The organism is Campylobacter concisus, from assembly GCF_015229955.1.
In the GTDB taxonomy this organism is placed as follows: domain Bacteria; phylum Campylobacterota; class Campylobacteria; order Campylobacterales; family Campylobacteraceae; genus Campylobacter_A; species Campylobacter_A concisus_AT.
The window spans coordinates 402,543-517,885 of sequence record NZ_JAAKYZ010000001.1; the positions used below are offsets into that span (position 1 = coordinate 402,543).

Sequence of the window (115,343 nt, forward strand, 5' to 3'; positions counted from 1 at the left end):
TAAATAGCTTTTTTACCAATAATCAGTATGCTATAGAGAAAATGGCTGAGACTCTTAGTAAGATAAGCGAGAAAAGTGATGGCTCGATGAATGCTGATGGTATAAATTTAGCTTTATCTCAAGCAAAGGCTATATCTGGAAAAGAGATCACTCTCGTTTACGCTGGATATGAGGATGGGGCTATGTTTAGATCAAATGGACAAAATAAAGCTGGATACGATCCAAGAGTTAGAGGATGGTATAAACAAGCTAAAGCCGAGAATAAACCAATATATACTGATCCATATATGGCAGCTTCATTAAATGCGATGGTTATAACTTTTGCTGCACCTATTAAAAATATTGGAGTTACGGGCATAGATGCGTCTATTGAGGAGTTGAGCAATAATATATCGCAAATCAGTAAGACTGAGTACAGCTATGCTTTTGTTACAGATCAAAATGGCAACGTTATAATGCACCCAAATAAAGAATTAGTCGGTAAACCTCACGAGATCGCTAAAAGCCTGATAAAACAATATAATGAAAAGAAATTTGATGAAAATGGATTAATAGCATATAAAAATACAAAAGGCGAAGATGTCTATGCTTATATGTTAGAGATAAATGACAAAGGTTGGTTGGCAATAACAGCAATGGATCAAAATATCTTCAGCTCGCATACTTTGCCTATTTTAAAAGTTCAAATTATTTTAGCCTTTATATTTATAGTTGTCTTATCTTTGATCGTATATTTCTTGCTAAAAAGATCGCTTAATCCTATTAAAGCTATTACAGATGCTTTGGTTAGTTTCTTTAGATTTTTAAATTTTGAGATAAAAGAGCCAGTTGTTTCAAAGGTAGCAACAAAAGATGAATTTGGCGTAATGAGTAAACTAATAAATGATAATATTGCTAAAATTTTTGACAATGCCGATCAAGACTCTAGAGTGGTATCTCAATCTGTTGAGACTGCAAAGGCGATAGAAAATGGAAATTTAAAAGCAAGAATAGTAGATATTCCAGCTAATCCAAAACTAATTGAATTAAAAGATGTCTTAAATAAAATGCTAGATGTTTTGGAGAAAAGAGTAGGTAGCGATTTAAATATGATCCAAAAACTTTTAATGATTTTAGAAATTCTGATTTTACTTCAAGAATTTTGGATGCCAAAGGCAATGTCGAACTAGTAACAAATGAGCTTGGCGAAGAGATAGCTAATATGCTTGCGTTTAACTTAAAACAAGCACAATTCTTAGAAGAAAAAGCTAAAAATTTAGATGCATCAATGAAGCAAGTAACTCAAGGTGCTAGCACACAAGCAAATTCTCTCCAAGAAAGTGCTGCTGCGATCGAGCAAATGAGTAGCTCAATGAGCGCAATTAGTCAAAAGACTGTAGATGTTATAAAACAATCTGAAGAGATTAAAAACATCATCGTTATTATTAGAGATATTGCAGATCAAACCAACCTACTTGCTCTAAACGCTGCTATTGAGGCAGCACGTGCTGGTGAGCATGGACGAGGCTTTGCTGTGGTTGCAGATGAGGTTAGAAAACTAGCAGAGCGAACTCAAAAATCACTTGGCGAGATCGAAACTAACGCAAATATACTTACTCAAAGTATCAATGAGATGAGCGAGAGCATCAGAGAGCAAAGCGAAGGCATAAATATGATAAATCAAAGTGTAAGCCAGATAGATAGCATTACAAAGCAAAATGTTGATATCGTGAGCTCAACGAATGAAATCACTGCTCAAATCGATGAAATGGCTAAGACAATAGTAGCTGATGTTAAAAAGAATAAATTTTAACCTTGCAGCTTGATATTTAAAATTTCATTAATATTTCATCCTCAAAATTTGAGGATGAAAATAACTCTATTTTACATCTAATCTTAAAATTATTTTTTGTTTTATAAATATAATAAAATTTTTAAAAATTATCTAATTTTTATAGCTTTATAGTGATATTGCTAGTTAAATTTTTATAGATTATGTTTGCTTTCAAGTAGTGAAATCTATTAGAATTTATCCTTATAATTATTGCTATTTCGGTAAAGATATAAAAATTTTTAATGATATTTTATGTTACTTTTTTACTCAAATATTTAAAAATAATTTTACTTTGCTTTCTTTGGCTTTTTTGATAACTACTCTAAAATTTTTAAATTTTATTAAATAGTATTTTCTTTTAAAATCGTACTTTGTGAGAAAATTAATATTTTTATGTAGAAAAATATTTACATTTTTGGCTTAAGTTTTTTGAAATTTTTGTAAATGTAAATCAGTTGTAAATAAGTTTTACAAGGTTAATATCAACTAAATTTGTTTTAAATCTTTAAAGGAGAAAGAATGAATCGACGAGAATTCATAAAAAGTGCTGCAGCTAGTGCTGCTTGTGCTAGTGCTGGTATAGCCGTACCAAGCTCACTAAGCGCAGCAAGCGAAGCCGAAAAAGGCTGGCGCTGGGATAAGGCCGCTTGTAGGTTTTGTGGGACAGGCTGTGGCATCATGGTCGCTACAAAAGAGGGCAAGATAGTAGCTGTAAAAGGAGATCCAGAAGCACCAGTAAATCGCGGTCTAAACTGCATTAAAGGCTACTTTAACGCTAAGATCATGTACGGCGAGGATAGGATCACTCATCCGCTTTTACGTGTAAATGAAAAAGGCGAATTTGATAAAAAAGGTAAATTTAAGCAAGTAAGCTGGAAGCAAGCATTTGATGTTATGGAGGCTCAGTTTAGAAAAGCATATGATGAACTAGGACCTCATGGTATCGGAGTTTTAGGCTCTGGTCAATATACAATTCCAGAAGGTTACGCTGCTGTTAAGCTTATAAAAGGTGGCTTTAGAAGCAATAGCATCGATCCAAACGCAAGACACTGCATGGCAAGCGCGGTTGTTGGCTTTATGCAAGTTTTTGGCATAGACGAGCCATCAGGCTGTTTTGATGATATCGAACTAACTGATACTATCGTGGCTTGGGGCGCAAATATGGCCGAGATGCACCCGATACTTTGGGCACGCGTAAGCGATAGAAAGCTTAGCGATCCTGATAGGGTAAAGGTTGTAAATTTAAGCACTTACTCAACTAGAACATCAAATTTAGCTGATATAGAGATTATCTTTGCTCCGTCATCTGACCTTGCTATCTGGAACTACATCGCTCGTGAGATAGTTTATAACCACCCAGAGATGATCGATGAAGAATTTGTTAAAAAACACTGTGTATTTACAACTGGTCCAGCCGATATCGGATATGGTCTTCGTCCAGACATTAATCATAAAAAATATGCTCCAAGCGAGCTAGACACTGCTGCTACTGAGAAGTCAAAGGTGCTAAGTGAAGCTGAGGGTGTTACGCTTTCTTATCTTGGACTAAAAGCTGGCGATACGCTAGAAAATAAAAATGCTGCAAAATCTGGCGCACATTGGCAAATAACATTTGAAGAGTTTAAAAAAGCTCTTGCACCTTACACACTTGACTTTACAGCAAAGGTAGCCAAGGGCGATCCAAACGAAGATATAGAAGAATTTAAGAAAAAACTAAAAGCACTTGCTGATCTTTATATAGAGAAAAACCGCAAAGTCGTAAGTTTTTGGACGATGGGCTTTAACCAACACCAACGTGGTACATGGGTAAATGAGCAAGCTTATATGGTTCACTTCTTACTTGGCAAACAAGCACTTCCAGGCTCAGGAGCATTTTCTCTAACTGGCCAACCAAGTGCGTGTGGAACTGCAAGAGAGGTTGGAACATTTGTTCACCGCTTGCCAGCTGACATGGTTATTGAGAATCCAAAACATAGAGAGATAACTGAAAAAATTTGGAAACTTCCTGCTGGAACGTTAAGTGGCGTACTCGCTTCTCACTACGTAAAAATGATGCGTGATCTTGAAGATGGTAAGGTTAAATTTATATGGGTTCAAGTAAATAATCCATGGCAAAATACTGCAAACGCAAACCACTGGATAAAAGCGGCTCGTGAGATGGACAACTTCATCGTTGTAAGCGATCCTTATCCAGGAATTTCTGCAAAAGTGGCTGACCTTATCCTCCCAACTGCGATGATTTATGAAAAATGGGGTGCTTACGGTAATGCTGAGAGAAGAACACAACACTGGAGACAGCAAGTACTTCCGGTTGGCGAAGCGATGCCTGATATTTGGCAAATGATGGAATTTAGCAAGCGCTTTAAGCTAAAAGATGTTTGGGGTGAGAAAAAAGTAAATGATAAAGTGACACTTCCAAATGTGCTTGAAGAGGCAAAAGCTATGGGGTATAGCGAAGAAGATACGCTATTTGATGTACTTTTTGCTAACGAAGAGGCTAAGAAATTTAGCGCAAACGATCCGATAATGGAAAACTACGACAATACAGAAGTGTTTGGTGATAGTAGAAAAGTGATCGGCTCAGATGGTAAAGAATTTAAAGGATATGGATTTTTCGTCCACAAATATCTTTGGGAAGAGTATAGAAAATTTGGTGTTGGACATGGTCACGACCTAGCAGATTTTGACACTTACCACAGAGTAAGAGGTCTTAGATGGCCAGTTGTTGATGGTAAAGAGACTCAGTGGAGATTTAATACTAAATTTGACCCATACGCTAAAAAAGCTGCCCCAAATGAGAAATTTGCATTCTATGGCAACAAAAATGCAGCACTTCCAACAGGCGATCTAAAAGGCGTTACAAATAAAGATAAAACATCTCTTGCAAACAAAGCAAAAATTTTCTTCCGCCCTTACATGGATCCATGCGAGATGCCAAGCAAAGAGTATCCGTTCTGGCTATGTACTGGCCGTGTTCTAGAGCACTGGCACTCAGGCACTATGACCATGCGTGTTCCTGAGCTTTATAGAGCTGTTCCAGAGGCACTTTGCTATATGCATGAAGATGATGCTAAAAATCTTGGCGTAATGCAAAATGAGATCGTTTGGGTCGAATCACGCCGTGGCAAGGTAAAAGCAAGAGTTGATCTAAAAGGTAGAAATAAGCCACCAGTAGGTCTTATTTATGTGCCTTGGTTTGATGAAAACGTATTTATCAATAAAGTCACACTAGACGCTACTTGCCCAATCTCAAAAGAGACTGATTATAAAAAGTGTGCGGTTAAAATTTACAAAGCATAGGTGAGCGATATGGGATTTTCAAGTAGGCGAGAGGCTTTAAAATTTGGAGCAAAAGTAGCACTTTTGGCTCTTGGCGGAGGCTTTGTTTGGTCGCTTAGTGCCAAGGCTTCACCACTTATGCTTCTTAGGCCTCCTGGTGCAAAAGAAGAGAAGCAATTTTTACAAAGCTGCATTAGGTGTGGGCTTTGCGTAGAGGCTTGTCCATTTGACACGCTAAAGCTCTCATCGCTAGAAGATGGCATAAGCATTGGAACGCCTTATTTTGAGCCTAGAAAAATTCCTTGCTATATGTGTGAAAATATCCCTTGTGTGCCAGCCTGTCCGACTGGAGCTTTGGACGTAAATTTAGTAAGCGCAAAAGGCAAGCTTGACATAAATAAGGCCAAAATGGGTGTTGCGGTGGTCGATATGAAAAACTGCGTGGCACACTGGGGTATACAGTGCGATGCTTGTTATAGGGCTTGTCCTCTTTTAGATAAAGCCTTGTATCTTGAATATCGCCGCAACGAAAGGACGCAAAAGCATGCCTTTTTACTTCCAGTGGTCGATAGTGACATTTGCACTGGATGTGGCCTATGTGAGCGAGCCTGTATCACTAAAAAAGCAGCCATTACCGTGCTAAACCGTGACGCGGTGCTTGGCAAAGTAGGCGATAACTACGTCAAAGGCTGGATAAAAGAAGATGAAAGACGCATAGACGATGCAGACAGCAAAATAAAGCTTGACATTAAAAAAGCGACTGATTATCTAAATGGTGGTGAGCTATGAAATTTTTAATCTTAAGACGAATAACTCAAATTTCTATCCTAGCACTATTTATCCTAGGAAATTTTTATGGAGTTAAGATACTTAGCGGAAATTTAAGTTCATCTTTGCTTTTTGGAAAAATTCCACTAAGCGATCCATTTGCTTTGGTCCAAATTTTACTTGCAAGCTTTAGTGCCGGCATAAATGCAATTATTGGAGCTGGCATTATCTTGGCGTTTTACGCGCTAGTTGCTCCAAGAGTGTTTTGTTCGTGGATATGCCCAATAAATTTACTAACCGATATCGCTTTTAAACTAAGAGAAAAATTTGGCCTTAAGGGCGAAAAAGTCTTAAATGTGAGTAAAAATTTACGTTATTACTTGCTGGCTCTTGCTCTTATATTAAGCCTTGCTTTATCTTATCCAGTATTTGAGAGCGTTAGCTATATTGGCATTATTCAGCGTGGCATTATTTACGGCTCGGCTAGTGCTTTAGGTATAGCGGTTGCGATCATTGCTTTTGATATGTTTGTGTTAAAGCGTGGCATTTGCTCGCACATTTGTCCGCTTGGTGCATTTTATGCAGTGATATCAAAATTTGCTCTTATTAGAGTCAAACATGATGCCCAGGCCTGTACAAAGTGTATGAAGTGTAAGCTCATATGTCCTGAGATGCAAGTGCTTGACATGATCGGTAAAGAAAGCCGCTCGGTTAGCTCAAGCGAGTGCATAAGCTGTGGCAGGTGCATTGATGTTTGTGGAGATGGGGCTTTGAAATTTAGTATTAGAAATTTAAGGAGAGAAAAATGAAAATAAAAATAATGATGCTTGGAGGATTGTGTGCTGCGTTTTTTGCGGCATGTACTTTTAATAATCCAAGTATTAGTGATTCGCAAATCGGCTTTAGAAATATCGATTTGCTAGACGATAAAGACGTTGTATTAAAAGATGTGAACTACACAAAAGAGCCAGCTGGTATGTCAAAGAAATTTGATAGGTCTTTTGAAAATGCACCGCCATTTATCCCACACGATACTGAGGGTTTAGTGCCTATCACAAAAGATATGAATATGTGCGTAACCTGCCATATGCCTGAGTTTGCAAAAGATAGTGGAGCAACACCGATACCATCATCTCACCTTTATGACATCAGAAATAAAAAAGATCTTGCAGGCAAGCTTGATGATGAAAGATATAACTGCACAACATGCCACGTTGAGCAACAAACTGGCTTAACTCAGCTAGTCGGTAATAAATTTAAGCCTGACTTTAGAGATAAAAACGGTACTCATAAGTCAAACTTGCTAGATGTTTTAAACGATGGTGTTAAATAATGCAAAGCAGGCGAGAGCTTTTTAGTAAAATTTTGGGGGCAAAATCTGCTCCCAAATTTATAACTCCGCCTTTTTTTAGCGGAGAGTTTGACTGCGATAGATGCGATGCTATCTGCGTAAATGCTTGTGAAAAAGAGCTTCTTAGCTTTGAAAATGAAAGAGTAATTTTTAAAGTTAAAAAGCTGGGCTGTGACTTTTGCGAAGAGTGCGCAAAGGCTTGTGAGAGTCTTGGTAAGAAGACATTAAGCCTAAGCTCACCAAAAAGTATAAACGCAAAAGTTAGCATCGATGTTTCTAGCTGTCTAGCATGGAACGATACAATCTGCTACAACTGCCTTGATGCTTGCAAATTTAAAGCAGTCGAATTTCTTGGCGTTTTTAGACCTATTGTTAATCAAAACTGCGTAAGTTGCGGCGAGTGCTTTGATGTTTGCTTTAAAAATTCACTTCAAATGGAGGCCTTATGAGAGCTTTGTTTTTTATTTTTTGTCTATTAAATTTTATCTTTGCAAGCGAGATCACCACTCCATATAAGCAAATAGAGGCTAGTGCAAATGTGCTAAGCACAACGTTAATAAATGGCAAACTTTTTATTGCAACTGATGGAGGGACGGTTGAAATTTATGATCCTAAAGAGTCTAAATTTGAAGAGATCATCAAAATGGATGATATAAAAACCTACGTTAGTGATCATGAAAGACCAAAAATTTTAAGCATTGATGAAATTGATGGCAAAACTCTTATACTTAGCGAAGGTGATTACGCTACAAAGGTGCTTCATCTAAGAGAAAATGGGCAGATGAGAAGCATAAAAATGGATAATCAAGCGATAAAAAAGGCATTATTTTTAGATAATGAGCATGTTGCACTTGCTTCAATTAGCAATGAAATTTACTTTTTAAACCTAAAAAGTGGCGAAATTTATGATAGCTTTAAAATTTCAATTGCGATGCTTTCAGATATGGAGATAAGCGAAGATAGAAGCACGCTAGCTATCGCTTGCGAGAGTGGGAAGGTCTACTTTTATAACATAAAAGCTAAAAAAATGGATCAAATTTTAGACATTCATACAGACAATATCTACGACATCTCATATAAAAATGGCGTCATGATCAGCGGAGGCACCGACAGGATCGTGGGGATATTTTCAGCTGGAAGCCTAAAAAAGATAAATACTGGCTTTTTGGTCTATGGCGTCGGCCTTAGCGATGATGGCAGAGTGGCGGCTTATATGAGCGATGAGATGAGCGATGTAAATTTAGTTGATAGCAAAAGCTTAGAAAATATCGCAATGCTAAAAACTGGACAAAGCACGATAAATAGCATAGTTTTTATAAGCGATAACGAAGTCGTAACTTCAGCCTATGAGAATAAAATTTTGTTTTGGAGAATTAAATGAATATTTCAAGTTTGATAGTTTATACGGACAATAAAAGTGAAAGTGTAAAAAACGAAATAAAAAAGCTAAAAGAGTGTGAAATAATAACCGATGCAGACGATAGAATCGTAGTGGTAGTTAGCTCAGATAGTATTGAAGATGAGATAAAAAATTTTAAAAAAATAGAAGCTATCAGTGGAGTAGTGAGCGTTGCGATGGTTTACAGCTATCAAGAAGATGCCGAAGAAAATAGGAAAAAACTAGAAGAAAATGGCAAGATAAGTGAAATTTTAACAAGTGATGAGGTAAAGGCAGAGGATATTACTTATGGCGGCAGCGTGCATCATAGAGTGAAATAGTAAAACTTAAATTTTTAGCTTTTGCATTATCATTAAAATTTATAGTGCAAAAGACTATCTTTCGTATAGATCTTCTTAATAAATTCGTTGCTAATACTACTTATATTTAATCAACTTTGTTTGGCTTGTAGATTAAATTTATGTTCAAGGGTTAATAGATTTTGGGTGAAAAATTACTCAGCAAGCATAAAATCAAAAGTATAGCAAGTGAATTAAATTTTAGCTTAGAAGATCTTGAGATGATGCTTGCATAAAGAATTTTGGTAGGCCATTTTTGGCTTACTAATTTTATAGCCTAAGGTCTATCTTTGATCAAATTTAATAAATTTTCTCCAATGTTTTCATTTGTTAGATTTGAAATTTCTTTATAAAAATTTCCTTTTTTGTCTATTAAATATATTGAAGAGCTGTGAGCAACAGAGTAGCCCATGGCTGAGTTTTCAAGACGGACTTTTTGAAATTTTACACCATAGGTTTTTGCCACTTCTTTTAAGGCGTTTAGTTTTAATCCATCGGCATCTTTGTAGAAATTTTTTGCCATTAGAGTTAAATTTTCAGGAGTGTCGCGTTCAGGATCAAGCGTAATAAAAAGTAACTCAAAGTCATCTCTTTTTAGTTTATTTAGCTCATCACCAATCAAAGAGAGCGCAGTAGGGCAGACATCGGGGCAAAAAAGATAACCAAAATATATAACTTTGTACTTTCCGTCGTAATTTTTAAGACTTACTTCACCATTTTGTGAAAGTGCCTTAAAATCATACTTGTTTGGCTTGATCAGCAAAAGTGCAACACCTATACAAATTAAGATTATTGTTAAGCCCCAAAATGCCTTTTTCATCATTACCCTCTATAATTTTAGATCAAGATCTACAAAAAAACCAGTTTCTTTTTCGTCATCAAGTACTTTAAATCTATATCTCATAAGCTCGACAACACAAGCGCTTAGCACTACTTGAGCAGTTAAGTTATCGCCTCTTGGCTCAAGTCTTGCTTTGATCGATCCCATATTCATATTTATGCCGTCTATCTCAAGACTAGGATTTTTTAGCCCTAAATTTTTACCGTTAATGATTTTAAAGCTAAAAGGCCTCATAGCATAAATAGGTCTTGGCGAGATGTCTATTTTTAGCTTTACGCCTTTAAATTCCATCTCACAAGATTTATTGTTTAGATCACATTTTAAAGGATCTAGCGATGTGTTTACATCGGCAAATTCAGGTGGATCTTCCTTGCTTGTTGTCATAAGCTTATAGCCTATCAAAAAAGAACCTAGAACAATAAAGATAAATGAAAAAATAATTATGATTTTTTTCATTATTTAAAGTTTTTAGTTACTCCGATATTATCAAGCTTTATGCTCTCGCCATTACTAAATTTTAGCTCTAAATCAACTTTATCACCATCTTTTAATGGTTTATTTAGATCCATAAGCATAATGTGTAAACCGCCAGGAGCTAGTTTTGTTTCGCCATTTTTTGGGATCACTGCATCTTCGATTTGAACCATAGCCATCATACCATCATTCATTTTGTGTGTATGAATTTCTGTACTTTTGCAAACGCTTGAGTGAGCGCCAATAAGCTTTACATCAGAATTTGAAGCATTTTTTATATTCATAAAAATTGCACTATTGTTTGTGCCAGGTTTTGTATCTCTAGCTCTAACATTTTCTAGGCTGATATCAGCCGCCATAAGAGCAGAAGCTGCAAGCATCGCACCAAAAACGATTTTTTTCATATTTTTCCTTTGTGATAAAATTAATAATGGTTTTCACATTATACATTTAGAACTACTTAATTTACCTTTAAAATCTAAAAATATAAATTTTTTAGGATATAATTACGGACTAAATTTTACTTTTTGGGATATTTCACTTGAAAAAAATTATATTTTTCTTCATCGCGTTATCGCCTTGTCTTTTTGCCCAAAATTACGAAGAAATTTACTTAAAAAATGGCTCTGCTGCTGTTATTGATGCCATCGAAAAAAATATTTTAAGTAAGGATTACTGGCTAAAAAAGCTTGAAGGCAAGGATGTAAGATATGGGTATTATGACAATGAGATACTTCTAAGTGTAGTTGATAAAACTAAAAAGAAGCTTGAAGTGATCTCTTATAATGGCGGCATTACAAAAAAGCTTTTTAGCTCAAGCGTTATAGTTGGCAAAAATGGTGATAAGCTTCTTGAAGGCGATCTAAAAACACCGGTTGGAGTGTATCAGCTTACACGTAGATTTACGCCAAATGATAGATATCTTGGCCCGCTTGCATTTTCGCTTTCGTATCCAAATTTACTTGATAAGCTTGCAAAGCGAAATGGCGGTGGCATTTGGATACATGGCTATCCACTTGATGGTCAAAGGACAGATGAGCTAAAAACAAAAGGCTGCGTGGCTATGCAAAATGATACTTTGATGAAATTTGATGATGTTGTGGATCACAAAAAAACACTTGCATTTATCTACGAAGATAAGCGTCCAGAAGCTAGCACAAAAGATATTGCAGTGATCATTTCTGGACTTTTGGGCTGGAAAAAGACATGGAGCGAGAGCGACATTGAAAACTATCTTAAATTTTACGATAAAAACTTTGAGCGATACGATGGTATGAGCTTGGAAAAATTTAAAAGTATGAAGCGGGCTATTTTTTCTAAAAAAGAGAAAAAACGCATTAGTTTTTCAAATTTTCTTATCACGCCTTATCCAAATCTTAAAAACGATAGGCTTTTTCGTGTGAGTTTTTATGAGGATTATGTTTCAGATACACATAAATTTGCTGGGCAAAAGACGCTTTATGTGAAGCTTTATAACGATGATATGAAAATTTTTATAGAGGAGTAAAAGTGGAAAAATCTCAAGAAGTAAAAGAAAAAATCGAAAAAATTTTAGAGGCAAGAGCTGCTTTTTTTGCTGAGCTTGACCGTCAGGTTCCAAAGAAAAATGGTACTGATGTTTTTGATTTTAGCAAAGTAAAAGAGGCTGATCTGAAAGAAATTTACGCCAAATTTTATGCATTTGATTACAACGTAAGAAAACTTTTACCGGATGTTTATACTGCTTTTAATGTGAATTTTAATGTCTGAAATACGCCTAAATAAAGCTTCATATATTCATAATCTCACTCAAATTTGTACTAAAGCCGGTGGTAAAGAAAAAGTAATAGTTGTATTAAAAGACAATGCTTATGGACATGGTGCAAGGCTTATTGCAAATGAAGCTAAAAAATTTGGCATAGAAGTTTGCGCTGTAAAAAGCGAGTTTGAAGCAGATGAAATTTCTGACATATTTGAAAATATTCTCATTCTCTCACATATCCCAACCGGAAATGAAAGTAGTAAATTTATCTATGCGATAAACGATATAGAGGCACTTTTGAAGATAAAAGATGGCTCAAAAATCAATCTTGCAATCGATACTGGTATGCATAGAAATGGGCTTGATATTAGCGAGCTTGATTATGCGTTTGAAATTTTAACAAGAAGGAATTTAGAGCTTCTTGGAGCTTATACTCATTTTCGCGCAAGTGATGAGCTCAATGCTGATTATTTTGTGCAAAGGGAAAATTTTAGGGCTGCAAAAGAGAAAACTTTAGCTCTTTGCGATGAGTTTGGTATAAAAAAACCGATCTTTCACTCCCACAACTCAGCTGCTCTTGAAAGAGCAAGTGAAATCGATGATGATATGGTTCGCGTTGGCATCGCTCAGTATGGATACGCTCAGTTTGGTGATAGTTTGGGACTAAAGCCTGTGCTTTCACTATGGGCAAAAAGAGTTAGCAGGCGCATTTTAAAAAGTGGTCAAAGTGTTGGATATGGTGCTAAATTTAGCGCAAAAGAAGATATAAATGTAGCCACTTATGATCTTGGATATGGTGATGGATTGCTAAGATACAATGGCTGTGGCGAGCTAAGACTTGCCAATAATGAGCCAATACTGGGCAAAATTTCTATGGATAGCTTTAGTTGTAAAGATAGCGGCGAGTGGGTTTGTGTCTTTGATAATGCAAATGTTTGGGCGAAATTTTTTGATACGATAAGTTATGACATTTTAGTAAAGCTCTCGCCAAATATCACTAGAAAATTTATATAAAGGTAATATGTGAAAAAGATCGTTTTATTAGCTTTTGCTAGCTTTGCTTTTGGTGTGCAAGAGAGTGAGTTTAAAATTTATGAGCAGATATTAAATCAGCTTGACACTAAGCAGATCCCAGCTTTTGTCGTCCAAACCGCAAAGCCAAATTTACCAAGCAGAGTCGATGAGATGATTACGCTAAAAGATGTGAGTAGTAGCGGGCTAAACATACATGGCGAGTTTGTTTTAAACGAGACCAAGACAAAGAGGATAAAAGGCTACAACAAAGCTCAAATTTTAGCTTTAAAAGATGAGTTTTATAAAAATGGAAAAGATGCGCTTTGCAACTCAGGTATGGCTAGAGCTGTGCTAAATCGTGGCATCACACTAAGTGGTAGTTACGGCTTTGAGGGTAGGCATTTTTTTGATATAAATTTGGATAAAAGTAGTTGCGAGTAGCCATTTTTTTACTATTTTTTTGCTCGCTTGTCCTGGCTCTTACGCCAGATATGGTAGCGAAAAATCACGCAACTTACTACAAAAAAAAGCTCCCATTCATCTGCACGCCAACACTGACACTTAATGATATCTTAAATGTCGGCGACATGCTCATTTATAGATATGCCGTCAAACACGCAAGAAAGCAAGAGATCAAAAGGCTTGAAGAAAAAGAGCTTTTAGAATTTATCGAAGCTATCAAAAAGGAAAATTTACGAACCGCTTGCAAAGATAAAGAGATCTTAAATATGCTAAGTATCGGTGTTACATTGGATGAGCTTTTTTATTCAGAAAATGGTGAGCTGATCTTTGAGTACACTATAGAAGATCGTGAGTGTAAGAAATTGCAGTGAAATTTGGGGCTAAATTTCTGTTTTTTGGTTGTAAATTTGATATTTTTGCAAATTTTAAAATTCCATTTACTCACAAGAATCTACTACTGATTTTAAGCCTCGCAAAGCTTGTCGCTAAAATCAGAGTCTAAATTACTCGCTCATAAAATTTTAAAAATTGCCCGACGCTTACCAGATATGCAAACACATGCATTGCATTAGTATGTTTGTATGCCACGACTAACGTTGTCGGGGTTAGGGAATTTGTTAATGAGGAGAGGGGGCGACTTCTTAATTTGATCATCTTTCTCCTTAACAACAGAATTTATATTTATGTTGTGTAATTACAAGCTTACAAAGTATAATTCAAGTTTTCTTTTTCTTGAACAAACAAATTTATAAATTTTAAAATCTTACTTCATTTGTCTTAGCAGACTATTAAATTTTTAATTCTCATGGATACTCGCTCATAAAATTTAAAATTTTTGTAAATTTATAAATTTAAAGCTAAAAAAAGATGGCAAAAAGAAGAAATTTAGCCCAAATTTTACTAGAACTAAATTTTCTACATGCCTCTTTTTATCTCTTGTTCAAGTCTTTCAAGCTCAGCAATCCTATCGCTAGTGCTTGGATGCGTTCTAAAAAGTACGCCAAGCTTGTTGGTTAATGAGCCAAATGGATTTACGATAAACATATGAGCACTTTGCTCGCTTGCGTTTTGCATGACGTAAGAATTTGAGTAGCTCTCAAGCTTTTTTAAAGCACTTGCAAGCCACTCTGGGTGTCCTGTTAGATAGGCTGCGCCCTTGTCCGCCTTATACTCGCGCTCCCTTGAGATCGCCATTTGTATGATTGTGGCAGCTATTGGCATGAGTATAGCAAGTGCTAGCATAACGATGCCATTACCACCACCTCTTCTTGAACCGCTGCTTTGCCCAGCAATACTACCAATCTTAGCAAAATTTGCAAGCATTGCGATAGCCCCAGCTAGTATGGCAGCGATAGAGCCAGTTAGGATGTCATAATGCCTTACGTGGCTTAGCTCGTGAGCTAGCACGCCCTCGATCTCGTTTTCATTTAAAATTTTTAAAAGCCCCTCTGTTACCGCGACAGCTGCGTGGCTTGGGTTACGGCCTGTGGCAAAGGCGTTTGGTACCTCTTCTGGTATGATGTAAATTTTTGGCATAGGCAAATTTGCTTTTTGTGTGAGGCGAGATACGATCTCATAAAGCCCGTGAGCGTTACTCTCATCAACTGGGATAGCGTTATATCTTTTAAGTACTATAGTATCACTAAAAAAATATGAAAAGATATTTGTACCAGCTGCTATCAAAAAGGCGATCATCATGCCATGCTCACCTCCAATATATCCGCCAACAGCGATAAAAATCAGCATTAAAGCAACCATTAAAAAAGCAGTTTTAAAAATTTCCATCTTTGTCCTTATTTTTTATAGCATTTGGCAAGATCGCTGCGTCGATGTTAAATTTTGTAAGCTGTGCTAGCTCGCTTTCATCTTTTATCAAAACAGCTATAAGTGCGTCAAATAGATAACTCTCAGCTATCTTTGCTAGATCTTTTGCAATATCAATATCTGCGATAATAAATTTTACTCCAGCCGCGTTTGCGATAATGGCTTCATTTGCATTCGTCACAAAAACGCTAAAGCTTGCCTTAGCTTCTAGCGCCCTTTTTATGAAATTTCTATCAAATTTAAAGAGATTTTGCCTGCCGTTTGAAATCTCATCTTCACTTTTGCAAAGAAATAGTGGCTCAAATTTGATCAGCTCATCACCCAAAATTTTCATCTCTCACCCTTTATGCACTCTTTGCAGATGTATTTTCCGTCTCTTAGCACCATTTGATCAATATCACTAAAGACACCGCATTTGCTGCACTCTTCGAAGTTACTGGTGCTTATCTTGTCGCTATTTTTTCTATTTTTAAAAAATATGATGTAAATCGCAACCAAAATCGCTACAAAAAGCAAGTATTTCAACGTTTCCCCCCTTGATTTTTGAGATTAAAATATATGTAGTTTCTATTTTTTTCATTATAAATTTGCGCGTCTATGCCTGAAATTTCATCCATGACACTAGAGCCTTTATAGATGAGAAATTTAGTATTTTCATCGTAAAATCCCTCGCAAATTTTTATAAGCTCTTTTGTCTTGCTAAGTGCCCTTGAGGTGATGAGATCAGCCGTAAATTTATCTGCAAGTTCGATCTTTTGGCTATGAACTTCTAAATTTTCTATGTCAAGCTCGATTTTAACGTAGCTTAAAAATGAAGACTTTTTGGCTATCGGCTCAAAAAGATGCCACTTAGTGTGCGGCATCGCAAGTGCTAGAAATATCGCTGGAAAGCCAGCTCCACTGCCCACATCGATCGCCGTTTTGGCACTTAGATCAAAAATTTCAAGCGGTTTTATGCTATCAAGCACCTGCTCGCTTATATCTTTATAATTGCTTAAGCTATGAACCTTATTAAATTTAGCAAAAATTTGAGCGTAAGCCTTTACTTTTTCGTCAAATTCTGCCGGCAAGCAAAGCTCATTTTTCATCACAGGATGTGCCCCATTTGCTCTTTTTTTACACGAAGATAGTCTTCGTTAAACTTATTTGGTTTTATGATAATAGGCACGCGTTTTACGATCTTTGCCGACTTTAAACCATGAAGTTTTAATGGGTTGTTTGTGAGTAAATTTACCTCTTTTACACCGTAGTGATTTAGGATAAAATCGACCACTTCGTATGTTCTCTCGTCAGCCTTAAAACCTAGCTGGTGATTGGCTTCTATCGTGTCAAAGCCCTTATCTTGCAGGCTGTAGGCATTTATCTTATTTAAAAGCCCGATATTTCTGCCCTCTTGACGCAAGTAGATGACCATGCCGCCATTTTCTTCGATATATTTTAGGCTCGCTTCAAGCTGGTCGCGGCAATCGCACTTTAGGCTTCCGATCGCATCGCCAGTTAGGCATTCAGAGTGAATTCTAAGATTTACTACCTCGCTCAAAGACTCTTTGTAGATCACGAGGTGCTCTTTTGACCCTTCTTTGAAGGCTTGAACCTTATAAGTGCCAAACCTTGAAGGTAGATTTGCGGCGTTTGAAATTTCTATTTTCATTTTAAATTTACTCCAACTGTGCTAAACTAGCTAAAAACCACGCATTTTAACAAAGAAAAGGCAAAAATATGTTTAAACGTTTTAGAAGATTAAGAATAAATCCAGCCCTAAGAGACATGGTAAGAGAGACTAGCCTTAGCGTAAATGACTTCATCTATCCGCTCTTTGTAGTCGAGGGCAAAGGCGTTAAAAACGAGATCGCTTCGATGCCAGGCGTCTATCAAATGAGTATCGATGAAATTTTAAAAGAGTGCGAAGAGATAGTAAATTTAGGCATAAAATCGATCATTTTATTTGGCATACCAAGCCTAAAAGATAGCGTTGGTAGCGACGCACTAAGTAACGACGGCATCATAGCAACTGCGCTTAGAGCGATAAAAGATAAATTCCCAAATTTAGTAGTCGTCACTGATCTTTGCTTTTGCGAATATACAGACCACGGCCACTGCGGCATAATCGACCACGTGCACAACACCATCGACAACGACGCAACGCTTGAAATTTCAGCCAAACAAGCTCTGATACACGCTCAAAATGGCTCTGACATGATCGCACCAAGTGGCATGATGGATGGCATCATTGCAACGCTAAGAGAGACGCTTGATAGCAATGGCTTTGAGAATTTACCAGTGATGGCATACTCAACCAAATTTGCCTCAGCCTACTACGGACCATTTCGCGATGTGGCACAAAGCGCACCAAGCTTTGGCGATAGAAAGAGCTACCAAATGGACAGCGCAAACCGCCTAGAGGCGATCAACGAGAGCTTGCAAGACGAGGCACAAGGCGCTGATATCTTGATGGTAAAGCCAGCGCTCGCCTATCTTGACATCGTTAGAGAGCTTAGAAATTTGACACTTCTACCACTTTGCGTCTATAACGTAAGCGGCGAGTATGCACTGCTAAAAGCTGGCGCAAAAGCTGGTATCATCGACTACGAGCGCGTTATGATGGAGACACTGATCGGCTTTAAAAGAGCAGGGGCAAATTTGATCATCACCTATCACGCAAAAGAAGCAGCCAAAATTTTAAGGGGCTAAGATGAGGCACTTTTTGACGCTAAATGACTTTAGCAAAGATGAAATCGAGCAGATGATAAATTTAGCCCGCAAGATCAAAAAAGAGGCGAAGGTTAGAGAATTTAAGCCATATCTTAAAGATCAAAAGCTTGCGATGATATTTGAAAAAAGTTCAACTAGAACTAGAGTGAGCTTTGATGTTGGCATGCATGAGCTTGGCGGATATGCGCTATTTTTAAGCAAAAATGATATACAAATAGGCCGTGGCGAGCCAATCCGCGACACCGCTAGAGTGATAAGCAGGATGTGCGACATGGCTATGCTAAGGGTCGATAAGCACGAGACACTAGAAGAATTTGCTAAATTTTCAAGCGTGCCAGTGATAAATGGCTTAAGTGATAAATTTCACCCAGTGCAGCTAATGGCAGACTATCTAACCATGCTAGAATTTAGCGCAGGCGAGAAGGTCGCATACGTAGGGGACGGCAACAACATGACTCACTCGTGGCTCATGCTAGCCAGCAAGCTTGGCCTTGAGCTAAGGGTTGCCACGCCAAAAGGCTACGAAGTGGATGCAGAAATTTTAAAAATGTCTAACGAGAATGCGAAAATTTCAGGTGCGAAAATTTTTATCACAAATGATATAAAAGAAGCGGTAAATGGTGCCGATGTAGTGACTACGGACACTTGGGTATCGATGGGACAAGAGGCCGAGAAAGAAAAGAGGCTAAAGGACTTTGCTGGATACTGCGTGGATGAAAATTTGATGAGCTTAGCTAAAAAAGACGCGATATTTTTGCACTGCTTGCCAGCTTATAGGGGCTACGAGGTGAGCGAGGCAGTTTTTGAGAAGCACGCAGATGAAATTTTTAGCGAGGCTGAAAACAGACTTCATGCCCAAAAAGGCGTGATGGTCTGGCTGGATGAGAGAAGAAGATGAGCAAAGAGAAAAATATATATGATGAGATAGATGAGATCGGTAATAACCTTGGGCTGAGTAGCCCTGAAAAGACGATCTTTGAGATAGTTTCAACCAAAAATCCAAATGAGCATATTTTAAATTTAAAAAGTGGCTCTTGGGACTCAAAAGAGCCGTGGTTTGGTATTGATGAAAATCAAAATTTACATACGGTAATCTCTGTAAAATCGCTTTCAGCTTTGATCGAGGCCTTAAAAGAGTCTCAAAAAGAAAATTTTGATCTAAGGCTTGAAAAGACGATCTGGCAAAACATTCCGGTTGATTTTAGCGATGTTTGGGTGGTTGCTATGGATGAGATAAAAAAGATCGCAAGCGATAAAAAAAGCAGACAATTTAATATTGATCTTGACAAACTGGTAAAAAATATCAAAAAAGAGCACCCAAATTTATTTGTAGACATAAAAGAGGTGATTCAAATGGCAAGGAGTAGGGCAGATGATTGATTTTAGTGCTTATGTGAAGTATTCAAGGCCAGGGCCAAGATATACTAGCTATCCGACAGCGCCAGAGTTTAGTGATAAATTTAGCTATGAAGCTTATATAAAAGAGCTTGAAAATCGAGATAAAAAAAGGCCGCTTTCTCTTTATTTGCACCTGCCATTTTGCAGAAGCGCTTGTTATTTTTGTGGCTGTAACGTCATTTACACGAGCAAAGAGGACCGCAAAGAGAAATATATAAGATATATAGAAAAAGAGCTTGAAATTTTAGCTCACCACCTGGACACCAGTGCTGAGGTCTTACAAATGCACTTTGGCGGCGGCACACCAACATTTTATAATGCCGCTCAGCTTGATGAGATTATCAAACTTATCAAAGCTAAATTTAAAAATTTCTCAAAAGAGGCTGAGATAAGCTGCGAGATAGATCCGAGATTTTTAACAAACGAGCAGCTTGATGTGCTCATATCTCACGGCTTTAACCGCATAAGCTACGGCGTGCAGGACTTTGATGAAAAGGTGCAAAAAGAAATTCATAGAATTCAGCCTTATGAGATCACCCAAAATGCTGTAAAAATGGCTAGGCAAAAGGGCATAAAATCAATAAATATGGACCTGATCTATGGCCTGCCGTATCAAAGCCTAGAGAGCTTTAAAAAGACGCTTGAACTAGCCCTCACACTTGATCCTGATAGACTTGCGGTATTTAACTACGCTCATGTACCTTGGATAAAAAAATCAATGCGTAAATTTGATGAAACCACATTGCCAAATCCTGAAGTAAAGCTTGAGATTTTAAAATTTACAGCTGAGTTTTTAACTAAAAATGGCTACAAAATGATAGGTATGGATCATTTTGCAAAGCCAAATGATGAGCTTTTTGGTGCTCTGGCAAATGGTACTTTGCATAGAAATTTTCAAGGTTATACGACAAAGGGTGGCGCTGATCTTATTGGTATAGGCGTGACAAGTATCGGTGAGTGCAAAAGGCACTACGCACAAAATCATAAAGACATGGACGAGTATGAAAAGGCGATCGATAGTGGAAGGTTGCCATATGCAAAGGGAATTTATCTAAGTGATGAAGATTTGCTTAGAAAGAGTGTGATTATGAACTTAATGAGTAATTTTGGGCTTGATATCAAAGCCATCGAGAATGAATTTCATATAAATTTCTTTGAACACTTTAAGGAAGAGCTTGAGGAGCTTAAAAATTTAAATGAATTTGTCAATGTTACAGCAGATAAAATCAGCGTAAATGAAACTGGAACACTGATAATACGAAATATTGCAATGTGTTTTGATGAATATCTAAAGAAAATTCCCGAGAATTTAAGGCGATTTTCTAAAACTATATAAAAATTATTTTTTTGTCATAAGATATTTAAAATGCATTTAATATTTCTTGATGTATAATTCGTATCAAAATTTAAGTATAGACTTAATAATAAAAATAAGGTAAAAGGATCTTAATTATGAAAAAGATGTTAGCAATTAGTGCTTTGGCAGCAACTGTGCTGTCAGCTCAAGATGTTCCTTATAGGATTTTTCTAGCTTCATTTGCACAAGATGATAATCAGGCTAGAATTGATAGTGCTGTTAATAAAGTCAATAGCAAAATCTCTGACAGCAGACTAACTACAGGTATCTATGAGGTTGGTGGACGAAAATTTTTATATGTTGACACAACTCCAGTCTCTGAGGATGAAGCTAATAGTCTATTAGTTAAAGTTCAAAACGAATCAGGCTATAAGGATGCTTTAATGAGACCAAAAGCACCTGTAGCTGATACTCAAACAACAAAAAAATCTAATATAGAACAAGCTATATCAACTGAAGTAAAACCAGTAGCACAAGTTGATGATGGAGTTTTGACTTTAGATCAAGTTATAAAGACTATTTTAAATGAAAACCCAAGTTTAAAAGCTACAGAATTTAACTATCTACAAGTTGGTAAAGATCTAAAAATAGCAAAGAATGCCTATTATCCAACACTTGACGCTGCTGCTAGAGTGGGATATGAGAAAAAACGCCTTGATGATGGAGTTTCTACAAGAAGAGGAGATGGAAGAATTTCTGGTACATCTCTAACCTTGGTTGAAAATTTATACAATGGTGGTGCTGATAAAAATAGAATAAATTCTCAAAGTGCAAGGCTTGATTCAGCTGCTTATTCGGTAGCACAAGCTGCAGATAGACTTACATTAAATGCTGCAAATGCTTACTTGCAAGTTCTTCAAACTAAGAGAATTTTAGACATTGAAGAAGAAAACGTAAAGAGTCATGAGGAGATTTATAGCCAAATTAAAGATAGAGCAAGATCAGGTTATGGTGTAGCTTCTGAAGAGAGACAAGCTGGATCACGCTATACTTTAGCTCAATCAAACTATACAGCTGCTAAAAATAACTATGAAGATGCGCTTTCTACATTTGAGAAATTATATGGAAAAAAAGTTGCAGCTAAAAATTTAGTGATGCCTGAGTTTAGCCTTCCTTTACCTAGCACAAAAGAAGCTGTTTATAACAAAGCTATTCTCTGCAACCCATCACTTTTAGTTCAAAAATCAAATATTGCTATGGCAGAGTCAGTTGTAAAAGAGAAAAATGCGCCATTCTTGCCAAAACTAGATCTTGTTGTATCTGGCGCGTATGATCATTCAAATGTTTTATATGACAATTATGAAGAACAAACATTTGACGCACTTTTAAGACTAAACTATAACCTTTACAATAAAGGTAATGATAAACTAGATAAAGAAAAAAGCCAGCTTGCCGTTCAACAAGAGCAACAAACTTTGGATAATCTTGTAAGAGAGCTTAAAGAATCTTTGGAATTTTCATGGCAAAATTATGTTCTTAACCAAGAAAAAATGGGATACTTAAATCAACACGTTGAATATGCTAAAGCTACACTTGACGCTTATCAGGATGAATTTAGAATCGGTCGTCGCGATCTTATAAACTTGCTTGATGCTGAAAATGAATATAACTCTGCATTAAAAGAGATCGCTACAACTGAGACGGCACTATCTTATGCAAAATACAGACTGTTAGATAATATGGGAATGATCTCAGATAGCTTTGAGCCAGGTTTTGCAAAGAGATACATTCAAGGTGCTTGCAGCATTCAAAACGATTTAAGATAAAAATGTAAAAAGTAATGACCATGAGGGTCAAGACAAATTTTTGGACGCTTATTGTAAGCGTCCTTTTTTTATTATTAGCAAGTGCTATTGGAGATTTTATAAAATCAACAACTATAGCAAAGGTAGCTAAAATTTATGGAGAAGATGCAAGAAGAAGGGCTTCTGCTCTAAATTCTTTAATGACTTCATTGCAAGATGCAACTGAACAAGAGAAATTAATAAAAGTAAATGACTTTTTTAACTCTTTTAGATGGGTTGATGATATGCAGCTTTGGCACAAAAAGGATTATTGGGCTACTAGAATGGAATTTATAGGAAAAGGTGCTGGTGACTGCGAAGACTACGTTATCGCAAAATATTTTACACTAAAGCAGCTAGGAATTCCAACTCAAAAATTATACTTCACATATGTTAAAGCCTTAAGATACAATCAAGCTCATATGGTTTTAGCATACTATGATACACCAAAATCTATTCCATTAATTTTAGATAACATAAATGGTAAAATAAAAATCGCAACTCAAAGAACGGACCTTGTTCCAGTTTATAGTTTTAATGGTGATTCACTATACTTGGCAAAACAAGAAGGTCTTGGTCAAGCAATACCAGGTGGAAATAAAAAACAAAATCCTAAGTGGATGGAACTAATAGATAGGATAGGAAAAGAGGATTTATGACGCTATTTAAACAAATTATGATCGCCGTGATAACTTTTGGTATCATGATTTTTATGGCTGTTGGCTACTTAAATTTTAAGAGCCTAAATGGATATATTAATGACCAGCTTGGTGAAAACGCAAGGCATACAGCAAATTCGCTTGGACTTGCTTTAAAGCCTATTATCGATCCAGATGACATGTCCTTGGCTCAAACAATGATAAATTCTATGTTTGACAGCGGTAGATACAAGCTTATCAAGCTTGAAGATGTTGATGGCAAGGTTCTTATTGAAAATTCTCAACAAACTGTTGTTAAAGATATTCCTGAGTGGTTTTACAAAATAGCCAAGTTTGAAGCACCAATAGCAGATAGCGAGATTATGACTGGCTGGGCAAAATTTGGCACGCTTTATGTTCAAGGCAGCACCGCACTTGCCTATAATGAGCTTTATACTAACTCAAAAAATATTTTTAATTTTCTTCTTCTAATGATAATTGTCACTCTCGTGGTGGCATATTTCGCTCTAAAAGCTATTTTTAGACCGCTTATGAAGGTTCAAGATCAGGCTGAGGCCATACTTGATAATAAATTTATTATTCAGAAAAGAATTCCATTTACAGCTGATCTTAAAAAAATGGTTCTAGCTATGAACTCTATGGTTAGTAAAGTAAAAGACATTTTTGAGAGAGAGGCAGCCACACTTAGTAAGTATCAAGAACTTTTATATAAAGATACAATGAGCGGTGCTAATAACAGAAGATTTTTTCAAACTAAATTTAGTGAGTATCTAGCAAGTGAAGAATATTCAAGTGGTGTTGCTTTACTTGTTAGTTTTAAAGATCTAATAAATTTAAAAAGTACGCTTGGCTTTGAAAAATGGCAAAGCGTTATAATGAAAATAGCTCAAATTTTACAAGAAAAATCAATCCATAATGATAAAAATGCGATTGTTGCAAGGCTTAACGATAATGATTTCATTGTACTTTCGTATGGTAGAAATTCATCAAATTTCTTGGCTCTATGTGATGAAATTATGAACGAGTTTAAAAAGCTTTATGCAAATTTTGCGCTAAATGATAGCGAGTATCCAGTAAATGCTGCGATAGTTGAGTATTCACCAAATACTGATATCAAGACACTTCTTACTTCAGCTGACGTTACATTGGCTAGCTCAAGACTTGCTGGAAGCTTTACATACAAGGTATTTAATGAAAATCAAAATACTTTAGTGATTGGTAAAGAGAAGTATAAAGAGCTTATTTTTGACTCAATAAAAGATGATGAATTTAAATTCGCAGCTCAAAAGGTGATTGATCTTAATTCAAATTTTGAACAGTATGAGCTTTATTTGAGGCTTGTTGATAAAGATGGTGTATGGCGTATGGCCTCATATTTCATGCCGATGGTAAATGAGCTAAATTTAGGTGCGATGCTTGATCTTCATATCTTAAATAGGGTAGCCAGAATTTTACCGGAAAATATCTTGCCAAGTGGCAACTTAGCTATAAATTTGGGAAAAGAGATATTAAACTCAGATGAAAATTTTTCAAAACTTGAAGCTACACTTAAAAAGATAAGTCAAATTTCAAAATATAAAAACTATATAGAAATTCCAAATAAAGACGATATTAGCATAGAAAGTATAGTTAAGCTTACTAAAAAATTAAAAGAACTTGGCTTTGGATTTGGTTTTGACCACTTCGAGCTTAACGCAAAAGGTATTGAGAAACTAAAAGAATTTAACCCTGATTATGTAAAAATTCAGTCAAATGTCTTGATTGACTTCTTAAGTGATAAGTCAGGAGTAAACACAAAACAATCACTTGATGTTGTTTTAAGCTCAAAAGACATTATTTTGATAGCAATCGGCGTTGAAGGCGAAGAGCAGAAGAAAAAGTTAATCGATCTTGGCATTAAAAATATGCAAGGAATTTATATAGATGAAATTAAGAACATTGGATGATAGATGCATAGTGATAAGATAAAAGATGAACTGCTTCAATGTTTGGTTATTTTTACCAAGCTTCATAATAATCCATACAGTGCCGATGCTTTAACTATTGGCTTGCCAGTAAAAGATGGCGATGAGATTGAGCTTTTTTCACTTAAAAGCTCAAGGTCTTTATTTTCTCGTGCTGCTTCTCGTGCTGGCTTTGCTTCTACCCTCGTAAGAAAAGATCTTGAGCAAATCTCTCCTTTAGTTTTACCTTGCATTTTAATGCTTAGAGGCAAAAAAGCTTGCATCTTGCAATCTTTTAGTAAAGATAAAAAGACAGCAAATATCATAACGCCAGAACTTTCAACTGGTACTAGTACGATAGAAATAAGTAAATTAAAAGAAGAATATTTAGGCTATGCATACTATCTAAAGCGCGAGTTTATTCCAGAGGATACTAGCTCAACAAAGCTAATTGATGCGGGCAATGACCACTGGTTTTGGGGAACTCTAAAACGTTCAAAAAAGATTTATTTTGATGTTGTTCTTGCAAGTTTTATTATAAATTTATTTGTTCTTGCTAGCCCACTTTTTACGATGAACGTATATGACCGAGTTGTGCCAAATAATGCGGTTGAGACACTTTGGGTCTTGGCACTTGGCGTAAGTGTAGTTTATGGCATAGATCTTTTTTTAAAATTTGTAAGATCATATTTTCTTGAGATTGCCGGCAAAAAGAGCGATATCATAATGAGTTCTATTTTATTTGAGCGTGTTATGGATATGAAATTTAGCAATAAACCAAAATCTGTTGGTTCTTTCGCTAGTAATCTAAAAGAGTTTGATACGGTTAGAAATTTCTTCTCATCAGCCTCATTGGCAGCCATTGTCGATCTTCCATTTGCGATCATTTTCTTGATAGTTACTTATTTTATAGGAAGCTATATCGTACTTGTACCAATTGTTATCATGATAGCTATTTTATGCTATACATTTTTTATAAAAGATCCACTTCAAAATGCTATTAAAAGTACATTTGAGGCTTCGGCTATAAAAAATGGAATTTTAATAGAGAGTCTTAGTAGTCTTGAGACTATCAAAACTCTTGGTGCTAGTGGGCATATACAATGGAACTGGGAAGAGGCAACTGGTGAGATAGCAAATAGAAGCATTAAATCAAAAATTATCACAACTTCGATAACGACTGTTACATCTTTTTTAGTGCAATTAAATACTATTGCTATCATCGTTCTTGGTGTCTATATGATACAAGATACACATCTTACAATGGGCGGTCTTATCGCCGCGGTTATGCTTAGCTCTCGCGCTATCGCTCCTATGGGGCAGGTAGCTTCGCTGGCTGCAAATTTTGAGCAGACAAAAACAGCCTATCAAAGTCTTAGTAAGATTATGCAGATGCCTGTTGAAAGGCCAGAAGGTAAAAAATTTGTTAGAAGAAATTCTTTTGATGGAAAGATCGAGTTTAAGAATGTAAGCTTTACATATCCAGATACCACAAAAGGTTCGCTTGATAGGATAAATTTTGTTATTCAGCCAGGTGAAAAAGTTGGCATTATAGGCAAAAATGGCTCTGGAAAAACTACTTTACAAAAGCTCATTTTGGGACTTTACTCACCAACTGAAGGCTCAGTGCTAATCGATGGTATTGATATTAATCAAATCGATCCAGCCGATCTTAGGCGAAACATTGGCTATGTTCCGCAAGATGTTGTGCTTTTTAAAGGAACGGTTAGAGAAAATATTGTTCAAAAAGCACCATATGTTGATGATATTCAGATTATAAAAGCAGCTAAAGTAAGCGGAGTTGATGAATATGTAAATGCTCATCCGCTTGGATTTGATATGCCAGTTTTTGAAAGAGGCGATGGCATAAGTGGTGGGCAGCGTCAAAGCATAGCTGTGGCTAGGGCATTTTTGCTAGATAGTCCTATTGTTTTGCTTGATGAGCCAACAAATTCTCTTGATAATACAGTTGAAAATAAGTTAAAAATAAATTTAAAGACAAATACAGCAAATAAAACGATGCTACTTGTTACACATAGGACGTCGATGCTAGATCTTGTTGATAGACTTATAGTTATGGACAATGGCAAAATTTTATTGGACGGACCAAGAGATGAAGTTTTAGCAAGACTTAGTGGGAAGTGATCATGCAAGAAGATATCAAGAATAAACAAAATGAAAATCCAAAAAATGAAAAAAGATTAATTTCCGAAAATAGCATAAAAGAACAAGAGGAAGCTAGTAATAAAATTTTAAATAGCGTAGATGATATAAAGTCTAATCTTCAAACAAAAAATTATGATGCTTATGATTTGAAATTTATGTCAAGTCTTTCTGAGGCTGTTTTGGCTAAAGCCCCATCAACATCTAAAAAGATACTCTATACAGTTGCTATAACTATGTTTTGGCTTCTTATTTGGGCCTCTTGGGCACAAATAGATGAGATCACAAGAGGTAGTGGTAAGATCATCCCGTCTGGAAAAAACCAAGCGATACAAAATCTTGAAGGCGGTATAGTCGATCAAATTTTTGTAAAAGAGGGCGATGAAGTCAAGAAAGATCAAATTCTAATAAGGTTAGATAATAAAAATTTTACGAGTAGTTATGGTGAGTCAAAACTAAGACTTGACGAACTTCAAGCAAAATTTATGAGACTTGATGCTGAGGCGAATGATAAGGAATTTGACTATGACGAAGCTAGAGATGCAAACAATAGCAAGGCCATAAGATATGAGCTAAGTTTACATAATTCAAATATTGATCACCTAAATGAACAGATAGGAATTTTAACAGAGCAAATTCATCAACGCCAGAGTGAATTGGTCGAACTAAAAAATAAAATTTCTCAAACTCAGAATAGCTATAACCTTGTTCTAAAAGAAAAGGCCATTATGGAGCCAATCTTTAAAAAAGGTCTTGTTAGTGAGGTCGAATACATTCAGCTTCAAAGGCGCGTAAATGATCTAAGAGGTGAGCTTGATGCAGCCGTTCTTGCCGTACCAAGAGTTGAATCAACTATAAAAGAAGCGAAAAATAAGATCGAAGAAGCAAAACTTGCTTTTAAAAACAATGCAAAAAAAGAGCTAAATGAAGTTTCAGCAGAGATCGCAAGGATAAATGAATCACAAATTAGCCTAAGCGATAGAGTGGAAAGAACATATGTAAGATCTCCAGTAAATGGTATCGTTAGTAAGATGATGGTTCATACCGTATCAGGAGTTATCAAGCCTGGTGAAAATATTGCTGAGATAGTTCCTCTTGAGGATAAACTGGTTGCCGAAGTAAAAGTAAAACCAGCCGATGTTGCGTTTTTGAGGCCTGGGCTTGATACGATGGTTAAATTTACGGCCTATGATTTTAGTATTTACGGTGGTTTAAAAGGCAAGGTAACGCAGATTAGTGCTGATACGGAGACTAATGAAAAAACTGGTGAGAGCTATTATTTGGTCAGGATAGAAACTGAGAAAAATTATCTTGGTAGCGAAGAAAAGCCACTTAGAATAAAAGTTGGTATGATAGTTTCAGCTGATATCATTACCGGTAAAAAGACAATACTTGATTATTTATTAAAGCCTATTTTAAAGGCAAAGCAAAATGCCTTAACGGAGAGGTAATGGGCAAGATCGCTTTTTATGATAAGAAATTTGGTGAATATGAGATTGAAAAATTTCAAAATTTACAAAATTTCTATCTCATAAAAGATGATCATTGCTGCGATATAGTTAATGATGAAATTGAACGATTTGAATTTAGTGATTGTGAAATAGAATTTTTACAATTAGTAGATGTTGCTAGTAGGCATAAAAAACTATTTGAAAATATAAAAATTCAAGATGATATAGTAAGGAGCATTAAAATTTTAATAAAAGGCTTTGACCAGAGTTTGGACAAATTTGACTTTGATCCTGGAATTTTAAATTTAAATACCCCTTATAAATATGCTATATCACAAGATTTTTTTGAAATGACTATTTTTTTAGAAGAAAAATCCTCAGTGGTTACTAAATTTTTCTCATCAATAGATTACAAGATACACAAAAATGGCGAAAGTCGTCATATAGAATTTTTTATAAATAATAAAAAAATTTATGAAAGAATCATATAAATAATCCAAGGAAAGGTAATGCAAGTTATTTTATTTACACAAAATAGTGCATTAAACAATATTTGGAGAAGCTATTTTACTGGCAATAGCGATGTGAAATTTATACATAATAGAAAAGAGTTTTTTTCTCATATAAATGATGATGTTGATATTATAGGCATTGATATTGATGTTTTTAAAGATAATATTGATGATGTTATAAAAAATATAATTGAAAATTCCCCAAATATAAAAATACTCATTCTCTCAAATAGGCCAACGATAAACGAAGGCAAGCATCTACTTACGCTTGGAATCAAGGGCTATGCAAATTCTCACATGAGAAAGGCTCACTTTGAAGATGCTTTTGAAGCTATTTTTAATGGAAATATATGGCTTTACCAAGAATTCGTTCAGGCAATGATTAGTGAGCTAACCGGCTCATATATTAATAGTGAAAGTGAAAAGGCAGATAAAAGGACCGACCTCTCTGAGCTTAGTTCAAGGGAAAGAGAAATTGCAGATTTAATCTATCAGGGTCTAACAAATAATGAAATTTCAGAAAAAACAGGTATTACACTAAGAACAGTCAAAGCACATACAAGCTCGATTTATAGTAAGCTAAATGTAAAGGATAGAATAGGGCTTGTGCTTTTAATGAAGCAACTTGACGCATAAAATCTTGATTTATTTTTGTGAGAAATTTAAGACTCTTCTTCAAAAACTATAAATTTTTTATACATGCACCCATAAGAAATATATACATAACTTTTACTAGCTGAAGAATACAATAAATATAAAATTTTCAAATAAAAAATGATTTGCTAAAATCTTAAATAAAAAATTCTAGCAAATTTATTAATAGCCGAGATAAGAAATCAGAAACTTTAGTCTTCCAAATCGATATCTACTTTTTCAACATTTGTTATGATGTCTTTTGTATTTTTTTCGATATCGTGTTTGTTTTTTTCAATAAGTGATCTATTTTGTCCAATCAAATCCCTATTTTCTTTAATGCCATCACTATTTTGTTCAATTAATTTGCTAAGAGTCGATATTCTTTTCTCATAACGTATCATTAGAAAATAAATTACGTAAATTAGTAATAAAATTATCGCCCAAGGTAAAAATTGCATATTAAGTCCTTATATATTTTTTGTAATTATAGAAATTTTAGCTTTTAAAAAAAATAAAACCATAAAAATTATACATATTTCATAAATACTTAATGATGCATTACGGATTTAAATGTAATAAAAATTTGTATTCTTAAATGGCTATATTTTATGATTTTAATTTTTATGAAAATTTTTTAAATTTCCCTTGACTTTTACCTTGTTTTGATATATAATTGCCACTTCACAAAATAGGTGCTGGTGTAGCTCAGTTGGTAGAGCTACTGCCTTGTAAGCAGTGGGTCGGCGGTTCAAGTCCGTTCACCAGCTCCATTTTTGTAACAGTGTTTGACCAGAAAATACCAAAATAGTTTATTAATGTTTAAGGTGAGATACTCAAGCGGCCAACGAGGGCAGACTGTAAATCTGCTGACTATGTCTTCCGTGGTTCGAATCCACGTCTCACCACCATTGTTATGCGGGAGTAGCTCAGTTGGCTAGAGCATCAGCCTTCCAAGCTGAGGGTCGCGGGTTCGAGCCCCGTTTCCCGCTCCAAAATTTCGGAAAATAAACTGGGAGCTGTATCTAGATTTTACTAAACACAGTTATTCCTTACTTTATTTTCAAAATTTTTAGTTGTTTGTATTATTTAATTGGAATCATCTCTGCCAAGCGTTTTTCGCTCATATGGCTCAGAGGTAGAGCACTTCCTTGGTAAGGAAGAGGTCGCGGGTTCAAGTCCCGCTATGAGCTCCACTGGTTAATATGATTTTATTATGATTATACAAATTTAGTAAGAAAAAGACATATATCACATACGGAGGAAAAGATGGCTAAAGAAAAATTTTCACGTAACAAGCCGCACGTAAACATAGGTACTATTGGTCACGTAGATCATGGTAAAACTACATTAACAGCTGCAATATCTGCTGTTCTTTCACGCAAAGGACTTGCTGAGCTAAAAGATTATGATAATATTGATAATGCTCCAGAAGAAAAAGAGCGTGGTATTACAATTGCTACTTCACATATTGAGTACGAGACAGAGAAACGCCACTATGCCCACGTTGACTGCCCTGGTCACGCCGACTATGTAAAAAATATGATTACAGGTGCTGCGCAAATGGATGGAGCTATTCTGGTTGTTTCTGCAGCTGATGGCCCAATGCCACAAACTAGAGAGCATATTTTGTTATCACGCCAAGTTGGTGTTCCATACATTGTTGTTTTTATGAATAAAGCTGATATGGTTGATGATGCTGAGCTACTTGAATTGGTTGAAATGGAAATCCGCGAATTGCTTAATGAGTATAATTTCCCAGGTGATGATACACCTATTGTTTCTGGTTCAGCACTTAAAGCCCTTGAAGAGGCAAAAGCTGGTCAAGATGGCGAATGGTCAGCAAAAATTATGGAATTAATGGATGCAGTTGATAGCTATATCCCAACTCCAGTTCGTGCAACAGATAAAGATCTTCTTATGCCAATCGAAGATGTTTTTTCGATTTCAGGTCGTGGTACAGTTGTAACTGGTAGAATCGAAAAAGGTGTTATAAAAGTTGGTGATACAATTGAAATTGTTGGTATTAAACCAACTCAAACAACAACAGTTACTGGTGTTGAAATGTTTAGAAAAGAGATGGATCAAGGTGAAGCTGGTGATAACGTCGGTGTTCTTCTTCGTGGTACCAAGAAAGAGGATGTTGAGCGTGGTATGGTTCTTTGCAAACCTAAATCAATTACTCCTCATACAAAATTTGAAGGCGAAGTCTATATCTTGACAAAAGAAGAAGGTGGTCGCCATACTCCTTTCTTTAATAACTATAGACCACAATTCTACGTAAGAACAACTGATGTTACTGGTTCAATTACGCTTCCAGAAGGAACAGAGATGGTTATGCCAGGTGATAATGTAAGAATTTCTGTTGAATTGATTGCTCCAGTAGCACTTGAGGAAGGCACTCGTTTCGCTATCCGTGAAGGTGGTAGGACTGTTGGTTCAGGTGTTGTTTCAAAAATACTTGGTTAATTTATAAAATTTTATCAAAGGGAGGATATCCCTTTGATATCTTAATAAGGACTTATATGAGAATTAAAATTGGTTTAAAATGCTCCGAAAGTGGTGATATAAATTATACAACAACTAAAAATAGTAAAACTACTACGGATAAAGTTGAACTTAAAAAGTATTGCCCAAGATTAAAAAAACATACTATTCATAAAGAAGTTAAATTAAAAAGTTAATTAAGAAGCTATTAGGGCAATAGCTCCAACGGTAGAGCGCTGGATTCCAAATCCAATGGTTGGGGGTTCGAATCCCTCTTGCCCTGCCACGACTAAGGTTAAGATTATGGAAAAAATTATAAATTATATTAGGCTTTCTAAATTGGAAATAATGAAGGTTATCTATCCTACAAAAGAACAAATTAGAAATGCTTTTTTTGCAGTTTTTATCGTAGTTGCTGTTGTATCACTTTTTTTAGCTCTTGTTGATGTTATTATGTCCTTTGTTTTATCTAAAGTTATATGATATAAGGGAAGAAGTAATGTCACATAAATGGTATGCTATACAGACTTACGCTGGAAGCGAAATGGCAGTAAAGAGAGGAATTGAAAACTTAGTAAAAGATCATGGAATAGAAGATCAACTAAAAGAAATTATAGTTCCTACAGAAGACGTAATAGAAATAAAAAATGGTAAGCAAAAAATCAACGAAAGGACTCTTTACCCAGGTTATGCTTTTGCGTGCTTAGATCTTGATACGGCTCTTTGGCACAGGATTCAATCTTTACCAAAAGTTGGACGTTTTATTGGTGAGGCCAAAAAACCTACGCCATTATCTGAAAAAGATATAAATACTATTTTGGAAAAAGTTCAAAAAAGGGCTGCACCAAAACCTAAGATATTCTTTGAGGATGGTGAGAGTGTTCGTATAACAGAAGGTCCTTTTGCTAACTTTACAGGTATTGTTGAAGAATATGACATGATACATGGCAAGCTTAGACTTAATGTTTCTATTTTTGGTAGAAGTACCCCTGTTGATATTTTGTATTCACAAGTTGAGAAGATAATTTAAGGAGCAAGAAATGGCTAAAAAAGTTATAGGTGAAATAAAATTACAAATTGCTGCAACAAAAGCAAATCCTAGTCCACCAGTTGGTCCAGCTCTTGGACAAAAAGGTGTTAATATTATGGAATTTTGTAAAGCCTTTAATGAGAGAACAAAAGACATGGTTGGGTTTAATATTCCAGTTGTTATAACTGTTTATGCTGATAAAAGTTTTACATTTATCACAAAACAGCCTCCTGCTACAGATCTTATTAAAAAGGCTGCAGGTATAACAAAAGGAACTGATAATCCTTTAAAAAATAAAGTAGGCAAACTAACAAAAGCTCAAGTTTTAGAAATAGTTGAGAAAAAACTTGTTGATTTAAATACAAATGATAAAGAGCAAGCAGCCAAGATTATTGCTGGTTCAGCTCGATCAATGGGTGTCGAAGTAATAGACTAAAACCTTTACCGTCAGGTTGATTAGCAAAAGACGGAAGCAATATATATGCGGAGAAATTTATGGGAAAAACTAGTAAGAGATTTCAAGAATTGCTCAAAAAAGTAGAGCAAGATAAAATTTATAACCTTAGTGAGGCTATTGATACGGTCAAAGCTCTAGCTTCTGCTAAATTTAATGAAACAGTTGAGATTGCATTAAAATTAAATGTTGATCCAAGACATGCTGATCAAATGGTTCGTGGTTCAGTAGTTTTGCCAGCTGGTACAGGTAAAACTGTAAGAGTTGCTGTTATTGCTAAAGATGCTAAAGCTGATGAGGCAAAAGCAGCTGGTGCTGATATTATTGGCGCAGATGGTTTAGTTGAAGATATACAAAAAGGTATAATGAATTTTGATGTTCTTATAGCTACTCCAAACTTAATGGGTCTTGTAGGTAAGGTCGGTAGAATTTTGGGACCAAAAGGATTAATGCCAAATCCAAAAACTGGTACAGTCACAATGGATGTTGCACAAGCTGTTAATAATGCAAAAAGTGGTCAAGTAAATTTCCGTGTTGATAAGCAAGGAAATATACATGCAGGCCTTGGTAAAGTTAATTTTACTAAAGAACAATTAAATGAAAATATTTCAACATTTATTAAAGCGATCAATAAACATAAGCCTGCAACTGCAAAGGGTAGATATGTTAAAAATGCTTCGTTGTCTTTGACAATGAGCCCATCTATAGCTCTTGATACTCAAGAAGTTATGGACTTAAAATAAAACCAAAAATTAAAATTTATATCTTAGATTGGAGATAGCCGAGGCCATTGGGCTTAATTGATTCGACCCGCTCTGCTTGAAATTACCGGTCGGAAAGGAGAAAAAGTGACACGTAACGAAAAAACTGAAGTTGTTGCAAAATTAGAGAGTGAATTTAAAACTGCTGAAGCTATTGTAGTTTGTGACTATCGTGGTCTTTCAGTAAAGAAACTTGAAGTTTTAAGAAATTCTGCTAAAGAACAAAATGTAAAAGTTCAGGTTATTAAAAATACTCTTGCAAATATTGCTCTTAAAAATTCTGATAAAGTCGGGATGGAACTCAAAGATACAAATATTTATCTTTGGAGTGAAGATCAATTAGCAGTAACTAAAGTAGCCGCAAAATTTGAAGAGTCTAATGCTGATCTTTTCAAAATAAAAACAGCTTATATTGATGGTGAAGTTGCTAGTGTTGATAAAGTTAAAGCTCTATCTAAAATGCCTAGCCGTGATGAGCTTATTGCGATGCTTTTACAAGTTTGGAATGCACCAATTCAAAATTTTACAATTGGTTTGAATGCGCTTAAAGAGAAAAAAGAACAATCAGCTTAATTTAAATTAAAAAAATAATAAGGATTAAAAATGGCAATTACTAAAGAAGATGTATTAGAGTTTATATCTAATCTTTCTGTACTTGAACTTAGCGAACTTGTAAAAGAGTTCGAAGAGAAATTTGGTGTTAGCGCAGCTCCTGTAATGGTAGCTGGTGGTGCTGTTGCAGCAGGCGGTGCAGTAGCTGCAGCAGAGGAAAAAACAGAATTTAACATTGTCTTGGTTGATTCTGGTGATAAGAAAATTAATGTTATTAAAGTTGTTAGAGCGCTTACTGGTCTTGGTCTTAAAGAAGCTAAAGACGCAGTTGAGGGAACACCATCTGTTCTTAAAGAAGGTGTTAGCAAAGATGAGGCTGAGGCAGCTAAAAAAGAGCTTGAAGAAGCTGGTGCTAAGGTTGAACTTAAATAATTTTTTATTATTTGAGCTTAATATTTCAAGAGAGGGCACAGGCTCTCTCTTTTTTAAATTTTAGATGCCTTGTTAAAAGGCTATACTTTTCTTTCAAAATTACCACGAGGTAGATGCAATGTTAAATAGCTTATACTCAGGAAATCGTCTTAGGGTTGACTTCTCTAATGTCGTTAAGGAGATAGACGTTCCGAACCTACTACAACTACAAAAAAAGAGCTTTGATAATTTTTTAAATCTAAATAACAATCAAACAGAAAGCGGTATAGAAAAAGTTTTCAAATCAATCTTTCCAATACATGATCCGCAAAATCGTTTGACTTTAGAATATGTTGGCTCAGAAATTGGAAAACCAAAATATACGATCAGAGAGTGTATAGAAAGAGGTCTTACATACTCTGTAAATTTAAAGATGAAAATACGTCTTATCGTTCATGAGAAAGATGATAAGACAGGTGATAAAGTCGGTGTTAAAGATATAAAAGAACAAGAAATTTTTATACGCGAAATTCCACTAATGACTGATAGAATTTCATTTATTATAAATGGTGTTGAGCGTGTTGTTGTAAATCAACTCCATAGAAGCCCAGGTGTTATTTTTAAACAAGAAGAGAGCGCGACTGTTGCAAATAAATTAATTTATACAGCTCAAATAATACCTGATCGTGGCTCTTGGCTACATTTCGAATATGACACAAAAGATATTTTATATGTTAGGATAAATAAACGTAGAAAAGTACCAGTAACTATATTATTTAGGGCGCTTGGATATAAAAAACAAGACATTATTAAGTTGTTTTATCCGATACAAAATTTAATTATTAAAAATAACAAATTCTTAACTCTTTTTAATCCTGAAGATTATTTGGGAAGAGTTGAATATGATATAAAAAACGAAGATGGAGAAATTCTTCACCAAGCAGGCAAACGTCTAACTAAGAAAAAAGCTGACAAGTTGATCGAGGATGGCGTAAAATTTGTTGAATACCCAGTTGAAGCACTTATCGGTAGATACTTGGCAAATCCTGTAATAAATACAGAGAGTGGAGAAATTTTATATGATACACTATCTGCTCTTGACGAGAATAAACTTGCAAAAATTTTAGCTGAACATGAAAGTATTGAGATTATAAATAACTCTGCTGCTGGTGTTGATGATGCGATTATAAATTCTTTCATAGCTGACAACGATATGCTTAAGGTTTTAAAACAAACTGAGGGCGTGGATGATGAAAATGATCTTGCGGCTATTAGAATTTATAAGGTCATGAGACCAGGAGAGCCAGTTGTTAAAGAGGCTGCAAAGAGTTTTGTAAATGATATGCTATTTAACCCTGAGAGATACGATTTAACAAAAGTTGGTCGTATGAAAATGAATCATAAGCTCTCTCTTGATGTGCCAGAATACGTTACTTTACTAACAAGCGAAGATATCATAAAAACTGCGAAATATCTTATAAAGGTTAAAAACGGACAAGGTCACATTGATGACCGAGATCACCTTGGCAACCGCCGTATAAGGTCAATCGGTGAGCTACTTGCTAGCGAACTTCACCTTGGTTTCGTAAAGATGCAAAAGGCAATCCGCGACAAATTTACAAGCTTAAGTAATAATACCGAAGAAATTATGCCATACGATCTCATTAACCCAAAAATGATTACTGCAACAATTATGGAATTTTTCACAGGTGGACAGTTAAGCCAGTTTATGGATCAGACAAACCCACTTAGCGAAGTTACTCACAAGCGCCGTCTATCTGCGCTTGGCGAGGGTGGCTTAGTAAAAGAGCGTGCTGGCTTCGAGGTGCGTGACGTTCACCCAACCCACTACGGCAGAATTTGTCCGGTTGAGACTCCAGAAGGTCAAAATATTGGTCTTATCAATACGCTTTCAACCTATGCAAAAGTGAATGATCTTGGCTTTGTTGAAGCGCCTTACAAAAAAGTTGTAGATGGCAAAGTGACTGATGAGATAGTTTACTTAACCGCAACTCAAGAAGAGGGCAATGTTATAGCTCCAGCATCAACTAAACTTGATGAAAATGGACACATTGTTGAGGACTTGATTGAGGTTAGAAAAGATGGCGAGATGATGCTTGCCCGTAGAGAAGATGTTGCTTTGATCGACCTTTGTTCTGGTATGATAGCTGGTGTTGCGGCTTCACTTATTCCATTCCTAGAGCATGATGATGCTAACCGTGCTCTCATGGGTTCAAACATGCAACGTCAGGCAGTGCCACTACTTCGCTCAACTGCTCCTATTGTTGGAACAGGTATGGAAAGCGTTATTGCAAGAGATGCATGGGAAAGCGTAAAAGCAAAACGTAGTGGTGTGGTTGAAAAGGTTGATAATAAAAATATATTCATTTTAGGCGAAGACGAAGCTGGTCCATATATCGATCATTACTCTTTGGAGAAAAATTTAAGAACAAACCAAAATACGACTTTTTCTCAACATCCGATAGTTAAAAAAGGTGATGAGATTGTTGCTGGCCAAATAATTGCTGACGGTCCAAGTATGGAAAAAGGCGAGCTAGCCATTGGTAAAAACGCACTAATAGCATTTATGCCTTGGAATGGCTACAACTACGAAGACGCGATCGTCATTAGCGAAAAAATGATACGTGAAGATGCTTTTACAAGTGTTCATATTTATGAAAAAGAGATCGAGGCTCGTGAGTTAAAAGATGGCGTTGAGGAGATAACAAAAGATATACCAAACGTCAAAGAAGAGGAGCTCATGCACCTTGATGAAAGTGGTATTGTAAAAATTGGTACAGAGATCAAACCTGGCATGATTCTAGTTGGTAAAGTATCTCCAAAAGGCGAAGTTAAGCCAACTCCAGAAGAGAGATTACTTCGTGCTATCTTTGGTGAAAAAGCAGGCCATGTTGTAAATAAATCGCTCTATGCTTCAGCTTCAATGGAAGGCGTTGTTGTTGATGTTAAAATTTTCACCAAAAAAGGCTATGAAAAAGATAGTAGAACGAACAAAGCTTATGAAGAAGAGAAGACGCTTTTAGAAAAAGAGCACCACGATAGACTGCTTATGCTAGACCGCGAAGAGATGCTAAAAGTTACAGCACTTCTGTCTAAAAACCCACTAGCGAGCGATCAAGAGGTAAATAAAAAAGAGTATAAAAAGGGCTCAAAGATCAATAAAGCTGACTTTGAGAATATCAATAGATTTACTCTAAATGCCATCGTAAAAAGCTTTTCAAAAGATATCCAAAAGAAATATGATGAGCTAAAAAATTATTTCCAAAATGAGAAGAAAAAGCTCAAAGAAGAGCACGACGCTAAGATAGAAATTTTAGAAAAAGATGACATTTTACCAAGTGGCGTTGTAAAACTTGTAAAAGTTTATATAGCTACAAAACGCAAACTAAAAGTTGGCGATAAGATGGCTGGACGTCACGGCAACAAAGGTATCGTTTCAAATATAGTTAGAGAAGTCGATATGCCGTATCTTCCAAGCGGTCAGATCGTTGATATCGTGCTAAACCCACTAGGCGTTCCAAGCCGTATGAACATCGGTCAAATTTTAGAGAGCCACCTTGGTCTTGTTGGTTACCGCTTAGGCGAGCAGATCAATGAAATTTTTGAGACCAAAAAAGGTGAGTGGATAAAAGAGCTAAGAGCTAAGATGATAGAGATTGCAAGCGTTGCTAAGCTAATGGACGCTAAAAAAGCTCTTGGTAAGATGAGTGATGAGAAGCTTCTTGAATATGCAAAAGATTGGAGCAATGGCGTAAGATTTGCAACTCCGATTTTTGAAGGTGTTAAAGCTGACGAATTTGCAAAACTATTTGAGATGGCAAAGATAGATAGCGACGGTAAAACTGAGCTATATGACGGACGCACAGGCTCAAAGATAAGAGAACGCGTTAATGTTGGTTGTATGTATATGCTAAAACTTCACCACTTGGTTGATGAAAAAGTTCACGCAAGAAGTACTGGACCATACAGCCTTGTTACACAACAACCAGTCGGTGGTAAGGCGCTATTTGGTGGTCAAAGGTTTGGTGAGATGGAGGTTTGGGCACTTGAGGCTTATGGTGCCGCTCATACACTAAGAGAGATGCTAACTGTAAAATCAGATGATGTTGAGGGAAGACTTTCTGCTTACAAAGCTTTAACAAGAGGTGAAAACGTTCCTGAGACTGGTATCCCTGAGACGTTCTTTGTTCTAACAAACGAGCTAAAATCACTAGCTCTTGATGTAGAAGTATATGATGAGGATGAGACAAATGAAACTAACTAATTTAAAACCAGTTGAGATAAAAGAAGAGCATAGACCTCGTGATTTTGAAGCTTTTCAACTTCGTTTAGCAAGTCCTGAGAAGATAAAATCTTGGAGTTATGGTGAGGTTAAAAAACCAGAAACTATCAACTACCGCACGCTAAAACCTGAGCGTGACGGCTTATTTTGTGCGAAAATTTTTGGACCGATCCGTGACTACGAGTGCCTTTGCGGCAAATATAAAAAGATGCGTTATAAAGGCATTAAGTGTGAAAAGTGCGGCGTTGAAGTAACGACATCTAAAGTTCGCCGCTCTCGCATGGGTCACATCGAGCTTGTAACTCCAGTGGCTCACATCTGGTATGTAAATTTCTTGCCAAGCCGTATTGGTGCGCTTCTTGGTATTAAGATGAAAGATCTTGAGCGCGTACTTTACTATGAGGCATATATTGTTGATAATGCTGGTGAGGCTTATTACGACAATGAAAATTCTAAAAAAGTTGAAAAATACGACGTTTTAAATGAAGAACAATATCAAAGCCTAGCTTCAAGATACGAAGAGACTGGTTTTACAGCTAGAATGGGTGGTGAGGTCATCTATGATATGCTAGCCGAGCTTGATTTGATGGAAATTTTAAATCAACTAAAAGAAGAGATGGAGTCTACAAATTCTGAGGCCAAGAAAAAGACTATAGTAAAACGCCTAAAAGTTATCGAGAGCTTTTTAAATTCAGGCAACCGTCCAGAGTGGATGATGATAACAAATTTGCCAGTTCTTCCACCTGATCTTAGACCGCTAGTCAGCCTTGATGGTGGTAAATTTGCTGTTTCAGACGTAAATGACCTATATCGCCGCGTAATAAACAGAAATAGCCGTCTAAAACGTCTACTTGAGCTTGATGCACCTGAGATCATTATCAGAAATGAAAAGAGAATGCTTCAAGAAGCTGTTGATGCGCTATTTGATAATGGCCGCAGAGCAAATGCAGTAAAAGGTGCAAATAAGCGCCCACTAAAATCACTAAGCGAGATCATCAAAGGTAAGCAAGGTCGCTTCCGTCAGAATTTGCTAGGTAAGCGTGTTGACTTCTCTGGACGTTCTGTTATCGTCGTTGGTCCAAAGCTAAAGATGGATCAGTGCGGTCTTCCAAAGAAAATGGCTCTAGAGCTATTTAAACCACATTTGCTTGCTCGCCTTGAAGAAAAAGGCTATGCGACAACTGTTAAGCAAGCTAAAAAGATGATAGAAGATAAGACAAATGAGGTTTGGGAGTGCTTAGAAGAGGTAGTTAAAGACTATCCAGTTATGCTAAACCGTGCTCCGACACTTCACAAGCTTTCCATCCAAGCGTTTCACCCAGTGCTTGTTGAGGGCAAGGCGATTCAGCTTCATCCACTAGTTTGTGCGGCGTTCAACGCAGATTTTGACGGTGACCAAATGGCTGTTCACGTACCACTATCGCAGGAAGCTATCGCTGAGTGCAAAATTTTGATGCTTAGTTCAATGAACATCTTGCTTCCTGCAAGCGGTAAGGCTATCACAGTTCCTTCACAAGATATGGTTTTAGGAATTTATTATTTAAGCCTAGAGAGAAATGACGAAAAAGGCGCAAATAAAATTTTCTCAAGCGTTGATGAAGTAATGATCGCTGAAGAGGCTAATACTCTTGGTCTTCACGCTAAAATCAAAACAATGGTTGATAACAAGATCATCTTTACAACAGCTGGTCGCTTGATTTTAAGAGCCATACTTCCTGATTTTGTTCCTGAAAATATGTGGAATAAGATCATGAAGAAAAAAGACATTGCAAATTTGGTTGATTATGTTTATAGAAATGGCGGTCTTGAAGTAACGGCTGACTTCCTTGATAAGCTTAAAAATTTAGGCTTTAGATATGCAACAAAAGCAGGAATTTCTATCTCTATTGCTGATATCATCGTACCTGATAGCAAGCAAAAATATATTGACGAAGCTAAGAAAAAAGTTCGAGAAATTCAAAAGCAATACGGCGCTGGTCTTTTAACAGATAGTGAGAGATACAACAAGATCATTGATATCTGGACAGATACAAACAACAGCGTTGCAAGCGAGATGATGAAACTTATCCAAAATGATAAGGGCGGATTTAACTCGATTTATATGATGGCAGACTCAGGTGCGAGAGGTAGTGCAGCACAAATTCGCCAGCTAGCTGGTATGCGTGGTCTTATGGCAAAACCTGATGGTTCGATCATCGAAACGCCTATCATTTCAAACTTCCGTGAAGGTCTAAACATAATGGAGTACTTCAACTCAACCCACGGAGCTAGAAAAGGTCTTGCAGATACAGCGCTAAAAACCGCTAACGCCGGTTACTTAACAAGAAAACTAATCGATGTTGCTCAAAATGTTAAAGTCACAATGCATGACTGCGGTACGCACGAGGGTGTTGAAATTACAGATATTACAGAGAGTGGCGAGCTAATAGAAAGCCTTGAAGAAAGAGTATTAGGCCGTGTTTTAGCAGATGATGTGATCGATCCTATAACAAATGAAATTTTATTTAGCGAAGGCACGCTACTTGATGAAGAAAAAGCTAGAGCTATAACTGAGGCTGGTATAAAATCAGTAAGCATTAGAACACCTATCACGTGCAAGGCACCAAAAGGCGTTTGTGCAAAATGCTACGGCTTAAACTTGGGTGAGGGCAAACTTGTAAAACCAGGTGAAGCAGTTGGTATCATTTCAGCCCAATCTATCGGTGAGCCAGGTACACAGCTAACACTAAGAACATTCCACATCGGTGGTACGGCTTCTACTGAGCAACAAGATCGTCAAGTAATCGCCCAAAAAGAGGGATTCATCAGATATTATAACCTTAATACTTATGATAATGGCGATAAGAAGATCGTTGCAAATAGAAGAAGCGCGGCTGTACTACTTGTTGAGCCAAAGATTAAATCAACGATTGACGGCAAAATAGAGATCGAATATGCCCACGAAGATGTAAATATCGTGATAAAAGGTAAAAAAGAAGAGGTTAAATATACAATTAGAAGAAATGATCTTGCTAAGCCAAATGAATTAGCTGGTGTTAGCGGAAAGATCGAAGGAAAGATGTATATACCTTATGTAAGTGGCGATAAGGTAAAAGAGAATGAAAGTATCGTTGAGATCATAAAAGAGGGTTGGAATATCCCAAATCGTATCCCATACGCTAGTGAACTTAAAATTTCAGACGGAGATCCTGTAACTCGTAAAATTTTAGCTGACGCAAATGGCGTGGTTAAATTTTTCATATTAAAAGGTGATTATCTTGATAGAGTTAAAGATATCAAAAAAGGTCACAAAGTAACTGAAAAAGGTTTCTTTGTAGTTGTTTCTGATAAAGATGGACGTGAGGCGGTTCGCCATTATATCCCAAGAAATTCTATCATTCAAGTTTCTGATAATGATGCAGTTGAGAGAGCGACAGTGGTTTCGTTACCTGAAAAAGATGATAAGTTGATTATTGCTGAGTGGGACCCATACTCAACTCCAACTATTGCTGAAGAAGCTGGCGTGGTTAGCTTTGAAGATATTGAACCAGGATATAGTGCGACTGAGCAAGCTGATGAGGCGACTGGACAAAGACGTCTTGTTATCAATGAATACTTACCAAGCGGTGTAAAACCTGCGATTATTATCGCTACTAAAAAAGGAAATTTAATCAAGTATCCGCTTGATCCAAAAACTGCGATCTTTGTCTCAAGTGGTGATGAAGTAGCTCAGGCTGATATTTTGGCTAAGACCCCAAAAGCTGTTGCTAAGTCAAAAGATATTACCGGCGGTCTTCCAAGAGTAAGTGAGCTATTTGAAGCAAGACGTCCTAAAAATACAGCCATCGTTGCAGAGATTGATGGCGTGGTTAGATTTGATAAACCACTTCGCTCAAAAGAGCGCATAATCATCCAAGCCGAAGATGGCACAACTGCTGAGTATTTAATCGAGAAAAGTCGTCAGATCCAAGTAAGAGATGGGGAATTTGTCCATGCTGGCGAGAAACTAACTGATGGGCTAATCTCAAGCCATGATATTTTAAGAATTCTTGGCGAAAAAGCACTTCACTACTATTTGATTAGCGAGATTCAACAAGTTTATCGTCGCCAAGGTGTTGCGATCGCAGATAAACATATCGAGATCATCGTCTCTCAAATGCTTCGCCAAGTCAAAATCGTCGATAGTGGAAATACAAATTTCATAGTTGGCGATATGGTCTCAAGAAATAAATTTAAAGAAGAGAACGAGCGTATCATGAACATGGGCGGTGAGCCAGCTATTGCTGAGCCGATCTTGTTAGGCGTTACAAGAGCAGCTATCGGAAGTGATAGCGTGATCTCTGCTGCATCGTTCCAAGAGACAACTAAAGTCTTAACAGAAGCATCGATTGCTGCTAAATTTGACTATCTTGAAGATCTAAAAGAGAACGTTATTCTTGGACGTATGATCCCAGTCGGAACTGGTTTTTATAAAGATAAAAAAGTAAAAATCAAAGAAAACTAATACTTTAAGCCCCTATTTTTGGGGCTTAACCTCCTTAAAAAATTAAATCAATTAAAAATTTACAAGCTATTAACTATCACCTAATAAAATCCTTATTTTTAAATCACATCATGGAGAATTCATGAAAAATGTTGATCTTGGACTTTTGTTTATACGTTTAGGACTTGGTATCTGCCTTTTTATGCATGGTTTTGGTAAAATTTTACATGGACTTAGTGGGGTAAAAGGTATATTGGTCAATGCTGGTTTGCCTGAATTTTTAGCATATTTTTCTTATCTTGGAGAAGTATTAGCACCCATAATGTTAATTATTGGTTTTTATTCAAGGATAGGTGCTATCCTAGTTTTAGGTACTAGTATTACTATTTTATACTCGTACTATGGATTTACAAATTTATTTGCATTAAATGAAGTTAATGGCTTTAAATCAGAACTTATTTACCTTTATATTGCTATTTCACTTTGTATTCTTTCGATAGGTAGTGGCAAATATGCTGTCAAGCAAGACTAATACAAAATAAAGACAGCAGAGTTTTTATAAAATCAAGAATTAGATGAGTAAGTCTAACTTATTAACCGTTATTTAAGTTTATTTTAAATAAAATTAGGTCTTTTTAATAAATTTAGTTGAAAGGAATTATTGTGCCAACCATAAATCAATTGGTCAGAAAAGAACGCAAGAAAGTGACTGTTAAGTCAAAATCTCCAGCGTTAAAAGAGTGCCCTCAAAGAAGAGGAGTTTGCACTAGGGTTTATACTACAACTCCTAAAAAACCAAACTCAGCTTTGAGGAAAGTTGCCAAAGTCAGGCTAACAAGCGGTTTTGAAGTCATCAGCTATATCGGTGGTGAAGGTCACAACCTACAAGAACACAGTATCGTTTTAGTTCGCGGTGGTAGGGTTAAAGACTTACCAGGTGTTAAATATCACATCGTTCGTGGTGCACTTGATACTGCTGGTGTTGCAAAAAGAACAGTTTCTCGTTCTAAATATGGTGCGAAACGCCCTAAAGCTGGCGCTGCAGCTGCAACAAAAAAGTAAAAATTTAGGTTCGCAGACGTTGCTAAAATTTGCAAACGTTTGAGTAAAATTTCATAAAAATTTGAAGGAAAGATCAAAATGAGAAGAAGAAAAGCCCCTGTAAGGGAAGTCTTACCTGATCCGATTTACGGAAATAAAATAATCACTAAATTTATTAATTCTCTTATGTATGATGGAAAAAAAAGCGTCGCTACTGAGATAATGTATGGTGCCATTAAAGCCATAGAAAAGAAAAATGCTGAGGTTAAAGGCATCGATATTTTTAACGATGCTATTGAAAATGTAAAACCTATTTTAGAAGTTAAATCACGCCGTGTTGGTGGTGCTACTTATCAAGTGCCAGTTGAGGTTCGCCCAGCTCGCCAACAAGCCCTTGCTATTCGCTGGCTTATAACTTACGCTAGAAAGAGAAGCGAAAGAACTATGATAGATAAACTAGCGAATGAGCTCTTAGATGCGGCAAACTCAAAAGGTGCATCTTTCAAGAAGAAGGAAGATACTTACAAGATGGCAGAAGCTAATAAAGCATTTGCTCACTACCGCTGGTAAGAAAGAATTAATATGGCAGAGAGAAAAACGCCTTTACATAAGGTAAGAAATATCGGTATTGCGGCTCACATTGATGCTGGAAAGACAACTACTAGTGAGAGAATTTTATTTTTTACTGGTATGAGCCATAAAATAGGTGAGGTTCATGATGGTGCTGCTACCATGGACTGGATGGAACAAGAAAAAGAGCGTGGTATTACTATTACTTCAGCTGCAACTACGGCATTTTGGAAGGGTTATCAAATAAACCTAATTGATACTCCGGGACACGTTGACTTTACTATCGAAGTTGAGCGTTCTATGCGTGTTCTTGATGGTGCTGTTTCAGTATTTTGTTCTGTTGGTGGTGTTCAACCACAATCAGAAACTGTTTGGAGGCAAGCAAATAAATATCACGTACCAAGAATCGTTTTTGTTAATAAAATGGATAGAATTGGTGCAAATTTCTTTAGAGTTGAAGAGCAGATTAGAGAAAGACTAAAAGCAAACCCAATACCTATTCAAATTCCTATAGGTGCTGAGGATAACTTTAGAGGTGTGGTTGACCTTGTAAGAATGAAAGCTTACGTTTGGAATGATGAGAAAAAGCCAACTGACTATGTTGAAGAAGAAATTCCAGCTGAAGTTAAAGAAAAAGCAGAGGAATACCGTGCAAAACTAATCGAAGCAGTTTCAGAGACAGATGATAGCTTGATGGAGAAATTTTTTGCTGGTGAAGAGCTAAGTGAAGAAGAGATTAAAAAAGGCATAAAAGCAGGCTGCTTGAGAATGACTATCACGCCTATGCTTTGTGGAACTGCGTTTAAGAACAAAGGTATCCAACCTCTACTTGATGCTGTTGTTGATTATTTACCAGCTCCAGATGAGATTGCAGCGATAAATGGTGTTTATGAAGATGGCGCTGAAGTGACTGTTGAAAGTACAGATGATGGCGAATTTGCCGCTCTTGCGTTTAAGATTATGACTGACCCATTTGTTGGACAGCTAACATTTATCCGTGTTTATAGAGGAAGCCTTGAAAGTGGTAGCTATGCTTACAACACAGTTCAAGACTGCAAAGAGAGAATCGGTCGTTTGCTAAAAATGCACTCAAATAAACGTGAAGAGATTACTGAGCTTTTTGCTGGTGAGATCGGCGCTGTTGTTGGTCTAAAAAATACTCTAACAGGTGATACTCTAGCTAGCGAGAAAGATAAAGTTATCCTTGAAAGAATGGACTTTCCAGAACCAGTTATTAGTGTTGCAGTTGAGCCAAAAACAAAAGCAGACCAGGAAAAAATGGCAATAGCACTTCAAAAACTAGCTCAAGAAGATCCAAGTTTTAGAGTTAGCACAGACGAAGAGAGCGGACAAACTATCATTAGTGGTATGGGTGAGCTTCACTTGGAGATCATAGTTGATCGTATGCTCCGTGAATTTAAAGTAGATGCTGAAGTTGGACAACCACAAGTTGCTTATCGTGAGACTATTCGTAAGACAGTTGAGCAAGAGTATAAATATGCTAAACAATCAGGCGGTCGTGGTCAATATGGTCACGTATTTTTACGTATTGAGCCGCTTCCAGCTGCTAGTGGATTTGAATTTGTTAATGATATCAAAGGTGGTGTTGTTCCAAAAGAATATATTCCAGCTGTTGAAAAAGGTTGCAAAGAGGCACTTCAAAGCGGTGTTCTTGCTGGTTACCCAGTTGAAGACGTTAAAGTTACACTATTTGATGGTAGCTACCATGAAGTTGACTCATCTGAAATGGCGTTTAAACTTGCTGCTTCAATGGGCTTTAAAGAGGGTGCTAGAAAAGCAGGTGCGGTTATCCTTGAACCTATGATGAAGGTTGAAGTAGAAACTCCAGAAGAGTATATGGGTGATGTTATAGGCGACCTTAACAAACGCCGTGGCCAAGTAAATTCAATGGATGATAGAAATGGTGTAAAGATCATTGCAGCTTATTGTCCATTAGCTCAAATGTTTGGCTATTCAACAGATCTTCGTTCAATGACTCAAGGCCGTGCAACTTATTCAATGGAATTTGATCACTACGAAGAAGTTCCTAAAAACGTAAGTGATGAGATCATTAAAAAGAGAAATGGCTAATTAACCAAAGAAGGGCAGAGTAATCTGTCCTTTAAAAATTAATTATTCTGATAAAATTTATCTACAAAATATATGAATTGTCCTCATAGCTCAGCTGGATAGAGCGTAGAATTCCTAATTCTAAGGCCACAGGTTCGAACCCTGTTGGGGACACCATCCATCAGCAATCATTTTTGTAAAATACAAAGTATCCAAACAAGTGTTTTTTAAAATATACTAAAACGTATAATAAGATATAGCAATTTATAAAAAATATTCTTATGCTGATCAGCAAATAGAGTAAAAGAAAAAATAGAAAGAATAAACTTTTAAAAAATAAGATCATAAGTGATATACAAATAAGATCACTAAAATCAAAGAAAAATTTTTATAAAAATGTGTAATGGTAAGCAGCTGTATTTTTCATCAATCTAGTCGGTTTATCTATATATGCATTCGTAGTGGGCTTAGCTTTTTTATCAACACGTTATATTATTAATTTTTATCTAAACTAATAAATTTTATCAACAAAAATTTTTATATATTTAATAATCCGTGCTAACATTTCAAAAATTTATTTAAGGAGAGTAGATGAAAAAAATTTTACTTTTAGGAGCTGTTTGTTGTATGTTGTCAGCTGCTGTTAAAACTGTTAATATAAGCCCAGATGAGATCAAAAAATATGATCAAATTATCGATATAAGAACTCCATCTGAGTGGCAAGAGACTGGCGTTATCGCAGGTGCAAAGACTATAACTTTTAATCCAAACGATAAGAGTGCATTTTTAGAGGAGCTTTCAAAGGCAGTTGATGTCAAAAAACCTATTGCTCTTGTTTGTAGAAGTGGCAGAAGAAGTACAGCAGCAGCCGCAGCGATAGATAGCTCGGATCTTAAGATAATAAATTTAGATGGAGGTATGAGTAGCTTGATCGAGCAAGGCTATAAAACTACGCCTTATAAAAAATAGACAAATTTTGTGATCCTATATTTGACTACAAGATAAATTTATTTTGTAGTCAAATTTTATATCAAATAATAAAATTTATTATTTGATTAACCACCGATTAACTCTAGCTATATATAATTTCATCATATTTATAATAAAGAAGGAGACAAAATGTCAAAAGTTATTTTACAATTAAATGTTATTCAGGCTGATGCAAATGCACTTTATATTAAATTTCACGACCTTCATTGGAATGTAAAAGGTATTCAATTTTTTAGCGTTCATGAATACACAGAAAAGGCTTACGAAGATATGAGTGAGATATTTGACGATGCAGCTGAGAGAGCTCTTATGCTTGGTGGCAGACCTATCGTCAAGGCTGAGGAGCTAGCAAAAGTTACTCATATCAAACACGAGCCAAAAGAAATTTACACTCCAACAGAGGTTTTAGAGATTGTCTTGGCTGATTATAAACACCTTTTGGGCGAGTTTAAAAAGCTTGACGAGCTTGCAGAAGGCGATACAACAACTCAAATGTATGCACAAGATCAAATCGCAAAATTTGAAAAAGCGATCTGGATGCTAAACGCAACACTTAGCAAATAACTACTAGCGGGAGTTTTCCCGCTTTATCTAAATAAATTCTACTTTTTGGCGATATTGATTCTATAAATTTTAAGGAGTCAAAATGAAAATTTCTCAAATCGCAAACTCATATAATAGTTCAAGTATAAAAGAAAATGTAAAATCAGAAATTTCACTTCATAAAGATGAAAAGGATATCTCTAAAAAAGAGTCTGAAATTACAAATTTAACAGCCAAAGACATTTCAAATAGCTACTTTTCGCAGTATCAAAAAGAGATCGTTAAAAGCAGTAGTTCAAATTTATTAGCTCAAGGTGGCTTAAGCTTTAATGCGCCTAAAAATTTATCAGAAATTTTATCAGGCATTGATCTTGTAAATATCGGCTATAACGGTAAATCTTTAAACGAGCTAAGTAGTGACGAGGCAAATGATCTTATTAGCGAGAATGGATTTTTTGGTATCACAAATACGGCTGATAGGATAGCTAGCTTTGTGTTAAATGGTGCAGGTGATGACATAGAAAAACTAAAAGCTGGTAGAGATGGTGTGGCAAAGGGTTTTGAGGATGCGAAGAAAATTTGGGGAGGCGAGCTTCCTGAAATTTCACAAAAAACTATCGAAAAGACTCTTGAGACACTTGATAAAAAGATCGCTGAGCTTGGCGGTAACGTTTTAAATGTTTCAGCTTAACTATTTTAGGCAGGCTCGCCTAAGATAAATTTGTATGATCGTGTATATAAATTTAGATACGATCCTTTAATTTCCCACAAAATTTATTTAATCTTAAAAGTTATACTTCGCCGTTTTACACTAAGGAGAAGAGATGAAAGCTAAAATTTTACTTCCACTGGCAACTGCTATCATGTTTTTGGGTTGCTCATTTTTTGAGGATAACCCACCAGTGCGAAAACAGCCAAGACAGGTCATGCAAAATACACCAGTAAAAAGCTCAATCAAAGGTTTTATAAAAGAGGTTACTTATAAAGATTCAAAATACTGCTATGAAATAGTGGCGAGCGATACAAAAAACCACAAACTCAATAAAGCAAATTTTTGTGCAAATAGATACTATTATGATAAAGGCGACTTAGTCTATGCAACATTTTATGCAGATAAACTTATAGATATGCTTCTTATAAAAGAGGGCGGCTCTCGTGGCTTATATAATGGTATAAAAAAGCCACAAAATGAAGTCATTATTAAAAGAAAAAATGTAAAAACAAATATCGAAGTGCCAAAAGAGGAAAAAATTTCTTTTTAATTACCGTTGATTTACTGCTTGCTTATATAATTTCAACAGCAATCAAAACTAGAACTCCTTTTAAGGGGCAAAGCAACAGCCCCTTTTTCTTTTTATTCCTTTAAAATTTTGTCCTTGTTTTATTTAAAATTATCAACTTGTATCTATTTTTGATTAATTACGGTAAACGATCGGTAACTGAAATTAAAAATTTTAAGCTTCATGTTAAATTTTATTGATTATAATCGTCGACACAAAACCTTAAAAGGAGAAAAAATGAAACTAACAAAAATTAGTTTAGCCGCTTTGGTTGCTTTAGGTGCATTTTCAAGTGTAGCAAGTGCTACTCCACTTGAAGAAGCTATAAAAAATGTAGATCTTTCAGGATTTGCAAGATATAGATATACAAACGATAAAAAACACGGTGAGTTTTCTAATACAAAATCAGAGTCTGGCTCAAAAGCTGGTCATCAATTTAAAGCAGTAACAAATTTTAAAGCTGCTATCGATGATAACTTCTTTGGTGTTATTGGTTTAAGATATAACGCTACTGATAAATCTGGTGATAATACTCAGGGCAATCAAGGCTCTAGAGGCACTGGTACAGATAAAACAAATACAACCAATGCCTTTGAAGTTCATCAGTTCTATCTTGGTTATAAAGCTGGAAACACCACTATAACAGCTGGCAAACAAGAGATTGGCTCATTCTTTACAGATGATGCTATCGCTACTGGTGTAAGAGTGGTAAATGAAGATATTGAAGGACTAACACTTACTGCTTTAGCTTTTGATGCAATTGAGGGTGATAGTGTTGAGAGTGATGGAGATCTATATGTAAATACTGGTTACTTAAATATTTATGATGTTGGTAATCTATATGCGGCTGGTATAGCTGGCTCATATGATCCTATTAATTTCCAACTATGGTATGCTAGCCTAACAAATCTAGCTGATCTACTTGCAGCTGATGTTTCAGCAAATTTTGCTATTAATGATGATGTTAGCTTAGGTGGTAGAGTTAACTATATAAATACTACTGTAGATAAAAGTGCAAAAGCACATCTTTCTAAAGGTATAGATGAATCTAATGGCGTTGCAAACTATAATGATGGTAACTTCTATGCTGGCGAACTTACAGCTTCACTATTTGGCTTTGATTTGAGAGCTGGTTATATGGGTTGGAAAGTTGATAATAAAGGTGTAACATCATTTGCTCTTGAAGATAAAGGTAGTCTAATAGATGTTGGTGAGCTTACACTTGATCCAACTTGGGCTGATGGAAAAGCAAACCTAGTATATGGAACAGCTGGATATACATTTGATAAATTTACAGTTGGTGTTGATTACATAAAAGGCCACATTAAACACGCTGCAGCTGCTGGCGAAAATGGCAAAGAAAAAGTTGAAGAGATTACTCCAAGATTTGCATATGAGTATAGCAAAAAGCTAACATTTAGCTCATACTATGCATTCAAAACTTCAAAATTTGCTGATGAGGCTAAAAACAAAGAAGATCAATTCAGATTTGAAGCTAAATACTCATTCTAATCGTAGCTCATTAATCAACTTATGATATAATCCCGGGTCGGAGCAATCTGATCCGGGATTTTTAAATTTAGAGCAAAATTTCAAGGAAAATTATGAAAAGTATTAAAATTTCTTTTTTGGCGTGTTTTTTGGTGGCAAATGCCTTTGCAGCTTCACAAGTCTACTATATAGAAGCTCGTGGTGAGTTTGGTAAAGAACTTGCAGAAATGGCAAAAAAGCAGGCTAATGATAGAAATGAAAAAGTAAATATCTATGTCGATGAAGATCCAAGACGCTATAAAGATAATAGAATTTTAAAATTGGGCGTTGATAGAAAGGGTAGATATAGTGTTTCTTTAGGTAAGGAGCTTTACGAAAAGCAATGTGCTAGCTGTCATGGCGAGAATGCTGATAAAAGGCCATTTGGTTCAACACCTCTAAAAAATATGGATGCTAAAGATATTGAAGATAGTATCATCTCTTATAGAAGTGACTCAAGTTTTGGCGGAAGCGGCAAAAATGTAATGCAAAACCAAGCTAAAATTCTTTCAAATAATGATCTTGGCGCGATTCTCGCCTATCTAAAAGGCAAAGATGCATTTGCTGAGCAAGACGCAAATGAAAACAAACCAGTCTCTACTCAAACAAAGCAAGGCAGTTATTTAAGATAAGTTTCACTTTGATAGCTTTGTCATAATATAAATAAAAGGAAGCAGATGTTAAATCCAAAATCATTATTTTTAAGTATGGGCTCAGCTATCATTTTGATGATAATCTTTGCCATAGCTAGCGGAGTCGCTACGATAATAGAAAGTAAAACTAGTACAGAAGCTGCATGGTACTATGTTTATGGTGCCAGCTGGTTTGCGCTCATTCAACTACTTCTTGGCATAAATTTGACCTATAATATCTTTAGATATAGCTTAATAGATCCAAAAAAACTCCCTTCTCTTATCTTCCACCTTGGTTTTATCGTTATCTTAATCGGTGCTGGTATAACAAGATACCTTGGCTTTGAGGCTGATATGCATATAAGAGAAAAAACTCAGTCAAATATCGTTACGACAAAAATATCCTATTTAAATTTAACCGCATTAAACGATAATGAAGAAGAGATAAACGCTGCTTTGCCACTAGGAATTTCTGATGCAAAAAAAGGTTTTGATCTAAAGCTAAAAATAGCAGATAATGAAGCTAATTTAAAATTTAAAGAATTTGTGCCAAATGCAAGTTATAAGTTTGTGGATGATAAAAATGGGCAACCAGTAGTGGAATTTGTGGTTTCAAACGAGAGTGAAAGTGAAGAAATTTTCTTGTTAGAAGAAGAGGAAGCAAGGGTTGCAGATATTAGTTTTATCTTTAATGCTAAGCCAGACGAGAGCAAAAAATATGTACTTTTTAAATTAGTGGACGGAAATTTCACAGTTACTTCAAATACTAATCTTTCAAAATTTACAATGAGTGATAGTTCAAAAACTGAGTTAAAAGCTGGTAGCGTAAATGAATTTGGCATGGGTAGTCTTTATACTATTTCAAATATAAATTTTGCTCCAAGATTAGTTTCAGTTCATGCCTCAAAGAAGCTAGTTAGCACAAAAGATAGCGAATTTAACGCCTTGATAGCTGAATTAAATTATAAAGGCGACAGTAAAGAGATGCATATTTTTTATAACCTAACAGAGCCTTCACGCTTGGCTGTGGCTGGACAAAAATTTAACGCTTCATGGGGTGCGCAGCAAGTTAAACTCCCGTTTAGCCTATACTTAAAAGACTTTGAGCTTAAAAGATATCCTGGCTCAAATTCGCCTATGAGCTATTCAAGTGAAGTTATTGTAAAAGATGATACAAACATGTCAGGGCTTGACTATAAAATTTATATGAATCATGTACTTGACTATGATGGCTATAGATTCTTCCAAAGCTCATACGATACAGACGAAAAAGGAACCATTCTCTCTGTCAATAAAGATCCAGGCAAGATACCAACTTATATCGGGTACTTTTTACTTGGGCTTGGCTTTGTGTTAAATGTTGTAAATCCTGGTAGCCGTTTTAGAAAACTAGCTAAGTTAATAGACAATGAATCAACAAAAGGTGGTAAAAAGGTTGTTGCTATCATTGCCATTATGCTTTTAAGTTTAAATTTTAGCTCATTAAAGGCTGAAGACTTTTTGCCTAATATCAGCAAAGAGCACACACAAAAGCTTTCTAGACTTATTGTGCAAAGCTCAGATGGTAGAATGAAGCCATTTGATACTCTTAGCAAAGAAATTTTAAATAAAATACATAGAAGTGAGAACATAAATAGCCTAAACTCAAATCAAGCAATGCTTTCAATAATGGTAACACCTGATTTTTGGCGAAGTGAAAAAATTATCTCACTTGGGCAAAGTAAGGAACTAAAAAAAGAGCTTGGCATAGATGAAAATGCAAAGTATGCAAGTTTTAATGATTTTTTTAGAACCACAAAAGATGGCGGAAGTGAATATAAACTCACAAAATTTGCTGAAATTGCTAATCGCAAGCACCCTGGATCACGCAATACATTTGATAAAGATGTGATAAAGATCGATGAGAGATTGAATGTTTTTTATATGATATTTATTGGTGAAATTTTTAAAATTTTTCCAAAACAAGATGACCCATCAAACTCTTGGTATTCGCCTGCTAGTGCAATGATGTACTTTCCGCCTAAGGAGGCTGATCTAGTCATCAATATGATGAGAGAGTATTTCGCAGCAGTTGATGCAGCAACAAAAGATAATGATTGGAGTAAGGCTGATGCCGCACTTGATAAAATTTCAGCCTATCAGCAAAAGTACGGTTCTGCTGTAATGCCAAGTGAAGAAAAGATAAATATAGAAATTTTGTTTAATAAAATTCAAATTTTTGAGCGATTGACACCGGTTTATCTTTTAGCAGGCCTTGCGCTTTTGTTTTTTGTTTTTGTTAAAATGCTAGCTCCAAAAGTTCAGATAAATGGCATTGTAAAAGTTGTATACATTATAAATTTACTAGCTTTTCTTACTCACACTGTCGGACTTGGACTTCGTTGGTACATTGCTGAGCATGCGCCTTGGAGCAATGCTTATGAATCGATGGTCTATATCGCTTGGGCTCTAGGATTTTCTGGTATCGTCTTTGCAAAACGTAGCCCTATTGCTCTTGCTCTTACGTCTATATTGGCAGGTGTTACATTGTTTGTTGCGCACCTTAGCTGGATGGATCCGCAGATCACTACACTTGTGCCGGTGCTTCAAAGCTACTGGCTAACAATACATGTTTCTGTCATTACTGCAAGTTATGGATTTTTAGGGCTTTGCGCATTACTTGGCGGCTTTACACTATTGCTTATCATTTTACAAAATAAGAAAAAGCCAAATCCAGAAATTTCTCGCAATATCCTCGAAGCCACTCGTATAAATGAGATGGCTATGATACTAGGACTTAGTTTGCTTACTCTTGGAAATTTCCTAGGCGGTGTTTGGGCGAACGAGAGTTGGGGCAGATATTGGGGCTGGGACAGCAAGGAGACTTGGGCGCTAGTTTCGATACTTGTTTATGCCGCGGTTCTTCATATAAGATTTATTCCAAAACTAAACAACCAGTATGCATTTGCAGTGGCTTCATTTTTTGCTTATTGGTCGATTATTATGACTTATTTTGGTGTAAATTTTTATTTAGCTGGTATGCACTCGTATGCAGCTGGCGATCCATTGCCAGTGCCTGATTTTATCTGGATTAGTATCATAATAATGGTGCTTATGAGTATTTTAGCATTTACAAAGCGATCACTTTGCTCAAGGCTTTAGATGCTAATAAAAGGTCTAATAGTTTTCTTTATTGTATTGCTATTAATTGCAATTTGTGCGTTAATCTATTTACTTTTAAGAAATAGAGATTATAGCGCCGAAATAAAGGAGCTTGCATTAGAAAAAGAAGAGATAACGATCGAAAAGCTTGAAAAGCTTGCTGGTGATAATAGTTTAAGTAAAAACGAGCTTTTCGAACTTATTCAAATCTTTGTAGGAAATTTTAGTATACCAGCTAAAAATAACCAAGTCATGCCAAAAGAGGCAAATAACTATATAAATTTTATAATTTTAATCTGCTCTCATAAAAATTCTGATGCAAAGCTCATCAGTTTTTTAGACAAAGAAGCTAAAAAGAAAAATCCAAGCTATATTGTCGAGATAGAAGAGAGTGAGAAAATCGGCATAGAAAATCGCAAAAATCGTAGATAAATTTATTCAAAAAAGTGTAGTTAAAATATCTTAAAATTAAATTTGGTATAAAAATGAGTTCTTATGATTTTGATTCTATGTACGTGATATTTCTTATTTTATTTTCAATCGTATTGCCTATATTTTTGATAATCCCTGCGGGTAGATATAATATAAAGGTTTATAAAAGTAAATTTGACCTAATTGGGCTTCATCTAATTTTTCCAGTCATTATATTGCCTGCTTTGGTAGGTACTTTTATTTTAGTTTGTAGCTTTTTAAATATTTCAGATTATACTGGTTTAAGCTTTGTTTTCTATGCTTTTTTGATTCTAATGATATCATATATAATTTATGGCTTTTATGTTTGTATCAAATATAACTACGGCTTTTTTCATTGTATCGTAGCGCTTTTCTTAAGATTTAATTATGTTACCCCACTTATTTATCTGCTCTTTTTAGGCGGAAAAAACTATAAAGATGACAAAGAGATAACTTCTAAAAATATTAAAGACTTAAAATTTTTTGATCAGTTTAGATTTTTCATTTATAATTTAATTGCTATTAGAAGTTAAAAGTATTTAAGAGCATTAAAGGTTTTGCAATTAGAGAAAACGCCAAAAAGCAAGAGAAATTTTTACATTTAGTTTTTGCTTAGTTTTTAGGTCTTTTTTGTTTTTAAAATTTTAGTCCAAAGCAGGCTTTTGTTTTGTCTTATCGTTTTTAAGCTTATCTTTTTTGGCTTCAAACTCAGCTATTACATTTGCATCAGGAAATAAATATCCATCCTCAATCATCAGATCAACTGCTTTTTTAAACATAGGTAAGGCACTTTGAGCGCCGAAGTAGTAGTAAGGTCTTTTAGGGTCCCTTGCTAAAACGCCTATTGTGTAGCTATTGCCTCTTGTATCATTTACAAAGCCAAAAAATGAGCCATTGTAGGTGTTACTGTATCCACCACTACCTGAAGCAATGTGGGCAGTTCCGGTCTTGCCACCTATCTCAAGTCCTGGCGTAAAGGCTTTTAGTCCAGTACCTTTTTCAACCGTTTTTATTAAAATTCTCTTCATTATCTTTGCGGTTTCTTGTGATATAACTTGAGCTGGCTCGAACTTTGGCAAATCGTATCTTTTTCCATTTCTTTCTAAGTAGGCGACCATGTGAGGAGTAACTTCAATGCCTTTATTATTAAATATATTGTAGGCTTTTAAAAGTTGCATAAATGTAGCTTGCAAGCCGTATCCGTAGCTCACAGTCGCCTTATATGTCGATGAGTTTAGCTTTGTAACTGTTGGCATCATACCTACTTGCTCGTAAGGTAGATCTATTCCTGTTTTTCTTGAAAAGCCAAAATTTAAAAGTCCTTGATAAATTTGTGGCCCATTTAAACGCTCAACAAGCTGAATCATGCCGATGTTTGAGCTATGTACGATTATATCCTCAGCACTCATAAAAGGCTCTGGGTGGGTATCTTTGATTATCCTTTTGCCAAGTTGGTATCGGCCATTATAGGTATTTACAAGCTCAAATGGATTTACTTTCTTCTCTTGAAGTAAGATGGAAAATATAAATGGCTTAAAAACCGAGCCAACTTCATAAGCATATTCACTAACGGTAGAGTTTAGAGCGCTATAATCTTGCTTTCTTATATTCGAAGGATCATATCTTGAGCTAGAGGCTAGGGCTAAAATTTCTCCATTTTTGCTATTCATTATGCAGATGACTAACTCTTTTGCATCTAGAAATTCACGCTTTTCATCTAAAATTTGCTCTAGTTTAGTTTGAAATTTTAATGGTATAGAAAGTACTGCATTGTAGCCATCTACTCTTGTTGCTAAATTTGAGTCACTTGTTAAAATAATATTATTTCCAATATCGCGAGGCCCTAAAATTTTTGCATTTTGTATAGGAGCTAAATAATCTTCATAATATCTCTCAAGACCTTTTACGCCTTTGCTTTTTGTAAGCGCGTCACTTTCAGTTTTGCTCACGTAGCCAATAGCTGGCGTGAGAGCATCTTTTGACATAAATTTACGATTTTGTCCGCTCTCCATTACTCTCATGCCCTGAAATGAAGCAAGACCTGTTTTTGGGTCAAGGTATGAAACCAAAATGCTCTTGCGATTTAGCTTTCTTGAGAGCTCTTGAAGGTAGGTAGCACCCTTTGCATCAATGCTATATGAGAGCGTAACGATACCTTTTGTGCCATTTATAATCTTTCTTACTTTGTTTGGATCGTCGCCGCTGTAAAGCGAATATAGCTTGATAAACATCTCTTTTTTATTAGGATCAATATTTCTAGTATCAAGCATCACTTTGTAGAGCTTTTGACTTGAAGAGATGCTAAAACCATCTTTTGTGATTATATTGCCACGAATTGCTGTGTTTATATCGCTTGTTTGAAGCCTAGGAAGCTTTCGCTCGATACTTGCTCTATAAAATATGACAAGTACGAATATTGAAATTCCAAAAGTAATTAATAAAAAAAGTATGGTTATTTTTGATTTTCTGGAATTCATTAATGACTTAAATTTGTGTTCTAGAAATTTCTTTATAAGCACTTAGTGCTTTGTTACGAATTTCTAGCATAAGCTTCATACTAGTCTCTGCTTTGCCTATCGCAATAGCAGCTTGGTGAAGATCTTTTACCTCGCCAGTCGCAAGATCGGCTATGGCTTTATCTGCGTTGATTTGCACTTTATTTAGCTCTTTTAAAGAGTCGTTTAGAGCATTTTCGAAGCCGCCTTCTTCGCCTGCTTTCGCTATTTTATTTGAATTTTCATTTTTATTTATTTTGTCTAAATTTATACTATTTATCATTATGCTTGTCCTGAAATAAGTGATATCGCACTTTGTGCTATTGTTTTTGCGTTTTGAAAGGCTGCCACGTTTGCTTGGTATGCCCTTGTTGCTTCAAGTAGGTCAGACATCTCGATGACTGGATTTATATTTGGAAATGCGACGTAGCCATTTGCATTTGCGTCTGGATGGCTCGGGTCATATTTTAGCTGAAAGTCCTTATCATCACGCACCACTTTATCTACGATCACGCTAGTTAGGGCAGGGTGAGCGTTTCTTGGTGAGCTTGGGTCGTCGAGTGGATTTTCATACTCTAGTAGACTTTGTGAGCTTTTAAGCTGGTCGTTTAAAATTTTATCAAAATTCATCTCTTTAAAGATCACTTCTTGCCTTCTATAAGGGCCACCTTCAGCTGTTCTTGTAGTCTGTGCGTTTGCTATGTTTGAGCTGATGACGTTCATCCTGAAGCGTTGTGCGCTTAGTCCGTATCCACTAATATCAAAATCATTTAAGTATGACATCATTTCTCCTAGTTCTTAGCACTTGCGTCTATTACGCTTTTAAAGATATTACTTTGAGCCTTGTAGGCATTATCAAGGGCGTTTATCATAACTGTATTTTTGCCCATTTCTGTTGTTTCTACGTCAAGATCGACTGTATTTGCGTCATTTCTAGCCATATGACCATCACGCAAGAAAATTTGAGCTGTGTCGCTTTTTGGAAAATCAACCGCAGCCATATGCGCTTCGTTTGTCTTAGCAAGTTGTAGTTTTTTTTGGCTTGAAGTGTTATAAATTTCATTTGCTTTTTCTTTTAAAACATCTTCAAATCTTATATCTCTAGCTTTATAAAATGGTGTATCAACGTTTGCAAGATTGCCAGAGATTAGTTTTTGGCGTAGTTCTCTGCCTGCAAGAGCTGATTCTACAAGTGGGCTAGATTTTGATTTATCTAAAACAAACATTTAAAATCCTTATGAAATTTCACATTTTTATAAGCAAACGATGTTCCAAATATAGGGCAAATTTATTTTGTCTCATAAATTTTTGCTAGATCTTCTTTCATTTTTGTGACTTTTATACCACCAAGATAGTATTTTACCCCGTATTGTCCGCTATCTACGTCTGTTAAAATTTGATATTCGCCATTTTTTATCACGACCTTAAAAGGTAGTGCGATCTCGTGTTTATATTCGATGTCTCTTACGATCTGTTCGGCAAGTCTGTCATTTATCTTTTGATCGTTTGTTATGAAATAGTAGGCATTAAATTTTTGCATAAATTCATGCAAAACATACTCATTTGTGACATTTTCAAAATGAGTTAGTCCAATTAGTGTAAATTTATCTTTGTTTTCAAGCTGATATTTTGTAAGTTCGGCTGCCTCTTTTTGGCAAGGCGGGCAAAATGTACCAAAAATGTCGATCATTAAAACCTTATTTTCATCATTTTTGATGGCAAAGCCGTGATCTTTTCTAACTAAAGTAAGCTCCTTGCCGCTTACATCCACAAGTTTAACCTCTTCATTTGGACTAAATTCTTTAAAATTTACACTACCGCTCTCATCTTCACCACAACCAAAAAAAGCAAATAAAGTGATTATTAAAACAAGCAAATTCTTCATCTTATCCCTTAAACGTATCTTTTTATGGCAGCTCTTGCCTCTTTGTCTGCCTCGCGTCTTTTTAGAGTCTCGCGTTTATCGTGTAAATTTTTACCTTTTGCAAGGGCTAGTCTTGCTTTTACGATGTTTTTATCGCTTAGATAAAGTGCCAAAACAACTAGAGCAAGCCCATCTTGTGAGACTTGACCGAAAATTTTATCGATCTGCTTTCTATGCATCAAAAGTTTTCTGGCTGCTCGTTCATTTGGACGAAATGCGCTATGTGTAGTCTCAAGATAGCTGATATGGGCGTTTAGTAAGAAAAGTTCGCCTTTTATGACACGTACAAAGCTATCTTTTAGATTTGCTCTACCAGCCCTTAGAGCTTTGACTTCGCTACCTTTTAATACAATGCCAGCCTCGAAGGTCTCAAGTATGCTAAAGTCGTGCAAAGCTTTTTTGTTTTTTGCTAGATCTTTTATCAAAATTTTACCTTTTATTTTACGCTAAATACGCTACTGCCGCTACCACTTAGAAATTTATCTTTAAACTCATTCATTTGTGGATAGAGCTTAAAGCATGGAGCAAAAAGATCGTTTAGCTCCTCGTTTTTATAAATTTCAAGTAGCTCTTTGCTCTTTAAATTTTGCATCTTTTTTGCAGCATTGACGTCTATATATTGTAAGAAATTGCTTCTAAATTCTTGATAAACCATCGGCGTGGAGCAAAAAATATTTGACGTGAAGATATTTAAATTTGGCGCTTCGTCATCAAATTCTTCTATGATCTCGCCTATGCCGCTTACATTTGCTGCCTTGTAGCCACTTACGAAAAAAGCGACATCTGCGCCGATTTTGGAGGCTATTTGCATCAAATTTTCGCGTTTTATATTTAAATTTAGCTCATCATTTACCATTAGTAAAAAGGTGGCAGCGTTTGAACTGCCTCCTCCTAGACCCGCACCAATTGGGATATTTTTGTTGATGATGATTTTATGGGAGCTAAAAAACTCGTCGAGCTCGTTTGAAAAGCCGGCTCTTTTTAGCTCATCTACCGCTTTTTGAATGATGTTATCTTGTATATCGTGGTTGTTGCATTCTATAGCAAACGAATCTGATTTCTTAAAATAAATTTCATCAAAAAGCTGCTCACAGAGGATAAAGCGCGATAAAATTTCGTGGTAGCTGCCTCTAGTGCCAACTATCTTTAAAAATATATTTATCTTTGCAAAGCTTTTCATTTCTCGATTTTTTTAGCTAGCTCGTGGATATCGGCTTCACTTGCAGTTTTTGTGGCATGGATATTTTCGTTTTTGATATCATTTGCTAGTTCACTTCTTAGTATCATTGTATTTCGTGGTGCTTCGATACCGAGTTTAACAGTATTTTTTGAAATATTTACTATGACAACTTTTATGTCATTTCCTATTAAAATTTCTTCATTTTCTTTTCTTGCTAGGATTAACATTTTTCAACCTTATTTAGAGTGTAATTTATAGTATCATCCGTGATTTGGATTACGCTCATAAATTTATCATAATTTAGCAAATAAATTTCTTGCTTCTGTGTTTCAAAATCGTTAATTTTTAATTTCTTACCATCAAGAATATCATTTATGTCCCCAAAGTATGTATTTTTCTGAATGTTTAAAAAATCACAAATATTCAAAAATTTTTCATTTTCGTAGCAAAATTTGCCTTCACTTATCCTTTTTAATGAGCTTAAAGTTACATTATAACCAAGCTTTTTTCCAAAAATTTCTGCATACGAACGGATATAACTTCCTTCGCTTACGCTTAAACGAATGGTTAAAAATGGGTGCGAGTAGTTTAAAATTTGGCTATCAAAAATTTCCATCGTTTCTGTCTTTAGCTCAAATTCTTCGCCATTTCTAGCTAGCTTATAGGCTCTTGTGCCATTTACATGCTTGGCGCTAAATTTTGGTGGGATGTAGCTTATCTTGCCAGTTAGCTCGCCTCTAATGGCTTCAAGTTTTTCTAAATTTAGCTCTTTTACATTTGAGATTTCAGTGATATTTTCATTATCCATGCTAGGACTGCTAGCTCCAAGCCAGATCGTCGCCTCATAGACCTTTGGGCTTTTGTCTAAAAATCTAAAAAATTTCGTATATGAGCCAAAAGCGACTATTAAACAGCCGCTTGCAAATGGATCAAGCGTGCCTGAAAATCCAGCTTTTTTAACGCCGTATTTTCTCTTTAGTCGCCCTAAAAAGTGGTTTGAACTCATGCCAGCTGGCTTGTTTGCCACGAAGATAGCGTTCATACGGCCTTTTCCACAAAGCTTGACATTATTTCTCTTACATTGCCACCAAAATTTATGGTCAGTTTAAACTCTTTTTTGATCTTGCTAACCGCGCTTACCCTGCCGATACCAAAAATTTTATGCTTAACCAAGTCGCCTTTTTTAAATTCATTACTCTTTTCGATGACTAGCGAGCCATGCGTGATACCGCTCTCACTTAAAAATCTACTCTTATTTAGCCTCGTGCGCTGACCCTTGTAAAAGCGCGAATTTGCAAAGCTTAGACTAAGTGTCTTTTTAGCTCTTGTGATCGCCACGTATGCAAGTCTGCGTTCTTCTTCGATGTCGCTGCCATCGCCGATGAGTGGAAAAAATCCCTCTTCAAGACCGATAACAAAAAGGTGCTCAAATTCAAGCCCCTTGCTCGCATGCACGCTCATAATGCTAATAGCCTCGTCACTGATGCCGTCTTGCTCGCTTGTTAGCGTGATCTCGTTTAGAAATTCCTCTAGATCAAAGCTTGGATTTTGCTTGATCTGATCTTTTAAAACAGCGTAAAACTCGTCGATGTTCGCCGCTCTTTCAGCGCCATCTGGCAAGCTCTCGTAGTATTTTTTCACGCCAAATTTTGCTTCAAATTTATCTATGAGGTCAAAAACTGAGCTGCTTTCTTGAAGCTCTTTGAGGTTGTTTGCAAACTCAAGAAGGGCTGATTTTACCTTTTTGCTAAAGGCATCGTCGTTATCAGATATGTTTGAGATCGCCTCGTAAATGGAAATTTTGCCCTCAAATGCCATTTTTTCGAGCTTATCAAGGCTTACTTTGCCTAGTCCACGCTTTGGGCGATTGATAATGCGTCTTATTGAAAAATCATCGTTTGGATTATTTATCAGCCTTAGGTAGCTTATGATATCTTTGATCTCGGCTCTTTCGTAAAATTTTACACCACCGACCATTTTATAGGCGATCTGCTCTTTGTTTAGTCCATCTTCAAGTGAGCGAGAGAGCGCGTTTATGCGGTATAAGATCGCGATATCTTTTGCTTGCACGCCTTTGCTTAAAAGCTCTTTTATACATTTTGCGATCTTACCAGCCTCAACGCTCTCATCAAAGCTCTCTATCAAATTTACAGCCTCGCCTTCGCCTTTTGTGCCCACAAGCTTCTTGCCAAGTCGGTTGCGGTTATGATCTATTAACTCGTTTGCAGCTTTTAGTATCGCCTCGCTCGAGCGGTAGTTTTTCTCAAGCCTGATAATCTTTACATCTTTAAATTGATCTTTGAAATTTAAGATATTATCGATCTTTGCGCCGCGCCAGCCGTAGATACTTTGATCATCATCGCCTACGACGCAGATGTTTTCGTGACATAGACAGAGCTTTTTTAGCAGTTTATACTGAAGGTCGTTTGTGTCTTGATACTCATCGACCATTATGTATTTGTATCGGTTTGAAATTTCTCTAGCAAGCTCTTCGTTTTCGTCTAAAATTTTATATGTAAGCCCGAGCAGATCGTCAAAATCAACAAGGTTGTTTGCCTTTAAATAGTCCTCATATTTTTCATAAATTTGAGCAGCTTGTTTGTAAAAGTTATCCTTGCTCTTGTCAAATGAAGAGAAATTTGCGTTTTTATAGACCTCTTCGACGCTTAAAAGTGAGTTTTTATAGTTTGAAATTTCGCTTGACAAAATTGCAGTTGCGACCGGACTTTCAAAGCTTTTGATGATACGTTTTTTATCGTCTGTGTCGATTATGACGAAGTTATTTTTTCTGCCAAGCTTTTCTATATAGAGCTTTAAAAACAAAAGTCCAAATTTGTGAAATGTGCAAAGTAGCGGCGAGTAGTTTTTGCCGCTTTGGCTTAGCATCGCCATGGCTCTACTACGCATCTCGTTGGCGGCTTTGTTTGTAAAAGTAAGAGTTAGTGTATTTGCCGCGTCTATACCGACCTCGCCGATGAGGTAGGCAAGCCTAGTTGTGATGGTCTTTGTCTTGCCGCTGCCAGCTCCTGCAAGTATGAGCATCGGACCATCTATATGAGTAGCTGCTTCGCGCTGGGCTTCGTTTAAATTTGATAGTAATTTTTCCATTTTTTGCTTTTTAAATTTTCTTTTGATTTTAGCCAAAAATGCTTAAAATTACTATTTTTTCTTAAATATATCTTTATTTTTTGGGTTTTGCAAAAAGACTGAGGCTGATTTTTTAGCGTGATCGACTTGTTTCTCTTTTGGCTTGTAGATAGAGAAATTTACAAGGATCGGGCTATTTTCAACCAAAATTTGAACCACTGCACCGAGTGGAAAAGAGACCACAGAGGCAAAATTTTCACTACCAAAGCCGGCCTCAAAGCTAAGCTCATCTTGCGTTAACTTCGCACTCTCAAGCGTGTAGCCACCAAGTGAAAACATAATGACAGGCATGCTAAAGCTTCTACTTATCTCATCTGGCAAGCTTGGCTCAAAGCTAACTAGCGGTAAATTTGCCATAACTGAGAAATTTACACCCTTTTCAAGCAAAAAATCAATGCACTCATAGACGTGCATCTTCATCAAAAGCGCAAATTTCTCATCGTCTAAAATTTCGTCTAACATCTTAATCCTTTGAAATTTCTAAAAACTCATCTACTAGCTTTTTGACCTCGTTTATGCCTATCTGCCAGAAGTTTTTATCATCTATATCAAAGCCAAATTTACCCACAAGCTCCCTTGGGCTAAGGCTCCCACCAAGGCTCAAAAACTCGGTGTAAATTTCGACAAAATTTTTGCATTTGCCGCTTTTATAAAGACCAAAAAGTGCAAGCACAAGAAGCTGCGCGTAAGAGTAAGCGTAGCAGTAAAATGGCGTGTGAATGAAGTGCGGGATGTAGCTCCACCAAATTTTGTAGTAGTCATTTAGTGTGACGCTTTTGCCAAACATCTTTTTGCTCTCTTTTAGCCAAATTTTATTTAGCTCATCTAGGCTGATCTCGCCCTCGTGTGCGTGCACGGCTCGCTCAAAGGTGGTGAAATTTATCTGGCGGTAAAGCGTGGCAAATATATCCTCGATCTTGCCAGCGAGCAGTGAAATTTTCTCTTTTTTGCTAAGGCCGTCTTTTACGTGGTCAAAAACTAGCATCTCGCAAAAGACTGAAGCCGTCTCAGCCGTGGTTAGCGGAGTGTCTGAGTTTAGGTAGCTTACGCTATAAGAGAGCTTTTGATGCACAGCGTGACCAAGCTCATGAGCTAGCGTGAAAAGGTCTCTTCGCTGGTTTGTGTGATTTAGCAAAACATAAGGGTGTGTGTCGCTTGATCCTGAGTGAGAAAATGCCCCACCTCGCTTGTTTGGTGTTGGATAAACATCGATCCAGCCGTCATTAAAGGCACTTTTAGCTATCTCGCCAAATTTAGGTGAAAATGTCCCAAAAGCTTTTAAAACTATCTTTTTACACTCATCAAATTTATACTCGCCCTCGCTACTAAGAGGCGCGTATCTATCGTAGTCATAAAGCTTTTTAAGGCCTAAAAGTTCTCTTTTTCGCTCGTAAAATTTAGCAACTAGGTCAAAATTTTTCTCAGTTACAGCAATGAGCGAATCAACGCTTTTTTTACTGATTTGATTTTCAAGGTGTCTTGGCTCTTCAGGAAGCTTGAAATTTCGCAGCTCGCAGCTCGTTTTTAGATCAGTTTTTATCATATTATATATGTAGCCAAGAAGGTGCTGGTGCTTGCTAAGCTCGTTTGAAAGGCTTTTAGCGGCTAGTTTTCGCACGCTTTGATCGCTCTCATGAAGCTTAGCTAAAATCTCTTCTTCATTTAAAAGCTCGCCTTTAAATTTAAACCTCATCTTGCTCATGCTCTCATCAAAAAGCCTTGAAAAGCCCTCAGCCCCAGTGCTAGCTGTGCGTAGTAGTACCCTCTCTTCAGCAACGCTAAGTTGGTGCGGTTTTGCTTTGGCGAGATTGCTTAGGTAATAGCCATATTTTTTAGAGCTTTTGATGATATCTTCTTGTTTTTTAGGGGTAAATGCATTAAATTTGATCTCAAAAAATATCAAATTTTCATTTGCTTTTGTCGCTATCTCATCGATCTTTGCATAAAATGCGCCCTTGCTTGTATCTTTGGCAAAATTTAAAAAAGCGTAAGTCATTACTTTTGAAATTTTAGCGATTAAATTTTCATATTCGCCAAATGCCTTTAAAAACTCGTCTGTTTTTAAATTTTCATAATTTTCTAGGTATTTATCTTTAAATTTCTCGCACTCTTTTTGTAAATTTAGTGCGTTTTGCTCGCACTCTTTTTCGTTTGCAAAAAGTGCTTTTAGATCCCAAATTTGCATATTTATCCTTTAAATTTTTGGGATATTTTACAAAAAAATGGATAAAAGTAAAATTTCAGCCAAAATTTAGCTGAAATTTTATGAAGATTAGTTTGAAGTCTCTGAAGCTACTGCTGTAAAAAGTACATCAGATGAGCTATTTAACGCGGTTTCAACTGAGTCTTGGATAACACCAATGGTAAAGCCAACTGTAACAAATTGCATGGCGATGTCGTTGCCGATACCAAAAAGTCCGCACGCTAATGGTACTAAAAGAAGTGAGCCGCCAGCCACACCAGATGCGCCGCACGCACCAAGAGCTGAGATGAAGCAAAGAAGTAGCGCATCGCCAAATGTAACTGTGATAGATGGGATAGAATTTACCGCAGTAAGCGCTAGGATGCTGATGGTAACTGCTGCACCGCCCATGTTTATGGTAGCACCTAGTGGGATCGAGATCGAGTAAAGCTCCTCTTTTAGACCAAGCTTTTTGCAAAGTGCCATATTTACAGGGATATTTGCGGCCGAGCTTCTTGTAAAAAATGCTGAAATAGCGCTCTCTTTTAGGCAGATCATGACAAGTGGATAAGGATTTTTTCTAGTTAATACAAAAACCATGGCCGGATAGATGATAAATGCGACAACAAGCATTGCCCCAACAAGAACTAAAATTAGTTTTAGATATCCTGCAAGTACCTCAAATCCAGTTTCATGAATGCTAATAGCTACCATGCCAAAAATACCAAATGGAGCTAGTCTAATGATAAATTTAACAATATGAGTTACACCATCGCTTATGTCTTTAAATACTTTTTTGGTCTCAGCTGTGGAATTTCTAAGTGCTATACCGCTACCAACTGCCCAGGTGATGATGCCTATATAGTTACCATTTGCAAGGGCGTTTATCGGATTTTCGACCATTTTATAAATGAGATCTTTTAAGACATTGGTAATTCCTTGAGGTGCTGACATATCAGCACTTGAAAGACCTTTTAAAGAAAGCTCCACTGGGAATAAGAAACTAGCAATAACTGCAACAACGGCTGCTAAAAATGTACCAATTAGATAGAGTGTAATGATCTTTTGCATACCTTTTGTATGACCAAAATCTCTTAAAATAATGGATGTTGCCACTAAAACAAAGACAAGAATTGGTGCGATAGCTTTTAAAGCACCTTTGAATAAATCTCCTAAAACTGAAGCTGAAGCTGCGATAGAATCGGCTGAACTGGCTTTTTCTTTGGCTTCGTTTAGCTGTTTGGCTTCATCTTGACTAAGGCGAGTTTTTATAACTTCATCTATGCTCAAACCACTCTCGTTTTGAATAGTTTGAATTTTAGCTGAGATCTTGTTATAAGGAGCTGCTTCGTAGTGTGTGTAAAAGCCAACTAGGGCACCTAGGATGATACCAACTAAAATTTGAACTATCAAATTTCCATCGGCGTATCTTCTTGCTATGTTTTTAAGCATATTCATTTGACACCTTAATAAATTAGTTTTTTGTTGATTTTAGCTAAACAATTTTTAAATATAAAGAATTTGATAAAGATTAATAAGCCTTTTAAATAGATTTGTTACAATTGCACAAAATTTTAGTTAATAAAAGGATAAAAATGTATCTATTTACCTCTGAAGTTGTAAGTCCGGGTCATCCAGATAAATGTGCTGATATAATCGCTGATAGCATAGTGGATACTATTTTAACACAAGATCCAAATGGTCGTGTCGCAAGCGAAGTTTTTGTGGCTGGAAAAAACATAGTAATAGGTGGAGAGATAAACTCAAAGGTAAAACTCTCATATAAAGACTACGAAAAGATCGTAAAGGACGCTCTTGCGCATATCGGATATGATGGAAAGAGCAATTTCACAAAAGAGCAGTGCTTGCACCCAGATGATATCGAGGTCAAAGTCTGCCTAAATCAACAAAGCCCAGATATAAATCAAGGTGTTGATCAAAGTAGCGGTGAGATCGGAGCGGGCGATCAAGGCATTATGTTTGGTTTTGCGAGCTGCGAAGCGAAAGAATTTATGCCAGCAGCCATAACTTACGCAAGAATGCTATGTGAAAAAGTCTATAAATTTGCTAAGGCAAATCCTGATAAACTTGGCGTTGATATTAAAACGCAAGTTACGATTGATTACAGTAGCAAAGACAACTTTGAAAACTGCAAACCTCAAAGCATCCATACTATCGTCGTCTCTGCCCCTTGCGTGGAGAGCATGAAGATAGAAGAGCTTCGCGCACTAATTCAAAATTTAATAGACGAAACCGGACTTCCAAAAGAGCTATATAATAAAGAAAAAACGATCATCTATATAAACCCAACAGGCAGATATGTAAATCACAGCTCACTTCACGATAGCGGCCTAACAGGTAGAAAGCTTATAGTTGATAGCTTTGGCGGATATAGCCCTATAGGCGGCGGTGCCCAGTCAAGTAAAGACTACACTAAAGTTGATCGCAGCGGACTCTACGCAGCGCGCTGGATAGCTAAAAATATCGTCGCAGCTGGCCTTGCTAAAAAATGTATCGTCCAGATAAGCTACGCGATCGGCGTTGCAAAGCCAACTTCAGTTAGCGTTGATACCATGGGAACTCATGCAAATGGCATAAATGACGATATGCTTTCAAATTTTGTAAGCGAGCATTTCGCTCTAACGCCTCGCTGGATAACAAATAAATTTGGTCTTGATAAGCCAAGTAAAGATACGTTTTTATATGCAAAAGTAGCTGCAAAAGGTCAAGTGGGAAATGCAAAATACCCTTGGGAAAAACTTGATGCGGTTGATACCTTCAAAGCTTTACTAAAAAAATAATCAAAAAGTGGCTTTATCTAAAAGCCACTTTAAATTTCTCTTTTAGAACTCATCCCAAAACGCTTTTTTAGGCAAAATGATCTCACTTTTTGAGCCATTTACGCTGTGATAGACGACTTTATTGTATTTTGTAGCAAGGTGTTTTATAAGCAGCCTTTGAAGCACAGGCTCGCTGCTTGGCACAAACCAGCCATTGTTTGTGATAGCTACAACCACGTCAAATTCGCCTTTGTAAAGCTCCTCTCTTGTCGCTTCATAGCAGATAGCGTTTCTAATTTTTACTCCATCTACCTCGTAGTCGCTAAAATTTTCAGCCTTTTTAAAGTCGCTAGCTCCGCCAAAAAATAGCTTATTTACCGCATCTTGCATAAATTTTGGCAAAGGAATTTCTTCGCCAAATGGCACTAAAAATTTCTTATCCATTCGCCTAAAAGTGCCATCTTGAAATAAAAAGGCGGAGTTATAAATTTGCTTATTTTCATAGGCAAGCGCACCAGTTACGATGGTTATCTTTTTTGAAAGCTCTTTTAGCTCATCAACGAGCAGTGGCTCATTTGTCATAAATAGTGGAAACGAGCTCTCTGGCAGCACGATAAGGCGTTTTTGCTCGGCTATGGCGTTATTTATTAAGTCTAAATTTTCATTTGTAAATTTCATGCGTAAGCTTTTATCCCATCGCACTCTTTGAGCGACATCGGTATTTACTAACTCCACGTCAAATGGTAAAGTTTTCGCCTCGCTACTTTTAAACTGCAAGGCAGCGATGAGGCATATAAAAGCTAGGATAAATTTTAAAATTTTACCCTTTAGGCTTAAAAAAATGGCTGCTAAAAATATAAATATAAGCCCTCTCGTGCTTGGCTCAAAAGCGCCTAAAACAAGCGTGGCTTCAAGGTTAAACCAGTTAAAGCCAAATGGATGAACGTAGCTTATTAAAAATAGTAAAACGGCTCTTAGTGCTACAAAGCTTGGAAAAGAGGCTATCCAAAATAAAAGTCCATAAACAAGGGCTACAAAGAGGACGACAAATGGTATAAGCCAGACAAGCTCATAGTAGATAAAGCTAAAGCCGATCCAGTAAAACCACAAAATCCCAGTGAAAAATCCAGCCGCAAAAAAGCCAGCCCTGCTTAAATTTATGATGACGTAAATTCCAGTTAGTGTGAGAAAAGGTGAGATGAAATTTAAAATTTGATTTTCAGCCATGGCTAAAAAAATGAAATTAGAAAGCAAAAAAGCACCGACAAAGGCTTTTATTATAATTTTAGTGCTAAAATGCCCATTTAAAAATCTTACAAATAAGGAAATCCATGCAAAACGCTGATTTTTTAACATCATTACTACCTCTTGTTGTGCTTTTCGCCATATTTTACTTTTTGGTTATTAGACCTCAACAAAAACAACAAAAAGCCCATGCAGCAATGCTCGCAGCTCTTGATAAAGGTGATAAGATAATAACTAATGGCGGACTTATCTGCGAAGTGATTAAAGCCGAAAATGATTTTATCAAAGTTAAACTTAACGATGATGTAATCGTTCGCATAGCACGTGAGTTTGTAGCTAAAAAGATCGAAGAAAAATAATGCGTAATGCAAGAGTCACATATAGGCTAATTATCTTAATATTAGCCTTGATTTTTGGTTTTGGCTTTTCGGTGCCATCTTTTTTTCAGACTCAAAATGGGGCTAAAATTTCACTTGGCCTTGATCTTCAAGGCGGCCTTCATATGCTACTTGGTGTTGAAACGAGCGAAGCTATCCACTCTAAGATCAAGTCAATCGCTGGAAGCATAAATTATTATGCCAAAAAAGAAGATGTGTTAATTGATAAATTTAAGATTAAAGAAGAGAACATTGACTTTACTCTCCTTGATGGCGACGAGGCTCCAAAAGTAGATAAAGCACTAGCCGAGATAAAGGGGCTTGATATTAAAAAAGATGGTTTAAATTACAGCATATCTTTAACCGAGCAAGAAAGAACGGATACGATCGAATATGCGATCTCGCAAGCTGTTGAAACTATTAGAAACAGACTCGATCAGTTTGGTCTAGCTGAGCCAACTGTTGCCAGACAGGGCAAAGACAATATCCTAGTTGAGCTTCCTGGCATAAAGACTGAAGAGGATGAACAAAGAGCAAGAGATCTTATCGCAAAGGCTGCTCACTTGCAGTTAATGGCAGTTGATGATAAAAGACAAGATCAGGCTAATACAATGAGTGAGGCAGAGGCTGAGAGCTATGGTGATGTGATCTTTAAAGATGCTAAAAATGACCGTGTAAAATATGTCGTTAAAAATATCCCAGTGCTTGACGGCTCTATGCTAACTGATGCAAAGGTTGCATTTTCTCAGCAAAATAACTTGCCTATTATAAATTTCACTCTTAACTCAGAAGGCGCTAGAATTTTTGGTGATTTTACTGGCGCAAATGTCGGCAAAAGGCTTGCTATCGTGCTTGATGGCAAGGTCTATTCAGCTCCTGTTATAAATGAAAGAATAGGTGGCGGTAGCGGTCAGATTAGCGGTGGCTTTACTCTTGATGAGGCTCACGACGTAGCGATCGCTCTTAGAAGCGGCGCACTTTTAGCACCTGTTAAGATGCTAGAGAAAAGAAGCGTTGGTCCATCTTTGGGACAAGAGAGTATCAACCAAAGCATGGTAGCACTTGCTGCCGGATCTATCTTAGTCGTACTATTTATGCTAGTTTATTACGGAATTTCTGGCGTTTTTGCAAATATTGCACTAGTTGCAGACGTCGTTATATTAGTCGCTGTGATGGCACTTTTTGGAGCGACGCTTACTTTACCTGGTATGGCTGGTATCGTGCTAACGATCGGTATGGCTGTTGATGCAAACGTCATCATAAATGAGCGTATACGTGAGCTTTTGCGTGAAGGTGTAGCGATAAGGACAGCTGTTCAAAAAGGCTATGAGCACGCCATGAGTGCGATTATCGACTCAAATTTAACTACTATCATCACAGTTGCGGTGCTTTACGCTTATGGCACTGGCCCAGTTAAAGGCTTTGCAGTAACAATGGCAATAGGTATCATGGCTTCGATGCTAACAGCTATACTTGGCACTCACGGTATGTTTGATGCCGCTATGGACAAGATAGAAAAAAGTGGAAATACCAGACTTTGGTTTGGTTATAAAAGGAGCTAATGATGCAAATTTTTACTAAAGCAAAAGTTTATGATTTTATGCGTTTTAGATTTGCTTCACTAGCATTTTCTATATTTTTATTTGTTGGCTCTATCATTTTACTTGCTACAAAAGGGTTAAACTACGGCATTGATTTCTCTGGCGGTACGCTTATCCAGCTCAAATATGACACAAAAGCGCCACTTGATAAAATTCGTGATGCTTTTGGCACAAATGAAGTGCTTAAAAACGCCTCTGTTACTGAGTTTGGAAGCGAAGATGAAGCTGTTATTAGATTTTCAGGTTCAAGCTCAAATTTAACTGGCGACATTGGCACTGAGATAAAGCAAATCTTAAAAGATACTGGAAATTTTGAAGTAAGACGTGTTGATATAGTTGGACCAAAGGTTGGTGACGAGCTTAGAGAAAAAGGTTTGATGGCTCTTGGAATTTCACTAATTGGTATATTGATCTACATCACATTTAGGTTTGAGTGGCGTTTTGCGCTTGCTGCGATCGCAACTGAAATTCACGATATAGTTATAACTGTTGGTGCTATTTCGCTATTTAATATTGATGTAAATTTGGACACGCTAGCTGCTGTTTTAACGGTGCTTGGCTACTCTCTAAATGATACGATCATCATTTTTGACAGGATAAGAGAGGGTATCAAAGAGAGTAAGCGAACTGACATCGAGGGTGTTATCAATGAGTCAGTTTCTGCTACGCTTTCAAGAACTATCTTAACTTCAGCCACTACGATGATGACGGTTCTTGTGCTATTTTTGTTTGGCGGAGATATGATACATGGATTTTCATTTATTCTTATCGTTGGTATTGTCATAGGAACGATCAGTTCGATCTACATCTCTTCGCCGTTTCTTATCTGGTTTAAATTTAGCATCGAACATTTTAGAAGTAGAGAGACTGAAAAACAAAAGATAAAAAAAGAGCGCGAAAAAGAGCGTGCCATGTTTGAGAAAGGCGTTGTGTAAGGAGGGATAATGAACTGGGGAAAAGTTATCTACATATTTTTTGCGTTGATGAGTCTTACGACTACGGCAGAATTTTTATATGATAAAAACGAGATTGCACTCTTTGTGGCGGCTAGTATAAATTTGGTTTCAACGCTACTTAAGATCGGTGTTAAAAATTTACTCTCTGCTGAGCTTTTTGCAAGCTCGCTGGTTGCTGATTTACACCTTATACCAGCTTTTGTTATTTTGCAAGTCTCTGAAAATATAACACTTAGCTATTCATTAGCTATTGGCGCAGTCATTGCAAATATATTTTCACTAGCCTTGGTTTTAATAGAATCAAGTAAAGCTCAAGAAGAATTTTAGGAGAAAAAATGGCTGAAAAGAGAAAATATGAGCCTTTAAAGATAGAAAAAAAATGGCAAGAAATTTGGGATAAAAATGAAGAATTTGAACCAAAAGATGACCTAAGCTTGCCGAAAAAATATATCCTAAGTATGTTTCCGTATCCAAGCGGACGCATACACATGGGGCATGTGAGAAACTACTCTATCGGTGATGCACTTGCTAGATCATATAGAAAAAGCGGCTACAACGTGCTTCATCCTATTGGCTTTGACAGCTTTGGTATGCCAGCTGAAAACGCAGCCATAAAACATAAAATTCACCCTAAAATTTGGACTTATGAAAATATCGACTATATGAAAAAAGAGCTTGCAAGCCTTGGTTTTTCATTTTCTAAAAAGAGAATTTTAGCCACGTCTGATCCACTTTACACAAAGTGGGAGCAAAGCTTTTTTATAAAGATGTTTGAAAAAGGGCTTGTTTATAGAAAAAATGCAATTATAAATTGGTGCGAATACGATCAAACTGTGCTTGCAAATGAGCAGGTAGAGGATGGCAAATGCTGGAGATGTGGTAATGATGTTGTACAAAAAGAGCTTCCAGGATATTACTTTAACATCACAAAATACGCTAGCGAGCTACTTGACGATTTGAAGCTTCTTGAAGGCAAATGGCCAAATCAAGTAATTACAATGCAAGAAAACTGGATCGGCAGAAGCTACGGCTTGGAGTTTAAATTTTATCTTGATGAGGCTTCAAAAGAGGCTTTAGGTGATAAATTTGATGGCTTTGAAGTGTTTACTACAAGAGCTGATACGATTTACGGCGTTAGCTACACAGCCCTTGCACCTGAGCATCCTATCGTAAAAGCACTACTTGAAAATGCTAAATTTGATGAAAGTAAAATGGCAAAGATAAAAGCCATACTTAATCAAAGCCCAAGAGAGCGTCAAGCTAGCGAAAAAGACGGGGAATTTTTAGGAATTTACGTAGTTCATCCGCTTACTAATGAAAAAATCCCAGTTTGGGTTGCAAATTTTATCCTATCTGACTACGGCAGCGGTGCTATTATGGCTGTCCCTGCGCACGATCAAAGAGACTTCGAGTTTGCAAGTAAATTTAATCTCCCTATAAAGCCAGTCGTAAAGCCGCTTGAGGGCGAGAGCGATAGCTCAAAAGCATATTCGGAGTACGGAGTTTCTGTAAATTCTGAGCTTATAAATGGGCTTGCTTCAGAAGAAGCTAAAAATTTCATAATAGAAAAATTTGAAAAAGATGGTTTAGGCAAAAGGATCACAAACTACAAATTAAGAGACTGGGGAATTTCTCGCCAAAGATACTGGGGTGCGCCGATACCAGTAGTTCACTGCAAATGCTGCGGCGTAGTGCCTGAAAAAGAGGAAAATTTACCTATCGCGCTACCTGAAGATGTTGAGATCACAGGTGAGGGCAATCCTTTAGATAAACACCCAACTTGGAAATTTACAAAGTGTCCAAAATGCGGTAAAGATGCGATCAGAGAAACTGATACGATGGATACGTTTGTGGAGAGTAGCTGGTATTTTGCTAGATTTGCAAGCGATGAGAAAACTTGGGAGCAAAAAGCACTTGATGAAAAAAGTGTGAATTATTGGATGAATGTAGATCAGTATATCGGCGGTATCGAACATGCGATCTTGCACCTTTTATACGCTAGATTTTTCCAAAAGGTCTTAAGAGATCTTGGTTATCTAAGGGATGACGAGCCATTTGAAAATTTACTAACTCAAGGCATGGTCTTAAAAGATGGCAAAAAGATGAGCAAAAGTAAGGGCAACGTCGTAGATCCTGACGATATTATTAATAAATATGGTGCCGATACGGCAAGACTATTTATCCTTTTTGCAGCACCTCCTCAAAAAGAACTTGAGTGGAATGACAGCGCAGTTGAGGGCGCATTTAGGTTTTTAAATAGACTTTGGGAGAAAGCACAAACTATCAAAAAGATAGATAAACTGCCTGAGATAGACCATGAAAGCCTAAACAAAGATGAGAAATTCGCAAGGCTAAAAATTTATGAAGCACTTAAAAAATCAACCGAGGTTTTTGGCGACACATTTGCTTTTAACACACTAATCGCTGCTTGCATGGAGGCACTAAACGCCATAAATGCACAAGATAACGACGATGTAAATGCTGAAGGCTTTTTTATCATCTTAAATTTACTAGAACCTATCGTACCGCACATCGCAAATGAGCTTAGTGAAGAGCTTTTTGGTAGGAAAAATTTCATAAAGATAGCCGTAAAAGAAGAGGTTTTTGTAAAAGATAGCATCGCTCTTGCAGTTACAGTAAATGGCAAAAAAAGGGCTGAGTTTGAAGTGGCAGCAAGCGAGAGTGAGAGTGAAATTTTAAAGCTAGCTAAGCAAAATGTGGCTAAATGGCTTGAGGGAAAAGAAATTTTAAAAGAGATTTATATAAAAGGCAAATTAGTAAATTTTGTCATTAAAGGATAAATTTTGAGATATTTTTTAGCGTTTTTTATTGCGTTTTTTATCTGCGGGTGTGGGTATAAACCAGTTTCAAAGATCACACATGATCTAGTTGGCGATAAAATTTACGTTGATGTGATTATTAGTAAAGAAGAGCCAAAAAATAGTGTTTGGATAAAGGATGCTGTAAAAGAGGGCATGGTCGCAAGGCTAAATAAAGATTTATCAAGTAAAGAGAGTGCTGATACTTCGATAATTATTTCGGTAAAAGATTTAAATTACGAAGCAATTATTTATGATGAATTTGGCTACATTACATCATACAAAGCACATCTTAGCTTAAATTATAAGACTAAATTTAAAGATGGCAGCGTAGTTGATATTCCAGCCACTGGCGAGTATGACTTTAGTGTCGCAAGACGTCAAAAAGATGTAAGATTTGCTGACAGCATTCTTAGTGATACTCAAAAATACGAAGCTATCAAAGAGGCATCAAAAGAGGCTTTTGATGAGTATATCGCAAGTTTAGCGGTAAAAGGATATAGAAATGGCAGCAGTAACCGTTAGTCAAATAGTCAAGGAAGCCTTAAATGAGATCAAAGATCGCCATTTGATGCTAACGCCAGAGAATTACACTGAAGTATATAATGAAATTTCTAAAAAATACGGCTTTACAACAGAAGAGAGTAAAAAGATAGAAAAATATATCTCAAGGCTTGGTGATGAATATAAAAATCAAGCCTTGAGCCTTCATATAAAGACGGTCGATGAGTTTGTTGCTTTTATGACTGCTAGGCTCTCTAGAGGTGCTCAACAAGGAGCAGGATTTGCGACTGACGATAAAAAATTACAATCACTAAACGCATTTGCTAGAAGAATTCTCCAAGCTATCTCAATGCTTCACAATAAAGATGCAAAAAGCTTAGCAGAGCAAAGTATGCAACTGCTCGCTAGAAGATATGATGAGAAAAATCTTGAAGAAATGTGCCTTAGATGGTTTGACTTTGTTAGCTCTTACGACACTGAATTTTTAGAATTTTTGAAATATTATGGTGTTAGAAATTTTGATGATTTAAAGACAATGAGTTCTGAACTTGAAAAATTTCTTACACAAAAAGATGAAGATGGTGAAGAGGATGTTTTGATTCAGCTTTTAAGCCTTACTCTTGAGCCTTCTATTACAAAGGATCTTGATGAAGAGCTTAGCACGATAAGAAGTACTTTGAAGCAAAATCCTAAAACCTTAAATAGCAAAGAATTTCAAGAAAAGGTAAAGGCATTTGTTGATCGCAGAATAGAAGAAGATAGAACAGAGATCATAGAAAAAGTTGGTTCGCTAAATAATGTCTTGCAAAATATAAGCGAGAGAATTTCTGATATTGCGGTTAGCTCGCAAAGTAGTTCTGATAAAGTAAAAAGCATTAAAAATGATCTAAAAAATGTAAATTTAAATACAAATAGCATTGATCAAGTAAGAAGTATGCTTATTGAGATCGCTGGTGCTTTGGAGATCGAGAGCAAAGAGCTAGGTATCGAGATGCACAATAGGCAAGCTACTATCTTAGAGCTTCAAAATAGAGTGAATAGCCTTGAAAAAGAGCTTGAAGAAGCTAAGCTGGAGAGTAAAGAGGACTTTTTGACAAAAGTATCTACTAAGCGTGCTTTGATGAACGAGATTCAACGCATTGAAGAGGCATATAAACGCTATGGGACTGACTATTCTATCTGCTTTGTTGATATTGACTTTTTCAAAAGCATAAACGATACTTATGGGCATGAGGCTGGAGATGTTATTCTTTCAGCGGTAGCTCAAGTACTTAAGAAAAATGCTAGAAAGGTTGATTTTGTTGGTAGATATGGTGGCGAAGAATTTGTAATCTTGCTTCCAAGCACTGGCTTAAAAGATAGTGTTAAATTTGGAGATAAGCTAAGAAGTATGATAGAAAATTTCAAATTTATCTATAAAAATGAGCGCATCAAAGTTACTATCAGCTCTGGTATAGCGACAAGAAGTGCAAATTTAAGTGAGACAATGACGCTTGAGGCTGCTGATAAGATGCTTTATCTCTCAAAAGAAAATGGTAGAAATCAAGTAATGCCAAAGATAATCGAGGAAAAATGAGCCTAGCTAAATTTCTTGATGGCAAACCACTTTACTATAAAGAGATTGACTATGGCAGGATTATTAGAGCGTATGCGACTATAAAAGAGCATATAAAGCCATTTAAGATTATTCACATAATAGGCACAAATGGCAAAGGTAGCACCGGCCGCTTTTTAGCGCAAATTTTAAGCCAAAATGGCGCAAAAGTAGGGCACTACACAAGCCCTCATATATTTAAATTTAACGAGCGATTTTGGCTAAATGGTGAGGTTGCTAGCGATGAAATTTTAGAGGTAGCTCATGAGCGTTTGCAAGGACTTTTAAGCGACGAGTATAAGGTAAAAACGAGCTATTTCGAGTATATGACGCTACTTTCTGCGGTACTTTTTGAGGGTTGCGACTATTTTGTCTGCGAGGCTGGCATGGGTGGTGTGCTTGATGCGACAAATGTCTTTGAAAAAGAGTTAAGCATTTTTACACCTATTGGGCTCGATCATACGGCAGTTCTTGGGGATAGCTTAGAAGAAATTTCGCGCACAAAATTTGAAGCAATGGGCAAAAGAGCTATTTTAAATGATGATATGAACGAGATAAGCGTTGCTATCGCAAGAGAGATCGCAAGCGAGAAAAAAGCAGTTTTAAGCTTCCCAAGAGAAATTTTAACCAAAGAAAATTTAAACGAGGTCACAAATTATGCAGATAAATTTAATCTGCCAGAGTTTTTACGATCAAATTTAACTCTAGCCTACGCTGCGGCTAAAATTTTAGATAGCGATATAGACATAAAAAAGCTTGGCGCTTTGTCGCTTCGCGGTAGATGCGAAAAGATCGCTTCAAATTTATACGTTGATGTCGGTCACAACGAGCTTGGCGCAAATGCTGTGGCTAAGAAATTTAGCTCTAAAGAGTTTAGTAACAAGAAGCTAACTCTAGTTTATAACTCATTTTTAGATAAAGATTTTAAGGCGGTTTTGGCAGCTTTAAAGCCAGTCGTTGAGGATGTGCTGCTTTATCACTACCACTGCGAGGGCAGGGAGCTTGGCGGAGAGCTTATAAATAAAGCGTTAAACGAGCTTGAAATTTCACATAGAGAGTTTGAGCCAAGCGATATGAACGATATAAAAGAGGCAAAAAACGGCAAAATTTACCTAGCATTTGGCTCGTTTCACCTAGCTGAAGCCTTTTTAAAAGAGTACTATGCAAGCAAAGGTCTATGAGTATCTTTTAACACACGCCCCACAAATTCTCATCTGCGAAGATGACAAAGAGGCGGCACTCTGCGCTGATGCGGCCAGTTTTGCTGGCTTTAGCGCATTTAAACTACCTGATTTTAGAGCTAAAAAGGGCGATGATCTAAGAAGCTTTAACGAAGAGCTCTTTGAAATTTCATCCGTTCTTAGCAAATACTATAAATTTGATGGCAAAAAGATCATCATAAGCCCATTTAGCACGCTTTTAAACCCACTTCCAACGCAAAAAAACCTAGAAAGCTCAACGATCAAGCTAAAAGATAATCTAAATTTAAGCGAATTTGCCGACTTGCTCATACGCTTTGGCTATGAGTGCGTCGATATCGTTGAGAGCGTTGGCGAGTTTAGCATTCGTGGTGAAGTGATCGATATTTACGGCGTAAATATGGACGATCCTGTTAGAATTTTACTCTTTGGTGATGAGGTGGAGAGTATTAGAAACTACAACACCGCCACGCAAATTAGTAATAAAAATGAGCTAAGCGAAGCTGAGATCGTGCCATTTATCGCAAATTTGAGCAAAGATGAGTTTGAAAAAGTTAGCCAAAAGATCGAGGATATGCAAAGCGATGCCTTGGTGAATGACCTAAATTCGCTTGGATTTTGGGCGATAGATAGCTTTAGTGACTATTTAAAAGAATTTGACTCAAAGCTTGTTAAAAAGATCGATTTTGAAATTTATGATGTGCCTGAAGATAAATTTAAGGGTATTGAAATTTTACCCGAGCCAAAGGTTTATAAAGATCTTGAGGTTACTTTAAATTTTGACTTTTTTGAGCTAAATAAGAGCAAAAGCATAACCGTTCTTTCAAGAAATGAGGGACTTTTTAAGGGCTATGAGCTTGATGGTTTTGCCAACGTAAAGCTTGAAATTTCGCCCCTTGTAGTAAATTTAACCTCAAGTGATAAGATTGTAGTTTCTCTTAATAAATTTGAGAAAAAAAGGCGAGTTAAGCGCTCAAGTCTCGTGGTGGATGAGCTAAAAGTAAATGACTACGTCGTGCATGAAGATTACGGTATAGGCAGATTTTTGGGGCTTGAAAAGATCAAGGTTTTGGGTGCGACGAAGGAATTTGTGGTTATTGCGTATCAAAATGACGACAAGCTTCTTTTGCCAGTAGAGCATCTAAATCTAATCGATCGCTACATCGCGCAAAATGGCTCTATGGCGGTGCTGGACCGCTTAGGCAAGGCAAATTTTGCCAAGATAAAAGAAAAGGTTAGAGAAAAACTCTTCGCGATCGCTTCAAAGATCGTGGCAATGGCGGCAAAAAGAGAGCTAATCGCAGGCAAAATTTTACAAAAAGAGGATATCTCTTATCTAAATTTCGTCCAAGATGCTGGCTTTTCATACACGAGCGATCAGCAAAAAGCAGTAAATGATATAAAAGATGAGCTAAAAAGCGGCAAGGTGATGGATAGGCTACTTAGTGGCGACGTGGGTTTTGGCAAGACCGAAGTTGCGATGAATGCTATATTTACCTGCATAAAATCAGGCTTTAGCGCGTTTTTCTTCGTGCCAACGACACTTCTTAGCTCGCAGCACTACAAGACGCTAAGCCAAAGATTTAGCAAATTTGGCATAAAGGTCTTTAGACTGGATCGCTTCTCAAGCGCTAAAGAAAAGGCGAGCCTGCAAAAAGCGCTAAAAGAAAATGAGCCCATAGTTTGCGTGGGAACGCATGCGCTTCTTGGCGTAAAGGCTGAAAATTTAGGTCTGATCGTCGTTGATGAAGAGCATAAATTTGGCGTTAGGCAAAAAGAGCAGCTAAAAGAAATTTCTCAGCACTCGCACATCTTAAGTATGAGCGCCACACCGATACCAAGAAGCCTAAATATGGCGCTTAGCAAGATAAAAACATATAGCATTTTAGCCACTCCGCCAAGCTCGAGGCTGGATGTTAGAACAAGTGTGAGAGAGTGGGATGAAAAGGTCGTCAAAGAGGCGATTATGCGTGAGCTAAGACGCGGCGGGCAGACCTTTTACATCCACAACCACATCGCAGACATCGAGCAGACAGCAAATGAGCTAAGAAAAATTTTGCCAAAGCTTAGAATTTTGATACTTCACTCAAAGGTAAATGCAAAAGTCGCTGAAGATGAGATGATGAAATTTGAGCGAGGCGAATATGACTTATTACTTTGCACCAGCATCGTTGAAAGCGGCATCCACTTGCCAAATGCAAACACTATAATCGTAGAAAATGCCAATAAATTTGGCATGGCTGACTTGCATCAGCTGCGTGGTCGCGTGGGCAGAAGCGACAAGCAGGCTTACTGCTACTTTTTGGTTGAGGATAAAGATACTATTAGTAAAGACGCTCTAAAACGACTTGTCGCACTTGAAGGCAACTCATTTTTGGGCGCTGGCTCAGTGCTAGCCTATCACGACCTTGAGATAAGAGGTGGTGGTAACATCATCGGCGAGGCACAAAGTGGACACATCGAGGCTATCGGCTACTCGCTATATCTAAAGATGCTAGAAGATGAGATAAATAAGCTTCTTAATCAAGACTCCGCAAAGCTTGATAAGATCGATCTAAAGCTTAGTGTGAGTGCCTTTTTAAATCAAGAATTTATAAGAGAAGATAGGCTAAGGCTTGAAATTTACAGGCGCCTTAGCAAGTGTAAAGAGATCGCTGAGGTCTATGAGATACAAAGCGAGCTTGAGGATAGATTTGGCAAAATAGATACATTTACAAAGCAGTTTTTAGATGTCATCATCATCAAAATTTTAGCCCTAAAAGCTGGCATAAAAATGATCTCAAATAGCGAGCAAAACATACTAATAACAAAAAATGATGATGAGAAGATCAGGCTAAAGTCACGTAGCAAGGACGATGACGATGTTTTGGCTGAAATTTTGGTCTATCTAAGAAAGGATAAGAAGTGATAGATTGGGGTGTGAAGTACGCAGCGATTTATAAAAGTACAAAAGGGATGTTAAAGCCGGTTGAGGATATCGATTTTGTCGATATAGACTCGCTTTATGGACTAGAGAAACAAAAAGAAATTTTACTAAAAAATACTCTAAATTTTATAGAAGGTAAGGATGCAAATCACGTGCTTCTTTGGGGCGAGAGAGGATGTGGCAAGTCAAGCCTTGTAAGGGCCGTTTTTACTAAATTTTATAAAGAGGGACTTCGCATCATTGAGATCGGCTGCGAGGATCTAAAATACCTTGGCGACATCATCGATGAGATCAGAAAGAGTGAGTTTAAATTTATCATTTTCTGCGATGATCTAAGCTTTGAAAATGGCAGCAATGAGTATAAATTTCTAAAGCCTATAATGGATGGCTCTATCCAAAAGCCGCCAAAAAACGTACTTTTATATGCTACATCAAACCGCAGACATCTAATAAGCGAGTTTAAAAGTGAAAATGAAAACTCAGAGCTAATTGACGGCGAAATCCACTACAGCGACGCAGCTCAGGAGAAAATTTCTCTCTCAGACCGCTTTGGTCTTTGGATCAGCTTTTATCAAGGCAACTACGATGAGTATCTAAAAATGGTTGATTTTTACTTTAAAGACTACACAGGCGACAAAGAGGAGCTTCATACGCTTGCTAAAAATTTCGCAACACTCAGAGCTAGCAGAAGTGGCAGGACAGCAAAGCAGTTTTATCTAACTTTTAAAGAAAATTTAAAATGACTTCAACCGATCTATTTTTAACCTTGTTTAATCACAAAAACAAAAATTTTGATGAGCTAAAATGGCCAGGTGAGGGCACTTTTGAGGTTGTTTTGGGTGCTATTTTAGTGCAAAATACCAACTGGAAAAACGTAGAAAAAGCGCTAGATAATCTAAAAAATGCCAGTAAAGATAGCCTGCAAGGCATTTGCACGCTTGAAAACAGCGAACTTGCCACGCTTATAAAGTCAAGTGGTTTTTATAATACAAAGGCTAAACGACTAAAGACGCTTTGTCTAGCTATAAAAAATGAATTTGGTAGTTTTGAAAATTTTAAAGAAAATGTAAGTCGTGAGTGGCTCATAAGTGTAAAAGGTGTTGGAGCTGAGACTTGTGATGCGATACTGGCATATGCTTGTGGCAAGCCATATATGGTCGTTGATGCTTACGCACTTAGGATAATGGCATATTTTGACTATATTTTTGAGAGCTACGATGAGGCGGCTGAGTGGTTTAGCTCGCTTGATTATGATGAAATTTATAAAATTCTTGATAGCGAGAAATTTGATGAGGTTGAAATTTTAAAACTCTATCACGCTCTTATTTTGGAGTTTTGCAAGGAAAATTTCAAAGGTAAAATCTTAAGCCAAAATGGTCAAAAAATATTAAGCAGCATTAAAAATTAAACTACTAATATGTAACAACTATTTATAAATTTGCCAAATATCGGGGCTTTTTATAGTCTATTTTAAAATTCTGTGCTAAATTTACACAAAATTTATCTTATTTAATTTAGGAGGAGTGATGATTTACGATAATATCGTTAAAACGATTGGTAATACACCTATTGTAAAGATAAAAACAGGTGCTGATGAAGCCGAAATTTACGTAAAACTAGAGTTTTTTAACCCAGGTGGCTCTGTAAAAGATAGGATTGCATTTAATATGATAACTAAGATGCTAGCTGACGGTACGCTAAAACATGGTGATACTATCGTTGAGCCAACGAGCGGAAATACTGGCATTGGTGTAGCGATGTGCGGTGCTGCACTTGGTTTTAAAGTGATACTTTGCATGCCAGAGAGCATGAGTATCGAAAGACGTAAGATCGTAGCTGCTTATGGTGCACAGCTTGAGCTTACTCCAGCGTCTGGTGGTATGAAAGCAGCGATCGCAAGAGCTACAGAGCTAGCAGCTCAGCCAAATCACGTAATGCTAAGCCAGTTTGAAAACAAGTATAACCCACAAGCTCACGAACTAACAACAGCAGCTGAAATTGTGGCTGATTTTAGTAAGCTTGATGCATTTGTAGCTGGTGTTGGCACAGGTGGTACAATAAGTGGCGTAGCAAAAATTTTAAAAGAAAAGGGCTATGATACTAAGATCATCGCAGTTGAGCCTGAGGCATCGCCGGTTTTAAGTGGTGGCAACCCAGGACCACATAAAATTCAAGGAATTGGAGCCGGATTTTTACCAAATACTATGAATATGAGCTTAGTTAGCGAGGTAGAAAAAGTAAGCAACGATGACGCACTAAACGCAGCTAGAGCAATTGCAAAAAGTGATGGACTCATGATAGGTATAAGTGGTGGTGCTGCTTATGTGGCTGCAAAAAGAGTAGCTAAAAGACTTGGCGCTGGCAAAAAAGTACTTTTCATAGCTCCAGATAATGGCGAAAGATACTTAAGCACAGAGCTTTACGGAGCATAAAAATATGTGGGAGAGTCTAAAGGAGCTAGTTCAAACTGTTCGTGAAAAAGACCCATCGGTACATAAGTGTTGCTTTTTGGCAATACTTATAAACACTCCTGGTATTCATGCGGTTTTGTTTCATAAAATTTCTCATTTTTTATATAAAAAAGAGCATTTTTTTCTAGCTAGACTCATCTCACAAATTGCAAGATTTTTAACAGGCATCGAGATCCACCCAGGCGCAAAGATCGGCAGGAGATTTTTTATAGATCATGGCATGGGTGTGGTTATCGGTGAGACGGCTGAGATAGGCGATGATGTAATGATGTATCATCAAGTAACACTTGGAGGCACTGGAAAAGAGTGTGGCAAAAGGCATCCGACTGTAAAAAATGGTGTGACTATCGCAGCTGGCTCAAAGATACTAGGTGCCATAACGATCGGTGAAAATGCTAAGATCGGCGCAAACTCAGTTGTGTTAAAAAATGTCCCAGCAAACGCGACAGTCGTTGGTATACCAGCAAGAATAGTTCGAGTAAATGGGACAAAATTTGAACCAGAATTTATTATCTAATTTTAGAATTTAAATAAATTTATTTTTGCTCTTTGTATTTTAAAATTTGAGCATAAATTTCGTCTTTTAGTTTTAACTTCTCTTTCTTTAAATTATCAATTTCAGATGGTTTTGCCAGATTGTCGTCTATTTTTTTATTTAGTTCATCATGTTTTTTGCAAAGAGTAGCAAAACGAGCATCGGTTTTCTTTAGCTCATTTATAAGGTCTGTATATTCATGTAACATATCGGCTCCTATAAAAATTTGAGAAATTTTATCAAGACTTTGTAAATGCTTGGATATAAAAAAGGTGCCAAGCCATTGCTTAAATTTTTAAAAAGAGCAAGTAGAAAAATTTATTTTATACGTATTTAAATTCTTCAGGTTTGTGTTTGCTTTTTACAACGCGCTTGGTTAGACGTATTCCATCAACGGTACCGATAACTAAAAGCTTTGATCCTGTCCCTACTAATGTATCGCCATTTGGCATTGGTACAAAATTATTATTTATATCTCTAATGCCTACTATGTCCGCATTCGTGATATTTCGTAGATGAGTCTCTTTTAGTCTTTTAAATCTTATCCAAGAGTAATCAGGAACAAGAATTTCTTCTATATCGATAGGTGAATTTTTTGTATACAAAAACTGCTCTAATAAATTTTCCATGTCCGGCCTTACGCTCATGGCACTTAATCGCTGCGCGACTAAGCGAGATGGACTTACCACATTGTCGGCGCCTAATTTTTTTAATCTTTGCGTATCGTCTTCTGTCTCTGCATTTGTGATGATATGATAAGGCTTTCTGCGACCTATCTCTTTTTCATAAAGTCTTACAGATGCTATAAGGGCGATATTATCAGCAATATTTGAGCTAAGAGTTATAAGTCCTTTTGCACTTGATAGATGTGTTTTCAAAAAGGCAATTTGTGTGTGTGGCTGAGCTTTTATGAAATATGGATATTTATAAATTTGAGCTAGCTCTGCGATATCTTCTCTATCATCGACCACTACAAAAGGTATATGATTTTCGCGAAATTGAGCACTAAGTTCGATTGTGTATAGATTGTGATAACAAATAACGAAGTGATTTTTTAGTCTTGCGATCCTATAAAGCATGCGTCGTTCCTTTAAAATGCTAATTAATGTACCTCTTTTTAAAACCTCAACCACAATACCAATCGATAGCGTAAATATAATAAAACCAATAAGTATAAATGTGATAGTAAAAATTCTGCCCTTTGGAGTTATTGGAGCAACTTCGGTAAAACCAACTGTTGTAAAAGTCATGCCAGCTTGGTAAAAGGCATCTATTAGCGAGAAATTATCTATTAAGACATAACCTAATGTTCCAAAAAGTAACAGTAATACGACTGAAATTAGTGGAAATCTAAAAGGTTTTAATTGTTCATAAAGCTCAGTATCTAGGCTTATTTCTGGTTTTGTAGAGTTTGACCAGTTGAGGAATTTTAAAAGTCTTGAGAGAAAAGACATAAATTCCTCTTCATTTTATATTCTTAGTTTGATTGTTTTTTCATTGTTCTTAGAGTAGAAGCAGCAACTTTTATCTTTCTTGTAGTACCATCTTCTAGTGTAACACGAATCGTTCTAAGATTTGGCAAGAATCTTCTTTTAGTTTTATTGTTAGCGTGGCTCACATTGTTGCCTATCATCGGTCCTTTGCCTGTTATCGCACATCTTTTTGACATTTTTTTTCCTTATAAACAAAAATTTCTGCTGATTTTATCTAAAACAAACAAAAGTAATGCTTAAATAGATTCTTTTTTAAAAGAATTGATTTTTATTAATAATCTAGATAAAATAACGCCTTTGTCTATAAATTATAAATAGCAAAAAATATTTAGAAATCTTGAGTGATACAAAATGCTTAGTAAAGAGTTGATCGAAAAAAATGTTGATTTTGTTTTACAGATGCCAACTCTTTTTGAAAAGATCGAGCACTTTTTGCTAGCTGGTAATGTAACTGAATCAGTTATTACTTTACAAAATATAGCATCTTTTAAAACTTATTTTAACTCCATTTTTAAACGTACAAAATTTGATATTCCCTATGATGGCGACGATTTGGTAGTAATAGCAAATATGCTTGGCATTGATACTTTTAGAGCGATAGTGCTTTCTTATTTTATATTTTTAAAATCCCCAAAAATTTATAAGGTATTTAATTTTAAAATCGTCGATTTAATCGAGCTTAATGCTAAAATTTTATCAGATTGGCTAAAGATATTAAATTCTTTTAAAGAAAAGAACTATAACTATTTATCGCTTGCTCCGTATTCTATAGCCTGTATTATAGTGTGTGAGAATTTATTTTCGAAATTTCCATCTTATATGTCAGATGTTATTTCGTATTCTGACGTAAGCTATAATAAAATTTTACAAAAAAAACATGGCTTTAGTTTTTGGGATATTTTTTTAAAAGCGATGAATATGAACAAACAATCATTAAGCAAGATTGATAAAGAGATGCTTTGCTTTTTTGAGATTTTGCTCTCTTATGAGTCCAGTAGGCCTGAATTTTATGATTTTGGAGTTGATAAAATTTTAGATATCAATGTTTACCCAGAGATGCAAACCATTATATTTATTAAAAAAGCTCTACAAAAATGAAATTAACTTTTAATGGTTCTATGGCAATTATAAGGCCTTTTGGTTTTTTGGAAGCAGAGAATGTTTCATTAAAATTAAGTGAAAAATATATAAACCAAATTTCATCGCGCGACATCAGCGCTATACTGCTTTCACTAAAAAATGTTACATTTTTTAGCCCTATTTGGCTTGGCAGAATAATTGAAAATTTAAGCGAAGAAGCACAAAAGCATGGGGTAGTATTTGCGATTTGCGATTACAATGAAATTTTTTATGAATTGATGATGAAAACAGTTAAGAATATTTCAAATATTTCGATGTTTGAAAGTGAAAATATTGCAAGCTTGTTTTTAAATAAATTTCTAAATAACGCAAATGACAAAGTTTTAATTTATAACTCAACTGAGCAATATAAGCACTATTTAGCTAATTACCTAAAAAATCGCTCATTTGATGTGGTTGAGGCTAGAGATGCGACCGAGTTTAATAAAAAAAAGAATTTATATAGTTATGCAGTATCACAGCTAAATCATGTGAGATTAAGACAAAATCAGATAGATACTTTTATAAAAGATGGTGTCGTTGTTTATGCCATAAAAAGTTTTATGGACTCAGATTTTATTGAAGATTTTGATATGTCAGCTCATGACATTATGCTAAAAATCGGATATAAATTTTTTATTTTATGGGTAAATATTTCTGGCGCTTTAAATATAAGGGGTGCAAAATTTCTAATCAAACTTGCTAACATTAGCAAAAGATCAGGTGCATTTATTTCGCTTTGTGGCATAAACGAATCAAATTTATCTATTGAATTAGTAACGTACCTTAAAGATGCAAATATATTTATCTATAAAAATTTAAATGACTTTTACAAAGATGACACTATTTTTTATCTTAAAAAAAGAGAGTTTGATGCAGAGCCAGTAGATATCAACAAGAGCGTTGCTCAAATTTCATCTTATGTGACGCAAATTGCGAGTAAAATTATCTCACAGTTAGCAGAAGAAGAAATTTTGTGTGTTGATACCAAAGTTAGTGCGCTTGACATAGAGGATGAGTGCGATTATTTACGTATTTGTGTTCAGTATTATGGTGATATTTACGCAAGAGTGCTATTTGGAGTAAAAAAAGATAAATTAGATAAAATTTGCTCTATTTTTATGCCTGAAGGCGATGATTCAAATGATTATTTAAGTGGATATTCTCAAATTTTTAGTATCATTACGGATAAATTTTTGACTCATCTTTGGCAAAAAGGCATAAAAGTAAAAGTTAGCTTGCCTAAAATTTTATCCGATGATGTTTTTTTTGATCATAATAGTGTAGGCATCATGAATATACTAGATGTAAAAGATGACGAAATAGGCTTTGTATTTGTAACCAAGTAAGGAGAAGAAATGTATGTTGCACCTAGTATTTTATCGGCTGATTTTGGAAATTTGGCAGCTGAGATAAGAGCCATTTGCGAGGCTGGGTGCGATCTGGTGCATGTTGATGTTATGGATGGACATTTTGTGCCAAATTTAACCATCGGACCAGTTGTGGTAAATGCCGTTGCTAAAGCAGCCACAAAGCCACTTGATATACATTTGATGGTTGAAAATAACTCGTTTTTTGCTGATCTTTTCTTGCCACTAAAGCCAAAATTTCTAACCTTTCATATCGAAGAAGAGAAGCATCCATTAAGGCTCATCGATCACATCAGAAAAAATGGCGTTGGTCCTGGAATCGTGTTAAATCCGCATACGCCAGTTAGTGCGATCGAGCATATTATTGATGAAGTCGATATGGTGCTTTTGATGAGCGTAAATCCTGGCTTTGGCGGTCAGAAATTTATGCCAGTCGTGCTTGAAAAAACAAGGGCGCTACGAGAGCTGATAGAACGAAAAAACGCTAAGTGTCTGATCGAAGTAGATGGCGGCGTAAACGGACTAAATGCTCCTGATCTTGAAGAGGCTGGAGCTGATATTTTGGTGGCTGGCAACTACATCTTCTCATCAAATTCCTACGAACAAGCCATTCGCGCCATAAAGCTTGAGTTTTGAAACCAAAAAAACAGCGTTTAGAAAATAGCATTGAAATTTTAGCCAAGCAAAATTTAGGCTACCATGAGTTTATTTTAAGATTTAGCGATATTGAAGAAATTTCATCACTCATTGACGTGCGCGATCTTGATATGTGGCGAACCCTTGGGCTTGACATTACCAGAAATGAAGAGAATGAGATCGAGCTTGGCACAAGATTTAGAGATATTAGTGAACAGGAATTTTGCGTGGTTGATATCGAAACGACTGGTGGTACGACGAGCGGACAGATCATTGAAATCGGTGCAATAAAAATGAAAAATGGCGTTGAAATAGGGCGTTTTGAAAGCTTTATAACAGCTCCTATGGTGCCTGAAAATATCACCGAGCTAACTGGCATAAAGGCTAGCGATTTAGTCGGTGCGCCAAATTTGCTAAATGTACTTGAGCGGTTTAAAATTTTTCTTGGAACTAGCGTCTTTATCGCGCACAACGTAAATTTTGACTACGGATTTATCTCTCATAGCCTAAATGAGATCGGCCTTGGTGTGTTGCTAAATAGAAAGCTTTGCACCATCGATCTTAGCCGCCGCACTATCGCTTCGCAAAAATACGGACTTGGCTCGCTAAAAGAGCTTCTTGGCATAAACAATACCCACCACAGAGCGTTAAATGACGCAATAGCTGCGGCTGAAATTTTTAAAGTTTGTCTCACGCGCCTACCCTTTAGTATCCAAACGACAGAGGATCTCATAAGCTTTAGCAAAACAGCTCCAAGCGTGAAGCTAAAACCTGAACCAGTTTTATGTGCGAATTAGCAATAAAAAATTATCCACAATCCTAAATTTAATCATTAATTTTTATGCGATCTTTGTTTTTAAAGGATTATGGGGCAGTTTACTAAATTTTATAAAAAAGGAGGCAAATGAGTCAGAAAAATTTAGTTTCAAATTTCATCTCAGCCAATGATGAGATGCTTACTTTTTTGTCAAATTTTGGTGAAAATTGGTGCGTGAGTAATGATGGAGCGAAATTTATAGAGCAAAATTTTACCTTTATTGGCTCAAAGCCGCTTTTGCAAAATTTAAAAGGTTACAAAACGGCTGAATATAAAAATTTTGCAGACATTAAAAAATTCCTCAGCTCAAATCCAAGCATCAAAAGTAAAATTTTAAGTGACGATATAAACTACATCGGCGATAGTCTAACAGATATAGAGATTAAATTTGCGCCTGAGTATTTTTGCGATTTTTTAAAATTTATAGTTGAAAATATCCCAGAGCATCACTATTTTTGTGGTCCCAAGGAGGGCTGGATATTGTTTATTGCAACAGAAGGATATGTGGAATTTGGTGTTTTGCACCAATAAATTTATTTTTAAGCAGTTGTCTAAAATTGTCAATAAAAACAAAACGTGAAAGAAAAATTATTCGTAAAAATTCTTAGAATTAACAAAAAAACTGAGCTTGCATCCTAACACCGCTTATTGCTAGCAAAATTTAATCAATTTTTTTATATAATCCCTATTTTTCACAAAGGCAAAAAGATGGATAGAAAATCTTGGAGTTCAAGGCTCACATACATTTTAGCTGTTGCAGGAGCTACGGTTGGCTTTGGTGCGACGTGGCGTTTTCCGTATTTAGTCGGGCAAAACGGCGGCGGTGCCTATGTACTCGTGTTTTGTATCGCGATGATCGTGATCGGCATACCGATGATTTTGGCTGAAAACGCGATCGGCAGACGCCTAAAATGCAACGCCGTGGATGCTTTTGGCGGATCGATAAATGGCAAAAAGATCAGCAAAAAATGGCAGATCGTTGGCTGGATGGGACTTGTTGGTGCTTTTGGCATTATGGCTTACTATATGGTCATTGGCGGATGGGTGCTAAACTACATCGCCCAAATTTCATTTGGTTTGCTTGATCTCTCGCATGTGGTTAGTTTTGAGGAGACAAGTGCGTTTTATGAGCAAAATATCGTAAGCAATCCACTTGCTATCAGCTTTGCGACGCTTGTTTTTGTGCTGGTTAATTACGCTATTTTGGTGCAAGGTGCGGTCGGTGGTATCGAGCGATCAGCGAAATTTTTAATGCCACTACTTTTTATTTTAATGCTTATTATGATCGCTAAAAATATCACGCTAGATGGTGCAATAGAAGGTGTGAAATTTTACTTAACGCCTAATTTCTCAAAGATAAATTTAAAGCTTTTTGTCGATGTTTTGGGGCAGGTCTTCTTTGCTCTTTCGCTTGGTTTTGGTGTGATGATCACGCTTTCTAGCTTTGTGAAAAAGGATGAGGGTTTGGTTAAAATTTCTATCATTACAGGCATTTTAAATACGGTAATCGCTGTGCTTGCAGGCTTTATGATATTTCCTTCTCTTTTTAGCTACGGCGTATCGCCAGATAGTGGCCCAAGTTTGGTATTTAAATCACTACCAATTGTTTTTTCTCACATGCCATTTGGTGGTTTTTTCGCGGTTGCTTTTTTTGCACTATTAATGATCGCTGCACTTACAACATCGCTACCAATATATGAAGTAATAATCACGACACTTCAAGAAAAATTTAAGATAAAACGCAAGAAAGCAATATTTTTAGTCCTTGGAGGTATATTTGTTTTAGGAAATTTGCCTTCGCTAATGGCTACAAACATACTAAGTCACGTAAACATTTTTGGTAAGAATATTTTTGATGCATATGATGCAATAAGCGCAACGATATTTTTTGTGTTTACTTCATTTGGGTGTGCAATATTCGTAGGTTGGGTGCTAAAAGATGATGCAAAAAAAGAAATTTTTCAAGGTAGTGAAAAGCATGCAAAACTAATAAATATCTGGTTTTGGTATATCAAATTCGTCGTGCCGTTTATCATTTTGGTGCTTTTTATCAGCTCGTTTTACGATAATTTTTTAAAATAGGGTGTAAAAATATGTTTTATTTTTTGCTCGGTATTTACTTTTTTTACGTTGCCGCAAAGGCGTGGCTGGCGATTTTGCAGATAGGCTTTATCCGCGCTGAGGCTAAAAAGCCTGCCGTCGTTTTATCGCAGAGCGAATACGAAACTGCCGTCGCCGCAGCGATAAGCAATCAAAAATTCGAGCTAATTAGCCTTCTCTATCACGCCGCGATATTTATGATGTGGGCTTGCTGGGGGCTTGGTGCGATATCGGGGCATGCCTATAAAACGGGAGATATAGGCGACAACGTCTTTATGGTTATGGTATTTTTGCTCGTTTCGTCGCTGCTAGAACTGCCGCTAAATATCTACGAAACCTTCGTCAAAGATAAAAAGCTCGGCTTTTCAAACGTAACGCCTAAAATTTTCGCGCTAGATCTGCTTAAAACGCTCGCGCTAACGCTGGTTTTTGGCACGCTATTTGTGTGGCTAGTACTGCTTTGCATTAGATTTTTGGGCGATTTTTGGTGGTTTTGGGCGTTTTTGCTTAGCTTCTCGGTCGCGCTCGTGATAAATCTCATCTATCCGACGCTCATCGCGCCTATTTTTAACAAAATGCAGCCGCTGGAAGAGGGAGAGCTAAAAAGCCGTATAGAAGGGCTTTTAGCGCAGTGCGGGTTTAAAAGTAGCGGCGTTTTTACGATAGACGCTAGCAAGCGCGACAACCGCTTAAACGCCTATTTCGGCGGCCTTGGCGTGACTAAACGCGTGGTGCTTTTCGACACGCTCGTTAAAAAACTAAGTTTAGAGGAGATAATCGCCGTTTTGGGGCATGAACTGGGGCATTTTAAGCACAAAGATATCCTAAAAATGATAGCTCTAAGCGCGGTTATGCTTTTTGCTATGTTTTTGATATTCGGCAATATCCCAGACGCGGCGTATCAAGCGCTTGGGCTTCATAGCGGAGGCGGCGGAACGATCGTGTTTTTGCTACTTTTTTCGCCGATTTTCGGATTTTTATTTTCGCCGGTGAGCTCGTATTTTAGCCGCGCGAACGAATTTGGCGCCGATAAATTCGTAGGCGAGGTTTCAAACAAAGCCGACATGATAAGCGCGCTAAAAAAGCTAGGCAGCGAAAACAAGGCCTTCCCGAAGGCTCATCCGCTCTACGCGTTCGTCTATCATTCGCACCCAAGCCTCTTTGAGCGTATAAACGAGCTGGAAAATGAAAATTGAAGAAGCTCTTAAAGAGGCTAGTTTAAGGCTAAGCTCACTTTGCCAAAATCCAAGCAGAGTGGCTAAAATTTTGCTTATGAACTATCTTGACGTGAGCATTGAATGGATATTTTTAAATCAAAAAAAAGAAGTTGATGAGAGCGGCTATTTTGCTCTAGTTAAAAGGTATGAAAACTATGAGCCTCTTGAATATATAACTGGTAAAGCTAGCTTTTATGGGCTTGATTTTTACGTGGAAAGCGGAGTGTTGATCCCAAGACCTGAAACAGAAATTTTAGTGGATAAAGTAATAGAAATTTCACGCGAATATAATGAACCAAAGATCGCAGAAATAGGCACAGGAAGTGGAATTATTAGTATCATGCTAGCTCTAAAAACAAAGGCAAATATCGTAGCGACAGACATCAATGAAAAAGCTTTGATGCTTGCTAAAAAAAATGCAGATAAATTTGATGTAGGTGGGAGGATCAAATTCTTAAACTGCTCTTATGTGGATGAAATTTTAGAAGATATTGATATTTTGGTTTCAAATCCGCCATATATTGCAAGAAGCTATAAACTTAGTAAATTTGTGCTAAATGAACCAGAAAGTGCACTCTTTGGAGGCGAAGTAGGAGATGAAATCTTAAAAGACATTATTCTTATAGCCAAAGATCGTAATATCAAAAACGTTGCTTGTGAGATGGGGTACGATCAAAAAGCAAGTATGCAAAAATTCTTAGAGGTCAATGGTTTTGAGTATAGTTTTTACAAAGATTTGGCTGGTTTTGATAGAGGCTTTTGCGCGAAGTTAAAAATATAAAGGAGAGAGTTTGAGAGGAATTTATTTTTTGCTTTTGGCAGTACTTATAGGAGCTGAGCTAACGCTTGGTATTTTGGTGGCGCCAGTCATATTTTTCCCACAAAGCATCATAGGAGATGGTGTGCTTACGCATTTTATGAGCGGTCAAATGATGACAAAGATATTTTTGAAATTTAATTATATTTTGCTTTTTATAAGCATAGTTGTAATGATTAGCGAGCTATTTGATCTTAGAAAAAAGCTTATTTTTTCACTAAAATTTAGCATGTTAATGCTTGCTTTTTTAAATTTGGCTTTAGCTTTTAGCTTTGTATTTTTCTTTACGCCTTTTATAGTTTATGCTCAAAATTTGGGGGTCGATGCGACACAGACGGCTGAATTTGCCAAAATGCATAGCGCGAGTGAATATGTGATGAAAATCATGCTTGTTTTACAAATCATTTTATTTTTTGTGAAATTTAAGATTAGCCAAAATGAACGCAAAGCCTGATATTCAAGTTTTAACAAATTTTTTAGCCAAATACACGACGGCGATGGTGAGCGCTGGCACCTACACAGCGCGTGTAGAAAAGTGTGTAGATCGCATAGCTAAACACTACGGCTACGATATTAGCGTGACGATTTTCGTGAAGTATTTTACGATTAGCGTCATGGACTCGGTCGACAACTCCCTGCGCCGAACTTACGTAAAAAAGATCCCGCTGGGGCAGGTGAGCTTTAACCGCATTTCCGAGCTTTCATCGCTTAGCTGGCGGATTTTGGATGAAAATTTAAGCTTAGAGGAGGCAAAAGAGCAGTTTGAGGGCGTCATGCGAATAGGGGCGAATAAATTTGCAAGCTCGCTTATTTTAATAAGCCTTGCAAATGCGGCGTTTTGTAAGCTTTTTGGCGGCGATGCCGGCTCGGTCGTATGCGTATTTTTCGCTACGCTCGTGGGGTATAGCCTTAGATTTGCTCTTGCTAAAATGGGCGTAAATTTAAAAATCCAGTACGTCCTAGTTTCGTTCGTGGTCTCTTTTATCGCCTATCTTGGCGTATTTTACGGCTTTACGCACACTAGCGACGTGGCGATCGGCTCGTCGATACTATTTTTGATGCCGGGCGTTTTTCTCATAAACTCGGTCTTTGATATCCTAAACGACAACACGCTTGTAGGCATCAGCAGAGCCGTGAGCACGGGCATCCTGATACTTTGCATCGCGGTTGGCGTCTATATCACGCTCTCGCTTAGCAATGCGGAGATTTTACATGTTTGAGCTCTTGACTGCGACTCTCATAGACGGCGCTTTTGCCGCGGTGGCGGGGCTTGGCTTTGCCTACGCTAGCTCACCGCCAAAAAGGACTCTCGCATTTTGCGCGCTGCTTGCGGCGTTTGCGCACGCTAGCCGCTTTTGGATCATGCAGATGGGATTTTTTAACATCAGCGTCGCCACTCTTATCGTCTCTTTTTTAAGCGGGATTTTAGGTATGCTCTTTGCCAAACGGCTCAAAGTGCCCGCCGAGATCATCGCGTTTCCCGCACTTTTACCGATGGTGCCCGGAGTCTACGCGTATAAGGGCATCTTGGCGCTGTTTTCGTTTCTAAACGAGCCTGATATCGCTAAGAAAAACGAATATCTAATCATATTTTTCGATAACGCGATCACGACCACGACGGTATCGCTAGCTCTAGGCGTCGGGGTTTCGGTGGTGCTTATTTTATTTTACGATCAGTCTTTGATGATTACTCGCGGTGCCAAGTGCGATCTGGCGACGAGAAAGATGCGCGAGTAATTTTAACTTTCGGCATAGAAATTTTGTATGGCTTTTTGATAGTTTTTATTATTTTTACTAGATATTTTTTCAATTTTGCCGATCTAGCTTAAAACAAAATTTCAAAAGGATTTATGATGTTAAGCGGTATCGGTGGGTTTTCTAGTGTTACTAAAAATTTTCAGTTAAATGAAAAACATAGCATAAAGAGTCAAATCATATATAAAAATGAAATCTCGCAGCCGGATACGGTCGAGCACAAATTTAACGAAGTTTTAGGCTATAAAGTAGATGCGGACGGATATTTTACGTCCGAATTTAACGAAGCTACAGGTATTCCAAAGGACTACAAAATCCACTCAGATACCTTAAAATCGCTCGTGAACGTAAATACTAATTCGGGCATTTTAAAAGCCGATTTTAAAAACATAGATATAGCCAAAACAGTCGGCAATGCATATAAAATTTTATCCCAAGTAGTCGGCGAGGACGTTTTAAATTCCAAAGAAAGTTTTAACAAAGAAGACCTTGCCAAATTTCCTCAAGGATACGAATACGACAATAAAACGCTCAAGGTATTAAAGCTTCATAGCAAAATATCAGACTATATGGGAGCCGATAGTAGCTTTCAAAGAAATGAACGAACTAGCATAACGACTACTTTTTATAATAGCTCCACTATCGGTTACTACTCAGAGCATAAGAGCTTAAAACCATCTACCGATATATTAAACAGCAACAGTGGCGGCAAAGAAGATATAAACAGCGGGATGTATTTTGATACTACAAAAGACAAATATACCGATAAAGACGGCAATATAACCAAAGGCGGGCTTTTGGTCGGCATTTTAAACAAAAATAGTCACGCCATAGAAGGTGAAACCACCTATCACGGCAAGATTAACGGGCTGGATAAAAACATATCCTCACAAGAGTACCAAGCAAAAATTAAAGCCTTTACCGACTTGCATGGACATAAATACGATAAATACTCGCAATCTTTAGTGGATTCATTGCCTCAAGATTTAAAAGATTTCGTAGATTTTGCAAGGAGTTTAAAATTTGTCGGCGAGATAAACGTCAGCGACGACGACAAAGAATCAAAAAGTCTCTTTGAAATAATGCAAGAGGATATGAAAGAGGCGCAAAAACGCCTAGAAAAGCTAATCAGGCAAGAAAAGCGAACGCAAAAGATGCTGGATAAAAACAGAAAATACGACAAAGGGATAGAGCAAAATACTAGAAAAAATTTAGAAGAACTTCGGGCGATGATGAAATTTAACGCTAAGAGCGTGGATATAAAGGCTTAAAAGGATTAATATGATAAGCGGCGTAAACGGATTTAACGCAAACGTAAATTTCGATTTTAGCGGCGCTCGCAGGCAACATTTAAAGACGCATGAGGAAAAAGAGACGGATATAATGGGGCTTTTAAGAAAATTCAGTAAAATTGGGCTTAATGTAAAAGTCTAAGGAAATACTGTGAAAATACGAATCTACTACGAAGATACCGATGCTGGTGGCATAGTCTATCATACAAACTACATAAAATTTTGCGAGCGAGCTAGAAGTGAAGCATTTTTTCAGGCTGGGCTAAATTTCACAAAAGAGAGCGGATACTTTGTAGTTTCATCGCTTGAGGCTAAATTTATAGCTTCTGCCGTGCTTGGCGATGAAGTATTTGTTAGAACCAAAATTTTAGAGCTTAAAAAAGCTAGTCTTGTTTTGGAGCAAGAAATTTATAAATTTGATGACAAAAATGTCGAAAAACTACTCTTTAGAGCGACGATTACGTTAGCCTTTATGAAAGAAGAGAAGCTTGCTAAGATAAATGATGAGATAAAGAAATTTTTGGAGAATTCTAAATTTTAAATCGTGGCTAAGTTTAGAAATTTAACTTTAGCCACTTTGTGCTTTTACATCGAGCTATTTTGATCGAGCAAAATTTCTTGATTTGCTTCGTCAAAGTGGTCGCCTTTTGCGTTGTAAATTTTAACTCCATATAAAACTTGAGAGTTTTCAACTCTTTCGGTAAAAATTCTATCGGCACTTTTATCTATAAAATTTGTGTATATATACTCGGTACCAAAAGCGCTTGAATAGCCGATTTGCGAATATCTAAAATCTACATCAAAAAGATCACCAAGCCCCAAAAATAAGTCGTTAACAGGATTTAGTGAGTTTGCAATGAAAAGATTTTGTCTATCTCTTTGTGCGATGGCATTAAAGATATTTGGTAAAAAATTTATCTGTGTGCTTAAAAGTGCGTATGGCTTTATCTCAAAGCCCCTCATCTGCGTTGCTACAAGAGAAGCTTTTACGATTGGGATGTTTAAAAATATACTTGCGTCATCAAACTTGGATTTTTTGCTTAAAGTATCATTTAAATTTATATCTTTGCCTACGATAGAGGCTTCGTGATAATCGCTACTTTGCATGCGGACATATTCATTTAGCTTTTGCCCTAATGAACTGCCATCATCAAATGCAACTATCTTTTCATTCGAGTAGGCCAGTAAAGCTGAAATTTGCTCTTTATAATCAATGCCACCAAAGATCAAATTTGGCTTTGGATTTATGATAAAGGAGCTATGAACGCTTGGAATGTAGATAAGCTCATTTGATAGAACTAGCGAATTTATAATGTTTGCACCATTTGATGTAAGGGCTGCGATAAAATAATTAAAGCCTTGGGCTCTAGCCGTTTGCATAGCATTTGTAAGACTTTGTGGGCTTTCATCGTTGCTATTTATAAATTTGATCTCGATATCTGCGTCTTGCTTTAAGATATAGCTTAAGACCGCGTTTGATACAACATTTGCATAAGATTTTATAATCTTTTGTGGGATGATTACAGCGATTTTGCCGCTTTTATTAACTTTTAAAATAGCTTCACCACCAAGAGAGATATAAAGCTCCAAAAGAGCGTTATCGTCTATTTTTGCTGGCTCAAATCTCGCCATAAAACTAGCCAGTAAATCAGCCTTAATAAGCTCATTTAAGCAGGCATTATCACAGAATTCTGGTTCTAAATTTATATAAGTAATCTTTGCTGGAGGTATGCTTGATAGACTTTGGTTTTTTGTAACATTACTCTCAAAATTTATCTCATCTTGCGATGCAAAAATAGTCGAAAAAATGGCTAAAAAAAGTAAAATTTTTCTCATATCACTCCTTTGATCTTACTTAAATCATCTATAAAAATATTTTCAAAACTAGGATTTTTGCTGATCCACTCTGGCGAAAACGTTGGTAAAATAAGGCTATTTTCATTTTTTAAAATACTACCTCTTATGCTTGAAAATCCGCTTTTTAACAATAAATTTGGGTATAAATGCATAAAAGCCTTCTCTCCTAAAGTCACGATTATCTTTGGCTTTATTAGCCTAATCTCTTCAAACAAATAAGGACGACAAAGCTCAATAGAACGGCTTAAAATCGGACTTTTATCATCATTTTGTGAAATTTCACACCGAAGTAGAAAACTTATATAAATTTCTTTTATATCTAAATTCAAACTATTTTTTATGGCATTTTCTAAAAATTTTTTACTGTTATTTTCATAAGAATCACTTTTTTTAGAAAATAATATAAACATAATTTTGCTATTTTCATTACCGATGCCAGCTGTTACGCCTTTTGAGCTATTTCGCAAAGAGCAAAGAGAACATTTTTTTACTTCGCAGTTTAGCTCATCAATATTGTTGTAATCATGATAATTGCTTAGACTAAGAAAATTTTTATCAATAAACTTATAGCCAATTAGTTTTAAGAAAAATAATTTTTTTAAAAGCCTATTGTCTTTATTAAAATTCATTTTTGGATTATAACTTGATTTGCTTAAAGTTTGAGTTGTGGCTTTTTAAGCTAAGTTATTCAAAGGAATTTAAGTATTGCTTTGATAAAATCCCACTTTTTATATTAACTTTAAGGATAGAAATGAAAAGGACTTATCAACCTCATAAAACCCCTAAAAAACGCACTCACGGCTTTCGCTTAAGAATGAAAACTAAAAATGGCCGAAAAGTAATAAACGCTAGACGTGCCAAAGGTAGAAAAAGATTGGCTGCTTAGCTGGTTTTGAGTCGTTAAGCGGCTCAAAAGAATTCTCTCAAGTTTATAAAGAGGCTAGCAAGTGGCATTGTGATGCTTGCATTGTTTTTTATAAACCAACAAATGAAAAAAAAATAGCAGTAGTTGCTAGTAAAAAAGTAGGAAAAGCGGTAGTTAGAAATAGAGCTAAAAGACTTTTGAGAGCCGCTTTTTTTAACATTTCTAGTGAATTAAAAGATGGCACATATATTATGATCGCAAAAAATGGAATTACAGAAATTTCATTTGAAAAAATTTGTAAAAATTTAAGTTGGTCTACAAAAAAAATGGGATGTTTAAAATGAAAAAAATTGCGATTAAAGCTATCGCTTTTTATCAAAAATATATTTCCATACTTCTACCAAAAAGCTGTCGCTATTATCCGACTTGCTCACAATACGCGATTTGGGAATTTCAAACAAATAGTTTTTTTTCTGCTTTTTTTGCAACCTTCATGCGAATTTTAAAATGTAATCAGCTTTTTAAAGGCGGTATCAACTACCCAATCATCTACAAAAAATTTAACTTATGTTTTATATTTCAAAAAAGTGATACCAGAAATATAAATTTTTGGTTTATCCCTTGTCAGAATAGTAAATTTTATGTCGTAAAAGTATTAGATAAATTAAAGGAAAAAAATTAAAATGGAACAGATGTCTATGCAAAAAAGGTTGCTTCTTGCAGCACTTTTATCTATTGTTTTTTTTATAGTGTATGATTTTTTTATGCCAAAAAGAGTGATACCTGAGCAAAACCAAACTACAATGTCTCAAACAATAGATCAAAATAAAGCTCCAAATATAAATCAAAATACACCAAAATCAAATGAAAATTTAGCTTCAAATGAGATAATCGCTACGATCAAAGGTCAAAGCTACGAAGCAAAAATAGATAAGCTAGGAAGAATTTCAAAATTCTATCTAACTGAAGATAAGTACAAAACAGAAGATGGTAACAAAATCGAGCTTGTTTCGCAAAATCCATTGCCACTTGAGCTTAGATTTAACGATAGCACTTTAAATGCTGATGCTTTTAAGGTCGCATACAGAAGTGACGCTAGTGAGATAGATGCTAGCAGCGAGCCTAAAACTATAAAACTTACTCAAAGCTTATACGGCGTTACAGTCACAAAAAATATCAAATTTTACCCAAATGGTCGTTATGAGGTTGAAGTAAATTTAAGTAAAAGCGTTGATTATTTTATCACTCCTGGCTTTAGACCAAATATCGCGGTAGATAGCTACACAGTTCATGGCGTTATGCTTAGGAATACAGACGATAGCCTAAACATCATAGAAGATGGTGATGCGAAAGAGGTTAAAAACTATGCAAATACTACAATAGCGGCCGCATCTGATAGATACTATACAACGCTATTTTACTCATTTGAAAAGCCATTTGAAGTAGCCGTAGACAAAGATTCTAACAACAATCCTATTCTTTTTGTAAAGGCAAATAATAATTTAAAATTAGGCGCATATATCGGACCAAAAGAGCATAAAATTTTAAGCTCGATGGACGAGAGACTAAATGATGTTATTGAGTATGGTTGGTTTACATTTATAGCAAAACCTATGTTTGCATTTTTAAATTTCTTGCATAACTATATTGGCAACTGGGGCTGGGCTATAGTTGTGCTAACACTTGTTATAAGGATAGTTTTATTCCCGCTTACATACAAGGGTATGCTATCTATGAATAAGCTTAAAGAGCTTGCTCCAAAGGTAAAAGAGCTTCAGACAAAATATAAAGATGATAAGCAAAAAATGCAAGTTCATATGATGGAGCTTTATAAAAAGCATGGTGCAAATCCAATGGGTGGTTGCTTGCCGATCTTGTTGCAAATCCCAGTATTTTTTGCAATCTACCGCGTCTTATTAAATGCGATCGAGCTAAAAGGTGCTCCTTGGATACTTTGGATACACGATCTTTCAGTAATGGATCCATATTTTGTGTTACCTATCTTGATGGGGCTAACGATGTTTTTACAGCAAAAGCTTACACCAACGACATTTACTGATCCTATGCAAGAAAAGGTGATGAAATTTTTACCTCTTATATTTACATTTTTCTTCGTGACATTCCCAGCTGGTCTTACACTTTACTGGTTTGTAAATAACGTTTGCTCAGTTGTTCAGCAAGTATTTGTAAATAAACTTTTTGAAAAACATAAAAAAGCTACGGAGGTAAAGGCTTAATGAAAATAGAAGCAAATACCCTTCAAGAGGCGTTTCAAAAGGCAGCTGAGCAGCTTAATTGCTCAGTAACTCAGCTTGATATAAAAGTTTTACAGCATCCAAGCAGTGGTTTTTTTGGATTTTTTAAAAGAAGTGTGATCATCGAAGCAAATTTAGAAAATCAGTCAAAACCACAACACAAGTCAAAAAATGATAAAAATTTTGTTAAAAAAAATGATGAGAACGAGGCCGTAAAAGAAGATAAAAAGCAAGCTAAAAAACACGATCATAGTGATAAAAAGCGAGGCCCTAAAAAACATAGAGATGAAAAATGTGAAACTAAATTTGAGCAAAAAGAGCATAAAAATGAAAAGTCAAATTTAAGTGAAAAAAATGAAGCTCTAGCTAAAGATGCGTTTGCTCAAAAGAGTGAAGAAGAAGCTGAACCGAGATATGTGATAAAGAGACTTGACGAGCCAAAAGAAATAAAGGAGCCACAAGCTAGCAAAAATGCTCCTAAAAATATTTTAGATAATTCTATTATTGAAAATTTCAACCAAACTGATGAAGAGAGCGCACCTCAAGCTTTACCAAAAGAGAAAAAAGAGAAAGTTGTAATCGACTTTGATAAAATTTTACCTGAGATAAAAGATGGCATGAACCGTCTTTTTAAGGCAAGTTGTTTTGATATTAGTAAAATTGAAGTTAGCAAATTTGACGATGAAACGGTGCTTATAGAGCTTGATGGAGCTGATGCGGCTCTACTTATAGGTAAAGAAGGTTATAGGTATAAAGCGATATCTTACATGCTTTATAACTGGCTAAACTCAAAATACAACCTTGCTATCCGCCTTGAAATCGCGCAATTTTTGCAAAATCAAGAAGCGATGATGGATCAATATCTAAATGGCGTGATCGAGCGTGTGCAAAATAGTGGCAGAGCTCAAACAAAGCCACTTGACGGGGTTTTGGTCAAGATCGCACTTGAGAAGCTCCGCGAAAAATTTCCAGATAAATATGTCGGCATAAAAAGTGGCAATGACGGCAAATTTGTCGTTGTAAATGACTTTTTCAAAAAATGAGTGAAACTATCGTAGCCCTTGCCACAGCTTATGGCATCGGCTCAGTTTCTATCGTAAGGCTTAGCGGCAAGGACGCCCTAGCTATCTCTTTAAAACTCCTTAAACTTTCAAATTTAGAGCCAAGATACGCAAAACTAGCCAAAATATACTCCCTTGATGATGAAATTTTAGACGAAGGCATCGTTATATATTTTAAAGCTCCAGCAAGCTTTACAGGCGAGGATATCGTCGAATTTCAAACTCATGGTGGCGTGATGGTGAGCGAGAGAATTTTAAACGAGTTAATAAAGGCTGGTGCGAGGCTTGCTATGCCAGGCGAGTTTAGTAAGCGAGCATTTTTAAATGGCAAGATGGATCTAGCTAAGGCTGAGGCTATGCAAGGGCTCATCACTTCAAAAAGCGAGATCGCTGCTAAAATTTTGACTCGCCAGATGCAAGGCGATCTTAGTAAATTTGTAGGAGAGATCAGAAGCGAAGTTGTAAAAACTCTTGCCTTTGTTGAGACAATGATTGATTATGCTGATGATGATCTGCCTACAAATTTGCTTGAGCAGATCAAGCAGATGCTTTTAAAAAATAGCGAGAAGCTAGAGCGCATAGCCACACTTAGCGAGCAAAGAAGAGGACTGATAGATGGCTTTAAGATCGCTATCGTTGGTAAGCCAAATGTTGGCAAAAGCTCTATTTTAAACTCATTTTTGGCATACGAGAGGGCGATCGTTAGTGACGAAGCTGGCACTACTAGGGACAGGATAGAAGAAAATTTTAAGATCGGCTCACATCTAGTTCGTATAATAGATACCGCTGGCATCAGAAAAGATGCTGGGAAGATCGAGCAAATCGGTATAAACTATTCTATTTCTGCCATAAACGAAGCTGACATTATCCTGGCTGTCTTTGATGGCTCAAACCCAAGCGATGAGCAAGACAAAGATATAATTAGGCTCGTTTCTAGCTCAAACAAAAAAGCCTTTTTTATCTTAAACAAAAGCGATCTGGCGTTTAAATTTGACATAGAGCTAGAGGGTGCTATCAAAATTTCAGCAAAAACCGATACAAGTGTAGTTTTAAAAGAGCTTGAAAACTATCTCAAAATGCAAGATACTGATGAGATCATGCTAAGCTCAAACCGCCAAATTTTAAGCTGTAAAGAGGCAAGCGAGGCTTTAAAAAGAGCGTTTTTGAGGCTCAGCGAAGATGAACTAGAAATTTTTGCTTATGAGCTAAATAGTGCGATAAATGCGCTTGCAAGTATCACAAAGCCATTTGAAAGAAGTGAAATTTTAGATGAGATGTTTAGCCATTTTTGTTTAGGAAAATGATAGTTTTTTTGGTTAAAATTTTCGTTTTTTAAAGGAGATACGATGAAAATTTTACTTATAAATGGCGGTAAAAAATTTGCCCACTCAGATGGTAGACTAAATCAAACACTTCACGACCTTGCATGCGAGAAGCTCGCAAAAATGGGTCACTAGATAAAGCAAACTGTGATAGATCAAGGCTATGATATCGAGGCTGAAGTTGAGAAATTTCTCTGGATGGAAGCGGTAGTTTGGCAGATGCCAGCTTGGTGGATGGGTGAGCCTTGGATAGTGAAAAAATACATCGACGAGGTCTTTACTGCAGGTCATGGCAAGCTTTATACGAGTGATGGCAGGAATAGGGCGGATCCAACTAAAAACTATGGCAAAGGTGGCTTGCTAAATGAAAAGAAATTTATGCTAAGCCTTACTTGGAATGCCCCAGCTGAGGCATTTAGCGATCCAAATGAGTTTTTTGATGCACGTGGGATCGATGGAGTTTACTTTCATTTTAGAAAGGCAAATGAGTTTTTGGGCATGAATCCGCTTCCATATTTTATGTGCAATGATGTGATCAAGATGCCAGATGTGCCAAGATACCTAAAAGAGTACGAAGCGCATCTTGAAAAAGTTTTTAAAAATACGAAATAGAAATTTAAACTAGAAACAAAACTGCAAATATAAATAAAAGTGGCAATAAAATAGCTACGAGCTAGGTTTTAAGATTTTGCCACTTTTTATTACTATGCTAGCAAAAATAAAACACTGGCATAAATTTTAAAATGCTAATATAAAAAGGCCTTATCAAAGTAGGCAAAATTCTCTCAATAATGCTTTATTCTGCTAAATTTCAAAAGGCTTTTTAGTAACTTTTTATAAGCAAGATTGTAAAATGGCTTAAAATTCTTAAAAGGTTACATCAATGGATAAAGCTACCATACAAGCACATAAAATCAGCGATGAAGAGTATGAAGAGATCTTAAAAATTTTAGGACGTGAGCCAAATTTACTAGAGCTTGGCATATTTTCAGCGATGTGGAGTGAGCACTGCAGCTATAAATCAAGTAAAAAATACCTAAACGGCTTTCCGACAAAAGCTCCTTGGGTCATCCAAGGACCTGGTGAAAATGCCGGCGTCATCGACGTTGGAGACGGGGTTGCGGCTGTGTTTAAAATGGAGAGTCACAACCACCCAAGCTTTATCGAGCCGTTTCAAGGCGCTGCCACTGGCGTTGGTGGAATTTTAAGAGATGTCTTTACTATGGGTGCAAGAGTTGTTGCGAATATGAACTCGCTTCGTTTTGGCGAGATAAGAGGCGAGAGCGAGCTGGCTAAAAAACATAGATACCTACTAAAAGGAAGTGTCGCTGGCATAGGACACTATGGTAACTGCATGGGTATCCCAACGATCGGTGGCGAAACCACATTTGATCCTAGCTTTAATGGCAATATCCTAATCAACGCCTTTGCGCTTGGTCTTTGCAAAAGTGATGAAATTTTCTACGGCAAAGCTGAAGGTGTGGGCAACCCAGTCATTTACGTGGGCTCAAAGACCGGCAGAGACGGACTTGGTGGCGCTGTTATGGCGAGCGATAGCTTTAACGACGAAAACAAATCACTTCGCCCAACGGTGCAAGTGGGCGATCCATTTGCGGAGAAGCTACTTATGGAAGCGTGCTTAGAGCTCTTTAAAAAAGACTACATCATAGGCATCCAAGATATGGGCGCAGCAGGACTAACAAGCTCTAGCTTTGAGATGGCTGGCAGAAGCGGTAGCGGCATGAAAATGTATCTAGACCGCGTGCCGATGCGCGAAGTTGGTATGACGCCTTATGAGCTAATGCTAAGTGAGTCTCAAGAGCGTATGCTAATATGTGCCAAAAAGGGCTATGAGCAAAAGGTGCTTGAAATTTTTAGAAAATGGGACCTTGACGCTGAGATCATTGGCGAGGTCACAGGTAGCGGCGTGATGCAGCTTTATTGGCACGGTGAGCTTGCAGGTGAAATCCCTATTGGCCCACTTAGCGAGGCAGCTCCGGTGCTTGATCGCCCAGTCGCACGTCCAAAATACCTTGATGAGATAGTAAATTTACAAATACCAAATAATGTTGATAACAAAAGCGCATTTTTCAAGCTTTTAAAAGAGCCTGAAGTGCTAAATAAAAGCTTCATCTACGATCAATACGACGCAAATATTCAGACAAATACTATAAAACAGCCTGGGCACTTAGGCGCTGCAAGTATTAGAGTAAAAGGCACTAAAAAGGCCGTCTCTATGGCTGCGCAGTGCGATCCTAGAGCAAATTTCGTTGATCCTAAAATTGGCGCTGCAAGAGCGGTCGCGGCAGCTGGCAGAAAAGTAGCGATGAGCGGTGCTGTGCCACTTGCGATCACTGACTGCCTAAACTATGGCAACCCGCAAAATCCAGAGGTAATGTGGCAGTTTAAAGAGGGATGTGAAGGCATAAAAGAGGCTTGCCGTGAGCTAAATACACCAGTCGTGAGTGGCAACGTGAGCCTCTATAACGACACTGACGGCGTGAGCGTCTATCCGACACCAGCCATCGTAACAGTTGGCGTCAATGAAGATACAAATTTAAATCTAAAAAGTACATTTTTAAGCGAGGGTAGGGCGATTTACTTGCTTGGCGAGACAAGTGGAGAATTTGTAGCTTCACTTTACGCAAAGGCGCTATTTAACGTGGTTGGCGGAAAGCTAAAAGAGGTTGATTATAAAGCTGAGCGAGCTCTTTGGGATCTAGTGATCGAAGCAAATAAAGAACAAATTTTAGAGTTTGCAAATAGCGTAGGCGTAGGCGGTCTTGCTATCACGCTAGCAAAAATGGCTAGCATCTCAAACATCGGTATAAACTGCGAGGTGAAATTTAAAGAGCCAAATTTCATCTTTGATGAAAGCTTTTCAAGAGCAGTCGTAGGAGTAAAAGACGAGGCTAAATTTGAAACACTTGCTGCTAAATTTGGCGTAAAATTTGAAAAAATTGGCGTTAGTGGTGGCAGAAGATTTAAACTAAATGATATCGATGAGAGCGTGGATGAGATAAGAGAAATTTATCTAAATGAGTTTGCAAAAATCGTTAGAAAAGAGGATTAAGAAATGGCTTTGAAAAAGGGCAAGGTCGCTGAGGCTGAAAATGAGCAAAAGGAAGCAGAACAAGTTGAAAAGCGAGGCGTAGCAAAACCGCCGGTGCTTTTTAGTAAGACACAAAATTTAATAAAATCAATCGAAAAAAGACTAAATGCTACTTTGATAACTTACTATAATTCAAATGCTGGTAGCGTTTGTGGCAATGACGCGAGTGCTATGTATGAAATTTTAAAGGGTAAAAAGATAGATACTGCTTATCTTTTTATAAAAAGTGATGGCGGAAGCGGTATCGCCGCTCTTAGGATCATCACCACACTTAGAAATTACTGCAAAAATTTAATAGCCCTAATACCTGCAAACTGTGCCTCAGCTGCTACCATGATGGCACTTGGTGCAAATGAGATCGTCATGGGCCCACTTGCCTATCTAACGCCTGTTGATACTTCACTCAAACACGAGCTTAGTCCGACAAATAAAGGCAATGAGCTTGTGAGTGTTTCGATGGACGAACTTAGTCGTGTGGTCAAGCTTTGGAAGGAACAAGATAAAGATAGGCCAAACGACACAAACCCTTATAATTCGCTATATGAGTATATCCATCCGCTGGTTTTTGGTGCGGTTGATCGTGCTAGCTCGCTATCGCTTAAGATTTGCACCGAGCTTCTTAGGTATCACATCGAGGATGATAAAAAGATTGTAGAAATTTCTGAAAGGCTAAATGGTGACTACCCAGCTCATGAATATCCAATCCTATTTAGAGAGGCGCACGAGATCGGCCTGCATGTCAAGAAAATGGACGATGATCTTAACGAGATGCTTCAGGAGCTAACACTGCTTTACTCGGAGATGGGACAGCGCGCCTTTACCGACTACGATGAGAACAGCTATCACGATAACAACATCGCAAACATCATCGAGACAAACGGCAAGCAAATTTACTATCAGATCGATAAAGACTGGTTTTATCGTCCTGAGGAGCGCCGCTGGAACGTGATGAACGACGAGAGCTCGTGGCGCAAAAATGAGCTAGTAAATGGCAAGATAAAAAATACAATCTATCACTTGTGGTAATATGTCTGGAGTCTTGTTTTTACTGATATTAGGCGGTGCGATATTTTTATTTATGAATGTCCAAATAGGTAGTAACCGCAAGAAACAAGCAAATGTAGATGAGGCTAAATTTCTAGTCTCACTGCTTGCAAAAGTCGCTAAAAGTGACGGCAGAGTTAGCGAGCTAGAGGCTAGGCTGATCACTCAAGTGCTAGATGATCTAAGCCAAAAAGTTAGCGGTGTTAGCGGCGTGCGCGAGTATCTAAAGGAGGTTTATAACAGCCAAAAAGAAAATGTAGATAACGCCTATGAAACCGCCAGAAACTACAAGCGCGCCTTTAATCTAAACTACGATACCTGCGTGGCTAGGCTTACTTTTTTTCTAAATTTAGCCTACATAGACGGAGAATTTAATAAAAGCGAGCAAGATGTTATAAGAAATATCGCTTATGGATTTGGCATCGATAAAGAGACGCTTGATGAGATAATCTTTAAATTTGATAGCTTTTATGGCTCGAGATTTGGAGCGGATCACGATGAGATGAACCAAGAAAACGATGCATTTGAGGTTTTAGGACTTAGCAAAAATGCAAGCCTTGATGAGGTAAAGGCTCGCTACAAAGAGCTTGTGAGGCAGTATCACCCTGACATTTTGATGGGCAGAGGCGAGAGCAAAGAGGTGATAGAGCGCTCGACTAAGAAGCTTCAGGAGATAAATGAGGCTTATGGGCGATTAAAAGAGAAATTTGGAGTTTAGATGAAGAAATTTATTATTTTGCTGCTAGCGGTGGCTGGCTTTTGTAATGATTTTAAAGTGGTAAATATCGATGGAAAAGAGATAAAATTTAAGCTTACACAAAGCGAGCTTTATCAAGATCAAAAGTTAGTCATCAGCAACTACGATGTTAAAGATAGCAATGTGAGCATAATATTTGTCGACAAAGATGGCAACAAGAGCGACATTATGTCAGTTCAAGCAAAAAAATTAAATGAAATTAGTGAGTATATCTTTTCGTATGATCGCGGCATAAAGGTGATGAAATTTAGCTCGAAAAAGCCGATATGCGAGGCGCTTGAGAAAGAGGAGCCTATAAATTTAAGCGTATTAGATGCAAGATATTTTGATGGCAATCAAATTTCAAGCTATGCCTTTAGCGTTGATATTGTTGGTCAAAAGCGTGAAAACTTTGTAGAGAGAAAAGACTATTATATAGATGCAGCTGCAAATGTTATGGTTACGCTAGAAGCCTTATCGATAAAGAATATCGCAAAAGATATAAAAATGGGGCAGCTTCTGCTTGCAAAAGGTATGTGTTTAACAAAAAGATAAAAATTTAATAAAGGAGAAAAAATGAGAGCATTGCTTAGCGTTAGCGATAAAGAGGGCATTGTAGAGTTTGCAAAGGGGCTAGAAGAGCTTGGTTGGCAGATACTTTCAACCGGTGGCACCTATAAACTTTTAAAGGCTGAGGGCGTCAAAGCCACTGAGGTTAGCGAATTTACGGCGTCGCCTGAGATGTTCGAGGGCAGGGTAAAGACGCTTCATCCAAAGATACATGGCGGCATCTTGCACAAACGTGACGACGCTACGCACATGGCTCAGGCAAAGAAGTACGGCATCGAGGGCATCGACCTAGTTTGCGTAAATTTATATCCATTTAAAGAGACTACGATTAGGACTGATGACTTTGCCGAGATCATCGAAAATATCGACATCGGCGGCCCAGCCATGGTAAGAAGCGCTGCTAAAAACTTTAAAGACGTGTTTATCGTTACAAGCGTGCTTGACTACGATGAAATTTTAAAGCGCCTAAGAGAGAAAAGCGATGATTATGAGTTTAGAAGATCGCTGATGATAAAGGCGTTCGAGCATACAGCGGCTTATGATAGCATGATCGCAAACTATATGAATGATAGGTTTAATGGCGGTTTTGGTGATGCTAGATTTATCGTGGGAAGCAAGGTTTTTGACACTAGATACGGCGAAAATCCACACCAAAAAGGCGCGCTTTATGAGTTTGATTATTTCTTCACAAACAACTTTAGAGCTCTTAAAGGCGAGGCAAGTTTCAATAATATGACCGATATAAATGGCGCCTTAATGCTTGCAACTAGCTTTGATGACGCTCCAGCAGTGGCCATTATCAAGCACGCCAATCCTTGCGGCTTTGCAGTAAAAGATACATTGCTTGAGAGCTACGAGGCCGCACTTAAATGCGATCCGATCTCAGCATATGGCGGCGTGGTAGCAATAAACGGTACACTTGATGAAAAGCTAGCTAAAAAGATAAATGAAATTTACGTTGAAGTAATCATCGCTGCAAATGTCGATGATGCCGCGCTTAAAGTATTTGAGAGTAAAAAACGCATCAAAATTTTCACTCAGGATAATAAATTTTTAGTGCGTGCAAATGATAAATTTGACTTTAAGCACATCGATGGTGGCTTTGTATTTCAAGAAAGAGACTTTGTAAAAGACGAAGAGCTTGAAAATATGAAGCAAATGAGCAAGAAATTTGCAACTGGCAGCGAGCTAAAAGACGCTCAGATAGCGTGGAAAGTGGCTGCGCTAACGAAGAGCAACTGCGTGGTTTATGTAAAAGATGGCGCGATGGTGGCTATCGGCATGGGTATGACTAGCCGTGTGGACGCTGCTCGTGCGGCCGTAGCGAAGGCAAAAGAGCTTGAGATCGACCTAAATGGCTGCGTGCTTGCAAGCGAGGCGTTCTTTCCGTTTAGAGACAGCATCGACATCGCCAGCAAAGTGGGCGTAAAATGCGTCATCGAGCCAGGCGGCAGCATAAGAGATGATGAGGTGATAGAGGCTGCCGATGAGCACGGCATGTCGCTATATTTCACTGGTGTTAGACACTTTTTACATTAAAATTTAGGGGCGCTTTGCCCCTTACTTCACACTTTATAACTTTAAATTTTATATAATCCTTCAAAAAAGGAGTTCTCATGAAAAAGATGTTAAATTTTCTCTTGGTTTTGGCGGTATTTTTGGGTGTAAATTTGATGGCAAAAGATGAGTTTTTAAAGGAACAGACGATGGCAGGGCAAAATTTGAAAGAAATTTATTTAGCAGGTGGCTGCTTTTGGGGCATGCAGGGATATTTTAAAAAGATACTTGGCGTAGTGGATACAAAGGTAGGCTACGCGAATGGCAAGAGCGAAAATACTAGCTACCGCGAGCTTCATGAGAGCGATCATGCTGAAACGCTTTATGTAAAATACGACGAAAACAGAGTCGCTTTAGCTGAAATTTTGGCTCACTTTTTTAGAGTGATCGATCCGACCTCACTAAATAAACAAGGCAATGACGTTGGTAGGCAGTATAGAAGCGGAATTTACTATGTGAGCGAAAGTGATCTGCCAACGATAGAGAGCTTTATGAAAATAGAGCAAAAGAAATTTAAAGATAAGATCGTGGTTGAGGTGGCGCCACTTAAAAATTTCGTCTTAGGTGAGGAGTATCATCAAGACTATCTTGATAAAAATCCTTTTGGATACTGCCATATCGATCTAGGCTTAGCTGATAAACCGCTTTATGATGAGGCAAAATTTAAGCCGCTTAGTAAAAATGAGCTAAAGAAAAATTTAAGTAGTGAGCAGTATGCCGTGACGCAAGAAGCTGCAACTGAGAGGCCATTTAGCAGCGAGTATGATAAATTTGATAAAAAAGGCATTTATGTAGATATAACGAGCGGAAAGCCACTTTTCTCAAGTGCAGATAAATTTGATGCAGGATGTGGCTGGCCAAGCTTTACAAAGCCTATCACGACAACAGCTCTTTCATATAAGGAGGATAACTCTTTTATGATGAAAAGGGTCGAAGTTAAGTCGCAAAATAGTGACGCGCACCTTGGTCATGTTTTTGATGATGGTCCAAGCGATAAGGGCGGGCTAAGATATTGCATAAATGGTGCTAGCCTTAAATTTATACCGCTTGAAGATATGGCAAGACTAGGGTATGAGGAATTTATACCTTATGTAAAATAGCTTTTGTTGAAGCAAATCAATAGTTTGAAAAGTTTAATCAGAGTATAATTCTCCAAAATTAAAAGGAGAAAAAATGAGCGATTTTTTCAAAAACGCAGAGCAGTTTAATGTCGATGGTGCAACTGTGCCATTTTATAAATTTAATGAAAATGGTGTAAATTTTGTTGGCTTTGATTCACGTCCTTGCGTGCCGCCAGAGCCAATGGTCAATGCATTAATCGCTATTAAATTTGCTGATAAAGACACAAAAATTATGATGCTAAATCATAAATTTCCAGCTGGTCTTATACCAAAGATAGATAAGAGCTTTGATATAGAGCGTGAAGATATAGATGGTGGGGCTGTAAAGATGATTTTTAGCCTAAAAGACGGTGCAAACATAGAAGACGTAGATATGAGTCTTTGCCACTAAGATGCTTTTAAATACTTACGCACCACCATTTAAGTTAGTTGGTGGATATTTTATTGCTGGAATTTTCTTTTTAGCATTAAGTGTGCCGGCATTCTTTTATGCAGATTTTGATGCGATTAGCTCGCTAAATACAGCTGGTTTTTTGCATATATTTTTTGTTGGCTTTGTTATGAGCATTATCATCGGAGCACTCTATCAGCTAACCTCAGTCATATTAGAAAAGCCATTTTTTACTGCAAAAGGTGCTATTTCAAATTTGGCTATTTTTTGTCTAT

The 115,343-nt window shown here is 36.7% G+C and carries 117 protein-coding genes, 6 tRNA genes and 2 pseudogenes (2 of these 125 cut by a window edge); 97 read left to right on the forward strand and 28 right to left on the reverse strand.

Going from position 1 to position 115,343, the window contains the following annotated elements; all coding sequences use genetic code 11:
- From G6W45_RS02050 to G6W45_RS02090, 9 genes and pseudogenes are all read left to right on the forward strand, one after another.
- Positions 1–1,169: the 3' portion of a cache domain-containing protein gene (locus tag G6W45_RS02050; protein ID WP_194167361.1), read on the forward strand. It extends 160 nt beyond the left edge of the window; the window shows 1,169 of its 1,329 coding nt (coding positions 161–1,329); its start codon lies off the left edge, out of view; its stop codon occupies positions 1,167–1,169.
- A 242-nt stretch (positions 1,170–1,411) separates the two neighbouring features.
- Positions 1,412–1,792, forward strand: a pseudogene (locus G6W45_RS10050) (methyl-accepting chemotaxis protein); the annotation flags it as partial.
- Positions 1,793–2,332: 540 nt separating this feature from the next.
- Positions 2,333–5,113 (forward strand): nitrate reductase catalytic subunit NapA, encoded by a 2,781-nt coding sequence (gene napA, locus G6W45_RS02060; protein ID WP_194167362.1) that lies wholly within the window; start codon positions 2,333–2,335, stop codon positions 5,111–5,113.
- A 9-nt stretch (positions 5,114–5,122) separates the two neighbouring features.
- The gene (napG, locus tag G6W45_RS02065; RefSeq protein WP_194167363.1) at positions 5,123–5,881 is read left to right on the forward strand and encodes a ferredoxin-type protein NapG; all 759 of its coding nucleotides are present in this window, start codon (positions 5,123–5,125) and stop codon (positions 5,879–5,881) included.
- Positions 5,878–6,669 carry a quinol dehydrogenase ferredoxin subunit NapH gene (napH, locus tag G6W45_RS02070; protein ID WP_194167364.1) on the forward strand — a complete coding sequence of 264 codons (792 nt, stop codon included), beginning with the start codon at positions 5,878–5,880 and terminating at the stop codon, positions 6,667–6,669. Before napG ends, napH begins: the two co-directional genes overlap by 4 nt.
- On the forward strand, positions 6,666–7,193 hold the full coding sequence (locus G6W45_RS02075; RefSeq protein ID WP_084108411.1) for a nitrate reductase cytochrome c-type subunit: 528 nt from the start codon (positions 6,666–6,668) through the stop codon (positions 7,191–7,193). The genes napH and G6W45_RS02075 overlap by 4 nt, the downstream gene beginning before the upstream one ends.
- Entirely contained in the window at positions 7,193–7,660 is a 468-nt protein-coding gene (locus G6W45_RS02080; RefSeq protein WP_021090640.1) for a 4Fe-4S dicluster domain-containing protein, read from the forward strand. The genes G6W45_RS02075 and G6W45_RS02080 overlap by 1 nt, the downstream gene beginning before the upstream one ends.
- Positions 7,657–8,592: a WD40 repeat domain-containing protein gene (locus tag G6W45_RS02085; RefSeq protein WP_148798277.1), complete on the forward strand. Its 936-nt coding sequence runs from the start codon at positions 7,657–7,659 to the stop codon at positions 8,590–8,592. Before G6W45_RS02080 ends, G6W45_RS02085 begins: the two co-directional genes overlap by 4 nt.
- A complete protein-coding gene (locus G6W45_RS02090; protein WP_107793202.1) occupies positions 8,589–8,930 on the forward strand; it encodes a chaperone NapD in 342 nt (113 codons plus the stop codon). The genes G6W45_RS02085 and G6W45_RS02090 overlap by 4 nt, the downstream gene beginning before the upstream one ends.
- A gap of 295 nt (positions 8,931–9,225) precedes the next feature.
- On the opposite strand, the gene G6W45_RS02095 is transcribed toward G6W45_RS02090, so the two are convergent.
- Genes G6W45_RS02095 through G6W45_RS02105 form a run of 3 tightly spaced genes read right to left on the reverse strand, consistent with a single transcriptional unit; the run spans position 9,226 to position 10,667 of the window.
- Complete coding sequence (locus G6W45_RS02095; protein WP_103619158.1) at positions 9,226–9,768, reverse strand: SCO family protein; 543 nt, start codon at positions 9,766–9,768, stop codon at positions 9,226–9,228.
- A gap of 9 nt (positions 9,769–9,777) precedes the next feature.
- Positions 9,778–10,191: a hypothetical protein gene (locus G6W45_RS02100; RefSeq protein ID WP_194167365.1), complete on the reverse strand. Its 414-nt coding sequence runs from the start codon at positions 10,189–10,191 to the stop codon at positions 9,778–9,780.
- A 53-nt stretch (positions 10,192–10,244) separates the two neighbouring features.
- Complete coding sequence (locus G6W45_RS02105) at positions 10,245–10,667, reverse strand: copper chaperone PCu(A)C (protein ID WP_054196384.1); 423 nt, start codon at positions 10,665–10,667, stop codon at positions 10,245–10,247.
- A gap of 137 nt (positions 10,668–10,804) precedes the next feature.
- On the opposite strand from G6W45_RS02105, the gene pgp2 reads away from it, so the two are divergent.
- From pgp2 to G6W45_RS02130, 5 genes are read left to right on the forward strand one after another with little or no spacing between them, the layout of a single operon-like run.
- The gene (gene pgp2 / locus G6W45_RS02110) at positions 10,805–11,770 is read left to right on the forward strand and encodes a cell shape-determining L,D-carboxypeptidase Pgp2 (protein WP_148821057.1); all 966 of its coding nucleotides are present in this window, start codon (positions 10,805–10,807) and stop codon (positions 11,768–11,770) included.
- Positions 11,771–11,772: 2 nt separating this feature from the next.
- Positions 11,773–12,012, forward strand: a complete 240-nt coding sequence (gene cmeU / locus G6W45_RS02115; RefSeq protein ID WP_087576821.1) for a CmeU family protein — start codon at positions 11,773–11,775, stop codon at positions 12,010–12,012.
- On the forward strand, positions 12,005–13,018 hold the full coding sequence (locus tag G6W45_RS02120) for an alanine racemase (protein ID WP_194167366.1): 1,014 nt from the start codon (positions 12,005–12,007) through the stop codon (positions 13,016–13,018). The genes cmeU and G6W45_RS02120 overlap by 8 nt, the downstream gene beginning before the upstream one ends.
- Positions 13,019–13,027: 9 nt before the next feature.
- Positions 13,028–13,459: a hypothetical protein gene (locus tag G6W45_RS02125; RefSeq protein ID WP_194167367.1), complete on the forward strand. Its 432-nt coding sequence runs from the start codon at positions 13,028–13,030 to the stop codon at positions 13,457–13,459.
- Positions 13,450–13,851, forward strand: a complete 402-nt coding sequence (locus G6W45_RS02130) for a hypothetical protein (protein WP_242039028.1) — start codon at positions 13,450–13,452, stop codon at positions 13,849–13,851. Before G6W45_RS02125 ends, G6W45_RS02130 begins: the two co-directional genes overlap by 10 nt.
- A gap of 544 nt (positions 13,852–14,395) precedes the next feature.
- Here G6W45_RS02130 and htpX read toward each other — a convergent pair.
- The 5 genes from htpX to ribA are packed head-to-tail and all read right to left on the reverse strand — an operon-like array spanning position 14,396 to position 16,955.
- Positions 14,396–15,265: a zinc metalloprotease HtpX gene (gene htpX / locus G6W45_RS02135; RefSeq protein WP_194167368.1), complete on the reverse strand. Its 870-nt coding sequence runs from the start codon at positions 15,263–15,265 to the stop codon at positions 14,396–14,398.
- Positions 15,252–15,638, reverse strand: a complete 387-nt coding sequence (locus tag G6W45_RS02140; RefSeq protein WP_194167369.1) for a hypothetical protein — start codon at positions 15,636–15,638, stop codon at positions 15,252–15,254. Before G6W45_RS02140 ends, htpX begins: the two co-directional genes overlap by 14 nt.
- Positions 15,635–15,829, reverse strand: coding sequence for a hypothetical protein (locus tag G6W45_RS02145; protein ID WP_084108385.1), 195 nt, complete (start codon positions 15,827–15,829; stop codon positions 15,635–15,637). The genes G6W45_RS02140 and G6W45_RS02145 overlap by 4 nt, the downstream gene beginning before the upstream one ends.
- Complete coding sequence (gene rsmG, locus G6W45_RS02150; protein ID WP_194167370.1) at positions 15,826–16,392, reverse strand: 16S rRNA (guanine(527)-N(7))-methyltransferase RsmG; 567 nt, start codon at positions 16,390–16,392, stop codon at positions 15,826–15,828. Before rsmG ends, G6W45_RS02145 begins: the two co-directional genes overlap by 4 nt.
- Positions 16,392–16,955, reverse strand: a complete 564-nt coding sequence (gene ribA, locus G6W45_RS02155; protein ID WP_194167371.1) for a GTP cyclohydrolase II — start codon at positions 16,953–16,955, stop codon at positions 16,392–16,394. Before ribA ends, rsmG begins: the two co-directional genes overlap by 1 nt.
- Positions 16,956–17,023: 68 nt before the next feature.
- Between ribA and hemB the strand changes: the two genes are divergently transcribed.
- The 11 genes from hemB to G6W45_RS02210 all read left to right on the forward strand — a co-directional run bounded on the left by hemB (position 17,024) and on the right by G6W45_RS02210 (position 29,919).
- A complete protein-coding gene (hemB, locus tag G6W45_RS02160; RefSeq protein WP_194167372.1) occupies positions 17,024–17,995 on the forward strand; it encodes a porphobilinogen synthase in 972 nt (323 codons plus the stop codon).
- 1 nt (position 17,996) lies between these two features.
- Positions 17,997–18,914, forward strand: coding sequence for an ornithine carbamoyltransferase (gene argF / locus G6W45_RS02165; RefSeq protein ID WP_194167373.1), 918 nt, complete (start codon positions 17,997–17,999; stop codon positions 18,912–18,914).
- Positions 18,911–19,396 carry a DUF2603 domain-containing protein gene (locus tag G6W45_RS02170; protein ID WP_084040706.1) on the forward strand — a complete coding sequence of 162 codons (486 nt, stop codon included), beginning with the start codon at positions 18,911–18,913 and terminating at the stop codon, positions 19,394–19,396. The genes argF and G6W45_RS02170 overlap by 4 nt, the downstream gene beginning before the upstream one ends.
- Positions 19,389–20,750: an oxygen-independent coproporphyrinogen III oxidase gene (gene hemN / locus G6W45_RS02175; RefSeq protein WP_194167374.1), complete on the forward strand. Its 1,362-nt coding sequence runs from the start codon at positions 19,389–19,391 to the stop codon at positions 20,748–20,750. The genes G6W45_RS02170 and hemN overlap by 8 nt, the downstream gene beginning before the upstream one ends.
- A 116-nt stretch (positions 20,751–20,866) precedes the next feature.
- A complete protein-coding gene (locus G6W45_RS02180) occupies positions 20,867–22,537 on the forward strand; it encodes a TolC family outer membrane protein (protein ID WP_194167375.1) in 1,671 nt (556 codons plus the stop codon).
- A 20-nt stretch (positions 22,538–22,557) separates the two neighbouring features.
- The gene (locus G6W45_RS02185) at positions 22,558–23,214 is read left to right on the forward strand and encodes a transglutaminase-like cysteine peptidase (RefSeq protein ID WP_054196396.1); all 657 of its coding nucleotides are present in this window, start codon (positions 22,558–22,560) and stop codon (positions 23,212–23,214) included.
- Positions 23,211–25,160: a bifunctional diguanylate cyclase/phosphodiesterase gene (locus G6W45_RS02190; RefSeq protein ID WP_194167376.1), complete on the forward strand. Its 1,950-nt coding sequence runs from the start codon at positions 23,211–23,213 to the stop codon at positions 25,158–25,160. The genes G6W45_RS02185 and G6W45_RS02190 overlap by 4 nt, the downstream gene beginning before the upstream one ends.
- 3 nt (positions 25,161–25,163) lie before the next feature.
- On the forward strand, positions 25,164–27,302 hold the full coding sequence (locus G6W45_RS02195) for a type I secretion system permease/ATPase (protein ID WP_194167377.1): 2,139 nt from the start codon (positions 25,164–25,166) through the stop codon (positions 27,300–27,302).
- A gap of 2 nt (positions 27,303–27,304) precedes the next feature.
- Positions 27,305–28,771, forward strand: coding sequence for an HlyD family type I secretion periplasmic adaptor subunit (locus tag G6W45_RS02200; RefSeq protein ID WP_194167378.1), 1,467 nt, complete (start codon positions 27,305–27,307; stop codon positions 28,769–28,771).
- Positions 28,771–29,262, forward strand: coding sequence for a DUF5416 family protein (locus tag G6W45_RS02205; protein WP_194167379.1), 492 nt, complete (start codon positions 28,771–28,773; stop codon positions 29,260–29,262). Before G6W45_RS02200 ends, G6W45_RS02205 begins: the two co-directional genes overlap by 1 nt.
- An 18-nt stretch (positions 29,263–29,280) precedes the next feature.
- On the forward strand, positions 29,281–29,919 hold the full coding sequence (locus G6W45_RS02210; RefSeq protein ID WP_194167380.1) for a response regulator transcription factor: 639 nt from the start codon (positions 29,281–29,283) through the stop codon (positions 29,917–29,919).
- 209 nt (positions 29,920–30,128) lie between these two features.
- Here the strand turns inward: G6W45_RS02210 and G6W45_RS02215 are convergent, their stop codons facing one another.
- Complete coding sequence (locus tag G6W45_RS02215) at positions 30,129–30,377, reverse strand: hypothetical protein (RefSeq protein ID WP_021090800.1); 249 nt, start codon at positions 30,375–30,377, stop codon at positions 30,129–30,131.
- Positions 30,378–30,613: 236 nt separating this feature from the next.
- Between G6W45_RS02215 and G6W45_RS02220 the strand changes: the two genes are divergently transcribed.
- From G6W45_RS02220 to G6W45_RS02360, 29 genes are all read left to right on the forward strand, one after another.
- Positions 30,614–30,689 (forward strand) — tRNA-Thr (locus G6W45_RS02220).
- Between the two features lie 53 nt (positions 30,690–30,742).
- Positions 30,743–30,827 (forward strand) — tRNA-Tyr (locus tag G6W45_RS02225).
- A 7-nt stretch (positions 30,828–30,834) separates the two neighbouring features.
- Positions 30,835–30,911: transfer RNA gene (locus G6W45_RS02230), tRNA-Gly, on the forward strand.
- A gap of 126 nt (positions 30,912–31,037) precedes the next feature.
- Positions 31,038–31,112: transfer RNA gene (locus G6W45_RS02235), tRNA-Thr, on the forward strand.
- Positions 31,113–31,185: 73 nt separating this feature from the next.
- Positions 31,186–32,385 (forward strand): elongation factor Tu, encoded by a 1,200-nt coding sequence (gene tuf / locus G6W45_RS02240; RefSeq protein ID WP_021090663.1) that lies wholly within the window; start codon positions 31,186–31,188, stop codon positions 32,383–32,385.
- A gap of 56 nt (positions 32,386–32,441) precedes the next feature.
- On the forward strand, positions 32,442–32,600 hold the full coding sequence (gene rpmG / locus G6W45_RS02245) for a 50S ribosomal protein L33 (RefSeq protein WP_035167196.1): 159 nt from the start codon (positions 32,442–32,444) through the stop codon (positions 32,598–32,600).
- A gap of 13 nt (positions 32,601–32,613) precedes the next feature.
- A tRNA-Trp gene (locus G6W45_RS02250) sits at positions 32,614–32,689 on the forward strand.
- A gap of 17 nt (positions 32,690–32,706) precedes the next feature.
- The gene (secE, locus tag G6W45_RS02255) at positions 32,707–32,886 is read left to right on the forward strand and encodes a preprotein translocase subunit SecE (protein ID WP_035167317.1); all 180 of its coding nucleotides are present in this window, start codon (positions 32,707–32,709) and stop codon (positions 32,884–32,886) included.
- A 16-nt stretch (positions 32,887–32,902) separates the two neighbouring features.
- Positions 32,903–33,433 carry a transcription termination/antitermination protein NusG gene (gene nusG, locus G6W45_RS02260; RefSeq protein WP_021090793.1) on the forward strand — a complete coding sequence of 177 codons (531 nt, stop codon included), beginning with the start codon at positions 32,903–32,905 and terminating at the stop codon, positions 33,431–33,433.
- 10 nt (positions 33,434–33,443) lie between these two features.
- Positions 33,444–33,869 (forward strand): 50S ribosomal protein L11, encoded by a 426-nt coding sequence (gene rplK / locus G6W45_RS02265; protein WP_084040690.1) that lies wholly within the window; start codon positions 33,444–33,446, stop codon positions 33,867–33,869.
- Between the two features lie 59 nt (positions 33,870–33,928).
- Positions 33,929–34,630 carry a 50S ribosomal protein L1 gene (rplA, locus tag G6W45_RS02270; protein WP_194167381.1) on the forward strand — a complete coding sequence of 234 codons (702 nt, stop codon included), beginning with the start codon at positions 33,929–33,931 and terminating at the stop codon, positions 34,628–34,630.
- 105 nt (positions 34,631–34,735) lie between these two features.
- Positions 34,736–35,221, forward strand: coding sequence for a 50S ribosomal protein L10 (gene rplJ / locus G6W45_RS02275; protein ID WP_021090459.1), 486 nt, complete (start codon positions 34,736–34,738; stop codon positions 35,219–35,221).
- Between the two features lie 30 nt (positions 35,222–35,251).
- Positions 35,252–35,632 carry a 50S ribosomal protein L7/L12 gene (gene rplL, locus G6W45_RS02280; protein ID WP_103580601.1) on the forward strand — a complete coding sequence of 127 codons (381 nt, stop codon included), beginning with the start codon at positions 35,252–35,254 and terminating at the stop codon, positions 35,630–35,632.
- 118 nt (positions 35,633–35,750) lie between these two features.
- Positions 35,751–39,896, forward strand: a complete 4,146-nt coding sequence (rpoB, locus tag G6W45_RS02285) for a DNA-directed RNA polymerase subunit beta (RefSeq protein ID WP_194167382.1) — start codon at positions 35,751–35,753, stop codon at positions 39,894–39,896.
- Entirely contained in the window at positions 39,883–44,397 is a 4,515-nt protein-coding gene (gene rpoC / locus G6W45_RS02290; RefSeq protein ID WP_021091033.1) for a DNA-directed RNA polymerase subunit beta', read from the forward strand. The genes rpoB and rpoC overlap by 14 nt, the downstream gene beginning before the upstream one ends.
- Positions 44,398–44,518: 121 nt before the next feature.
- The gene (locus G6W45_RS02295; RefSeq protein ID WP_194167383.1) at positions 44,519–44,908 is read left to right on the forward strand and encodes a DoxX family protein; all 390 of its coding nucleotides are present in this window, start codon (positions 44,519–44,521) and stop codon (positions 44,906–44,908) included.
- Between the two features lie 131 nt (positions 44,909–45,039).
- Positions 45,040–45,438 (forward strand): 30S ribosomal protein S12, encoded by a 399-nt coding sequence (gene rpsL / locus G6W45_RS02300; RefSeq protein ID WP_021090705.1) that lies wholly within the window; start codon positions 45,040–45,042, stop codon positions 45,436–45,438.
- 78 nt (positions 45,439–45,516) lie between these two features.
- Positions 45,517–45,987 (forward strand): 30S ribosomal protein S7, encoded by a 471-nt coding sequence (gene rpsG, locus G6W45_RS02305; RefSeq protein WP_107695338.1) that lies wholly within the window; start codon positions 45,517–45,519, stop codon positions 45,985–45,987.
- Between the two features lie 12 nt (positions 45,988–45,999).
- The gene (gene fusA, locus G6W45_RS02310) at positions 46,000–48,078 is read left to right on the forward strand and encodes an elongation factor G (RefSeq protein ID WP_087576841.1); all 2,079 of its coding nucleotides are present in this window, start codon (positions 46,000–46,002) and stop codon (positions 48,076–48,078) included.
- Positions 48,079–48,157: 79 nt separating this feature from the next.
- Positions 48,158–48,234 (forward strand) — tRNA-Arg (locus G6W45_RS02315).
- Between the two features lie 414 nt (positions 48,235–48,648).
- Positions 48,649–49,026 (forward strand): rhodanese-like domain-containing protein, encoded by a 378-nt coding sequence (locus G6W45_RS02320; protein ID WP_194167384.1) that lies wholly within the window; start codon positions 48,649–48,651, stop codon positions 49,024–49,026.
- 150 nt (positions 49,027–49,176) lie between these two features.
- Positions 49,177–49,611, forward strand: a complete 435-nt coding sequence (locus G6W45_RS02325) for a Dps family protein (protein ID WP_021090517.1) — start codon at positions 49,177–49,179, stop codon at positions 49,609–49,611.
- Between the two features lie 82 nt (positions 49,612–49,693).
- On the forward strand, positions 49,694–50,281 hold the full coding sequence (locus tag G6W45_RS02330) for a hydrogenase-4 component G (protein ID WP_194167385.1): 588 nt from the start codon (positions 49,694–49,696) through the stop codon (positions 50,279–50,281).
- Between the two features lie 133 nt (positions 50,282–50,414).
- On the forward strand, positions 50,415–50,852 hold the full coding sequence (locus G6W45_RS02335; protein ID WP_072594871.1) for a hypothetical protein: 438 nt from the start codon (positions 50,415–50,417) through the stop codon (positions 50,850–50,852).
- A gap of 255 nt (positions 50,853–51,107) precedes the next feature.
- Positions 51,108–52,382 (forward strand): OprD family outer membrane porin, encoded by a 1,275-nt coding sequence (locus tag G6W45_RS02340; protein ID WP_194167386.1) that lies wholly within the window; start codon positions 51,108–51,110, stop codon positions 52,380–52,382.
- A 92-nt stretch (positions 52,383–52,474) separates the two neighbouring features.
- Complete coding sequence (locus G6W45_RS02345; RefSeq protein ID WP_194167387.1) at positions 52,475–53,032, forward strand: c-type cytochrome; 558 nt, start codon at positions 52,475–52,477, stop codon at positions 53,030–53,032.
- 45 nt (positions 53,033–53,077) lie between these two features.
- Positions 53,078–56,173, forward strand: coding sequence for a cytochrome c biogenesis protein CcsA (locus G6W45_RS02350; protein ID WP_194167388.1), 3,096 nt, complete (start codon positions 53,078–53,080; stop codon positions 56,171–56,173).
- Positions 56,174–56,605: a fatty-acid--CoA ligase gene (locus G6W45_RS02355; RefSeq protein WP_084108329.1), complete on the forward strand. Its 432-nt coding sequence runs from the start codon at positions 56,174–56,176 to the stop codon at positions 56,603–56,605. It abuts the gene before it with no gap.
- A 53-nt stretch (positions 56,606–56,658) separates the two neighbouring features.
- Positions 56,659–57,159 (forward strand): hypothetical protein, encoded by a 501-nt coding sequence (locus G6W45_RS02360; protein WP_242039029.1) that lies wholly within the window; start codon positions 56,659–56,661, stop codon positions 57,157–57,159.
- A 111-nt stretch (positions 57,160–57,270) separates the two neighbouring features.
- Here the strand turns inward: G6W45_RS02360 and G6W45_RS02365 are convergent, their stop codons facing one another.
- The 13 genes from G6W45_RS02365 to sstT all read right to left on the reverse strand — a co-directional run bounded on the left by G6W45_RS02365 (position 57,271) and on the right by sstT (position 69,012).
- Entirely contained in the window at positions 57,271–59,103 is a 1,833-nt protein-coding gene (locus G6W45_RS02365; protein WP_194167389.1) for a peptidoglycan D,D-transpeptidase FtsI family protein, read from the reverse strand.
- Positions 59,104–59,110: 7 nt separating this feature from the next.
- The gene (fliE, locus tag G6W45_RS02370; RefSeq protein ID WP_021090507.1) at positions 59,111–59,404 is read right to left on the reverse strand and encodes a flagellar hook-basal body complex protein FliE; all 294 of its coding nucleotides are present in this window, start codon (positions 59,402–59,404) and stop codon (positions 59,111–59,113) included.
- Positions 59,404–59,904, reverse strand: a complete 501-nt coding sequence (gene flgC / locus G6W45_RS02375) for a flagellar basal body rod protein FlgC (RefSeq protein ID WP_054196420.1) — start codon at positions 59,902–59,904, stop codon at positions 59,404–59,406. Before flgC ends, fliE begins: the two co-directional genes overlap by 1 nt.
- A gap of 8 nt (positions 59,905–59,912) precedes the next feature.
- Positions 59,913–60,347, reverse strand: coding sequence for a flagellar basal body rod protein FlgB (gene flgB / locus G6W45_RS02380; protein WP_054196421.1), 435 nt, complete (start codon positions 60,345–60,347; stop codon positions 59,913–59,915).
- Positions 60,348–60,409: 62 nt separating this feature from the next.
- On the reverse strand, positions 60,410–61,006 hold the full coding sequence (locus G6W45_RS02385; protein ID WP_107811420.1) for a thioredoxin domain-containing protein: 597 nt from the start codon (positions 61,004–61,006) through the stop codon (positions 60,410–60,412).
- Between the two features lie 8 nt (positions 61,007–61,014).
- The gene (gene smpB / locus G6W45_RS02390; protein ID WP_035170093.1) at positions 61,015–61,467 is read right to left on the reverse strand and encodes an SsrA-binding protein SmpB; all 453 of its coding nucleotides are present in this window, start codon (positions 61,465–61,467) and stop codon (positions 61,015–61,017) included.
- A 14-nt stretch (positions 61,468–61,481) separates the two neighbouring features.
- Positions 61,482–62,225, reverse strand: coding sequence for a 4-(cytidine 5'-diphospho)-2-C-methyl-D-erythritol kinase (locus tag G6W45_RS02395; protein ID WP_194167390.1), 744 nt, complete (start codon positions 62,223–62,225; stop codon positions 61,482–61,484).
- The gene (csrA, locus tag G6W45_RS02400; protein WP_021090864.1) at positions 62,222–62,452 is read right to left on the reverse strand and encodes a carbon storage regulator CsrA; all 231 of its coding nucleotides are present in this window, start codon (positions 62,450–62,452) and stop codon (positions 62,222–62,224) included. Before csrA ends, G6W45_RS02395 begins: the two co-directional genes overlap by 4 nt.
- Positions 62,446–63,267: a tRNA pseudouridine(55) synthase TruB gene (gene truB, locus G6W45_RS02405; protein WP_194167391.1), complete on the reverse strand. Its 822-nt coding sequence runs from the start codon at positions 63,265–63,267 to the stop codon at positions 62,446–62,448. Before truB ends, csrA begins: the two co-directional genes overlap by 7 nt.
- Positions 63,264–65,333: an ATP-dependent helicase gene (locus G6W45_RS02410; RefSeq protein ID WP_194167392.1), complete on the reverse strand. Its 2,070-nt coding sequence runs from the start codon at positions 65,331–65,333 to the stop codon at positions 63,264–63,266. The genes truB and G6W45_RS02410 overlap by 4 nt, the downstream gene beginning before the upstream one ends.
- A 51-nt stretch (positions 65,334–65,384) precedes the next feature.
- Positions 65,385–65,834: a hypothetical protein gene (locus G6W45_RS02415; RefSeq protein WP_194167393.1), complete on the reverse strand. Its 450-nt coding sequence runs from the start codon at positions 65,832–65,834 to the stop codon at positions 65,385–65,387.
- A 1-nt stretch (position 65,835) separates the two neighbouring features.
- A complete protein-coding gene (locus G6W45_RS02420) occupies positions 65,836–67,557 on the reverse strand; it encodes a M3 family oligoendopeptidase (protein WP_194167394.1) in 1,722 nt (573 codons plus the stop codon).
- Positions 67,558–67,644: 87 nt separating this feature from the next.
- Complete coding sequence (gene sstT, locus G6W45_RS02425) at positions 67,645–69,012, reverse strand: serine/threonine transporter SstT (protein ID WP_430746627.1); 1,368 nt, start codon at positions 69,010–69,012, stop codon at positions 67,645–67,647.
- Between the two features lie 137 nt (positions 69,013–69,149).
- On the opposite strand from sstT, the gene metK reads away from it, so the two are divergent.
- Entirely contained in the window at positions 69,150–70,355 is a 1,206-nt protein-coding gene (gene metK, locus G6W45_RS02430; RefSeq protein WP_194167395.1) for a methionine adenosyltransferase, read from the forward strand.
- A gap of 42 nt (positions 70,356–70,397) precedes the next feature.
- On the opposite strand, the gene G6W45_RS02435 is transcribed toward metK, so the two are convergent.
- Positions 70,398–71,690, reverse strand: coding sequence for an apolipoprotein N-acyltransferase (locus tag G6W45_RS02435; RefSeq protein WP_194167396.1), 1,293 nt, complete (start codon positions 71,688–71,690; stop codon positions 70,398–70,400).
- Between G6W45_RS02435 and yajC the strand changes: the two genes are divergently transcribed.
- From yajC to epsC, 13 genes are all read left to right on the forward strand, one after another.
- A complete protein-coding gene (gene yajC / locus G6W45_RS02440) occupies positions 71,666–71,938 on the forward strand; it encodes a preprotein translocase subunit YajC (RefSeq protein ID WP_085657834.1) in 273 nt (90 codons plus the stop codon). The two genes, G6W45_RS02435 and yajC, sit on opposite strands and share 25 nt — an antisense overlap.
- The gene (gene secD, locus G6W45_RS02445) at positions 71,938–73,518 is read left to right on the forward strand and encodes a protein translocase subunit SecD (protein WP_194167397.1); all 1,581 of its coding nucleotides are present in this window, start codon (positions 71,938–71,940) and stop codon (positions 73,516–73,518) included. Before yajC ends, secD begins: the two co-directional genes overlap by 1 nt.
- A gap of 2 nt (positions 73,519–73,520) precedes the next feature.
- Positions 73,521–74,492, forward strand: a complete 972-nt coding sequence (gene secF, locus G6W45_RS02450; RefSeq protein ID WP_194167398.1) for a protein translocase subunit SecF — start codon at positions 73,521–73,523, stop codon at positions 74,490–74,492.
- A 9-nt stretch (positions 74,493–74,501) separates the two neighbouring features.
- Positions 74,502–74,840 carry a DUF6394 family protein gene (locus tag G6W45_RS02455; RefSeq protein ID WP_021090699.1) on the forward strand — a complete coding sequence of 113 codons (339 nt, stop codon included), beginning with the start codon at positions 74,502–74,504 and terminating at the stop codon, positions 74,838–74,840.
- 8 nt (positions 74,841–74,848) lie between these two features.
- Positions 74,849–77,314 carry a leucine--tRNA ligase gene (gene leuS / locus G6W45_RS02460; protein ID WP_194167399.1) on the forward strand — a complete coding sequence of 822 codons (2,466 nt, stop codon included), beginning with the start codon at positions 74,849–74,851 and terminating at the stop codon, positions 77,312–77,314.
- Positions 77,315–77,317: 3 nt separating this feature from the next.
- Positions 77,318–77,857 carry an LPS assembly lipoprotein LptE gene (lptE, locus tag G6W45_RS02465; protein WP_103589470.1) on the forward strand — a complete coding sequence of 180 codons (540 nt, stop codon included), beginning with the start codon at positions 77,318–77,320 and terminating at the stop codon, positions 77,855–77,857.
- Positions 77,838–79,412 (forward strand): GGDEF domain-containing protein, encoded by a 1,575-nt coding sequence (locus G6W45_RS02470; RefSeq protein ID WP_087576863.1) that lies wholly within the window; start codon positions 77,838–77,840, stop codon positions 79,410–79,412. Before lptE ends, G6W45_RS02470 begins: the two co-directional genes overlap by 20 nt.
- A complete protein-coding gene (locus G6W45_RS02475; RefSeq protein ID WP_194167400.1) occupies positions 79,409–80,611 on the forward strand; it encodes a Mur ligase family protein in 1,203 nt (400 codons plus the stop codon). The genes G6W45_RS02470 and G6W45_RS02475 overlap by 4 nt, the downstream gene beginning before the upstream one ends.
- A complete protein-coding gene (mfd, locus tag G6W45_RS02480; protein WP_194167401.1) occupies positions 80,592–83,537 on the forward strand; it encodes a transcription-repair coupling factor in 2,946 nt (981 codons plus the stop codon). The genes G6W45_RS02475 and mfd overlap by 20 nt, the downstream gene beginning before the upstream one ends.
- Positions 83,534–84,298, forward strand: a complete 765-nt coding sequence (locus G6W45_RS02485; protein ID WP_194167402.1) for a DUF815 domain-containing protein — start codon at positions 83,534–83,536, stop codon at positions 84,296–84,298. The genes mfd and G6W45_RS02485 overlap by 4 nt, the downstream gene beginning before the upstream one ends.
- A complete protein-coding gene (locus G6W45_RS02490) occupies positions 84,295–84,963 on the forward strand; it encodes an endonuclease III domain-containing protein (protein WP_194167403.1) in 669 nt (222 codons plus the stop codon). The genes G6W45_RS02485 and G6W45_RS02490 overlap by 4 nt, the downstream gene beginning before the upstream one ends.
- Before the next feature lie 118 nt (positions 84,964–85,081).
- Complete coding sequence (cysK, locus tag G6W45_RS02495) at positions 85,082–85,987, forward strand: cysteine synthase A (protein ID WP_085657533.1); 906 nt, start codon at positions 85,082–85,084, stop codon at positions 85,985–85,987.
- Between the two features lie 4 nt (positions 85,988–85,991).
- On the forward strand, positions 85,992–86,543 hold the full coding sequence (epsC, locus tag G6W45_RS02500; protein ID WP_084041512.1) for a serine O-acetyltransferase EpsC: 552 nt from the start codon (positions 85,992–85,994) through the stop codon (positions 86,541–86,543).
- Positions 86,544–86,562: 19 nt separating this feature from the next.
- On the opposite strand, the gene G6W45_RS02505 is transcribed toward epsC, so the two are convergent.
- The 3 genes from G6W45_RS02505 to rpmB form a co-directional block, all read right to left on the reverse strand.
- Positions 86,563–86,769, reverse strand: coding sequence for an HP1242/YdcH family protein (locus G6W45_RS02505; RefSeq protein WP_087576870.1), 207 nt, complete (start codon positions 86,767–86,769; stop codon positions 86,563–86,565).
- Between the two features lie 115 nt (positions 86,770–86,884).
- Positions 86,885–88,015: a potassium channel family protein gene (locus tag G6W45_RS02510; protein WP_021090478.1), complete on the reverse strand. Its 1,131-nt coding sequence runs from the start codon at positions 88,013–88,015 to the stop codon at positions 86,885–86,887.
- A gap of 23 nt (positions 88,016–88,038) precedes the next feature.
- On the reverse strand, positions 88,039–88,230 hold the full coding sequence (gene rpmB / locus G6W45_RS02515; RefSeq protein WP_021090707.1) for a 50S ribosomal protein L28: 192 nt from the start codon (positions 88,228–88,230) through the stop codon (positions 88,039–88,041).
- Between the two features lie 175 nt (positions 88,231–88,405).
- Between rpmB and G6W45_RS02520 the strand changes: the two genes are divergently transcribed.
- The 14 genes from G6W45_RS02520 to G6W45_RS02585 all read left to right on the forward strand — a co-directional run bounded on the left by G6W45_RS02520 (position 88,406) and on the right by G6W45_RS02585 (position 99,718).
- Complete coding sequence (locus tag G6W45_RS02520) at positions 88,406–89,152, forward strand: hypothetical protein (protein WP_194167404.1); 747 nt, start codon at positions 88,406–88,408, stop codon at positions 89,150–89,152.
- Positions 89,149–90,522, forward strand: coding sequence for an anti-sigma factor antagonist (locus G6W45_RS02525; protein ID WP_194167405.1), 1,374 nt, complete (start codon positions 89,149–89,151; stop codon positions 90,520–90,522). The genes G6W45_RS02520 and G6W45_RS02525 overlap by 4 nt, the downstream gene beginning before the upstream one ends.
- A gap of 9 nt (positions 90,523–90,531) precedes the next feature.
- Entirely contained in the window at positions 90,532–91,179 is a 648-nt protein-coding gene (rpe, locus tag G6W45_RS02530; protein WP_087576873.1) for a ribulose-phosphate 3-epimerase, read from the forward strand.
- Positions 91,176–91,976: a 3'-5' exonuclease gene (locus tag G6W45_RS02535; RefSeq protein ID WP_194167406.1), complete on the forward strand. Its 801-nt coding sequence runs from the start codon at positions 91,176–91,178 to the stop codon at positions 91,974–91,976. Before rpe ends, G6W45_RS02535 begins: the two co-directional genes overlap by 4 nt.
- 107 nt (positions 91,977–92,083) lie before the next feature.
- Positions 92,084–92,527, forward strand: a complete 444-nt coding sequence (locus G6W45_RS02540; RefSeq protein WP_194167407.1) for a hypothetical protein — start codon at positions 92,084–92,086, stop codon at positions 92,525–92,527.
- Between the two features lie 177 nt (positions 92,528–92,704).
- The gene (locus G6W45_RS02545) at positions 92,705–94,078 is read left to right on the forward strand and encodes a sodium-dependent transporter (RefSeq protein WP_194167408.1); all 1,374 of its coding nucleotides are present in this window, start codon (positions 92,705–92,707) and stop codon (positions 94,076–94,078) included.
- Between the two features lie 11 nt (positions 94,079–94,089).
- Positions 94,090–95,292 carry a M48 family metallopeptidase gene (locus tag G6W45_RS02550; RefSeq protein ID WP_194167409.1) on the forward strand — a complete coding sequence of 401 codons (1,203 nt, stop codon included), beginning with the start codon at positions 94,090–94,092 and terminating at the stop codon, positions 95,290–95,292.
- The gene (gene prmC / locus G6W45_RS02555) at positions 95,282–96,094 is read left to right on the forward strand and encodes a peptide chain release factor N(5)-glutamine methyltransferase (RefSeq protein ID WP_194167410.1); all 813 of its coding nucleotides are present in this window, start codon (positions 95,282–95,284) and stop codon (positions 96,092–96,094) included. Before G6W45_RS02550 ends, prmC begins: the two co-directional genes overlap by 11 nt.
- Before the next feature lie 10 nt (positions 96,095–96,104).
- Positions 96,105–96,584 carry a DUF4149 domain-containing protein gene (locus tag G6W45_RS02560; RefSeq protein ID WP_194167411.1) on the forward strand — a complete coding sequence of 160 codons (480 nt, stop codon included), beginning with the start codon at positions 96,105–96,107 and terminating at the stop codon, positions 96,582–96,584.
- Positions 96,568–97,350, forward strand: a complete 783-nt coding sequence (locus G6W45_RS02565) for a threonine/serine exporter family protein (protein ID WP_194167412.1) — start codon at positions 96,568–96,570, stop codon at positions 97,348–97,350. Before G6W45_RS02560 ends, G6W45_RS02565 begins: the two co-directional genes overlap by 17 nt.
- Positions 97,343–97,867 (forward strand): threonine/serine exporter family protein, encoded by a 525-nt coding sequence (locus tag G6W45_RS02570; protein WP_194167646.1) that lies wholly within the window; start codon positions 97,343–97,345, stop codon positions 97,865–97,867. Before G6W45_RS02565 ends, G6W45_RS02570 begins: the two co-directional genes overlap by 8 nt.
- 116 nt (positions 97,868–97,983) lie before the next feature.
- The gene (locus G6W45_RS02575; RefSeq protein ID WP_194167413.1) at positions 97,984–99,156 is read left to right on the forward strand and encodes a Cj0814 family flagellar-dependent secreted protein; all 1,173 of its coding nucleotides are present in this window, start codon (positions 97,984–97,986) and stop codon (positions 99,154–99,156) included.
- A gap of 10 nt (positions 99,157–99,166) precedes the next feature.
- A complete protein-coding gene (locus G6W45_RS02580; RefSeq protein WP_194167652.1) occupies positions 99,167–99,319 on the forward strand; it encodes a hypothetical protein in 153 nt (50 codons plus the stop codon).
- Between the two features lie 9 nt (positions 99,320–99,328).
- Positions 99,329–99,718, forward strand: coding sequence for a YbgC/FadM family acyl-CoA thioesterase (locus tag G6W45_RS02585; protein WP_103589450.1), 390 nt, complete (start codon positions 99,329–99,331; stop codon positions 99,716–99,718).
- 44 nt (positions 99,719–99,762) lie between these two features.
- On the opposite strand, the gene G6W45_RS02590 is transcribed toward G6W45_RS02585, so the two are convergent.
- The gene (locus G6W45_RS02590; protein ID WP_194167414.1) at positions 99,763–101,013 is read right to left on the reverse strand and encodes a hypothetical protein; all 1,251 of its coding nucleotides are present in this window, start codon (positions 101,011–101,013) and stop codon (positions 99,763–99,765) included.
- Positions 101,010–101,663 carry a uracil-DNA glycosylase family protein gene (locus tag G6W45_RS02595; RefSeq protein WP_194167415.1) on the reverse strand — a complete coding sequence of 218 codons (654 nt, stop codon included), beginning with the start codon at positions 101,661–101,663 and terminating at the stop codon, positions 101,010–101,012. Before G6W45_RS02595 ends, G6W45_RS02590 begins: the two co-directional genes overlap by 4 nt.
- Before the next feature lie 122 nt (positions 101,664–101,785).
- Here G6W45_RS02595 and rpmH point away from each other — a divergent pair, with 122 nt between their 5' ends.
- The 15 genes and pseudogenes from rpmH to G6W45_RS02670 all read left to right on the forward strand — a co-directional run.
- A complete protein-coding gene (rpmH, locus tag G6W45_RS02600; RefSeq protein ID WP_002940373.1) occupies positions 101,786–101,920 on the forward strand; it encodes a 50S ribosomal protein L34 in 135 nt (44 codons plus the stop codon).
- Positions 101,908–102,243 (forward strand): ribonuclease P protein component, encoded by a 336-nt coding sequence (gene rnpA / locus G6W45_RS02605; RefSeq protein WP_072594909.1) that lies wholly within the window; start codon positions 101,908–101,910, stop codon positions 102,241–102,243. The genes rpmH and rnpA overlap by 13 nt, the downstream gene beginning before the upstream one ends.
- Positions 102,240–102,581 carry a membrane protein insertion efficiency factor YidD gene (yidD, locus tag G6W45_RS02610; protein ID WP_194167416.1) on the forward strand — a complete coding sequence of 114 codons (342 nt, stop codon included), beginning with the start codon at positions 102,240–102,242 and terminating at the stop codon, positions 102,579–102,581. The genes rnpA and yidD overlap by 4 nt, the downstream gene beginning before the upstream one ends.
- A gap of 1 nt (position 102,582) precedes the next feature.
- The gene (gene yidC, locus G6W45_RS02615) at positions 102,583–104,136 is read left to right on the forward strand and encodes a membrane protein insertase YidC (RefSeq protein ID WP_194167417.1); all 1,554 of its coding nucleotides are present in this window, start codon (positions 102,583–102,585) and stop codon (positions 104,134–104,136) included.
- On the forward strand, positions 104,136–105,197 hold the full coding sequence (locus tag G6W45_RS02620) for a Jag N-terminal domain-containing protein (RefSeq protein WP_194167418.1): 1,062 nt from the start codon (positions 104,136–104,138) through the stop codon (positions 105,195–105,197). The genes yidC and G6W45_RS02620 overlap by 1 nt, the downstream gene beginning before the upstream one ends.
- Entirely contained in the window at positions 105,194–106,519 is a 1,326-nt protein-coding gene (gene mnmE / locus G6W45_RS02625) for a tRNA uridine-5-carboxymethylaminomethyl(34) synthesis GTPase MnmE (RefSeq protein ID WP_194167419.1), read from the forward strand. The genes G6W45_RS02620 and mnmE overlap by 4 nt, the downstream gene beginning before the upstream one ends.
- A 42-nt stretch (positions 106,520–106,561) precedes the next feature.
- Positions 106,562–107,149, forward strand: a pseudogene (locus G6W45_RS02630) (NAD(P)H-dependent oxidoreductase).
- Between the two features lie 271 nt (positions 107,150–107,420).
- A complete protein-coding gene (gene purL, locus G6W45_RS02635; protein WP_194167420.1) occupies positions 107,421–109,610 on the forward strand; it encodes a phosphoribosylformylglycinamidine synthase subunit PurL in 2,190 nt (729 codons plus the stop codon).
- Positions 109,611–109,613: 3 nt separating this feature from the next.
- Positions 109,614–110,675 (forward strand): SDH family Clp fold serine proteinase, encoded by a 1,062-nt coding sequence (locus G6W45_RS02640; RefSeq protein ID WP_194167421.1) that lies wholly within the window; start codon positions 109,614–109,616, stop codon positions 110,673–110,675.
- 1 nt (position 110,676) lies between these two features.
- The gene (locus G6W45_RS02645) at positions 110,677–111,411 is read left to right on the forward strand and encodes a TerB family tellurite resistance protein (protein ID WP_194167422.1); all 735 of its coding nucleotides are present in this window, start codon (positions 110,677–110,679) and stop codon (positions 111,409–111,411) included.
- Positions 111,412–111,984 carry a hypothetical protein gene (locus tag G6W45_RS02650; RefSeq protein WP_194167423.1) on the forward strand — a complete coding sequence of 191 codons (573 nt, stop codon included), beginning with the start codon at positions 111,412–111,414 and terminating at the stop codon, positions 111,982–111,984.
- Between the two features lie 21 nt (positions 111,985–112,005).
- On the forward strand, positions 112,006–113,538 hold the full coding sequence (gene purH, locus G6W45_RS02655) for a bifunctional phosphoribosylaminoimidazolecarboxamide formyltransferase/IMP cyclohydrolase (RefSeq protein WP_194167424.1): 1,533 nt from the start codon (positions 112,006–112,008) through the stop codon (positions 113,536–113,538).
- Positions 113,539–113,615: 77 nt separating this feature from the next.
- Positions 113,616–114,656 (forward strand): peptide-methionine (R)-S-oxide reductase MsrB, encoded by a 1,041-nt coding sequence (msrB, locus tag G6W45_RS02660; protein WP_194167425.1) that lies wholly within the window; start codon positions 113,616–113,618, stop codon positions 114,654–114,656.
- A 73-nt stretch (positions 114,657–114,729) separates the two neighbouring features.
- Positions 114,730–115,068 (forward strand): hypothetical protein, encoded by a 339-nt coding sequence (locus G6W45_RS02665; protein ID WP_107770490.1) that lies wholly within the window; start codon positions 114,730–114,732, stop codon positions 115,066–115,068.
- Position 115,069: 1 nt separating this feature from the next.
- On the forward strand, positions 115,070–115,343 hold the start of the coding sequence (locus G6W45_RS02670; protein WP_194167426.1) for a peptidase M50. It continues 917 nt past the right edge of the window; the window shows 274 of its 1,191 coding nt (coding positions 1–274); its start codon is at positions 115,070–115,072; its stop codon lies off the right edge, out of view.

Bases quoted from the DNA above. Each gene is read 5' to 3' on its own strand.
- napA (WP_194167362.1), top strand. From the start codon at position 2,333: ATGAATCGACGAGAATTCATAAAAAGTGCTGCAGCTAGTGCTGCTTGT.
- napG (WP_194167363.1), top strand. From the start codon at position 5,123: ATGGGATTTTCAAGTAGGCGAGAGGCTTTAAAATTTGGAGCAAAAGTA.
- napH (WP_194167364.1), top strand. From the start codon at position 5,878: ATGAAATTTTTAATCTTAAGACGAATAACTCAAATTTCTATCCTAGCA.
- G6W45_RS02075 (WP_084108411.1), top strand. From the start codon at position 6,666: ATGAAAATAAAAATAATGATGCTTGGAGGATTGTGTGCTGCGTTTTTT.
- G6W45_RS02080 (WP_021090640.1), top strand. From the start codon at position 7,193: ATGCAAAGCAGGCGAGAGCTTTTTAGTAAAATTTTGGGGGCAAAATCT.
- G6W45_RS02085 (WP_148798277.1), top strand. From the start codon at position 7,657: ATGAGAGCTTTGTTTTTTATTTTTTGTCTATTAAATTTTATCTTTGCA.
- G6W45_RS02090 (WP_107793202.1), top strand. From the start codon at position 8,589: ATGAATATTTCAAGTTTGATAGTTTATACGGACAATAAAAGTGAAAGT.
- G6W45_RS02095 (WP_103619158.1), bottom strand. From the start codon at position 9,768: ATGAAAAAGGCATTTTGGGGCTTAACAATAATCTTAATTTGTATAGGT.
- G6W45_RS02105 (WP_054196384.1), bottom strand. From the start codon at position 10,667: ATGAAAAAAATCGTTTTTGGTGCGATGCTTGCAGCTTCTGCTCTTATG.
- G6W45_RS02120 (WP_194167366.1), top strand. From the start codon at position 12,005: ATGTCTGAAATACGCCTAAATAAAGCTTCATATATTCATAATCTCACT.
- htpX (WP_194167368.1), bottom strand. From the start codon at position 15,265: ATGGAAATTTTTAAAACTGCTTTTTTAATGGTTGCTTTAATGCTGATT.
- G6W45_RS02140 (WP_194167369.1), bottom strand. From the start codon at position 15,638: ATGAAAATTTTGGGTGATGAGCTGATCAAATTTGAGCCACTATTTCTT.
- rsmG (WP_194167370.1), bottom strand. From the start codon at position 16,392: ATGAAAAATGAGCTTTGCTTGCCGGCAGAATTTGACGAAAAAGTAAAG.
- ribA (WP_194167371.1), bottom strand. From the start codon at position 16,955: ATGAAAATAGAAATTTCAAACGCCGCAAATCTACCTTCAAGGTTTGGC.
- hemB (WP_194167372.1), top strand. From the start codon at position 17,024: ATGTTTAAACGTTTTAGAAGATTAAGAATAAATCCAGCCCTAAGAGAC.
- argF (WP_194167373.1), top strand. From the start codon at position 17,997: ATGAGGCACTTTTTGACGCTAAATGACTTTAGCAAAGATGAAATCGAG.
- G6W45_RS02170 (WP_084040706.1), top strand. From the start codon at position 18,911: ATGAGCAAAGAGAAAAATATATATGATGAGATAGATGAGATCGGTAAT.
- hemN (WP_194167374.1), top strand. From the start codon at position 19,389: ATGATTGATTTTAGTGCTTATGTGAAGTATTCAAGGCCAGGGCCAAGA.
- G6W45_RS02180 (WP_194167375.1), top strand. From the start codon at position 20,867: ATGAAAAAGATGTTAGCAATTAGTGCTTTGGCAGCAACTGTGCTGTCA.
- G6W45_RS02185 (WP_054196396.1), top strand. From the start codon at position 22,558: ATGAGGGTCAAGACAAATTTTTGGACGCTTATTGTAAGCGTCCTTTTT.
- G6W45_RS02190 (WP_194167376.1), top strand. From the start codon at position 23,211: ATGACGCTATTTAAACAAATTATGATCGCCGTGATAACTTTTGGTATC.
- G6W45_RS02195 (WP_194167377.1), top strand. From the start codon at position 25,164: ATGCATAGTGATAAGATAAAAGATGAACTGCTTCAATGTTTGGTTATT.
- G6W45_RS02200 (WP_194167378.1), top strand. From the start codon at position 27,305: ATGCAAGAAGATATCAAGAATAAACAAAATGAAAATCCAAAAAATGAA.
- G6W45_RS02205 (WP_194167379.1), top strand. From the start codon at position 28,771: ATGGGCAAGATCGCTTTTTATGATAAGAAATTTGGTGAATATGAGATT.
- G6W45_RS02210 (WP_194167380.1), top strand. From the start codon at position 29,281: ATGCAAGTTATTTTATTTACACAAAATAGTGCATTAAACAATATTTGG.
- G6W45_RS02215 (WP_021090800.1), bottom strand. From the start codon at position 30,377: ATGCAATTTTTACCTTGGGCGATAATTTTATTACTAATTTACGTAATT.
- tuf (WP_021090663.1), top strand. From the start codon at position 31,186: ATGGCTAAAGAAAAATTTTCACGTAACAAGCCGCACGTAAACATAGGT.
- rpmG (WP_035167196.1), top strand. From the start codon at position 32,442: ATGAGAATTAAAATTGGTTTAAAATGCTCCGAAAGTGGTGATATAAAT.
- secE (WP_035167317.1), top strand. From the start codon at position 32,707: ATGGAAAAAATTATAAATTATATTAGGCTTTCTAAATTGGAAATAATG.
- nusG (WP_021090793.1), top strand. From the start codon at position 32,903: ATGTCACATAAATGGTATGCTATACAGACTTACGCTGGAAGCGAAATG.
- rplK (WP_084040690.1), top strand. From the start codon at position 33,444: ATGGCTAAAAAAGTTATAGGTGAAATAAAATTACAAATTGCTGCAACA.
- rplA (WP_194167381.1), top strand. From the start codon at position 33,929: ATGGGAAAAACTAGTAAGAGATTTCAAGAATTGCTCAAAAAAGTAGAG.
- rplL (WP_103580601.1), top strand. From the start codon at position 35,252: ATGGCAATTACTAAAGAAGATGTATTAGAGTTTATATCTAATCTTTCT.
- rpoB (WP_194167382.1), top strand. From the start codon at position 35,751: ATGTTAAATAGCTTATACTCAGGAAATCGTCTTAGGGTTGACTTCTCT.
- rpoC (WP_021091033.1), top strand. From the start codon at position 39,883: ATGAAACTAACTAATTTAAAACCAGTTGAGATAAAAGAAGAGCATAGA.
- G6W45_RS02295 (WP_194167383.1), top strand. From the start codon at position 44,519: ATGAAAAATGTTGATCTTGGACTTTTGTTTATACGTTTAGGACTTGGT.
- rpsG (WP_107695338.1), top strand. From the start codon at position 45,517: ATGAGAAGAAGAAAAGCCCCTGTAAGGGAAGTCTTACCTGATCCGATT.
- fusA (WP_087576841.1), top strand. From the start codon at position 46,000: ATGGCAGAGAGAAAAACGCCTTTACATAAGGTAAGAAATATCGGTATT.
- G6W45_RS02320 (WP_194167384.1), top strand. From the start codon at position 48,649: ATGAAAAAAATTTTACTTTTAGGAGCTGTTTGTTGTATGTTGTCAGCT.
- G6W45_RS02325 (WP_021090517.1), top strand. From the start codon at position 49,177: ATGTCAAAAGTTATTTTACAATTAAATGTTATTCAGGCTGATGCAAAT.
- G6W45_RS02330 (WP_194167385.1), top strand. From the start codon at position 49,694: ATGAAAATTTCTCAAATCGCAAACTCATATAATAGTTCAAGTATAAAA.
- G6W45_RS02335 (WP_072594871.1), top strand. From the start codon at position 50,415: ATGAAAGCTAAAATTTTACTTCCACTGGCAACTGCTATCATGTTTTTG.
- G6W45_RS02340 (WP_194167386.1), top strand. From the start codon at position 51,108: ATGAAACTAACAAAAATTAGTTTAGCCGCTTTGGTTGCTTTAGGTGCA.
- G6W45_RS02345 (WP_194167387.1), top strand. From the start codon at position 52,475: ATGAAAAGTATTAAAATTTCTTTTTTGGCGTGTTTTTTGGTGGCAAAT.
- G6W45_RS02350 (WP_194167388.1), top strand. From the start codon at position 53,078: ATGTTAAATCCAAAATCATTATTTTTAAGTATGGGCTCAGCTATCATT.
- G6W45_RS02355 (WP_084108329.1), top strand. From the start codon at position 56,174: ATGCTAATAAAAGGTCTAATAGTTTTCTTTATTGTATTGCTATTAATT.
- G6W45_RS02360 (WP_242039029.1), top strand. From the start codon at position 56,659: ATGAGTTCTTATGATTTTGATTCTATGTACGTGATATTTCTTATTTTA.
- G6W45_RS02365 (WP_194167389.1), bottom strand. From the start codon at position 59,103: ATGAATTCCAGAAAATCAAAAATAACCATACTTTTTTTATTAATTACT.
- fliE (WP_021090507.1), bottom strand. From the start codon at position 59,404: ATGATAAATAGTATAAATTTAGACAAAATAAATAAAAATGAAAATTCA.
- flgC (WP_054196420.1), bottom strand. From the start codon at position 59,904: ATGTCATACTTAAATGATTTTGATATTAGTGGATACGGACTAAGCGCA.
- flgB (WP_054196421.1), bottom strand. From the start codon at position 60,347: ATGTTTGTTTTAGATAAATCAAAATCTAGCCCACTTGTAGAATCAGCT.
- G6W45_RS02385 (WP_107811420.1), bottom strand. From the start codon at position 61,006: ATGAAGAATTTGCTTGTTTTAATAATCACTTTATTTGCTTTTTTTGGT.
- G6W45_RS02395 (WP_194167390.1), bottom strand. From the start codon at position 62,225: ATGAAAAGCTTTGCAAAGATAAATATATTTTTAAAGATAGTTGGCACT.
- csrA (WP_021090864.1), bottom strand. From the start codon at position 62,452: ATGTTAATCCTAGCAAGAAAAGAAAATGAAGAAATTTTAATAGGAAAT.
- truB (WP_194167391.1), bottom strand. From the start codon at position 63,267: ATGAACGCTATCTTCGTGGCAAACAAGCCAGCTGGCATGAGTTCAAAC.
- G6W45_RS02410 (WP_194167392.1), bottom strand. From the start codon at position 65,333: ATGGAAAAATTACTATCAAATTTAAACGAAGCCCAGCGCGAAGCAGCT.
- G6W45_RS02415 (WP_194167393.1), bottom strand. From the start codon at position 65,834: ATGTTAGACGAAATTTTAGACGATGAGAAATTTGCGCTTTTGATGAAG.
- G6W45_RS02420 (WP_194167394.1), bottom strand. From the start codon at position 67,557: ATGCAAATTTGGGATCTAAAAGCACTTTTTGCAAACGAAAAAGAGTGC.
- sstT (WP_430746627.1), bottom strand. From the start codon at position 69,012: ATGAATATGCTTAAAAACATAGCAAGAAGATACGCCGATGGAAATTTG.
- metK (WP_194167395.1), top strand. From the start codon at position 69,150: ATGTATCTATTTACCTCTGAAGTTGTAAGTCCGGGTCATCCAGATAAA.
- yajC (WP_085657834.1), top strand. From the start codon at position 71,666: ATGCAAAACGCTGATTTTTTAACATCATTACTACCTCTTGTTGTGCTT.
- G6W45_RS02435 (WP_194167396.1), bottom strand. From the start codon at position 71,690: ATGTTAAAAAATCAGCGTTTTGCATGGATTTCCTTATTTGTAAGATTT.
- secD (WP_194167397.1), top strand. From the start codon at position 71,938: ATGCGTAATGCAAGAGTCACATATAGGCTAATTATCTTAATATTAGCC.
- secF (WP_194167398.1), top strand. From the start codon at position 73,521: ATGCAAATTTTTACTAAAGCAAAAGTTTATGATTTTATGCGTTTTAGA.
- G6W45_RS02455 (WP_021090699.1), top strand. From the start codon at position 74,502: ATGAACTGGGGAAAAGTTATCTACATATTTTTTGCGTTGATGAGTCTT.
- leuS (WP_194167399.1), top strand. From the start codon at position 74,849: ATGGCTGAAAAGAGAAAATATGAGCCTTTAAAGATAGAAAAAAAATGG.
- G6W45_RS02470 (WP_087576863.1), top strand. From the start codon at position 77,838: ATGGCAGCAGTAACCGTTAGTCAAATAGTCAAGGAAGCCTTAAATGAG.
- G6W45_RS02475 (WP_194167400.1), top strand. From the start codon at position 79,409: ATGAGCCTAGCTAAATTTCTTGATGGCAAACCACTTTACTATAAAGAG.
- mfd (WP_194167401.1), top strand. From the start codon at position 80,592: ATGCAAGCAAAGGTCTATGAGTATCTTTTAACACACGCCCCACAAATT.
- G6W45_RS02490 (WP_194167403.1), top strand. From the start codon at position 84,295: ATGACTTCAACCGATCTATTTTTAACCTTGTTTAATCACAAAAACAAA.
- cysK (WP_085657533.1), top strand. From the start codon at position 85,082: ATGATTTACGATAATATCGTTAAAACGATTGGTAATACACCTATTGTA.
- epsC (WP_084041512.1), top strand. From the start codon at position 85,992: ATGTGGGAGAGTCTAAAGGAGCTAGTTCAAACTGTTCGTGAAAAAGAC.
- G6W45_RS02505 (WP_087576870.1), bottom strand. From the start codon at position 86,769: ATGTTACATGAATATACAGACCTTATAAATGAGCTAAAGAAAACCGAT.
- G6W45_RS02510 (WP_021090478.1), bottom strand. From the start codon at position 88,015: ATGTCTTTTCTCTCAAGACTTTTAAAATTCCTCAACTGGTCAAACTCT.
- rpmB (WP_021090707.1), bottom strand. From the start codon at position 88,230: ATGTCAAAAAGATGTGCGATAACAGGCAAAGGACCGATGATAGGCAAC.
- G6W45_RS02520 (WP_194167404.1), top strand. From the start codon at position 88,406: ATGCTTAGTAAAGAGTTGATCGAAAAAAATGTTGATTTTGTTTTACAG.
- G6W45_RS02525 (WP_194167405.1), top strand. From the start codon at position 89,149: ATGAAATTAACTTTTAATGGTTCTATGGCAATTATAAGGCCTTTTGGT.
- rpe (WP_087576873.1), top strand. From the start codon at position 90,532: ATGTATGTTGCACCTAGTATTTTATCGGCTGATTTTGGAAATTTGGCA.
- G6W45_RS02540 (WP_194167407.1), top strand. From the start codon at position 92,084: ATGAGTCAGAAAAATTTAGTTTCAAATTTCATCTCAGCCAATGATGAG.
- G6W45_RS02545 (WP_194167408.1), top strand. From the start codon at position 92,705: ATGGATAGAAAATCTTGGAGTTCAAGGCTCACATACATTTTAGCTGTT.
- G6W45_RS02550 (WP_194167409.1), top strand. From the start codon at position 94,090: ATGTTTTATTTTTTGCTCGGTATTTACTTTTTTTACGTTGCCGCAAAG.
- prmC (WP_194167410.1), top strand. From the start codon at position 95,282: ATGAAAATTGAAGAAGCTCTTAAAGAGGCTAGTTTAAGGCTAAGCTCA.
- G6W45_RS02565 (WP_194167412.1), top strand. From the start codon at position 96,568: ATGAACGCAAAGCCTGATATTCAAGTTTTAACAAATTTTTTAGCCAAA.
- G6W45_RS02570 (WP_194167646.1), top strand. From the start codon at position 97,343: ATGTTTGAGCTCTTGACTGCGACTCTCATAGACGGCGCTTTTGCCGCG.
- G6W45_RS02575 (WP_194167413.1), top strand. From the start codon at position 97,984: ATGTTAAGCGGTATCGGTGGGTTTTCTAGTGTTACTAAAAATTTTCAG.
- G6W45_RS02580 (WP_194167652.1), top strand. From the start codon at position 99,167: ATGATAAGCGGCGTAAACGGATTTAACGCAAACGTAAATTTCGATTTT.
- G6W45_RS02590 (WP_194167414.1), bottom strand. From the start codon at position 101,013: ATGAGAAAAATTTTACTTTTTTTAGCCATTTTTTCGACTATTTTTGCA.
- G6W45_RS02595 (WP_194167415.1), bottom strand. From the start codon at position 101,663: ATGAATTTTAATAAAGACAATAGGCTTTTAAAAAAATTATTTTTCTTA.
- rpmH (WP_002940373.1), top strand. From the start codon at position 101,786: ATGAAAAGGACTTATCAACCTCATAAAACCCCTAAAAAACGCACTCAC.
- yidD (WP_194167416.1), top strand. From the start codon at position 102,240: ATGAAAAAAATTGCGATTAAAGCTATCGCTTTTTATCAAAAATATATT.
- yidC (WP_194167417.1), top strand. From the start codon at position 102,583: ATGGAACAGATGTCTATGCAAAAAAGGTTGCTTCTTGCAGCACTTTTA.
- G6W45_RS02620 (WP_194167418.1), top strand. From the start codon at position 104,136: ATGAAAATAGAAGCAAATACCCTTCAAGAGGCGTTTCAAAAGGCAGCT.
- mnmE (WP_194167419.1), top strand. From the start codon at position 105,194: ATGAGTGAAACTATCGTAGCCCTTGCCACAGCTTATGGCATCGGCTCA.
- purL (WP_194167420.1), top strand. From the start codon at position 107,421: ATGGATAAAGCTACCATACAAGCACATAAAATCAGCGATGAAGAGTAT.
- G6W45_RS02640 (WP_194167421.1), top strand. From the start codon at position 109,614: ATGGCTTTGAAAAAGGGCAAGGTCGCTGAGGCTGAAAATGAGCAAAAG.
- G6W45_RS02645 (WP_194167422.1), top strand. From the start codon at position 110,677: ATGTCTGGAGTCTTGTTTTTACTGATATTAGGCGGTGCGATATTTTTA.
- G6W45_RS02650 (WP_194167423.1), top strand. From the start codon at position 111,412: ATGAAGAAATTTATTATTTTGCTGCTAGCGGTGGCTGGCTTTTGTAAT.
- purH (WP_194167424.1), top strand. From the start codon at position 112,006: ATGAGAGCATTGCTTAGCGTTAGCGATAAAGAGGGCATTGTAGAGTTT.
- msrB (WP_194167425.1), top strand. From the start codon at position 113,616: ATGAAAAAGATGTTAAATTTTCTCTTGGTTTTGGCGGTATTTTTGGGT.
- G6W45_RS02665 (WP_107770490.1), top strand. From the start codon at position 114,730: ATGAGCGATTTTTTCAAAAACGCAGAGCAGTTTAATGTCGATGGTGCA.